The following is a 112,975-nucleotide window of genomic DNA, read 5'->3' as shown; positions in this document are numbered from 1 at the left end:
GCCGAACGTGATGATCTGACTTACCGCATTGCGGCCATATTTCTCGGCCACGTATTCGATTACGCGGTCGCGGCCGTCCATGCAGAAGTCGACGTCGAAGTCGGGCATGGAAACCCGTTCCGGGTTGAGGAATCGCTCGAACAGCAGGTCATATTCCAGCGGGTCGAGGTCGGTGATCTTCTGTACATAGGCCACCAACGAACCGGCACCCGACCCCCGGCCGGGCCCAACGGGTACGCCATTGCTTTTGGCCCACTGGATAAAGTCCATCACAATCAGGAAGTAACCGGGAAACCCCATCTGGATGATGATATCCAGCTCGAAATTCAACCGATCCACGTAGACCTGGCGCTTGGCCTCGTAGTCCTCGGTGGTGTCCTTGGGCAGCAGAACGCTCAACCGCTCTTCCAGACCGTCGAACGAGACTTTGCGGAAATATTCGTCGATGGTCATGCCATCGGGAATCGGGAAGTTGGGCAAAAAGTGCTTGCCCAGCTTCACTTCGATATTGCAGCGCTTGGCGATCTCCACCGAGTTTTCCAGCGCTTCCGGCAGGTCGCTGAACAGCTCGGCCATCTCGTCGGCGCTTTTGAGGTATTGCTCCTCGCTGTAGTTCTTCGAGCGACGCGGGTCATCCAGGGCCCGGCCTTCACCGATGCACACGCGGGTTTCGTGGGCCTCGAAATCTTCCTTCTTGATAAAGCGCACATCGTTGGTCGCCACCAACGGCGCGCCCAGCTTGTCGGCCAGGGCGACGGCGGCGTGCAGATGCTCTTCGTCGTTGGGGCGGTTGGTGCGTTGCACTTCCAGGTAGAAACGGTCGGGGAAGACCTGCATCCACTCGCGGGCCAGTACTTCGGCTTCCTGGGGGTTGCCGCCGAGCAGCGCGAGACCGATCTCACCCTCTTTGGCGGCCGACAGCATGATCAGGCCTTCACTGGCCTCGGCGACCCATTCGCGCTCGATGATGATCGAGCCATTGCGCTGGCCGTCGATGAAACCGCGGGAAATCAGTTCAGTGAGGTTGCGATAACCGACGCCGTTCATCGCCAGCAGGCTGATGCGGCTCAGGGCGTTGTCCGGATCTTTGTTGGACAACCACAGGTCGGCACCACAGATCGGCTTGATGCCGGCGCCCATGGCATTTTTGTAGAACTTGACCAGGGAACACATGTTGTTCTGATCGGTCACCGCCACCGCTGGCATGTTCATGCCCACCAGGGTTTTGACCAGCGGTTTGATCCGTACCAGGCCGTCGACCAGGGAGTATTCAGTGTGCAGGCGCAGGTGAACGAATGAAGCCGGCATAGTGATCTCTTATACGTGGAAACAACAAGGCCCGGATTGTACCGGGCCTTGGCAAAAACATCAGCCTCGCGACTACACCTCTGCGAGACGCTCCCGTGCCTCGTAAGCCAGGCGCACCGGGGCGAACGAGCGACGATGGATCGGCGTTGGACCCAGGCGGGCCAAGGCTTCCAGATGAACGGGCGTCGGGTAGCCTTTGTGACCACCGATGCCGTAGCCGGGGTAGGTCAATTCGAAAGCAGCCATTTCACGGTCACGGCTGACCTTGGCCAGGATCGACGCTGCGGCAATCGCAGGCACTTTGCTATCCCCCTTGACCACGGCTTCAGAGGGCATCGCCAGTTTGGGGCAGCGGTTGCCGTCGATCATCGCCATTTTTGGCGTGATGTGCAGGCCTTCGACCGCGCGCTGCATGGCGAGCATGGTGGCGTGGAGAATGTTCAGCTCGTCGATTTCCTCGACTTCGGCACGGGCAATGTGCCAACTCAAGGCTTTTTCACAGATCTCGTCGAAGAGCTTTTCGCGGCGGGCTTCGGTGAGTTTTTTCGAGTCGTTGAGACCGAGGATCGGACGGCTCGGATCAAGGATCACCGCCGCCGTGACTACCGCGCCGCACAGCGGGCCGCGACCGACTTCGTCGACACCGGCCACCAGTTCGTGGGCTTCGGCAACCAGGCTGAAGTCCAGGCCCATTTGCGTGGTCATAGGGTTTCCTGTTTTTTACCGATCAAGGTCAGCACGGCGTCCGCCGCCTGGTTGGACGCATCACGGCGCAGGGTGCGGTGAATCTCGTCAAAACCGCGGGTCTGCTCTTCGCCGCCATCGATCAAGGGGAGTACGGTTTGCGCCAGGGCTTCGGGCGTTGCGTCATCCTGCAACAACTCCGGCACCAACAGGCGTTGAGCCAGCAGGTTCGGCAAGGAGATGTAGGGGCTCTTGACCATGCGCTTGAGAATCCAGAACGTCAGCGGCGCCAAGCGATAGGCCACGACCATTGGGCGCTTGTACAGCAGCGCTTCCAGGGTCGCGGTGCCCGAGGCGATCAGTACCGCATCACAGGCCGCCAGGGCCAGGTGCGATTGGCCGTCGAGCAGGGTCAGCGGCAGGTTGCGCCCTTCAAGCAAGGTTTCGATCTGGGCCCGTCGTTGCGGGCTGGCGCACGGCAGCACGAAGCGTAGGCCTGGCTTCAAGGCCAGCAGGCGTTCGGCCGCATCAAAAAACAATGCCCCCAGGCGCCCGACTTCGCCGCCACGGCTGCCCGGCATCAGCGCGACCAACGGCCCGTCAGCCAAACCCAGTTCGGCACGGGCTGCTGCGCGGTCGGCGTGCAGCGGAATGGTGTCGGCCAGGGTATGCCCGACAAACCGCACCGGCACGCCCTTCTCCTCGTAGAAACGGGCCTCGAATGGCAGGAGGGTCAGCATCAGGTCGCAGCCTTCACGGATCTTCAACACGCGCTTCTGCCGCCACGCCCACACGGACGGGCTGACGTAGTGCACCGTCTTGATCCCGGCCTGACGCAACTTGAGTTCGATGTTGAGGGTGAAGTCCGGCGCATCGATTCCGATAAAGACGTCGGGTTGTTCTTCGATGAGGGCCTGAATCAGCAGTTTGCGCCGAGCCAAAAGCTCACGCAGACGCCCCAGCACTTCCACCAACCCCATGACCGACAAGCGCTCCATGGGGAAATAGGAAGTGAGACCTTCGGCCTGCATCAGCGGACCACCCACACCGATAAACTCAACCGCAGGATGCTGGGCCTTGAGGGCTCGCATCAGGCCTGCGCCCAAGATGTCGCCGGAAGCTTCTCCGGCCACCAACGCAATACGCAGATTGGCCATGATCAGCGGGTGATGCCGCGGGTCGACGCCTGGATCGAGTCACGGAATACCGCGACTTCCGGGAACAACGCTGACGGCTCGGCCAGTTCGGTCAAGGCTTGGTCAACGGTGAGCCCCTGGCGGTAGACCACCTTGTAGGCGCGACGCAGGGCGTGGATCGCCTCTTCGCTGAAACCACGACGGCGCATGCCCTCGAAGTTCATGCTGCGGGCTTCGGCCGGGTTGCCGAACACGGTGACGAACGCCGGAACGTCCTTGCCGATGGCGGTCCCCATGCCGGAAAAGCTGTGGGCGCCGATATGGCAATACTGATGCACCAGAGTGAAACCGGACAGGATCGCCCAATCATCAACGTGCACGTGGCCTGCCAACGCGGTGTTGTTGACCAGGATGCAGTGGTTGCCGATCACGCTGTCATGGCCGATATGGGCATAGGCCATGATCAGGTTGTGATCACCCAGCGTGGTCTCGGCACGATCCTGAACGGTGCCACGGTGAATGGTCACACCTTCACGAATGATGTTGTGGTCACCGATTACCAGGCGCGTTTCTTCACCCTTGTACTTCATGTCCGGGGTGTCTTCGCCTACCGAGGAAAACTGGTAGATGCGATTGTGTTTGCCAATGCGGGTCGGTCCCTTGAGGATCACGTGCGGCCCGATGACAGTCCCCTCGCCGATTTCAACACCTGCGCCGATGATCGACCAAGGGCCGATCTCAACGTCGGCGGCCAGAACGGCCGACGGATCGATGATTGCGCGAGGGTCAATCAAACTCATAGTTTGCGTTCCGCGCAGATGATCTCGGCGGAGCACACCGGCTTGCCATCTACCGACGCCTGGCATTCAAACTTCCAGATCTGGCGCTTGCAGCTGATGAACTTGGCTTCCAGGATCAACTGGTCACCCGGAGTGACCGGATTGCGGAAACGCAATTTGTCGGAACCGACAAAATAGTAAAGCGTGCCGTCGGCAGGCTTGAGGTCGAGCATTTTGAAACCAAGGATACCGGCAGCCTGGGCCATCGCTTCAATGATCAATACGCCCGGCATGATTGGATGCGCAGGAAAGTGACCGTTGAAGAACGGTTCGTTGATGCTGACATTCTTGTAGGCACGAATGCGCTTTTCCTCAACATTGAGGTCCACTACGCGGTCCACCAGCAGGAACGGGTAACGGTGAGGCAGGTATTCGCGAATCTCGTTGATGTCCATCATTTCGGGGGGAAGCCTGTAATAAAGATTGGGGGCGGGCGGACTAAAAGCACGCCCCGCTAGCAAATCAAGGAGGCAAGTCTAGCGGCTGTGCACACTTGATATGGAAATGGTATCAGCCTTCTGATGAAACATTACCGCCAGGGGTCACGTCACCAACACGCTTTTCCAGCTGTTTGAGGCGTCGCGCCATGTCGTCCAGATGCCTCAAGCGTGCTGCACTCTTGCGCCATTCAGCTGCGGGCTGCATGGCCGTACCGGAGGAATAGGCGCCTGGCTCGGTAATCGAGTGGGTCACCATGGTCATCCCGGTAATGAAGACGTTGTCGCAAATATCGATATGGCCCACCAGCCCAACGCCACCGGCGAGCATGCAATGCTTGCCGATCTTGGTGCTGCCGGAGATGCCGACACACGCCGCCATGGCGGTGTGATCACCGATCTGCACGTTGTGGGCGATCTGGATCTGGTTGTCGAGCTTCACGCCATTGCCGATCACGGTATCGGCCAAGGCCCCGCGATCGACAGCAGTGTTCACACCGATTTCCACATCGTCGCCGATCAACACACCGCCGACCTGGGCAATCTTGTGCCAGACACCTTTGGAGTTGGCAAACCCGAAGCCTTCGCCACCGATCACGGCACCCGACTGAATGACTACACGCTCACCAATACGCACATCGTGGTACAGGGTCACGCGCGGGGCCAGCCAGCCACCGGCGCCGATTACGCAGCGCGCGCCGATAAAGCAATGGGCTCCGACCGTGACACCGGCAGCAATGCGCGCACCACTCTCGACCACCGCAAAGGCGCCAATGCTGGCCGCAGGATCAACCTGGGCATCATCCGCAATTACCGCCGACGGATGAACACCGCCCGCCGCCTTGGGTTTTGGATCGAACAGGTGCGAAGCCTTGGCGTAGGCCAGGTACGGATCAGGCACCACCAGCGCGTCCCCGGCAAACCCTTCGGCATCAGCGGCTTTGAGCAACACGGCGGCGGCTCTGCTGTCGACCAGGTATTTACGGTATTGGGGATTTGCGAGGAAGCTCAACTGAGCTGGGCCAGCCTCCTGCAAGGTGGCTAGCCCAGTGATTTCTTTCTCCGGGGAGCCGCGCAAGGCGGCTCCCAGGAACTCGGCCAACTCGCCGAGCTTGATAGTCGCGGTCATGGCTTACTTCAGCTGGTTCATGCGCTCGATCACCTGGCGGGTGATGTCGTATTGAGGCTTGACGTCGATCACGGCGCCGCGTTCGAACACCAGGTCAAAGGCACCTTTCTTGATGACTTCTTCCACGGCGCTGTCGAGTTTCGGCTTCAGCTGCTTGAGCATTTCACGGTCGGCAACGGCCTTGGCTTCGTTCAGTTCCTTGGATTGGAACTGGTAGTCACGGGCCTTTTGCTTGAATTCAAGCTCCAGACGCTCGCGCTCGCCTTGCTGCATCTTGTCGCCACCAGCCACCAGACGATCCTGGATGCCCTTGGCACTGCTTTCCAGGGTCTTGAGCTTGGTCAGTTGCGGACCGAATTTCTTCTCGGCATCCACGGCGTACTTCTTGGCCGCATCGGATTCCAGCAGAGCCATCTGATAGTTCAGGACGGCGATTTTCATTTCGGCGAAGGCCGGGGTGGTTACCAGCACGGTGGCCAGCAGAACCAATTGAGTCAACTTACGCACGATGTACTCCTACAGAATCCGTTGTCGTTATCTTGGGTCAGACGCTTAGAACGTCTGGCCGAGGGAGAATTGGAAAATCTGGGTTTCAGCGTTATCCGGTTTCTTGATCGGCATGGCCAGAGCAAAGCTCAATGGGCCAAGCGCAGTCACCCAAGTCACACCCACACCAACGGAGCTCGCCAGGTTGCTCAGGCTCACGTCGTTGCACTGGGTCTGAGATTTCACGCCGCTTGGGTTGGTGATCTGCTCACACTTGGAATCGAATACGTTACCCACGTCCCAGAATACCGAAGTACGCAACGAACGCTGGTCCTTGACGAACGGCAGCGGGAACAGAATCTCCGCACCACCCTGAATCAACACGTTACCACCGAACGGCAGAGGCTTGTTGTCGGAGTCGACCACAGTGCCCTGGTTACCGGTTACACCAACACCACGGCTCGGCGTACCACGCGGGCCCAGGGTGCTGTCTTTGAAACCACGTACGGAGTTGAAGCCACCCGCATAGTAGTTCTCGTAGAACGGCAGGCCATTGGTGGAACCATAACCGTCACCGTAGCCCAGCTCAGTGTGCAGGCGCATGGTGTAGTTGTCGCTCAACGGCTGGAACAACTGGCCGCGGTAGTCGAGTTTGAAGAACGACAGGTCGCTGCCCGGCGTGGTGGTTTCCAGGGTCAGGCTCTGGGAGTGGCCACGGGTTGCCAGTACACCTTTGTTCAGGGTCGACTCGGACCAGCCGGCAGACGCCTTGAAGTTCAGGAACTTGTCGCCTTCACGACGGGTGAAGTCGAAGATTTCGTCCACGGTGTAGACACCGGTCTTGATCTCATCCTGTTGCGCGGTCAGGCCGAAGGTCAGACGCGAGGTCTCACTGATTGGGTAACCGATGTTCACGCCAGCACCCAGGCTGTCGATCGCATAGCTTGCAACGTCAACGTCGAGGTCTTTGTAGTCGGTGGTACGGTAGAAGGCGTTGTAACCCAGGCTCACACCGTCAGCAGTCCAGTAGGGGTCGACATAACCGAAGTTATAGCGGCTCTGGTATTCGCTGCGGGTCAGGCCGATGGAGACCTTGTTACCGGTACCGAGGAAGTTGTTCTGGGTAATCGAACCACCAAGGATCAGACCGGCACTCTGTGCAAAGCCGACACTCGCGGTGATCGAACCCGAGGCTTGTTCTTCTACGGCGTAGTTCACGTCAACCTGGTCATCCACACCTGGCACGGCCGGGGTTTCGACGTTGACCTCTTTAAAGAAGCCCAGGCGCTCAAGACGGGTCTTGGACTGGTCGATCAGGTATGTCGACGCCCAGCCACCTTCCATCTGACGCATTTCACGACGCAGCACTTCGTCCGCAGACTTGGTGTTGCCACGGAAGTTGATGCGGTTCACGTAGGCACGCTTGCCCGGGTCGACGACAAAGGTGATGTCCACGGTGTGGTCATCATCATGTGGGGTCGGCACGCCGTTGACGTTGGCGAAGGTATAGCCTTCGTTGCCCAGGCGACGGGTGATCAGCTCGGAGGTCGTGGTCATCAGCTTGCGCGAGAACACCTGGTCCTTCTGCACCAGCAGCAAGGCCTTGACCTGATCTTCGGGAACTTTCAGATCACCGCTCAGCTTGACGTCACGAACCTTGTACTTCTCGCCTTCGTTGACGTTGACGGTGATGTAGACGTGTTTCTTGTCCGGGGTGATGGACACCTGGGTGGAGGCAATATCCATGTTGATATAGCCACGGTCCAGGTAGTAGGAACGCAGGCGCTCCAGGTCACCGGAGAGTTTTTCGCGGGCGTACTTGTCATCGTTCTTGAAGAAAGACAGCCAGTTGGTGGTCTTCAGTTCGAACAGGTCGATCAGGTCTTCATCGGCGAACTTGGTGTTGCCCACCACGTTGATGTGCTGAATGGCCGCCACGGTGCCTTCGTTGATGTTGACCTTGAGGCCGACACGGTTACGAGGCTGCGGGATCACTTCGGTTTCCACGGACGCGGAGTAGCGGCCCTGGGCAACGTACTGGCGTTGCAGTTCGTTACGCACACCTTCAAGGGTGGCACGCTGGAAGATCTCGCCCTCGGCCAGGCCGGATTGCTTGAGGCCTTTCATCAGGTCTTCAGTGGAGATCGCCTTGTTGCCCTCGATCTCGATACTGGCGACGGAAGGTCGCTCGACCACGGTGATAACGAGGACGTTGCCTTCGCGACCCAGTTGGATATCTTGAAAGAAGCCGGTTTTGAACAGCGCACGAGTGGATTCCACCAGGCGACGGTCATCAGCCTGTTCCCCGACGTTCAACGGCAACGCACCAAAGACGCTACCTGCGGATACCCGCTGGAGGCCGTTGACGCGAATATCGGAGATGGTGAAGGACTCGGCGTGAACTTCGGCGATCATCAATACGGTGAGAACCGCAGTTAGCAGCAGACGTTTCATGAAGTCCTTTCTTATTCCAACTGGCAATAAACAAACTGCCGCAAAATGCGGCAGATTCGCAATTCAGCGAAGCGTTACAGACGTCCCAAATCGTTGACCAAGGCTAACAACATCACCCCGACCACCAAACTGATACCGATCTGTATCCCCCAACCTTGCACCCGATCCGACAAGGGGCGACCACGCACCCACTCGACCAGATAAAACAACAGATGTCCCCCATCCAATACTGGGATGGGCAGCAAATTCAGAACCCCCAGGCTAATACTCAGATAAGCCAGGAAATTCAGGAAATCCGCGACACCCGACTGGGCAGAAGCGCCCGCCACTTTAGCAATGGTTATCGGTCCACTCAAGTTTTTTACCGAGAGCTCGCCGAACAACATTTTCTTCAGGGATTCGAGGGTCAGCACACTCATGGTCCAGGTGCGTTTCGCACCCTCGCCAATCGCCGCCACCGGCCCGTAACTGACCTCGCGCAGCATCGACGGCGGCCACTCCGGACTCTTCACCCCGGCGCCCAGATAACCCCCGGCCGCCTTGGCTTCCCCACGCACCGACAGGGTCACGGGGACATCGATTTGAGCACCCTCGCGCTCAACTTTCAGCATAATTTTGGTATCAGGGCGTACACGCACCAGGTCGACCACTTGCTGCCAATCGGCCAGCGCCTGACCATCAAGCGCCAACAAACGGTCGCCGGTTTTCAGGCCGGCCGACTGGGCCGGACCTTTCGGGTCCAGCTCGGCGAGGACCGGCGGCAGGCTCGGACGCCACGGACGAATCCCCAGGGACTTGATCGGATCAGGTTCATCCGCGCCCTGGAGCCAACGGTCCAGCTTGAGCTCACGTGGCGATTCGGCCGTGGAGTCCTGCTCACGCACCACCACATTGATGGTGCCACTCTCCCCCAGGCGACGCACCAACTGCAGGTTGACCGCGCCCCAACCCGTGGTTGGCTCGCCATCAATCGCAACAATTTCCTGGCCGCTGGTCAAGCCAGCCCTGGCCGCAATGCTGTCCGCCTCGACCGCACCGATGATCGGACGCAGTTGCTCGCTGCCCAGCATGGCCAAGACCCAGAAAAAAAACATCGCCAGCAGGAAGTTGGCGATCGGGCCGGCAGCAACGATGGCAATACGCTGACGAACGGTCTTGCGATTGAAGGATTGGTCCAACTGATCGGCCGGCACTTCGCCTTCGCGCTCATCAAGCATCTTGACGTAGCCGCCCAGCGGAATCGCCGCGATCACGAACTCGGTGCCCTGGCGATCGTGCCAGCGCAGCAACGGCATGCCGAAACCGACGGAAAAGCGCAATACCTTGACGCCGCAACGACGCGCAACCCAGAAGTGGCCGAATTCGTGGAAGGTAACCAGCACGCCCAGAGCAACCAGGGTGCCGACAATCATGTAGAGCGCACTCATCTAATTTCTCCGCATTCCAATCCAGTGCCTGAAGGCTCAAACGCGCCCGCAGACTAACGCGCGTTGCGGTTCAACCATTGCTCGGCCAGGGTCCGCGCCTTTGCATCAGCCTCGAACACTGCCGCCAAATCATTTACAGCGACCACAGGCTCAAGACCCAGTACGTCCTCGATGATACTCGCGATCTGCGGAAAGCGGATGCGCCCATCAAGAAACGCCGCCACAGCCACTTCATTCGCCGCATTGAGCATCGCCGGCGCGCTGTTACCCGCCTCGGCCGCTTGCCGCGCCAGGCGCAGGCAAGGGAAACGCTGCTCGTCCGGTGCTTCGAAGTCCAGGCGGGCAATGGCAAACAGGTCCAACGGCGCCACGCCGGAATCGATCCGCTCAGGCCAGGCCAGGGCGTTGGCGATCGGCGTGCGCATATCGGGGTTACCCAGCTGCGCCAATACCGAACCGTCCACATAATCGACCAGGGAATGAATCACACTTTGTGGGTGAATCACCACCTCGACCTGATCAGGCCTGGCATCGAACAACCAGCACGCCTCGATCAACTCAAGGCCCTTGTTCATCATGCTCGCCGAGTCAACGGAGATCTTGCGCCCCATCGACCAGTTCGGATGGGCACACGCCTGGTCAGGCGAAACGTGCTCCAACTCGGCCAGCGGAGTCTGTCGGAACGGGCCACCGGACGCAGTCAGCAGAATCCGGCGCACACCGACCTGGCTCAAGCCACGGGCAAAATCACCCGGCATGCACTGGAAGATTGCATTGTGCTCGCTGTCGAGCGGCAGCAACACAGCACCGCTCTTGCGCACCGCCTGCATAAAGAGTGTGCCGGACATCACCAGCGCCTCTTTATTGGCCAACAAGATCTTCTTGCCGGCGTCGACAGCCGCCAAGGTTGGGCGCAGGCCCGCGGCCCCCACGATGGCAGCCACAACGGTGTCTACCTCGACATCCGCCGAGACCTGGCACAGCCCTTCCTCTCCGACCAACACCTCGGTCGCCAGGCCCGCGGCCCGCAGATCATCCTGCAAGCCTCGCGCGGCGACGGCCTCAGGCACCACGGCATAGCGAGGCGCATGGCGCACACACAGGGCCAGCAGTTCTGCCAAACGCGAGAAGCCGGTCAGGGCAAACACCTGGTAACGATCAGGATGACGAGCGATCACATCCAGGGTGCTCAGCCCGACCGAGCCGGTGGCGCCCAGCACGGTCACCTGTTGCAGGCGGCTCACGAAGCGATCATCCACAACAGCACAGCAAAGATCGGAATGGCGGCGGTCAGGCTGTCAATACGATCCAGCACACCGCCGTGACCCGGCAGCAGGTTGCTGCTGTCCTTGATCCCGGCCTGACGCTTGAACATGCTTTCGGTGAGATCACCCACCACCGAGATAAAGACGACGATGGCCGTACCCAGCAGGCCCAGGAAAATCTCCTGCACCGACCAGTCACGCACGAGGCCGACTACCAGCGTGATGACCAGCGTCAATGCCAGGCCACCATACACGCCCTCCCAGCTTTTGCCGGGACTGACCGCTGGCGCCAGCTTGCGCTTGCCTAAGGCCCGACCGGAGAAGTAGGCACCAATATCGGCGCCCCACACCAATACCATTACCGCCAGAATCAGCCAGTTACCAATGGGATAACGCTTGATCTCTACCAACCCCTGCCAGGCCGGCAGCAGGATCAGCAAACCGATCACCAGCTTGCAGGCAACGCTGGACCACTGGCTGCTGGTACGCGGATAGGTCAGCACCAGGAACGTCGCCAGTGCCCACCACAACACCGCCGCCCCCAGCACCCAGGGTGCGATGTCCGGCAGGATGTACATCAGGAACAGCAGCAGCGCCACGACAGCGGCGTACACCACGCGCGGCAGTTGAGCATTGAAACCCGCCAGGCGCGCCCATTCCCAGGCTCCCAGGGTCACGACCAGGCCGATAAACAGCGCAAAGCCGGAACCGTCGAGCAGGAAAAACCCACACAAGGCAATCGGCAGCAGGATCAGTGCTGTGATGATTCGTTGTTTAAGCATTTAAACCCGGGCTCCAGCTTCGATCTGCTCGCTCGTTTTACCAAAGCGACGCTGACGGGAAGCGAAATCGGCCAGCGCATTGCGCATGGCATCGTGTTTGAAGTCCGGCCAGAACAGGTCGGAGAAGTACAGCTCGGTGTAGGCCAATTGCCACAGAAGGAAATTGCTGATGCGGTGCTCGCCACCGGTACGGATGCACAAGTCCGGCAACGGCAGGTCGCCGGTCACCAGGCAGGTTTGCAACAGCTCGGGCGTGATGTCGTCCGGGCGCAGGTGACCGGCCTGTACTTCACGGGCCAAGCGTTGCGCGGCCTGGGCGATGTCCCACTGGCCGCCGTAATTGGCAGCGATCTGCAGCACAAACCGGCCAGAGCCGGCAGTAATGGCTTCAGCCTCGCGCATGGCCGCCTGCAACTCCGGATGGAACCGTGAGCGGTCACCAATGATTCGCAGGCTGATGTTGTTGTCGTTGAGGCGCTTGGCTTCGCGACGCAGGGCCTTGAAGAACAGGTCCATCAGGGCACTGACTTCATCGGCCGGGCGCTGCCAGTTTTCACTGGAGAAGGCAAAGAGGGTCAATACCTCGACCTTGGCCTCGGCACACACCTCAATCACAGCCCGCACCGCATCGACACCCGCTTTATGCCCGGCAACACCCGGCATAAAGCGTTTTTTCGCCCAGCGATTATTCCCATCCATGATGATCGCGACGTGACGCGGCACCACAGAAGGTACAGTCTGCTTGGTCTTTTCCATGAAGGCGTCCTGACCCCTTATACGGCCATCAGGTCCTTTTCTTTTTCTTCCGTGGCCTTGGTGATCTGGGCCTCGGCATCTTTGGTCAGCTTGTCGATGTCAGCGACGGCACGACGCTCTTCGTCTTCGCTGATTTCCTTGTCCTTGACCAGCTTCTTCAGCTCACCCAGGGCATCGCGACGGATGTTACGCACCGCTACACGTGCATCTTCAGCGGCGCTGCGAGCCTGCTTGGTGAAGCCCTTACGGGTTTCTTCAGTCAGGGCCGGCATGGAGATCAACAGCAACTCGCCCAGGTTGGTCGGGTTGAGGTTCAGGCCGGCGCTCTGGATGGCCTTGTCGACAGCACCCAGCATGTTGCGCTCAAACGCTACGACCTGCAGGGTGCGCGAGTCTTTAACGGTAATGTTGGCGACGCTGCTGATCGGTGTATCGGAACCGTAGTAAGGCACCATCACGCTACCCAGGATGCTCGGGTGCGCCTTGCCGGTGCGAATCTGGCCGAATGCGTGGCTCAGGGATTCCAGGGATTTTTGCATACGCGCCTGGGCGTCTTTCTTGATTTCGTTGATCATTGTTGGCCTTCCTCGATCAGAGTCCCTTCAGCGCCGCCGTGTACGATATTCAGCAGGGCGCCGGGCTTGTTCATGTTAAATACGCGCAGCGGCATCTTGTGGTCGCGGCACAGGCAAATAGCCGTCAGGTCCATCACACCCAGCTTGCGATCCAGCACTTCATCGTAGGTCAGATGATCGAACTTCTCGGCATGCGGGTCTTTGAATGGATCTGCAGTGTATACGCCATCGACCTTGGTCGCCTTCAGCACGACGTCGGCGTCGATTTCGATCGCGCGCAGGCACGCAGCCGAATCGGTGGTGAAGAACGGGTTACCCGTGCCGGCGGCAAAGATCACCACTTCCTTGGAGTTCAGGTGGCGCATGGCTTTGCGGCGATCATAGTGATCAGTCACGCCAACCATGGAAATAGCCGACATCACGATAGCCGAGATATTGGCACGCTCAAGGGCGTCGCGCATGGCCAGGGCGTTCATCACAGTAGCCAGCATGCCCATGTGGTCGCCAGTGACCCGATCCATACCCGCCGCACTCAGTGCCGCGCCGCGGAACAGGTTACCGCCACCAATCACCAGGCCGACCTGCACACCGATGCCAACCAATTGGCCGACTTCCAGCGCCATGCGGTCGAGCACCTTGGGATCGATCCCGAACTCTTCCGAGCCCATCAGGGCCTCGCCGCTGAGCTTGAGTAGAATGCGTTTATAGCGAGCCTGATAACCACTGCCCTGCTGAGCCATTGCGAATCTCTCCTGCGGCGTATTTTAAAAATTCTTGGCGAGCCGTTTACGGCTTGCGTTCACTCTAGCTGGACGCTCTCACAGCGCCATCGGAACACGGCTTTGTAAGCCAGTTCCGAAGGGAATCCAAATAAAATTGGCCTTCCCATTTGAAAAGAGGCTGCGCGCGTGAGCGGGCAGCCTCTTTCGGGCGACAGTTGAAAACTGTCTTATTGCTTGGCGGCAGCCAGCTGGGCAGCAACTTCTTCAGCGAAGTTGTCGACCGGCTTCTCGATGCCTTCGCCTACTTTGAAGTAAGTGAAGGAAACGATTTCTGCACCGGCTTTCTTGGCCAGTTCGCCAACCTTGATTTCAGGGTTCTTGACGAACGCCTGCTCAACCAGGCTTGCTTCGGCCAGGAACTTGCTGATACGGCCTTTGACCATGTTCTCAACAATGTTTTCTGGCTTGCCTTTGATTTTTTCTTCGTTCAGCTGCAGGAACACAGCTTTTTCACGCTCGATCGCTTCGGCAGAAACTTCCGAAGGCAGCAGGAACTCAGGGTTGCTGGCTGCTACGTGCATGGCGATGTCTTTGGCCAGCTCGACGTTGCCGCCTTTCAGGACAACTGCAACACCGATCTTGTTGCCGTGCAGGTAACCACCAACAACATCACCTTCAACGCGAACCAGGCGACGGATGTTGACGTTTTCGCCAACCTTGCCGACCAGTACCAGGCGAGCAGCTTCTTGAGCTTCGATCAGAGGCTCAACGGTAGTCAGCTTGTCAGCGAATGCTTTTTCAACGCTGGCAGCAACGAATGCCTTGAAGTCATCTTGCAGAGCCAGGAAGTCGGTCTGCGAGTTCACTTCCAGCAGAACGGCGGATTTGCCGTCTTCTTTCAGAGCGATCGCGCCTTCAGCAGCTACGTTGCCTGCTTTCTTGGCAGCCTTGATGGCGCCGGAAGCACGCATGTCATCAATGGCTTTTTCGATGTCGCCGTCAGCCTTTTCCAGGGCTTTCTTGCAATCCATCATGCCTTCGCCGGTACGCTCACGCAGTTCTTTAACCAACGCTGCAGTAATTGCTGCCATTTTCAAATTCCTCTTGGATAGGTTTTCAACCATTCCACCCGATCGAACGGGGGATCAATTCTTCCCGAACCACCTTTGTAGGCCGCTGCACGTTACAGATGATGTAGCTGCGCTGCCGACAAATGGTTTTCGAGGTGGCAAAAAGGGGGCCAAGCCCCCTTTTTGCTTACTGAGTCAACGCCAGGGCGTCAATTACTCAGCTGCGGCTACCGGAGCTTCTTCAACGAACTGCTCGGTACCACCAGCAACGTGGTTGCGACCACGGATTACAGCGTCAGCCATCGAACCCATGTACAGCTGGATAGCGCGGATTGCGTCATCGTTGCCTGGGATGATGTAGTCAACGCCTTCCGGGCTGCTGTTGGTATCGACTACGCCGATAACAGGGATGCCCAGCTTGTTGGCTTCGGTGATCGCGATGCGCTCGTGATCAACGTCGATAACGAACAGTGCGTCAGGCAGACCGCCCATGTCCTTGATACCACCCAGGGAACGATCGAGCTTTTCCAGGTCACGGGAGCGCATCAGCGCTTCTTTCTTGGTCAGCTTGGCGAAAGTACCGTCTTCGGCTTGCACTTCAAGGTCACGCAGACGCTTGATGGAAGCACGGATGGTTTTGAAGTTGGTCAGCATGCCGCCCAACCAGCGGTGATCGACGTACGGCGAACCGCAACGTGCTGCTTCTTCAGCAACGATCTTGCCAGCGGAACGCTTGGTGCCGACGAACAGAATCTTGTTTTTGCCCTGGGCCAGACGCTCTACGAAAGTCAGAGCTTCGTTGAACATTGGCAGGGTTTTTTCAAGGTTGATGATGTGGATCTTGTTACGTGCGCCGAAAATGTATTTACCCATTTTCGGGTTCCAGTAACGGGTCTGGTGACCGAAGTGCACACCGGCCTTCAGCATATCGCGCATGTTGACTTGGGACATGATAGTTCCTTAATAAGTCGGGTTTGGCCTCCACGTATCCCAATGACCAACCAGCGGCATCAAGGCCTCCGGCACCCAGGTCATCGTGTCGACACGTGTGTGGATTTAAGCTTTGCGGGGTATCCCCGGAAAGCGGCGCATTTTATACCACAGCATCGACGAAAACGAAACCCGCAATCACATTTGCCGCCCAGCGCATTTACCCAAGCCCTTGAATAGAGCCAACATCACCCTACCTTATAGAGAGAAGCGATCATCAGGGGCTCATGATTTGACGCCAGCGTCTGTTAGAATCGCGTTTTTTGGGGCTTGTGCGAATTCTGTAACCTTTTGTCGCACGCCCGTGAACCGTATTGATTTCAGCGCGTCGCGCTAGAGAGAGCCTGTATGACCGTTAGTTTGAAAACCGCCGAAGACATTGCTGGCATGCGCATCGCCGGCAAACTGGCTGCCGACGTGCTGGAAATGATTGCAGAACACGTCAAGCCCGGCGTCACCACCGAAACCCTGAACCAGATCTGCCACGACTATATAGTCAACGTGCAGGGCGCCATCCCCGCGCCACTGAACTACAAGGGTTTCCCCAAGTCGATCTGCACCTCGGTCAACCACGTGGTCTGCCACGGGATTCCGGGCGACAAACCGTTGAAGGACGGCGACACCCTGAACATCGACGTCACCGTGATCAAGGACCGCTACTTCGGCGACACCAGCCGCATGTTCCACGTCGGCACCGTGCCGGTCTGGGCCGAGCGCCTGTCCCAGGTCACCCAGGAATGCATGTACAAGGCCATCGAAATCGTCAAGCCAGGCTGCCGCCTGGGCGACATCGGTGAAGTGATCCAGAAGCACGCGGAAAAGAACGGCTTCTCGGTGGTCCGCGAATTCTGCGGCCACGGTATCGGCACTGTGTTCCACGAAGAACCGCAGATCCTGCACTACGGCCGCGCCGGCACCGGCATGGAACTGAAGGCCGGCATGACCTTCACCATCGAGCCGATGATCAACCAGGGCAAGGCCGACACCAAGGTACTGGGCGACGGCTGGACCGCCATTACCAAGGACCGCAAGCTCTCGGCCCAGTGGGAACACACCCTGCTGGTCACGGAAACCGGCTACGAGATCTTCACCCTGCGCGCCGACGACACGATCCCACGCGTTTCGGCTGCCGTTTAGGTATAAGCAGGGTTGCTCAGGTTTTCCCACAGCGTGTTGTGACTGACTGAATAGATAGAAAGGAAAGCCGATCGATGCCCCAGGTGGATCCCGAACTCTTCGACCGTGGCCAGTTCCAGGCCGAACTGGCCCTGAAGGCAAGCCCCATTGCCGCCTTCAAGAAGGCGATCCGCCAGGCCCGCGAGGTGCTCGATGAGCGCTTTCGCAACGGTCGCGATATTCGCCGGCTGATCGAAGATCGCGCCTGGTTCGTCGACAACATCCTGCAAAAGGCCTGGGAGCAGTTCAACTGGAGCGAAGACGCCGACATCGCCCTGGTGGCCGTCGGCGGCTATGGTCGTGGGGAGCTGCACCCCTACTCCGACATCGACCTGCTGATCCTGCTGGACAGCGCCGACCATGAGATCTTTCGCGATTCCATCGAGCGCTTTCTGACGCTGCTGTGGGACATCGGCCTGGAAGTCGGCCAGAGCGTGCGCTCCGTCGACGAATGCGCCGAAGAGGCCCGCGCCGACCTCACCGTCATCACCAACCTGATGGAAAGCCGCACCATCGCCGGCCCCGAGCGCTTGCGCCAACGCATGCTCGAAGTCACCAGCACGGCGCACATGTGGCCGAGCAAGGATTTTTTCCTCGCCAAGCGCGCCGAACAAAAAGCCCGCCACCACAAGTACAACGACACCGAATACAACCTGGAACCCAACGTCAAAGGCTCGCCCGGCGGGCTGCGGGACATCCAGACGATTCTGTGGGTAGCCCGTCGCCAGTACGGCACCCTGAACCTGCGCGCCCTGGCTGGCGAAGGCTTCCTGGTAGAGAGCGAAAACGCCCTGCTGGCCTCGTCCCAGGAATTCCTGTGGAAAGTGCGCTACGCCCTGCACATGCTCGCCGGGCGCTCCGAAGACCGCCTGTTGTTCGACCATCAACGCTCCATCGCCACCCTGCTGGGCTTTGAGGGCGAGGACGCGAAGACCAGCATCGAAAGCTTCATGCAGCAGTACTACCGGGTAGTCATGAGCATTGCCCAGCTCAGCGACCTGATCATCCAGCACTTCGAAGAGGTGATCCTGGCTCCCGAGGACGAAGCGCCGCCGCAGCCGATCAATGCGCGCTTTCAGCTGCACGATGGCTATATCGAGGCCCGCAACGACAACGTGTTCCGGCGCACGCCGTTCGCCATGCTGGAAATCTTCGTGCTGATGGCCCAACAGCCGGAAATCAAAGGCGTGCGCGCCGACACCATCCGCCTGCTGCGGGAGAACCGTCACCTGATCGACGACGAGTTCCGCAACGACATCCGCAACACCAGCCTGTTTATCGAGCTGTTCAAGTGCAAGATCGGCATCCACCGCAACCTGCGCCGGATGAACCGTTACGGCATCCTCGGGCGCTACCTGCCGGAGTTCGGTTTTATCGTCGGGCAGATGCAGCACGACCTGTTCCACATCTACACCGTGGACGCCCACACCCTGAACCTGATCAAGCACCTGCGTAAGTTGCAGTACACCCAGGTATCAGAGAAATTCCCGTTGGCCAGTAAGCTGATGGCCAAGCTGCCCAAGCCCGAACTGATCTACCTGGCCGGCCTGTACCATGACATCGGCAAAGGTCGGCATGGCGATCACTCGGAAGTCGGCGCCGTCGACGCCGAGGCGTTCTGCCAGCGCCACCAGTTGCCGCTGTGGGACAGCCGCCTGATCGTCTGGCTGGTGCAAAACCACCTGGTGATGTCGACCACCGCCCAGCGCAAGGACTTGTCCGACCCGCAGGTGATCCACGATTTCGCTGGCATCGTCGGCGATGAAACCCGCCTCGACTACCTGTACGTGCTGACCGTCTCCGACATCAACGCCACCAACCCGACCCTGTGGAACTCCTGGCGCGCCAGCCTGTTGCGCCAGCTCTACACCGAGACCAAGCGTGCCTTGCGCCGCGGTCTGGAAAACCCGGTCGACCGCGAAGAACAGATCCGCCGCACCCAAAGCGCGGCGCTGGACATCCTGGTACGTGGCGGCAATGACCCGGACGACGTCGAGCAACTGTGGTCGCAACTGGGCGACGATTACTTCCTGCGCCACACCGCCGGCGACGTGGCCTGGCACAGTGACGCGATCCTGCAGCAGCCGGCCGATGGCGGCCCGCTGGTGTTGATCAAGGAAACCACCCAACGCGAATTCGAAGGCGGTACGCAGATCTTCATCTACGCGCCGGACCAGCACGACTTCTTTGCCGTGACCGTGGCGGCCATGGACCAGCTCAACCTGAACATCCATGACGCGCGAGTGATCACCTCCAGCAGCCAGTTCACCCTCGACACCTACATCGTGCTCGACACCGAAGGCGAGTCCATCGGCGACAACCCGGCACGGGTGAAAAAAATCCGCGAAGGCCTGACCGAGGCCCTGCGCAACCCGGACGACTACCCGACCATCATCCAGCGCCGGGTGCCGCGCCAGCTCAAACACTTTGCGTTTGCGCCCCAGGTGACCATTTCCAACGACGCCCAGCGCCCGGTCACGGTGCTGGAACTCAGCGCGCCGGACCGTCCAGGCCTGCTGGCACGCATCGGCGGGATATTCCTGGAGTTCGACCTGTCGCTGCAGAACGCCAAGATTGCGACCCTTGGTGAGCGCGTGGAAGACGTGTTCTTCATCACCGACGCCGACAACCAGCCGCTGTCCGACCCTGAGCTGTGCCTGCGCTTGCAGGAAGCCATCGTCCAGCAACTGAGCGTGCCCCAGGAGCCCGGCGTCGAACTGACGCGCCTGACCATTTGAATTGTTAACTTTGTGAACACGATCCCTGTGGGAGCTGGCTTGCCTGCGATGCGGGCGCCGCGGTGCAACAGATGACTGGCGGCGATGCGATCGCAGGCAAGCCAGCTCCCACAGGTTCGGTGCTCACCGTGATAGAGGCTTACATGAACAACGCCCTGAACCAGTTGCAACCCTACCCGTTCGAGAAACTGCGCGCCCTGCTCGGCAGCGTCACGCCGAACCCGGACAAGCGCCCGATTGCGCTGTCCATCGGCGAACCCAAGCACAAGTCCCCGCAATTCGTGGCCAAGGCCCTGGCCGACAACCTCGATCAGATGGCCGTCTACCCAACCACCCTGGGCATCCCGGCCCTGCGCGAGGCCATCGGCGCCTGGTGCGAACGCCGCTTCGACGTGCCCAAGGGCTGGCTCGACCCGGCACGCAATATCCTGCCGGTCAACGGCACCCGTGAAGCGCTGTTCGCCTTCACCCAGACCGTGGTCAACCGTGGCGACGACGCGCTGGTGGTCAGCCCGAACCCGTTCTACCAGATCTACGAAGGCGCTGCGTTCCTGGCCGGGGCCAAGCCGCATTACCTGCCATGCCTGGATGCCAACGGCTTCAACCCGGACTTCGACGCCGTGACCCCGGACATCTGGAAACGCTGCCAGATCCTGTTCCTGTGCTCCCCCGGCAACCCGACCGGTGCGCTGATCCCGGTCGACACACTGAAGAAGCTCATCGCCCTGGCCGACGAATACGACTTCGTGATCGCCGCCGACGAGTGCTACAGCGAGCTGTACTTCGACGAACAGACCCCGCCGCCGGGCCTGTTGAGCGCCTGCGTCGAACTGGGCCGCCAGGACTTCAAGCGCTGCGTGGTATTCCACAGCCTGTCCAAGCGCTCCAACCTGCCCGGCCTGCGCTCCGGCTTCGTGGCCGGCGACGCCGACATCCTCAAGGCCTTCCTCCTGTACCGCACCTACCACGGCTGCGCGATGCCGGTGCAAACCCAGTTGGCCAGCATTGCCGCCTGGCAGGACGAAGCCCACGTACAGGCCAACCGTGACCTGTACCGCGAGAAGTTCGACGCCGTGCTGGCCATCCTCAAGCCAGTGCTGGACGTGCAAAGCCCGGACGGTGGTTTCTACCTGTGGCCGAATGTGAAGGGCGATGATGCGGCGTTCTGCCGTGACCTGTTCGTGCAAGAGCACGTGACCGTGGTGCCGGGCTCATACCTGTCGCGGGAAGTGGACGGTTTCAACCCAGGCGCCGGGCGTGTGCGCCTGGCGCTGGTTGCGCCGTTGGCCGAGTGTGTGGAAGCGGCGGAGCGGATTCGCGGGTTTATTCAAGGTCGTCAGTAATGAAACACGCCCGCACTGCGCAATGCAGTGCGGGTATAGATACATTTCCTACTGCGCAAAATTCATTCAGCCACAACCTCGCCTGAACTTTTCCTTCAATTACCGCCATGACAGGGTTCCGAATCCAAAAACCGATAGCGCCGCACTGGCGCCCTATTTCAACGCCCCCAGATTCGCCTCACTCATATCCAACTCCGCCAACACCTCCCTCAACACGTCATCGCCAATCTGGTGATGACGGCTCAAGCTGTACAACTCCAAGCGCTGCGCACGCAGGGCCTTGAGGCGCAATTTGCGCTCCAGCAGGTCCATTTGCTGCGCCAGCGCCTGGGCTTCGGCCGAATCGTTGAACACGTCCAACTGGTGGCGATACTCCGACATCAGGCGTGCCTTCAACTCAGCAGCAAGCGCGGCCTGGGCGGCGTCCTGATTGTCGCTTTCCACAGGCTCTTCGGCTTCCAAGGCATGGATCGCGGCCACGGCGGTTTTCTTCCAGGCCTCGCGAACCTCGTTGTGGCGCTTTTCATCGGGGCTCTTTTCGATGCCGCGCAACAACAGCGGCAAGGCGATGCAGGCGGCGACCAGCGACAGCAGGATCACGCCAGCGGCGATAAAGATCAGCAAGTCGCGTTCAGGGAAGGCCTGGCCAGGCGCCAGCAGCAACGGCACCGACATCACACCCGCCAGGGTCACCGCCCCCCGCACACCGCCGACCGTCAGAAGCCAGCATGAGCGCGCGGTCGGCACCAGGGTCAGCTCACTTTTCCCACGCAGCCTGCGCAACAAACCCGACAGCCGCCAGATGCTCTGCACCCAGATAAATCGCAGCACCAGCAACACCAGGAAGATCGCGATCACGTCCAGGCAGCGATACAACAACGTCGGCCACAGCGTCGGCTCATGACTGACCACCGCCTTGATGATGTCCGGCAGTTGCAAGCCCAGCAGCAGGAAGATCAAGCCGTTGAAAGCAAACTCCAACAGCGACCAGACGCTGCGATTGAGCAAGCGCGTACTGGTCTGGCGCGGCAACAGGTCGAGCCAGCTTTGCATCATGCCCGCTGCCACCGCCGAGAGAATCCCCGATGCACCCAAACGCTCAGCCAGCACATACGCGGCGAAGGGCAGCAGCAGCATGAACACCACGTGAGTCGCCGGGTCGTCCCAACCCCGCGCGATCATCCACGCACGCAAGCGACCGACCAGCCAGCTCAACGCCACGCCAACGGCCAAGCCGCCGGCGGCCACCAACACAAACGTGAGGCCGGCATCCGCCAGGGAAAACACTCCGGTCAACGCCGCAGCCAGGGCGAACTTGAACGTCACCAGGCCCGAAGCATCATTCATCAAGGCCTCACCCTGAAGCATATGCATCAACGGCGTGGGCAAACGATTCTGGGAAATGGCCGACACTGCCACGGCATCCGTCGGCGACAGCACTGCCGCCAGGGCGAAGGCCACAGGCAGTGGGATCGTAGGCAAAAGCCAATGAATGAAGTAACCGGCACCGACCACGGTAAACAGCACCAGCCCCACCGCCAACGTCAGGATCGGCCCGCGCAGCCGCCACAACTCACGCTTGGGCATGCGCCAGCCATCGGAAAACAACAGCGGCGGCAGGAACAGAAACAGGAACAACTCCGGGTCAAGCGCCACATGCAACCCCAGCGTCGGCCAGGCCAGCAAGGCGCCTGCGCCGATCTGCACCAAGGGCAACGGCAAAGGAATGACACGCCCGACCAGACGCGAAACGCTGACCAGCATCAGCATGATTAGAACGGTATAGGCGGTTTGCATAACGCGGGGTTCCCGGACAATCGACTTGCTATGAAACACATAAGGCAATGCCGCGCCCTTGAAGTGCCATATTAGCCAGCTATGTTACCTGCCTCGGCTGCCGCCCGGCATTTGCACATAAGTCGCACGCTGGCATGACGAGCGGCACCACAGGCCGCCGGTCGTGGCATAATCCGTGATCTTGCGTTTTCATTGGTCCAAAGGGGGGCAATTCCTTGACCGTTTCAAGCAAAACCTTGCACCTTTTCGGCATCAAAGCCTGCGACACCATGAAAAAGGCGCGCACCTGGCTCGATGAGCATGGGGTGAGCTACGAGTTCCACGACTACAAAACGGCCGGTATCGACCGTGAACACTTGACCCAATGGTGCAATGAGCACGGTTGGCAGGTGGTTTTGAACCGTGCGGGCACCACCTTTCGCAAACTCGAAGACGAACGCAAAGCCGATCTCGATCAGTCGAAAGCCATTGAATTGATGCTCGCACAACCCTCGATGATCAAGCGCCCGGTGCTCGATCTCGGTGACAGAACCCTGATTGGCTTCAAGCCAGATAGCTATTCGGCGGCCCTCAAGTAGGCCAGCCCTTTCCATTTTTGTAGAGGTAACAGCATGTCCAATTCCCTGTTCAGCCTGGGCTTCGGCGTCGGCACTCAGAACCGCCAAGGTGCTTGGCTGGAAGTGTTTTACGCACAACCGCTGCTCAACCCGTCGGCAGAGATCGTCGCCGCCATCGCGCCGATCCTCGGCTACACCGAAGGCAACCAGGCGATCACCTTCACCATCAGCCAGGCGCTGCAACTGGCCGATGCACTCAAGAACGTCGACGCCACCCAGGCTGCACTGCTCAATCGCCTGGCTGAAAGCCACACCCCGCTGGTCGCCACCCTGCTGGCTGAAGATGCCGCGCTGACCTCCACGCCTGAGGCCTACCTCAAGCTGCACCTGCTGTCCCATCGCCTGGTCAAGCCCCACGGCCTGAGCCTGGCCGGTGTGTTCCCGCAGCTGCCGAACGTGGCGTGGACCAGCCAGGGCGCGATCGATCTCGGCGAACTGCCAGAGCGCCAGCTGGAAGCCCGCCTGCGTGGCGAGCTGCTGGAAGTGTTCTCGGTGGACAAGTTCCCGAAAATGACCGACTACGTGGTCCCGACCGGCGTGCGTATCGCTGACGCCGCGCGGATCCGCCTCGGCGCCTACGTGGGCGAAGGCACCACCGTGATGCACGAAGGCTTCGTCAACTTCAACGCCGGCACCGAAGGCCCGGGCATGATCGAAGGCCGTGTGTCGGCTGGCGTGTTTGTCGGCAAGGGTTCCGACCTGGGCGGCGGTTGCTCCACCATGGGTACCCTGTCGGGCGGCGGCAACATCGTGATCAAGGTGGGCGAAGGCTGCCTGATCGGCGCGAACGCCGGTATCGGTATCCCGTTGGGCGACCGCAACACCGTGGAATCGGGCCTGTACGTCACCGCCGGGACCAAGGTCGCGCTGCTGGACGAGCAGAACCAACTGGTCAAGGTGGTCAAGGCGCGTGATCTGGCCGGCCAGCCGGACCTGCTGTTCCGCCGCAACTCCGAGACCGGTGCCGTGGAGTGCAAAACCCACAAATCGGCCATCGAACTGAACGAAGCGCTGCACGCTCACAACTAAGCAGCCACTCGATGCCACTAGCGGGCCCCGACCCTGGGGCTCGCTTATACGAGTCTTGAACACCATGCTAGTGCCCTCTCCCTGGCGCGCCGATTTCCCGGCCATCGCCACCCTGCAACGGCAAGACCAGACCTACCTGGACAACGCCGCAACCACGCAAAAACCCCAGGCCTTGCTGGACGCCATCAGCCATTACTACGCCAATGGCGCAGCCAATGTGCACCGTGCCCAGCACCTGCCGGGGGCCCATGCGACCCAGGCATTCGAAGACAGCCGCAGCAAGGTCGCGCAGTGGCTGAACGCAGGCGACAGCGGGCAGATCGTCTTCACCCACGGCGCAACCTCTGCGCTGAACCTCTTGGCCTATGGCTTGGAGCATCTATTCAATGCGGGCGATGAGATTGTCATCAGCGCCCTGGAACACCACGCCAACCTGTTGCCCTGGCAGCAACTGGCCAAACGCCGCGCGCTGACGCTGGTGGTATTGCCACTGGGCGATGACGGCGTGATCGACCTCGCCGCCGCCGCCGAATTGATCGGCCCGCGCACGCGCCTGCTGGCGTTGAGCCAGTTGTCCAACGTGCTCGGCGCCTGGCAGCCGCTGCAGGCCTTGTTGGCACTGGCACAGCCACACGGCGCGTTGACCGTCGTCGACGGCGCCCAAGGTATCGTCCATGGCCGTCATGACGTACAGGCCCTGGGCTGCGACTTCTATGTCTTTTCCAGCCACAAGCTCTACGGCCCGGACGGCGTCGGCGTGTTGTTTGGCCGCAATGAAGCGCTGCATCACTTGCGCCACTGGCAGTTTGGCGGCGAGATGGTGCAACAGGCCGACTATCACAGCGCGAGCTTCCGCCCGGCGCCACTGGGTTTTGAAGCCGGTACACCGCCGATCGCCGGCGTGATCGGCCTGGGCGCCAGCCTGGATTACCTGAGTTCGCTGGATCAACCGGCGGTGGTCGCCCATGAAGCGGCGTTGCACGAGTATCTGCTGCGCGGTTTGAAAGCGCGCAATGGCGTGCGCGTGCTGGGCTCGCCGCAAGTGGCGTTGGTCAGCTTTGTGGTCGAAGGCGTGCATAACGCCGACCTCGCGCATCTGTTGACCGAACAAGGCATCGCTGTGCGCGCCGGGCACCATTGCGCCATGCCGTTGCTCAAGGCAATGCACTTGTCGGGGGCGATCCGTGTATCGCTGGCGCTGTATAACGATTCCGACGATCTGGAGCGCTTTTTTGAAGCACTGGATCAGGCGCTGGATATGCTGCGATGAGCCTGCCGGTGGAGGCAGTCGCTGCACTGGAGGCCTTCCAGGCGGTAGGCAGCTGGGAACAGCGCGCACGCATGCTGATGCAATGGGGCGAGCGTTTGCCCGCCCTGCCTGCCGAAGATAAAGTCGACGCCAACCTGGTGCAGGGCTGCGAAAGCCTGGTGTGGCTGGTGGGGCGCTTGCAAGACGGGCATTGGCAGTTTGCTGCCGCCAGTGATGCACGGATGATTCGGGGACTGGTGGCGTTGCTGCTGGCGCGGGTGAATGGGTTGTCGGCCGTTGAACTGCACGCCGTCGATCTGCACGACTGGTTCAATCAATTAGGACTTTCCCGCCAATTATCATCGTCGCGCAGCAATGGCTTGAATGCAGTGCTGCAGCGCATGCGAGAACTAAGCCGTACACAAGGCTAACTGTGGGAGCGGGCTTGCTCGCGAATGCGCTGGTTCAGGCAATGATGTATTGACTGACACACTGCTTTCGCGAGCAAGCCCGCTCCCACATTTTGAATTGTGCAAGGTTCTGGAACCTAGGCGGGTTTAACACGCTCGGAAGGCCTACGCACCCCGGCCACGATCTTGTCCACTGCCTTGGTCGCGGCCACCATGCCGAAGGTCGCGGTCACCATCATCACCGCACCAAACCCACCGGCACAGTCCAGCTTCACCCCATCGCCGACAAAACTCTTCTGCAAACAGATGCTGCCATCCGGCTTGGGATAGCGCAGTTGCTCGGTAGAAAACACACACGGCACGCTGTAGTGGCGGGTCACGGTGCGCGAGAAACCGTAGTCCCGACGCAAGGTCGAGCGCACTTTCGACGCCAGCGGGTCGTTGAACGTGCGGTTCAGGTCACACACCTGGATCAGCGTCGGGTCGATCTGCCCGCCGGCGCCGCCAGTGGTGATGATCTGGATCTTGCGGCGCTTGCACCAGGCGATCAGCGCCGCCTTGGCATTCACGGCATCGATGCAGTCGATCACGCAGTCGATGTTCGGCGTGATGTATTCGGCCATGGTGTCGCGGGTGACGAAGTCCGCCACCGCATGCACCACGCAATCCGGATTGATGCCGCGCAAGCGATCGGCCATCACCTCGACTTTGGGTTTGCCTACGGTGCTGTCCAGCGCATGCAACTGGCGGTTGCTGTTGCTGACGCACACGTCATCCAGGTCAAACAGCGAAATTTCGCCCACACCGCAACGGGCCATGGCTTCCGCCGCCCAGGAGCCCACGCCGCCGACGCCGACGATCGCCACATGGGCCGCTTTCAAGCGTTCCAGGCCTTCAATGCCATACAAGCGGGCGACGCCTGCAAACCGTGGATCTTCTGTACTCATGACCATTACCCCAAAAACCGGCGCGCATTATGGGCTACAGAGCGGCAAGTTTTAAGCTACAAGTTACAAGTTAAGAACTTAGATGGCCTTTCGCTGACTAACGTCCGGCTTTTCTCTGTCTGCTATACGCTCAGGGAAAGGCCGGTGTAGGATGCGCGCCGTTCGGCGCAGGCCGATACCTCTTTTCGTTCCACACCTTTTGGAACCCGACATAACCATGGCATCGCGTAAATTTGGACTCAATCTGGTGATCGTGCTGGCAATTGCCGCGCTGTTCACCGGCTTCTGGGCGCTGATCAACCGCCCGGTCACCGCTCCCAACTGGCCTGAACAGATCTCCGGTTTTTCCTACTCGCCGTTCCAGCAAGGCCAGTACCCACAGAAAAACCAGTTCCCAAGCGACGACGAGATGCGTCGTGACCTTGAGATCATGAGCAAGCTGACGGACAACATCCGTACCTACTCGGTGGACGGCACCCTGGGTGACATCCCCAAACTGGCCGAAGAGTTCGGCCTGCGGGTGACCCTGGGGATCTGGATCAGCCCCGACCTTGAACGCAACGAACGGGAAATCCAGCGCGCCATCGAAATCGCCAACAGCTCGCGCAGCGTGGTGCGGGTCGTGGTGGGTAACGAAGCCGTGTTCCGCAAGGACATCACTCCAGAAGCGCTGATCGTGCTGCTGGATCGGGTGCGCGCCGCCGTCAAAGTGCCGGTCACCACATCCGAGCAATGGGACATCTGGGAAAAGAACCCGCAACTGGCCAAGCACGTCGACCTGATCGCCGCGCACATCCTGCCATTCTGGGAATACATTCCGATGGACAAGGCCGGCCAGTACGTACTCGATCGTGCCAAGGATCTGAAGAAGCTGTTCCCGAAAAAGCCGCTGCTGCTGTCGGAAGTTGGCTGGCCGAGTAACGGGCGCATGCGCGGTGGCAACGAAACGTCGCCGGCCGACCAGGCGATTTACCTGCGTACGCTGGTGAATAAGCTGAACCGCCAGGGCTACAACTACTTCGTGATCGAGGCCTTCGATCAGCCGTGGAAAGTCAGCGACGAAGGCTCGGCCGGTGCTTACTGGGGCGTATTCAACGGCGCGCGCCAGCAGAAATTCAACTTTGAAGGCCCGGTCGTCGCGATCCCGCAGTGGCGCGTACTCGCCATCGGTTCGGTGGTGCTCGCGCTGCTGTCCCTGACCCTGCTGATGATCGACGGCTCGGCGCTGCGCCAGCGGGGTCGGACCTTCCTGACCTTTATCGCGTTCCTGTGCGGTTCGGTGCTGGTGTGGATCGGTTACGACTACAGCCAGCAATACAGCACCTGGTTCAGTGTCACCGTTGGCATTCTCCTGGCCCTTGGCGCGCTGGGCGTGTTTATCGTGTTGCTGACCGAGGCCCACGAACTGGCGGAAGCGGTGTGGACCCACAAGCGCCGGCGTGAATTCCTGCCGGTTGAAGGGGATTCGGACTACCGCCCGAAAGTGTCGATCCACGTGCCCTGCTACAACGAGCCGCCGGAGATGGTCAAACAGACCCTCGACGCCCTGGCCGCCCTCGATTACCCGGACTACGAAGTCCTGATCATCGACAACAACACCAAGGACCCGGCCGTCTGGGAGCCGGTGCGCGACTACTGCGAAACCCTCGGCCCGCGCTTCAAGTTCTTCCACGTCGCGCCCCTGGCCGGTTTCAAGGGTGGCGCGTTGAACTACTTGATCCCGCACACCGCCAAGGATGCCGAAGTGATCGCGGTGATCGACTCCGATTACTGCGTATCGCCGAACTGGCTCAAGCACATGGTGCCGCACTTCGCCGACCCGAAAATCGCGGTGGTGCAGTCGCCGCAGGATTACCGCGACCAGAACGAAAGCACCTTCAAGAAGCTCTGCTACGCGGAATACAAGGGCTTCTTCCATATCGGCATGGTCACCCGCAACGACCGTGACGCGATCATCCAGCACGGCACCATGACCATGACCCGTCGCTCGGTGCTCGAAGAACTCGGCTGGGCCGACTGGTGCATTTGTGAAGATGCCGAACTCGGCCTACGGGTGTTCGAGAAAGGCCTGTCGGCAGCGTATTACCACGACAGCTACGGCAAGGGCTTGATGCCGGATACCTTTATCGACTTCAAGAAACAGCGTTTCCGCTGGGCCTACGGTGCAATCCAGATCATCAAGCGCCACACCGCAAGCCTCTTGCGTGGCAAGGGCACCGAGCTGACCCGTGGCCAGCGTTACCACTTCCTCGCGGGCTGGTTGCCGTGGGTGGCGGACGGCATGAACATCTTCTTCACCGTCGGCGCGCTGTTGTGGTCGGCGGCGATGATCATCGTGCCGACGCGGGTCGACCCGCCGCTGCTGATTTTCGCGATTCCGCCGTTGGCGCTGTTCGTGTTCAAGGTGGGCAAGATCATCTTCCTGTACCGCCGTGCCGTAGGCGTGAACCTCAAGGACGCGTTCTGCGCAGCATTGGCCGGCCTGGCGTTGTCCCACACCATCGCCAAGGCGGTGCTGTATGGCTTCTTCACCAGCAGTATTCCGTTCTTTCGTACACCGAAAAACGCGGATAACCACGGCTTCTGGGTAGCGATTTCCGAAGCCCGCGAAGAAATGTTCATCATGCTGCTGTTGTGGGGTGCCGCACTGGGGATCTATCTGGTGCAAGGCCTGCCGAGCAATGACATGCGCTTCTGGGTGGTGATGCTGCTGGTACAGTCGCTGCCGTACGTGGCGGCGCTGATCATGGCGTTCCTGTCGTCGTTGCCGAAACCTTCGGCAGCCGTGGAGCCCGCGCCAGCTGCGTAAAAACTTGCGCAATGCACTAAACGGCGGCCTCTGGCCGCCGTTTTGCTATAAGATAACGGCCATTTTATGAGTCTTGGCCCTGCCTTTGCTCTGTGTGGGAGCTGGCTTGCCTGCGATGCAGACGCCGCGGTCTGGCTGGCACACCTCGGCGATACTATCGCAGGCAAGCCAGCTCCCACATTGGCTCTGCGTCGCCCCGAGCTCTGTATTCCACATTCGTCCTGCGCCCACAACACGCTTCCCGGAGTTTTCCCATGACGGCCCATGCCGACCTTTCGCCGACCCTTCAACTTGCCATCGACCTGATCCGTCGCCCCTCTGTGACGCCGATCGACGCCGATTGCCAGAAGCTGATGATGCAGCGCCTGGGCGACGCCGGTTTTGCGCTTGAGCCGATGCGTATTGAAGACGTGGACAACTTCTGGGCCACCCATGGCAAGCACGATGGCCCGGTGCTGTGCTTTGCCGGTCACACCGACGTGGTGCCGACCGGCCCGGTGCAGGCCTGGCAGAACGACCCGTTCGACGCGCTGATCGATGACAACGGCATGCTCTGCGGCCGTGGCGCGGCGGACATGAAAGGCAGCCTGGCCGCGATGCTCGTCGCGTCCGAGCGTTTTGTCGCCGACTACCCGGACCACAAGGGCTCGGTCGCCTTCCTGATCACCAGCGATGAAGAAGGCCCGGCGCACCACGGCACCAAGGCCGTGATCGAACGCCTGGCCGCACGCAAGGAACGCCTGGACTGGTGCATCGTCGGCGAACCGTCGAGCACCACGCTGGTGGGTGACGTGGTCAAGAACGGCCGTCGCGGCTCCCTCGGCGCCACCCTGACCGTGCGCGGCGTACAAGGCCACGTGGCCTACCCGCACCTGGCGAAGAACCCGATCCACCTGGCCGCTCCGGCCCTGGCTGAACTGGCCGCCGAGCATTGGGACGACGGCAACACCTTCTTCCCGCCGACCAGCTTCCAGATTTCCAACCTGAATTCCGGCACCGGCGCGACCAACGTGATCCCGGGCGACCTGACGGCGGTGTTCAACTTCCGCTTCTCCACCGAATCCACCGTCGAAGGTCTGCAGCAGCGTGTCGCGCAGATTCTCGACAAGCATGGCCTGGACTGGCACGTGGAGTGGGCGCTGTCGGGCCTGCCGTTCCTCACCGAGCCGGGCGCGCTGCTGGATGCGGTATCCGCGAGCATCAAGGCGATCACCGGGCGTGAGACCCAGGCGTCCACCAGCGGTGGCACCTCCGATGGGCGTTTCATCGCCACCCTCGGTACCCAGGTGGTCGAACTGGGCCCGGTCAACGCGACGATCCACCAGGTCAACGAGCGCATTCTGGCCAGCGACCTCGACGTGCTGACCGAAATCTACTACCAGACCCTGATCAAGTTGCTCGCCTGATGCTGGCCTGCCCCATTTGCAGTGCGCCGCTCAACGCGGTCGACAATGGCGTCGCATGCCCCGCCGGGCACCGTTTCGACCGCGCACGCCAGGGTTACCTGAACCTGTTGCCGGTGCAGCACAAAAACAGCCGCGACCCGGGCGATAACCTCGCCATGGTCGAGGCGCGCCGCGACTTCCTCAACGCCGGCCATTACGCGCCGGTCGCCAGGCGCCTGGCCGAACTGGCCGCTGAGCTCGCCCCGGCGCGCTGGGTGGACATCGGCTGCGGCGAGGGTTACTACACCGCGCAAATCGCCGACGCCCTGCCCCGCGCCGACGGCTATGCGCTGGACATCTCCAAGGAAGCGGTCAAGCGTGCGTGCAAACGCAACCCGGCGCTGACCTGGTTGATCGCCAGCATGGCCCGCGTGCCCTTGGCGTCAGGCAGTTGCCAATTCCTCGCCAGCGTATTCAGCCCGCTGGACTGGGAAGAGGCCAAGCGCCTGCTGAGCCCCGGCGGCGGCTTGATGAAAGTCGGCCCGACCAGCGGTCACCTGATGGAACTGCGCGAGCGTCTTTACGACGAAGTGCGTGAGTACACCGACGACAAACACCTGGCCCTGGTGCCGGAAGGCATGAGCCTGGCGCACAGCGAAATCCTCGAGTTCACGCTGAGCCTGGCGCAACCCCAGGACCGCGCCAACCTGCTGGCCATGACACCCCATGGCTGGCGCGCCAGTGCCGAACGCCGCAGCGACGTGATCGAGGCCGCCGAGCCGCTGATCGTCACCGTGTCGATGCGCTACGACTATTTCGTGCTTCAATAACCGACTTTTCCGCGAATGGATTTTTTAAATCCCGCAACGAGGAACATCCATGCGCCAACCCGATATCGAGATTTACCTGAAGGACGCCGACGTCGACTACAAGGCTATCGCCGCCTGGCTGGGCGCCGCCCTGGGCCCGTGCACCGAGTGGGTCCAGAAAGGCCAGACCTACAAGTGCAAGGCCGGTAACGTGCCTGTCACCTGGCTGCCGAAGGCTGTAGGCAAATGGAACAGCCTGTACCTGGAAAGCGACCAGACCCCGTGGGACGACGACATCGCCTGCGCCCGCGCTGCATTTGCTGCGCTGAACGTCGAAGTGCGTTGCGCACCGGGTACGTGGGTTGAGGAAGAAGGCGAAGAAAGCGCCGACACCTGGATTCGTATCAGCGCGGACGGTGAAGAACAGATCACCTGGAAAACTGCATAGAAAGCCGAATTGTGAACCCAATCAAATGTGGGAGCGGGCTTGCTCGCGAAAGCGGTGGATCAGTCAACATCTCTTGTGACTGACACACCGCTTTCGCGAGCAAGCCCGCTCCCACATGGGTTCAGCGGTGTAACAAAAATCAGGTTACAGGCCCACCACATCCTCCGCCTGCAAGCCCTTCTCGCCGGTCACTACGGCGTATTCCACCTGCTGGCCCTCGGCCAACGATCGATGACCTTCACCGCGAATGGCGCGGTAGTGCACAAACACATCCTTGCCATCATCCCGCTGAATAAACCCGTAACCCTTTGCATCGTTGAACCACTTCACATTGCCGGTTTCGCGCGTTGCCATCTGTCTTCCTCCCATATGTTTTTTATTGTTGAGTCGGTCGCATTGAACTGCCGAGTATAAGACAGGTTCAAAAACCATCAACTCAAGTTTACTTCGCGGCTTTTTTGCCGATTTTCGGCGAATACGGCACACTACCCGCCCGAGCACCTGCTCGGTTTTTCCCACTTGAAGCAGCACGCCTATGACCCGCTCCCCGTTCCGCCGTCTGGTGTTTGGCACCTTGCGCCGACTGTTGTACCTCTGGGTTCGCTCGGAGACGATCAACCAGTCGTCCCTTACCCTTAACCTCGACCGCAGTCGGCCGGTGTTCTACGTCCTGCAATCGCCCTCCCTCACTGAATTGGCCGTGGTCGATGCCGAGTGCACCAAGGCCGGCCTGCCGCGCCCGGTGCTGCCGGTATCGGTCGGCCCGTTGATGGAGCCGGCGGCGTTCTTTTACCTCACGCCCGAGCCGGACTGGCTCGGCCGCCAGGACAAGCGCGGCGCGCCGCCGACCCTGACCCGACTGGTCAACACCCTCAGCGAGCACGCCGAAGAGAATGCACAAATCATTCCGGTCAGCGTGTTCTGGGGCCAGTCGCCGGAAAGCGAGTCCAGCCCGTGGAAACTGCTGTTCGCCGACAGCTGGGCGGTCACCGGCCGCCTGCGCCGGTTGCTGAGCATCCTGATCCTCGGTCGCAAGACCCGTGTGCAATTCTCCGCGCCTATCAACCTGCGTGAGTTGATCGAGCACAATAAAGGCCACGAACGCACCGTCCGCATGGCCCAACGGATCCTGCGGGTGCACTTTCGCAACCTGAAGACCGCCGTGATCGGCCCCGACCTGTCCCACCGACGCAACCTGGTCAAAGGCCTGGTCAACATGCCGCTGGTGCGCCAAGCCATTGCGGACGAGGCCGAACGCGAAAAAATCGCCCCGGAAAAAGCCAAGGCCCTGGCCCTACGCTACGGCAACGAGATCGCGTCGGACTACACCTACACCGCGATCCGCTTCCTCGAAGTGGTGCTGAGCTGGTTCTGGAACAAGATCTACGACGGCATCAAGGTCAACAACATCGAGGGCGTGCAAAAGGTTGCCCAGGGCTACGAGGTGATCTACGTACCGTGCCACCGCAGCCATATCGACTACCTGCTGCTCTCCTACCTGCTGTTCAAGAATGGCCTGACCCCGCCGCACATCGCCGCCGGGATCAACCTGAACATGCCGGTGATCGGCAGCCTGCTGCGCCGTGGCGGTGCGTTTTTCATGCGCCGCACCTTCAAGGGCAACCCGCTGTACACCTCGGTGTTCAACGAATACCTGCATACCCTGTTCACCAAAGGCTTCCCGGTGGAGTACTTCGTCGAAGGCGGCCGCTCGCGTACCGGGCGCATGCTGCAGCCAAAGACCGGCATGCTGGCAATCACCCTGCGCAGTTTCCTGCGCTCTTCGCGCATGCCCATCGTCTTCGTGCCGGTGTACATCGGCTATGAGCGCGTGCTCGAAGGCCGGACCTATCTCGGTGAGTTGCGCGGCGCGAGCAAGAAGAAAGAGTCGATCTTCGATATTTTCAAAGTGGTCGGCGCGCTCAAGCAGCGCTTTGGCCAAGTCGCGGTCAACTTCGGCGAGCCGATCAAACTGGCGGAGTTCCTCGACGCCGAGCAACCGGACTGGCGCGCCCAGGAGCTGGGCCCGAACTACAAACCGGCATGGCTCAACGAAACCACCAACCGCCTCGGCGAGCGGGTGGCCCGCCACCTCAACGAAGCCGCTGCGGTCAACCCGGTCAACCTGGTGGCCCTGGCGTTGCTCTCAACCACACGCCTGGCCCTGGATGAACAAGCCATGGCACGCCAGTTGGACCTGTACCTGGCGCTGCTGCGCCGCGTGCCCTACTCGCCCCACACCACGTTGCCCGAAGGCGATGGCCTGGCGCTGATCAAGCACGTCAAGGACATGGATCTGCTGTCGGAACAGAGCGACGCCCTCGGTAAGATTGTGTACCTGGGCGAGCAGAACGCTGTCCTGATGACCTACTACCGCAACAACGTGCTGCACATCTTTGCCCTCCCGGCATTGCTCGCCAGTTTTTTCCAGAGCAGCTCGCGGATGAGCCGCGAACAGATCCTGCGCTACACCCACGCGCTGTACCCGTACCTGCAATCGGAGCTGTTTATCCGCTGGTCGCTGGATGAGCTGGACAGCGTGGTCGACCAGTGGCTGGAAGCCTTTGTCGAACAAGGCCTGCTGCGCTTCGAGAACAACGTGTACCTGCGCCCGGCCCCGAGTTCAACGCACTTCGTGCTGCTGACGCTATTGTCCAAGAGCATCGCCCAGACCCTGCAACGCTTCTACATGGCGATCTCGCTGCTGCTCAACAGCGGCCAGAACAGCATCAGCGCCGAGGAGTTGGAGGACCTGTGCACGGTGATGGCCCAGCGCCTGTCGATCCTGCATGGCCTCAACGCACCGGAGTTCTTCGACAAGAGCCTTTTCCGACATTTTATTCAGACGTTGCTGGAGCAAGATGTGCTGCGCCGCGATGAAGCCGGCAAGCTGAGCTACCACGACCTGCTCGGCGAACTGGCCGAAGGCGCGGCCAAGCGCGTGTTGCCGGCGGAAATTCGCCTGTCGATACGCCAGGTCGCACTGCATCGCGTCGATGGCGCGGCGCAAACGCCGCTCGAACCTGACGCCCCCACGCCTGAAGAAAGCCGCTAGATTGAATAAGGCGCCGGGCGGTTTCCGGCGCCGTTGACAAGGAGCAACACCATGAAAAAGATCATCCTCCTCGGCCTCACCGCCCTGCTCGGAGCCTGCCAATCCATGACGCCCGCCCCCAAGGCCAGCCTCGATGGCGAAGTGTTCTACCTGCAACGCATCGCCCTGCCGCCCACCGCCATCTTGAGTGTCAGCCTGCAAGACGTGTCCCTGGCCGACGCGCCAGCCGTGACGCTGGCGGAGCAGAAAGGCCCGGTCAAAGGCCAGGTGCCCCTGGCGTTTCACCTGAGCTACGACCCTGCACAGGTCAAGCCTGGCCACAGTTATTCGGTCAGCGCTCGCATCGAAGTGGATGGCAAGCTAATGTTTATCACCACCGAACGGCACTCTGTGCAACTCAACGGCCAGGACCCGCAACCCCTGCGCTTGCGCGTTGACGCCGCGGCCCACTGATAGCCTCCAGAACACACGCCCCATCAAAAGGAAGCGCCCATGCTCCGCAACTCCCTTCGCTTTACTGCCCTGTGTGCCGGCCTGCTGCTCGGCGCCAACGCCATGGCCCTGGACCTCAGCAGCCTGTCCCAGGGCGACGCCAGCGGCGGCCTCAAGGACGCCCTGACCCAAGGCGCACAGATCGCCGTGAAACAATTGGGTGTACCGGGAGGTTTCAGCAACAATCCGCAAGTGAAGATCGGTTTGCCGGGCAAGTTGGGCAAAGTGGCCGACAAGCTGAAGATGTTTGGCATGGGTGACCAGGTCACGCAGTTGGAAGCCAGTATGAACAAAGCTGCGGAGTCCGCCGTGACCCAGGCCCAGCCGATCCTGGTAAATGCCGTGAAAAACATGAGCGTGACCGACGCCAAGGGCATCCTCAGCGGCGGCCAGGACTCGGCCACCCAATACCTGAACAAAAGCAGCCGCGAGCAGATCCGCGCCAAGTTCCTGCCCATCGTGAAAGCGGCGACCGACAAGGTCGGCGTGGCCCAGCAGTACAACGCCCTGGCCGGCAAGGCTGCGGCGTTTGGCGCAGTGGACGCCAAAAGCGCCAACGTCGAAAACTACGTGACCGAGCAGGCGCTGGATGGCTTGTTCAAGATGATCGCGCAACAGGAAGAAACCATTCGCAAGAACCCGGCGGCCGCGGCCACCAGCCTGGCGAAGAAGGTGTTCGGCGCGCTGTAAACGTTGGAAGGATCGCTCCCTGCAACGGGGAGCGATCTAATGCAGGACCGATTCCGCCAACCGCCCCACCATCAACGTGGCAAAGCAGCCAATCGCGATCGAGGTGGCGCGGTTGATCTTCAACGGCGTCAGCCAGGCCTTTTGAATCCCTTCGAAGCGACTGCCCAGCACAATCCACGCCGACCCTACCGGGATCACCACCAACACCAGGGTGAGCATGAACCCGGCATAGCCTGGCAACGTGGCAAAGGCGCCGACCGGCGCGATGAACGACACGATCAACAGGCCTTTGGGATTCATCACCGTCAGCCAGAAGAAATACAGCCCGGAGAAACGGTCGCGGCTCGGGTCGGCCGCGCTGTTCTTGCGTTGCCAGAGTTTGTACGAGACATACAGCAGGTAACACGCCGCCGCCAGTTGCGTGGCCTTCAACGCCCATGGCGAATACGCCGCCAGATACAGCAAGGCCACACCCCACAGCGAAACCTGCAGCAGGTAGGCCAGGCACTCGACAAATGCCAGTTGCCACGAGGCCCGCCAGCCGAACAACAGCCCTGCGCGAAACAGCAGGGTGTTGGTCGGGCCAGGGGCAAGCAATAACAACATCAGGGCTGAAACAGTGGCCAACATGATTACGCGACGTCCTTCCTCACTCGGAACCACGCAGCATACAGGGCCGGCAGGAACAATAGGGTCAACGCCGTCGCCACAATCAACCCACCCATGATCGCCACTGCCATCGGCCCGAAGAACACGCTGCGCGACAGCGGGATCATCGCCAGCACCGCCGCGAGGGCGGTGAGAACAATCGGACGGAAGCGTCGGACGGTAGCTTCGATAATGGCCTGCCATGGCGCCAACCCGGCCTTGATGTCCTGCTCGATCTGGTCCACCAGGATCACCGAGTTGCGCATGATCATGCCCGACAGCGCGATGGTGCCAAGCATGGCCACAAAGCCGAAGGGCTGGCGGAACACCAACAGGAACAGTGTCACGCCGATCAGGCCCAGCGGCGCCGTCAGAAACACCATCGCCGTACGTGAGAAGCTGCGCAGTTGCAGCATCAGCAAGGTCAGCACCACCACGATAAACAGCGGTACGCCGGCTTTGACCGAGTTTTGCCCACGGGCAGAATCCTCGACGGTACCGCCGACTTCCAGCAAGTAGCCATCCGGTAGTTCGGCGCGCACGCCTTCAAGGGTCGGCTGAATCTGCTGGACCAGGGTCGCCGGTTGCTCCTTGCCATAGATGTCGGCGCGGATCGTCACCGTCGGCAGACGATTGCGGTGCCAGATGATGCCCTCTTCGAAGCCGTATTCGAGGGTGGCGATTTGCGACAGCGCCACACTTTTACCGTTGTCGGTCGGCACGGCGAGGCTTGGCAGCAGCGACAACTCGGTGCGCTCGTGGACGGTGCCGCGCAGGAGGATTTCGATCAACTCGTTGTCCTCCCGGTATTGGCTGACGCTGGAACCTGTCAGCGAACTCTGTAGGAATTTCGACAGATTTGCGGTGCTCACACCGAGGGCGCGGGCGCGATCCTGGTCGATATTGAGGTAGACGATCTTGCTCGGCTCTTCCCAATCCAGGTGCACGTTGGCCACGTGGGTATTTTCACGAACCTTGGCCGCCACTTTCCGCGCCAGGGCGCGGACTTCTTCGATGTGTTCGCCGGTCACGCGGAACTGCACCGGGTAGCCTACAGGCGGGCCGTTTTCCAGGCGCGTGACCCGCGAGCGCAGCTCGGGGAATTGTTCGTTGAGGGTTTCGATCAGCCAGGTGCGCAGGCTTTCACGTTCCTCGATGGTTTTGGCCAACACCACAAACTGGGCGAAGCTGGCGGCTGGCAACTGCTGGTCCAGGGGCAGGTAGAAACGCGGCGAACCGGTGCCTATGTAAGCTACGTAGTTGTCGATACCGGCGTGATCCTTGAGCAGCGCTTCCAGACGTTTGACCTGCTCGGCGGTGTTGCTCAGGGAGGTGCCTTCGGCCAGCTTCAGGTCGACCATCAGTTCCAGGCGGCCGGAGGCCGGGAAGAACTGTTGCGGCACAAAACGGAACAGCGCCACCGAGCCGATAAACAGCACCAGGGTCAGTACGATCACGGTTTTACGCCGACGCACGCACCACTCCACCAAACGTCTTACACGCTGGTAGAAGGGGGTTCCGTAGGGATCAGGACCGTCGGCGCCATGTTTGGCCGCGTGAATCTTCGCCAGGTCCGGCAGGAGTTTTTCCCCCAGGTACGGCACAAACACCACGGCCGCGACCCAAGAGGCCAGCAAGGCGATGGTCACCACCTGGAAAATCGAGCGGGTGTATTCACCAGTGCTCGACTGCGCCGTGGCAATCGGCAGAAAACCCGCGGCGGTGATCAAGGTACCGGTGAGCATCGGGAACGCAGTGCTGGTCCAGGCGAAACTCGCGGCCTTGAGCCGGTCATAGCCCTGCTCCATTTTGATCGCCATCATTTCCACGGCAATGATCGCATCATCCACCAGCAGGCCCAGGGCCAACACCAATGCGCCGAGGGAGATCTTGTGCAGGCCGATCCCGAGGTAATACATGCTGGCAAAGGTCATCGCCAGCACCAGCGGAATTGCCAGGGCGACCACCATGCCGGTGCGTACACCGAGGGAGAAGAAGCTGACCAGCAACACGATGGCCAGTGCCTCGGCCAGGACCTGAACGAATTCGCCGACACTGGTTTTCACCGCAGCCGGTTGATCCGATACCTTGCGCAGCTCCATGCCTGCCGGAAGGTTCTTCTGCAGGCGTGCGAATTCGCCTTCAAGCGCCTTGCCCAGCACCAGGATGTCGCCGCCGTCGCGCATGGCTACGGCCAGGCCGATGGCGTCCGCGCCCATATAGCGCATGCGCGGCGCCGGAGGATCGTTGAAGCCACGGTGGATGTCGGCGACATCGCCGATACGGAAGGTGCGGTCACCCACACGAATCGGGAAGTTGCGGATCTCTTCCACCGTCTTGAAATTACCCGACACCCGCAGTTGCACGCGTTCGGTCGGGGTTTCGAAGAAGCCGGCGGTAGAGACCGCGTTCTGTTCTTGCAACGCCTGCTGTACCGCCGCCAACGGCAGGCCGAGGGTCGCCAGCTTGAGGTTGGACAACTCGATCCAGATCTTCTCGTCCTGGAGGCCAAGCAACTCGACCTTGCCCACATCCGGCACGCGCTGCAGCTGAATCTGGATACGGTCGGCGTAGTCCTTGAGCACGGCGTAGTCAAAACCATCGCCGGTCAGGGCGTAGATGTTGCCGAAGGTGGTGCCGAACTCATCGTTGAAAAACGGCCCCTGGATGTCCGGCGGCAAGGTCTGGCGGATGTCGCTGATCTTTTTGCGCACCTGATACCACAGCTCGGGGATCTGCGCCGAGTGCATGGAGTCGCGGGCCATAAAGGTGACTTGGGATTCGCCGGGACGCGAGAAGGAGACAATGCGCTCGTAGTCGCCGGTCTCCATCAGTTTTTTCTCGATGCGCTCGGTGACCTGGCGCGAAACTTCCTGAGCCGTAGCGCCGGGCCAGTTGGTCTTGATCACCATGGCCTTGAAGGTGAACGGCGGGTCTTCGCTTTGCCCCAGCTTGGTGTAGGACAAGGTGCCGACCACTGCCAGCAGGATCATCAGGAACAGTACGATCTGGCGATTACGCAACGCCCATTCGGAAAGATTGAAACCCATCGGGGACTACTCCTTGGCCGCCAGATTCACTATCCGGTTGGAGCGATCCACCGGGCGCACTTGCTGGCCCTCATGGAGCACATGCACGCCGGCGGCGATCACCCAATCAGTGGGACTCAAGCCTTCCAGCACCGGCACGGATTTTTCGCCGAACGCACCGATGCGCACCGGGGTGCGTTTAAGCGTGTTGTCTGCCTGTACACGCCACACGTAGGACGCACCGTTCTCCGCACTGAGGGCAGACAACGGCACCGACAGCGGAATCACACCGTCAGCCTGTATGAAAACCCGCGCACTCTGGCCCAGTTCGGCAGGGACCTTGCCGCCGGTAAATGCCACACGCGCGGCAAAGGTGCGCGATTTCGGGTCGGCTGCTGGCGACAGTTCACGGATACGCCCGGCGAAACGCTGATCCGGCTGGCTCCACAATTCGACGGACACCGGCTGGCCGATCTTGAACCGGGCGAAGCCTTGCTCGGGCAGGCTGATCAACACCTCACGCTCGCCATCGGTGGCCAGGGTGAATACGGTCTGGCCGGCGGATACCACCTGGCCCACTTCCACTGCGCGCTTGGCGACCACGCCGTCCTGGGGCGCGCGCAACGTGGCGTAACCGGCCTGGTTGCTCGACACGTCGAACTCGGCCTTGATCTGTTTGAGACGTGCTTCGCCGGATCGGTAGAGGTTTTCAGAATTGTCGTACTGGGAACGGCTGACCATCTGACGGTCCATCAGGGTCTTGTAGCGATCACGCTCGGCGCGCACCAGGCTCAGGTTGGCCTCGGCGGCGGCGACCTGGGCGCGGGTGGCTTCCAGTTGCAGGCGCACATCCTGAGGGTCCAGCTCGGCCAGCGGCTGATTGGCCTTGACCCGCTCGCCCTCCTCGACCAGGCGCTTGCTGACTTTGCCGCCGATGCGAAAGGCCAGGTCCGGCTCATAGCGCGCACGGACTTCACCGGGGTAGCTGTCACTCGCCTGCGCCGAAGGCTGCGGCTGCACCACCATGGCCGGGCGGATAACGGTCTGGGCCGCTTCTTCATGGCCGCAAGCGGCCAAGAGGAACGCCAAGCTGGCAGGCAACGCAAGGGGCAGGAAAGTGCTGCGCATGCTGAAGGACCTTTCGCAAATGGAGCTAGGAATAATTATACTGGCCAGTATGTTATTAATACCAAACTCACCAGTCCAGTATTAAAGGTGAAAATGTCCGACAATCCTGCCAACACCAATAGCCCCGGGCGTCCCAAGGACATGGCAAAACGCCAGGCTATCCTCGAAGCAGCGAAAATCCTGTTTTTGAGCAATGGTTACGCCAGTACCAGCATGGATGCTGTCGCCCTTGAGGCCGGCGTGTCGAAACTGACCGTCTACAGCCACTTCACCGACAAAGAGACCTTATTCACCGCCGCCGTGGTCGCCAAGTGCGAGGAACAATTGCCGGTGATGTACTTCGAGTTGCCCGCCGACATGCCTGTGGAAACGGTGCTGTTGAACATTGCGCGGGGCTTCCATCGGCTGATCAACAGCAAGGAATCGGTGAACCTGCATCGCCTGATGATGACCACGGGCAACCAGGACGTGAAACTCTCACAGATCTTCTTCGAGGCGGGGCCAATGCGCATGCTGCAAGGCATGGAGCGCTTGTTGGGCAAGATCGACCAAAGTGGCGCGCTGAGCATCGACAAACCGTTTACGGCGGCCGAGCACTTCTTCTGCCTGCTCAAGGGCACGGCGAATTTTTGCTTGTTGTATGGCTGTGGCGGGCCGTTGAGTGAGGAGGCGGCCGAGGAACACGTGCGCGAGGTGGTGGGGTTGTTTATGCGCGCTTATCGGGCCTGAAGTCTTGTGGTGGCTGGGCGGTCGCTTTCGCGAGCAAGCCCGCTTCCACATTTGGCCGCATTCCAAAGTTGGAACTCGGTCAAATGTGGGAGCGGGTTTGCTCGCGAAGAGGCCCTCAAGACCACTGAAAATTCAGCCCTTGAGCGCCTTCTTCGGGTAGATGTCATACCGGCTGGACTTGCCATCCAACGCATGGCTCGGCTTGGGCCCCTCGATACACGGTGCCTTGCGCGGCCGTTTCACCACCACCCTGTGGCTGGCCAACGCCAGTGCCGCTGCGAGCAATGCCGGGGCATCCGGATCATCCCCCACCAACGGCCGGAACAGGCGCATTTCCTTCTTCACCAGGGCAGTTTTCTCACGATGCGGGAACATCGGGTCGAGATAGATCACCTGGGGCGGCTCGCCCTCCCAATTACGCATCACCTCGATGGAGTTGCCCTTGAGCAGCTGCATGCGCGCCACAATCGGTGCCACCTCAAAATCATCCGCGCCGCGCGCCAGGCCGTCTTCAAGCAAGGCGCCGATCAACGGCTGGCGCTCGATCAGGCTCATTTCGCAGCCCAGGCTCGCGAGTACGAACGCGTCCTTGCCCAGGCCTGCGGTAGCGTCCAGCACCCGTGGGCGCACGCCTTGGGCGATGCCCACCGCTTTGGCGATCATCTGCCCGCTGCCACCGCCATACAAACGCCGGTGCGCCGCGCCACCTTCGACAAAATCCACGCGCACCGGCCCCGGTGCATCCGGCCCAAGCTGTTGCAGCTGTAGGCCCTGTTCACCGACTTGCAGGGAAAAATCCGCATCCGCCTGCTGCAAAGGCAGGCCAAGCCGCGTCGCCCATTGCTCGGCAAGGGCCTGGAAACCTTCGGCCAAGGCCTCGACCCTGATGCGGCTGGCCGCTGGTTGTTCGCTCATCAATCGCTACGCTCAAAAATATTAAGGATCGGCAAATACCGGCCGATAAAAACAACAGTCAGGTATTTTGCCAGAGCTGAGCGTCGACCGAGAAAAATGTCAGACATTCTTCCCCTAACCATCGGTGTACTGCCGACCCACAACCACTACGGCCTGCGCAATACCCAAGCGCTGGCCGGGGTGAGTCATGTGTGGCAGGACTTCTTTGCCCGGGCGTTGGCCGAGCAGCTCGGCGATGCGCCGGGCGCGCTCGCCGCCCAGGCGCCTGCACCGCTGGACCCGGAAGTTGAACCCAGTGCCGGCGCCGACCTGCTGTCGCAGATCCTCACCCAGCGTGAATGCGACGTGAAAGACACCGAAATCGCCCCGCCTGAGCCGTTGTTCCTGCCGATTGCCGAGTTCGAGACCGAACTGCTGCCACCGGCTGCGACACCATTGCCCGAAGAAGAAATCGTCGCCCAACAGCGCCAGCAAAACTTCGAAAGCGGCTGGGTTCGCCCAATCGTGCTGAGCGCCGGCCAACCGCTGCCGGAACCCGGCCCGGCGCCCGAGCCCCGCCCGCTGCACCTGCCGATTGCCGAGTTCGAACTGGACCTGCTGCCACCGGCCGCCACGCCGTACCCGACCGAAGAACTGCTGGCGCAACAAAAGGCCCTGGACTTCGATTACCACTGGGCTCGCCCGCTGATCACTCAGAACCTGCGACTGGCCGCCTGATTCAGCGCTTGAAAAACTCGTTGGCCTGGTTGAACGGCATCTTGCGTTCAGTGAAGGTAAACGTCCCCAACTCATACACTTCCTGCGCTGCGCGATAGAACTCGCCATAGGCTGCCAACGCCATGGCCGAGCCGACGCTGATCCGTCGCACGCCCATCGCACTCAACTGCGCCACGCTGAGGTTCAAGCCGCCGGACATCAACACGTTGACCGGCTTGGGCGCCACCGCCTTGACCACCGCCAATACTTCCTCGGCACTGCGCAGGGCCGGCGCGTAGAGCACGTCGGCACCGGCTTCGGCGTAGGCTTGCAGCCGGCGGATGGTGTCAGGCAAATCCAGACGACCATGCAGGAGGTTTTCCGCACGGGCGGTCAGGGTGAAGGCGAATGGCAGGCTGCGCGCGGCGGCAACGGCGGCTTCCACACGCGCCACAGACAGGTCAAAGGCATAGATCGGCTCAGCGGCGATGCCGGTGGCGTCTTCGATGGAGCCGCCGACAATGCCCGTGGCCGCCGCACGCAGGATGGTCTGGGCGCAGCCTTCAGGGGTGTCGCTGAAGCCGTTTTCGAGGTCGGCGGCCACTGGCAATGGGGTGGCTTGGGCAATCAGCGTGGCATTGACCAATGTGTCGTCCAGGGACAACGCCCCTTCCGCATCCGGCCGTCCGAGGCTGAACGCATAGCCTGCGCTGGTGGTGGCCAGGGCTTCAAAGCCCAGGCTGGCGAGCATCACGGCGGAGCCCGCATCCCATGGGTTGGGCATCACGAAGGCACGATCACGCGCGTGCAAGGCCTTGAAGGTTTCGGCGCGAAGGGCTTGGGCATCCATGTCTGGCTCCTGGCGAAAAAAGGTGCCCTAGAGTAACCCCAGTTGCTCCACTTCAGGCGCTCGATTCAGGGTCGGCAGGGGTGGCAGGCCGGGCAGGCGCGCCATCAATTGCTCGTGAAAACGCAGGGCCAGTTGTGCGGCCAGGCGGTTGTCCGAGGTGTGCAGGAAGATGTACGGCGTGCGGCCCTCTTCGATCCAGAAGGCGATTTTTTCCACCCACGGGACCAGGAACGGGTCGTTGGCTTGCAGTTCGGGATGACCGATGAAACGCACTTGGGGAAACCGGGTCAACGCCGCCGGACGTGGCGGCACCTTGGGTTTCTTCGACTGGGCATGCAACACCGCCGCCGAGGTCGACGTGCAACTGAACAGCGCACGCGGGTCCAGGCAGATGCGCTCCACGCCTCGATCGCGCAACAAACGGTTGAGCGCGCGCTCGGCGTCGCCCTTGGCGAAGAACTCCGGGTGGCGCACTTCAACGGCCATCGGGCGTTCAAGGCCGTCGATAAACCCGACCAATTCGGCAAGGCGCTGCGGCGCAAAGCCTGCCGACAACTGCAGCCACAGCGGCGAAACACGCTCCCCCAGCGGGCTCATCAGGCCGACAAAACTTTCCGCCGCCGGCAGTTGCTCACGCAAGTCGCCAGCATGGCTGATGTCACCGGGGAACTTCGCCGTGAAGCGAAAATCGGCAGGCATGATCTCGGCCCAGCGCTGCACCGTGGCGGCCGAGGGGCGGGCATAAAACGTGGTGTTGCCTTCAACGGCGTTGAAGACGTGGGAATACAGCGCGAGGTAATCGTTGGAACGTGCGTCGGCCGGGTACAGGTATTCGCGCCAGGCGTTTTCACTCCAGGACGGGCAACCGATGAAGTAAGGCAGGCGCATCAGATGTGGATGTCGAGGCCCAGCACTTCCATATCCCATTCGACAAAACCGGCGGTGGTCAGGTAGCTGGCCAGGGCGGTCGCGACGCTTTTGCTCATGGAGCGCGGGAAGACCATGTCTTGCTGACGGGCGGGAAGGCCGCTGATACGGGCTTGGGAGCTGGCTTGCGCATCGGATTGGACTTCGATGAAGTCCGGCGAATCCTCGACGGAGTCGTCCACCCTAGCGTTTGCCTTGCGCGGCTTGCGCTTGATTGGATAGGACGGTGAGGAAAAGCCATCAATACGCATAGGCGCGAACTCGCTATCAGTAATGGCATTTTAGTGGCGCAATCCGTAGCGCGCAAATGCTCTGGTGATAACTAGAACACATAATTTGAAAAAGGTTTAAAACCTCGGGCAAATTCTGACGATTGGCGTTTTTTGTCAGAAAATACCCGCACTTTTGGCGTCAAATAATCCCGCGAGGCCCACACCATCACTGTGGCAAGGGAGCTTGCTCCCGCTGGACTGCGCAGCAGACCCTGCTCCCTCGCCACAATTACTACAGGCCGCGTTCAGCCTTGGTCTGCGCAACCTTATCGCGCAGGTACACCGGCGCCGCCTGGTCGGCGGGAATCGCCTCGCCCCGCTCAAAAACAAAGCGCGCCAAGGTCAGCAGGTCTTCGGCGTGGGGCAACATGGCGGCGTCCTGCCCCACCAGCGTGACCCCAATGCGCTCGCCATAACCCCAACCGGTGCCAGCACCGAACCAGTCACCGCTGGCATCTGGTGGCAATACCGAGGATTCCGGCGGCTGCACGGCTTCCACGCCGACCAGGCGCATTTCGCCAGCGGTCTCGCGATAGCAACCCCAATAGACCTCATCCATGCGCGCGTCGATCGCCGCAGCCACCTGATACGCGCCGTGTTCGCGCAACGCGCGCTGGGCCAGCACGGCCAGGTTGGACACCGGCAACACCGGCCGCTCCAGGGCAAACGCCAAGCCCTGCACCACGCCGATGGCGATCCGCACGCCGGTAAACGCACCTGGCCCGCGGCCAAATGCGATGGCATCGACCGCCGCCAGGGTGGTGCCGGCGTCTTCGAGCAGTTGCTTGATCATCGGCAACAGCTTCTGCGCATGCAGGCGGGGGATCACCTCGTAGTGGCTTGTTACCTTGCCATCGTGCAGCAGGGCAACGGAGCAAGCTTCAGTCGCGGTGTCCAGGGCCAGCAGGGTGCTCATCGGTGTGGGTGTCCAAGTCGAAAAAAAGTGCGCCAGTATAAACAACAACGGCCCGCAAGCGGGCCGTTGTACACAAAGCTGAACGAAGGATCAGCTCAGTGCTTGCAACACCTTGGCGGTGATGGCTTCAACCGAGCCAACGCCAGGGATGTGGCTGTACTTGGGCTTGCCTTGGGCAGCCGACAGCTTCTGGTAGAAATCCACCAAAGGCTTGGTCTGGGAGTGGTAGACCGACAGGCGATGACGCACGGTTTCTTCGGTGTCGTCCTTACGCTGTACCAGCTCTTCGCCGGTCACATCGTCCTTGCCTTCGACTTTTGGCGGGTTGTACAGGGTGTGGTACACGCGGCCCGAGGCTTCGTGAACGCGACGACCGGCAATACGCTGCACGATCTCTTCATCTTCAACCGCGATTTCAACCACGGCATCCAGCTCAACGCCAGCCTTCACCAGGGCTTCAGCCTGGGGAATGGTGCGTGGGAAGCCGTCGAACAGGAAACCGTTCTTGCAGTCTTCCTGGCTGATGCGTTCCTTGACCAGGTTGATGATCAAGTCATCGGAGACCAGGCCACCGCTGTCCATCACGCTCTTGGCGATCAGACCCAGCTCGGTGCCGGCCTTGACCGCTGCACGCAGCATGTCGCCGGTGGAGATTTGTGGAATGCCGAATTTTTCAGTGATGAACTTTGCCTGAGTACCTTTACCGGCCCCGGGAGCTCCCAGCAGAATGACGCGCATTGATGTGCTCCTCAATTTTTTATAGAGATGTCGCTCGGATTCGCCGCGTGGGGCCAATCGCGTAAAAATAGGATTCGGGCCGCCCAAACGGCCAAAGGCTGATCAAGATACACAGCGGGCGGTCACCATACAAGCCGCCAAAAGTCGCAGGAACCCGCGCAGGGCATGCGTCATAGGTAGGGTGTGCCTGAGTGCAACCCGCCCGCATAAACGCTGACCGCCCGTTTCCGGGCGGCCGTCGTGGTTTATCTGCAAGCCGTTGAGAACGCTTGGAAAACCTCAGCCGGTGTTGCGCAAACCGGCGGCAATACCGGCCACGGACACCAGCAGCGCCTGTTCCAGAGGGCTGTCCTGCGCCGCCTCTTGTTGACGCGAGCGCGCCAGCAACTCGGCCTGCAACAGGTGCAGGGGGTCGAGGTAGGTGTTGCGCAGACGGATGAACTCCAGGGTGTCCGGGCTATGGGCCAGCAGTTGCGACTGGCCAGTCAGGCCGAGCACCACACTGCATGCCTGCGACAATAGGTCGCGTAAGTGCGCCCCCAATGGCAGCAGGTCAGGCTGCACCAGACGCTCATCGTACAGTCGCGCAATGTCGGCATCGGCCTTGGCCAGCACCATTTCCAGCATATCGATGCGGGTGCGGAAGAATGGCCACTGCTCACGCATCTGCCCCAGCAGCTCGCCCTCACCGCGCTCCAGCGCCTTGCTCAGCGCCGCTTCCCAGCCAAGCCAGGCCGGCAGCATCAGGCGGGTCTGGGTCCAGCCGAAGATCCACGGAATCGCGCGCAGGCTTTCGATACCGCCCGCCCGGCGCTTGGCCGGACGGCTGCCCAAGGGCAAACGCCCCAACTCCTGCTCCGGGGTGGACTGGCGGAAGTACTCGACAAATTGCGGATTTTCCCGCACCACGGCGCGGTATGCGCTGACACCGTCTGCCGCCAATTCGTCCATCAAATGGCGCCACGCCGGTTCCGGCGGTGGTGGCGGCAACAGCGTGGCTTCCAACACGGCGGCGAGGTAGAGGTTGAGGTTTTGCTCGGCGATGTCTGGCAGGCCGAACTTGAAGCGGATCATCTCGCCTTGCTCGGTAGTACGGAAGCGCCCCGCCACCGACCCCGGCGGCTGCGACAGGATCGCCGCATGCGCCGGGCCACCACCCCGTCCAACGGTGCCACCGCGACCGTGGAACAACAGCAATTCCACCTGCTGCTCGCGGCAGATGTCGACCAGGCGTTCCTGGGCACGGTACTGCGCCCAGGCGGCGGCGGTGGTGCCGGCATCCTTGGCCGAGTCCGAGTAGCCGATCATCACTTCCTGCGGGCCTTGCAACCGCGCACGATAGCCGGGCAGCAGCAACAGCCGCTCGATCACCGGGCCGGCGTTGTCCAGGTCAGCCAGGGTTTCGAACAGAGGCACCACACGCATCGGCCGCTGCACGCCCGATTCTTTGAGCAACAGTTGCACGGCGAGCACGTCCGACGCAGCTCCGGCCATGGAGATGACATACGAGCCCAACGAAGCAGCAGGCGCGGCGGCAATTTCCTTACAGGTATTCAAGACCTCAGCGGTGTCCGCCGATGGCTTGAAATAGCCCGGCAACAGTGGCCGACGGTTGCTCAGTTCCTTGCTCAGGAAGTTGATGCGCGCGTCTTCATCCCACTCTTCATAGCGGCCCAAGCCAAGGTAGTCGGTGATTTCGGTCAAGGCTGACGAATGCCGACTGGAATCCTGGCGCACATCCAGACGCACCAGGAACAAACCGAAGGTCACCGCACGGCGCAGGCAATCGAGCAGCGGCCCATCGGCGATCACGCCCATGCCGCATTCGTGCAGCGACTGATAGCACAGTTCCAGCGGGTCGAGCAGGTCGCGGTTGTATTGCAGTACCTCGACCGGGGCCGGGGCGGCGGCGGTCAATGATGCGTGGGCCCATTGCCGGGTCGCGCGCAGACGTTCGCGCAGTTGTTTAAGCAGCGCACGATAGGGCTCGACACTGTCACCCACCTTGGTCTGCAACGCCGGGCTGGCTTGTTGCATCGACAGCTCCGAGGCCAGATGGTCGATATCGCGCAAGTACAAATCCGCCGCCATCCAGCGTGCCAGCAGCAACACTTCGCGGGTCACCGGCGCGGTGACGTTCGGGTTGCCGTCACGGTCGCCGCCCATCCACGAAGCAAAGCGGATTGGCGCAGCTTCCAGCGGCAAACGCAGGCCAGTGGCGGCGTGCAGGGCCTGGTCGGCCTTGCGCAAATAATTGGGGATGGCGTGCCACAGCGAATGCTCGATCACCGCAAAGCCCCATTTGGCTTCGTCGACCGGGGTTGGCCGGACACGGCGGATCTCTTCGGTGTGCCAGGCCTCGGCGATCAACCGTTGCAGGCGCTCGCGGATCTGCGTGCGCTCGGCGGTGGTGAGATCACGGTGATCCTGCAGCGCCAGTTGCGCGGCAATCGCATCGTATTTCTGGATCAGGGTGCGGCGCGCCACTTCGGTGGGGTGGGCGGTGAGGACCAACTCGATCTCCAACCGCGCCAGCTGGCGGGCCAGGGATTCATTGCTGTGGCCTTCGCTTTGCAGGCGCGCAAGCAGTTCAGGCAACACGCGGGATTCGAACGGCGCCGGCTGCGACTCATCGCGCCGATGAATCAGTTGGTATTGCTCGGCGATGTTGGCGAGGTTGAGGAACTGGTTGAAGGCACGGGCCACCGGCAACAGTTCGTCTTCCTGCAACTGGTTGAGGCTGCTGCTCAACTCATCGCCAGCGCCACGTCGATCGGCCTTGGCGCCTTTGCGGATCTGCTCGATCTTGTCGAGAAAAGCATCGCCGTACTGCTCTCGAATGGTGTTGCCCAACAGTTCACCGAGCAGGTGAACATCCTCACGCAAGCGTGCATCGATATCACTCATCAGCCAATCTCCAGCCAGAAATCCGGGACGCGCAGGTCTTGCAGAGTGCCGCCAGCATTCATTTATGACAAGACTTTAAACCTTGCGCGATGCAGCTAGTCTGAAGACTAAGGCGCCTGTGTTTACCCACGCGGGCGCCTGGTCACTCATCACCGCCCGCCATCCCGGGCTTTATTGAGGTTGCCATGAAAATTCGAGAATTGGCCCAGCATTGGGAAGAGAACGCCAAGGGTCGCTTGACCAAGAACGCGTACGCCGTCCATTTGGATCTGGAAGCCGCCGCCCGGCTGGCGGCCATTGCCGAGATGTACCCCAAGCGCCAGCCTGAAGAACTGCTCGCCGAGTTGATCGGCGCCGCCCTGGAAGAGCTGGAAGCCAGCTTCCCCTACATCAAGGGCCAGCAGGTGATTGCCACCGATGAAGAGGGCGACCCGCTGTATGAAGATGTCGGCCCCACCCCGCGTTTCCTGACCTTGTCGCGACGCTATCTGCATGACTTGTCGGCCGCCGCCGACGAACCGACACACTGATACATCCCTTCAAACCCCTTGTATTCCGGGCCTTGAACAGGCCCGGCGTACCACTGCGCAACGCAGAAGTTCCAATTTTTTGTGCTGACCGATCAGTCAGATATTTTTTTAGGCAAATCGCCATCTTCTCTGAACTATTCAAAAAAGCCTTCGGTCACACCCAGTAAGCCATCATTTGGAACGGTCGTTTCAACAGGCGTCATGTGCCTTATCCGCCGGGCCCGCAATCGACCTTACAAGATGGATTTTAAGTTTTTCAGGAGTTATCCAATGGAGTTGAAGACGATGAAGACCAGCACTGCCAAATCCTCGTTTAACCACCTGCGCGGGCTCAAATTGGCCGCGCTGGCAATCGGCACCAGCTTCGTCCTGGCGGGCTGCGCCGGCAACCCGCCAACCGAGCAATACGCGGTGACCCAGTCTGCGGTGAACAGTGCAGTCAGCGCTGGCGGCACCGAGTATGCGGCCGTGGAAATGAAGTCGGCCCAGGACAAGCTCAAGCAAGCCGAAATCGCCATGCACGACAAGAACTACGAAGAGGCCCGTCGCCTGGCCGAACAAGCTGAATGGGACGCTCGCGTGGCTGAGCGCAAATCCCAGGCGGCCAAGGCTGAACAGGCTGTGAAGGATTCCCAGAAAGCTGTTCAGGAGCTGCGTCAGGAAGGCATGCGCCCGGCTGTGATCAAACAGCAATAAGCCGCCGCCCCCGATTGCACTGCACCCGATATCGAATTGAAAGGACGACACGACTATGCGTAAACAATTGATGATCCCTGCCCTGCTGGCGATGAGCGTTGCCCTGGCGGCCTGCTCCACCCCGCCGAACGCGAACCTGGAAAACGCACGGACCAACTTCTCGGCCCTGCAAACCAACCCGCAAGCCACCAAGCTGGCGGCACTGGAAACCAAGGACGCCAGCGAATGGCTGGACAAGGCTGACAAAGCCTACCGTGACAAGGAAGACCAGAAGAAAGTCGACCAACTGGCCTACCTGACCAACCAACGTGTTGAAGTGGCCAAGGACACCATCGTGCTGCGCGAGTCCGAAGCCAAGCTGAAAAACGCCGGTGACGAACGTGCCCGCGCCCTGCTTGAGGCCCGCGACGCGCAGATCAAGCAACTGCAAGACAGCCTGAACGCCAAGCAGACCGAGCGCGGTACGCTGGTGACCTTTGGTGACGTGCTGTTCGCCACCAACAAGTCCGACCTCAAATCCAGCGGCCTGGTCAACATCACCAAGCTGGCGCAGTTCCTGCGCGACAACCCGGACCGTAAAGTGATCGTCGAAGGCTATACCGATAGCACCGGGTCCGATTCGTACAACCAGAGCCTGTCCGAGCGCCGTGCGGCTTCGGTACAGCGCGCGCTGGCACAGCAAGGCGTGGATATTTCGCGCATCGTGACCCAGGGTTACGGCAAGGAATACCCGGTAGCCGATAACGGCAGCGTGTCGGGCCGTGCCATGAACCGTCGCGTTGAAGTGACTATTTCCAACGACAACCAGCCGGTCAAGCCACGGTCTTCCGTCGCTAACTGATCGACGGTCATAAAAAACCCCGCCTGTTCGTGCGGGGTTTTTTATGACCTACTTAATAGTTGATCATGCCGCCTTCACTTAATGGCACATAGCCACCAATGGCTTTCCGAGATTCTGGGTCAACCCTAGCAAGGTCCTTCTGATAGTCTCCGTTACCGTTACCGAACAGTTCTCTACTCATCCTATCCTCAGCCGACGACATCCTCTTCCTAATGTCGGCGTCCGATGGCGGCTGCGCCCTCCCTGCGTTAGGTGCCAGCTGGGACCAGTCCGACGGGCTGGCGAAACCGCCATAAATACCTGAAACCATCTTCTCACTCCATACATTCACAATGGGTTAGATTGTGCCTAAATTTGACGGCACCCCCATCTGTGGCGCTGTAAGAAATATGGTTCCACGCAAGTGGGTTATTGCTGCAACTGCGGCGTTTCCTGCCCCATGCAGCGCACTGCCTGTTTCTTGTTGTTCACCAACACACCGCTGAGACCTTTCTGTTCGGTATCAAACATCACCAGCACGCCATCGACGCACTGCGCCACTTGTGCCGCCGGGGTCAGTGATATCTTGTAATCCTCGCCAGGCACGGTCTTGAGCATGGTGAAGTCGCTGAGCAGCAGTGCATCTTCCGGCTTGGCGAAATGCAGATAACCGTAGAACCACAGGCAGCCAACGGTGCCGATAATGGTGCCGATGCCGGTGAGGATCAGCGGGATCATGTTGCGTTCTTCGCTCATTGCGGGCTCTCTGATGAATCAACTTTGGGAGTCGGATAGTTCGGAATTTCGCCAAGGCGGCGTAGGCCGTTGAAGTGCTGCGGGTCATCCAGATAACGCAGCATCACGGTCTGCCAGGTCTTGTCGGCAAAAGTCTGCACATGACCGCCACGGGTCAACTGCAGCACTCTCGGTGGCGGCGCCGCCTGATACAGGCGGATGCCATTGGCCAGGGGCACGATCGGGTCGTCCAGGCTGTGGAACAGCAGCTTCGGCACGCCCGTCAGTTTCGGCATGACATATATTGCGCTGTCGGTGTCCGGCACCAGCCAAGACAGGGGCACTTGGAACGGCCATGTTAACCAGGAGGTGCTCAAGGCGAATTGCCCTACGTCACGATAACTGGCGGGCACTCCGTCCAGCACCAGCGCCTTGAGCTGCGCCTGACGCTGCGGATGGCCCGCCAGGTAATGCACCGCCAGCGCACCGCCGAGACTCTGACCGAGGACGATCAACGGTTGGTGCTGGGTTTCGGCGGCGGTGTCGATCCAGCTGAACGCCGCGTCGAGGTCCTGGTAGACCGCCGGCAGCGATGGTTTGCCTTCGGACAGGCCATAACCGCGATAGTCCAGGAGCAGCACCTGGTAGCCCTGTTCCGGCAACCACCAACTGCCACCGAGGTGCCAGGCCAGGTTGCCGCCGTTGCCGTGCAAGTGCAGCACCGTGCCCTTGAGCGGCACGCCGGCCTTGGCCGGCAACCACCAGGCGTGCAGCCTTACACCGTCGGCGGTGGTGAGGGTGACGTCACGGTATTGCAGGTGCGCTTTTGGCGGCACTGGAAACCAAGGACGCCAGCGAATGGCTGGACAAGGCTGACAAAGCCTACCGTGACAAGGAAGACCAGAAGAAAGTCGACCAACTGGCCTACCTGACCAACCAGCGTGTTGAAGTGGCCAAGGACACCATCGTGCTGCGCGAGTCCGAAGCCAAGCTGAAAAACGCCGGTGACGAACGTGCCCGCGCCCTGCTTGAGGCCCGCGACGCGCAGATCAAGCAACTGCAAGACAGCCTGAACGCCAAGCAGACCGAGCGCGGTACGCTGGTGACCTTTGGTGACGTGCTGTTCGCCACCAACAAGTCCGACCTCAAATCCAGCGGCCTGGTCAACATCACCAAGCTGGCGCAGTTCCTGCGCGACAACCCGGACCGTAAAGTGATCGTCGAAGGCTATACCGATAGCACCGGGTCCGATTCGTACAACCAGAGCCTGTCCGAGCGCCGTGCGGCTTCGGTACAGCGCGCGCTGGCACAGCAAGGCGTGGATATTTCGCGCATCGTGACCCAGGGTTACGGCAAGGAATACCCGGTAGCCGATAACGGCAGCGTGTCGGGCCGTGCCATGAACCGTCGCGTTGAAGTGACTATTTCCAACGACAACCAGCCGGTCAAGCCACGGTCTTCCGTCGCTAACTGATCGACGGTCGAAAAAAACCCCGCCTGTTCGTGCGGGGTTTTTTATGACCTACTTAATAGTTGATCATGAAGCCTTCACCGAATGGCTTATATTTCCGATAGTCTCCGTTACCGAACAGTTCTTTACTCATCCTATCCTCAGCCGACGACATCCTCTTCTTAATGTCGGCGTCCGATGGCGGCTGCGCACTCCCTGCGTTAGGTGCCAGCTGGGACCAGTCCAACGGATTAACGAAACCGCCATAAAAACCTGAAACCATCTTCTCACTCCATACATTCACAATGGGTTAGATTGTGCCTAAATTTGACGGCACCCCCATCTGTGGCGCTGTAAGAAATAGGGTTCCACGCAAGTGGGTTATTGCTGCAACTGCGGCGTTTCCTGCCCCATGCAACGCACTGCCTGCTTCTTGTTGTTCACCAACACACCGCTGAGACCTTTCTGTTCGGTATCAAACATCACCAACACGCCATCGACGCACTGCGCCACTTGTGCCGCCGGGGTCAGTGATATCTTGTAATCCTCGCCAGGCACGGTCTTGAGCATGGTGAAGTCGCTGAGCAGCAGTGCATCTTCCGGCTTGGCGAAATGCAGATAACCGTAGAACCACAGGCAGCCAACGGTGCCGATAATGGTGCCGATGCCGGTGAGGATCAGCGGGATCATGTTGCGTTCTTCGCTCATTGCGGGCTCTCTGATGAATCAACTTTGGGAGTCGGATAGTTCGGAATTTCGCCAAGGCGGCGTAGGCCGTTGAAGTGCTGCGGGTCATCCAGATAACGCAGCATCACGGTCTGCCAGGTCTTGTCGGCAAAAGTCTGCACATGGCCGCCACGGGTCAACTGCAGCACTCTCGGTGGCGGCGCCGCCTGATACAGGCGGATGCCATTGGCCAGGGGCACGATCGGGTCGTCCAGGCTGTGGAACAGCAGCTTCGGCACGCCGGTCAGCCTGGGCATGTCATGGATGGCACTGTCGCGGTCCGGCACCAGCCAGGACAAGGGCACTTGCAACGGCCATGTTAACCAGGAGGTGCTCAGCGCGAATTGTCCTACATCACGATAACTGGCGGGCACTCCGTCCAGCACCAGCGCCTTGAGCTGCGCCTGACGCTGCGGATGGCCCGCCAGGTAATGCACCGCCAGCGCACCGCCGAGACTCTGACCGAGGACGATCAACGGTTGGTGCTGGGTTTCGGCGGCGGTGTCGATCCAGCTGAACGCCGCGTCGAGGTCCTGGTAGACCGCCGGCAGCGATGGTTTGCCTTCGGACAGGCCATAACCGCGATAGTCCAGGAGCAGTACCTGATAGCCCTGTTCCGGCAACCACCAACTGCCACCGAGGTGCCAGGCCAGGTTGCCGCCGTTGCCGTGCAGGTGCAGTACGGTGCCCTTGAGCGGCACACCAGGCTTGGCCGGCAGCCACCAGGCGTGGAGTTTCACCCCATCGGCGGTGGTGAGGGTCACGTCACGGTAGGCCAGGTGGGCTTTTTCCGGGGTGAACGGCAGGCCGGGCTCGGGGTAGAACAGCAGGGAGCTGCAACCGTTCAAGGTCAGTAGCAGGCATAGAATGCCGAGGATTCTCATCCGTTGAAGCCTCGCTATTATTCGATTTTCAGACTCACAGTGACTCAACAGTGGGAGCGGGGTTCTGTGGGAGCAGGCTTGCTCGCGAAGACGGATTGTCAGCCAACTCATTCGTATCTGACACACCGCCTTCGCGAGCAAGCCCGCTCCCACACAAGCTCTCTACCACATTGAGATCCGGTTTCGTCAGAGGATGTTGGAGTAATCCGCCTCGATCCGATCCAGGCTCAGGTGATTGAGGAAGTTGGAGAAGCACATCCATGCCGCCAGCGCATTCATGTCGCGAAACTGCTCGGGCAGGTATTTGGGCGGCACCACCAGGCCTTCATCCACCAGTTGGCGCAAGGTGCGCATGTCTTCCAGGGTGGTCTTGCCGCAGAACAACAGCGGCACTTGCTCCAGCTTGCCTTTACGCACAGCCAGCTGGATGTAGTTGTAGACCATGATAAAGCCCTTGAGGTAGGACAAATCCTTGGTAAACGGCAGCCCCGTCGGCACCGAGCCACGGAAGACGCGACTGGCGTTGCCGTAGCTTTCGGCCATTTCAAAGCCCTGCTCACGGAAGAACTCGAATACCTGCAAGAAGTCGGCGCCCTCCTCCACCATGTGGATGGCGCGGGTGCGGTTGGTCAGTTTGCGCAGGCGGCTTGGGTAGGAGGCAAAGGTGATGATCTCCATCAGGATTGCCAGGCCTTCCTGGGTCACGGTGGAGGACGGCGGGCCCTTGGACAGGAAGGTGCAGATCGGCTGGTTCTGGCCGTTGAGGGTGGTGCCCACGTGCACCAGGCCTTCATGCACCTCCAGGGCACGCACGTCGCGGTCGTTGAACATAGCGTCGGCGCGGATCTTGATGTAGTCGGCGCCGGCGGCGGCATCGGCGACGATGCCGTCGGACTCGAACACGCGGATGGTTTCTTCGGCCTCGCCAAACACCTTGTTCAGGCGGGTTTGCAGCAGGGCCACGGCGTCCTTGGCGGTGAGGGTCTTGGCCTCATCCTTCAAGTCGCCACGGCCGTCGATATTGTTCAGGTAATCGGAAAGCATCAGGCCCAGGTCCGCCAGGGTCGGGTCGCCGGCGTGGAAGGCATCGGAAGCGGCGCCGTAGAGCTCCTGGGAAATCAGGCCGAAATCCTCGGTGCCACGCGCTTCGAGCATGCGCACCACCATGCGGTATTCCTTGCACATGCGGCGCATGATCTGCCCCACCGGGCTGAACTGGCCGAGGCGACGGGTGATGTCGCGCTCGATGTTCTGGAATTCCAGCTTGACCGCACTGGAGTCGAACGACAACGGTCGGTTCTGGTAATAGTCGCGGCTCACGGCAGGCATTTCCTTGCCCTTGGCCTTGAGGAATCCCTGGCGAATGTTGTCGTCCCACTTCACAGCGTCGAGGACGCGAATCGGTGTTTGTGCCAGCACAATGCGATCAGACAAGGTGCGTATCGTCTGCTGGTAATCGTCCACCTGATGCTTCCTCTTTAAACGTTATGTGCCCGCGCGCGGCCCCGCGTGTCAGCAGCCTACGTCAGACCGAAGCCAACACCAAATGCATGTAGCGCTTGAGGATCTCAAGCATCTCCTCAGCGGTCAGCGGTTCGGGGCTGCCCAGCAGGCCCTGATACTCCATCCGACCGATTATAGCCGTCAACACCTTGGCATCCTGTTGTGGCTCGCGCGAACCCAGTACCCGGAAAAACTGCTCGGTGCCCTGCAACAGGATCTGCTGGTGGGAACGCACCAGTTCGGCCAGGCGCGGGTTCAACAGCGCCTCCTGGCGAAAGGCCTGCTCGGCCATCAGGTGTTCGCGCCGGTTGGTCAGCTGACGCATCACGTAATCGGCGGTCAGCCGCGCAATGTCGTCGGCCAGCTGCGAACGCGACTGCGGGCTGCCATCGCCATAAGCGACCATTTCCCGCAGCAGGCCCTCGTTGCGCACCCACAGCTTGCCCATGAACTCGGCGCTGCGTTCGACGTACTGAGCAAAGGTATCGGTGAGCAGATCATCGATGTCCTTGAAGTAATAGGTGGTGGCCGACAATGGCACCCCCGCCTCCGCCGCCACTGCCCGATGGCGAACGGCGCGAACGCCATCACGCACGACGATGCGCATGGCCGCATCGAGAATATCTTGCCGGCGCTGCTCACTGCCCCGGCGGCTGGCCTTGCGGCCCTGATACTGGACGCTTTCCACCACAGCGGCAGCAATGCCGGCGGCGCTTTCTTGAGCGGTTACGCGGTTCACCCAAACACATCCTTGAATAGATCAAAACCTGGCGCTGTTTGCTTGACGCTTAAATACGCCGCATAAAAAAGCCGCCTTATAAAAGGCGGCTTCGGATTTCACTACGCTTACGCTTGTGGCCGCATGTGCGGGAACAAGATCACATCACGGATCGACGGTGAGTTGGTCAACAGCATCACCAGGCGGTCGATACCGATACCTTCACCTGCGGTCGGCGGCATGCCGTATTCCAGGGCGCGGACGAAGTCGGCGTCGTAGTGCATGGCTTCGTCGTCACCGGCGTCCTTGTCGGCCACCTGGGCCATGAAACGCTCGGCCTGGTCTTCCGCGTCGTTCAACTCGGAGTAGGCGTTGGCGATTTCGCGGCCACCGATGAACAGTTCGAAACGGTCGGTGACGTTCGGGTTGTCATCGTTGCGACGGGCCAGCGGCGACACTTCGAACGGGTACTGGGTAATGAAGTGCGGCTGTTCCAGCTTGTGCTCCACCAGTTCTTCGAAAATCATCACCTGCAGTTTGCCCAGGCCTTCGAAGCCCAGCACCTTGGCGCCGGCTTTCTTGGCGATGGCGCGGGCCTTGTCGATGTCGTTCAGGTCGTCAGCGGTCAACTCAGGGTTGTACTTGAGGATCGAATCGAACACCGACAGACGCACGAACGGCTCGCCGAAGTGGAACACCTTGTCGCCGTACGGCACGTCGGTGCTGCCCAGGACCAGCTGTGCCAGCTCGCGGAACAGCTCTTCGGTCAGGTCCATGTTGTCTTCGTAGTCGGCGTAGGCCTGGTAGAACTCCAACATGGTGAATTCTGGGTTGTGACGGGTCGAAACGCCTTCGTTACGGAAGTTGCGGTTGATCTCGAACACCTTTTCAAACCCGCCAACCACCAGGCGCTTGAGGTACAGCTCGGGGGCGATACGCAGGAACATTTCCATGTCCAGCGCGTTGTGGTGGGTCTCGAACGGCTTGGCTGCGGCACCACCGGGGATGGTTTGCAGCATCGGGGTTTCAACTTCGAGGAAGTCACGCTGCATCAGGAAGCTGCGGATGTGCGCGATGACTTGCGAACGTACGCGGAAAGTGTGGCGCACGTCTTCGTTGACGATCAGGTCAACGTAGCGCTGACGGTAGCGCTGCTCGGTGTCGGTCAGGCCGTGGTGCTTGTCCGGCAGCGGGCGCAGGGACTTGGTCAGCAGGCGTACTTCGGTCATTTCGACGTACAGGTCGCCCTTGCCGGAGCGGGCCAGGGTGCCGACGGCGGCAATGATGTCGCCCATGTCCCAGGTTTTCACCGCGGCCAGGGTTTCTTCCGACAGGGTCTTGCGGTTGACGTAGACCTGGATGCGACCGGTCATGTCCTGGATCACCATGAACGAGCCACGGTTGAGCATGATGCGACCGGCAACCTTGACCGGGATTGCAGCTTCTGCCAGTTCTTCCTTGGTCATGTCCGCGTATTTCTTCTGCAGTTCTTCGCAGTAGTGTTCGCGACGGAAGTCGTTCGGGAAGGCATTGCCCTTGGCGCGCTCGGCAGCAAGCTTTTCCTTGCGCAGGGCGATCAGGGAGTTTTCTTCCTGTTGCAGGGCTTGCGGGTCGAGTTGTTGGTCGCTCATGTCTTTAAATATTCCATCAGGTTCGTTGCCCCAGCCTGCGGCTGGGGATCGCGGGCAAGCCCGCTCCCACAGGGATCGAGGGGTGTCAGGCAATCCCGCATTGCATGTGTTACAGGCCTGATTTCAGGCTGGCTTCCAGGTATTCGTCGATGTCGCCGTCGAGCACCTTGTCGCAGTCACTGCGTTCGATGTTAGTGCGCAAATCCTTGATCCGCGATGCATCAAGCACATAGGAGCGGATCTGGTGACCCCAGCCGATGTCCGACTTGGTGTCTTCCAGCGCTTGCGAGGCGGCATTGCGCTTCTGCATTTCCTGCTCGTACAACTTGGCCCGCAGCATTTTCATGGCGGTGTCTTTGTTGGCGTGCTGGGAACGTTCGTTCTGGCAGCTGACCACGGTGTTGGTCGGTACGTGGGTGATACGTACGGCCGAGTCGGTGGTGTTTACGTGCTGGCCACCGGCACCGGAGGAACGGTAGGTGTCGATGCGCAAGTCGGCCGGGTTGATCTCGATTTCGACCTTGTCGTCGATCTCTGGCGAGACGAACACCGCGCAGAACGAGGTGTGGCGACGGTTGCCGGAGTCGAACGGGCTCTTGCGTACCAGGCGGTGCACGCCGATCTCGGTGCGCAACCAGCCAAAGGCGTATTCACCCTTGATATGCACGGTCGCGCCCTTGATACCGGCGACTTCACCGGCGGACAGTTCCATGATGGTCGCGTCGAAACCGCGCTTGTCGGCCCAGCGCAGGTACATGCGCAGCAGGATATTGGCCCAGTCCTGGGCCTCGGTACCACCGGAGCCGGCCTGGATGTCCAGGTAGGCGTTGTTGGGGTCCATTTCATGGCTGAACATGCGGCGGAATTCGAGTTTGGCGAGGTTTTCCTCGAGACGGGCCAGCTCGGCGATGACATCGCCCACTGCGCCTTCGTCGTTTTCCTCGACGGCCATGTCCAGCAGGTCACGGCAATCGGCCAGACCGGTGTTCAGTTCGTCGAGGGTGTCGACGATCTGCGCCAGCGCAGCGCGCTCGCGGCCCAGTTCCTGGGCGTATTCAGGTTTGTTCCAGACAGCAGGATCTTCAAGCTCGCGATTGACTTCGGTCAGACGCTCATGCTTTTGATCGTAGTCAAAGATACCCCCGAATAGTTTCGGAGCGCTCGGACAGGTCCTTGATGGTGTTAAGGATCGGGTTGATTTCCATGGCGGGCAGCACTCGTTGGCGAACTTTTGAAAGCCGGCGAGTATAACGGGAAATGGGGGGCAGCGGCAGCCCGCTTGGCGAAAAGGCTCGGGGTTGGTGGGCATATCCGTTGCTGCGGTAACGGCCACTTAGGGTTTCGCTCTTACAGCGACTCACTTTTGGAAAGAGCCCAAAAGTAAGCAAAAGGCTCTTGCCCCAACACTCGGCACCTCGCTTGGGCTCGGTGTGCCCGTAATCCGCCATGGATTTGGGGGGCCGCCCAAGATCAAAAGCCAGAGCCAGAGCCAGAGCAAACTACAGTTCCATCTGAATACATGGAGATCCAAATGTGGGAGCGGGCTTGCTCGCGAATGCGGTGTGTCAGTCAACTCATTCATTGACTGATCCACCGCATTCGCGAGCAAGCCCGCTCCCACAGTTTTGACCCCGTTCAACCCGCCCATGCCGGTCGGCTCCAAGGCCGCCGCGCTCTGACTTTTGATCTTGGGTCGCCCCGTCAAACACGCTGGCCGTTTGGTTACTTTTGGGTCCCTCCAAAAGTGACCCGCTGTAAGAGCGGAACCATAAGCAGCCGTTACCGAAGAAACGGATATGTACCCAGCGAACCCCAGCCCTACTCGATCCCCACCTGATTGCGCCCATTATGCTTGGCCGTATACAACCCCTTGTCCGCCGCCAATATCAACTGCCGGCAATCACCGCCCTGCTGCGGCGTAACGGTGGACAGGCCAATACTGACGGTCAGGCTCGCACCTTCCGTCGGCGCAATGTGCGGGATCTTCAGCGCCGCAACCGCCATGCGCAGCTTCTCGGCCACCAGGCGTGCGCCACCCGGCGAGGTGTTCGGCAGCACCAGCGCGAACTCTTCGCCGCCATAACGCGCCGGCAGGTCCGAAGGACGACTGCTGGCATCGCGGATGGTCGCGGCGACTTTGCGCAGGGCTTCATCGCCTTCGACGTGGCCAAAGCTGTCGTTGTAGGTCTTGAAGAAGTCCACATCGATCATCAGCAACGACAACTGGGTCTGGTCACGCATGGCGCGGCGCCATTCCAGCTCCAGGTATTCGTCGAAGTGGCGACGGTTGGACAGCCCGGTGAGGCCATCGGAGTTCATCAACCGTTGCAGCACCAGGTTGGTGTCGAGCAACTGCTGCTGGCTGACCCGCAGTGCGCGATACGCCGCATCACGCTGCAGCAGGGTCATGTAGGAGCGCGAGTGATAGCGGATACGCGCCACCAGCTCGATGTTGTCCGGCAACTTGACCAGATAGTCGTTGGCCCCGGCCGAGAACGCCGCGCTCTTGATCAGCGGGTCTTCCTTGGTCGAAAGCACGATGATCGGGATGTTCGCCGTGGCCGGGTGGTTGCGGTAGTCGCGCACCAACGTCAGCCCGTCGAGACCGGGCATGACCAGGTCTTGCAGGATCACCGTCGGCTTGATGCGGATCGCCTGGGCGATGGCCTGGTGCGGGTCGGCGCAAAAATGGAAGTCGATGTTTTCTTCGTGGGCCAGCCCACGCCGTACGGCTTCGCCGATCATGGCCTGGTCGTCGACCAGCAACACCATGGCGGCGTTTTCGTCGGTCTTGATGTCGTCGATCTGTAAATCATTCATGTGCAATCACCTGAATTACGGCCTGCAAGCCAGCACCGCGAGAGGTCATGTTCACTTTGCAAAGACCTCCAGCAGTCGGGGCGCAATTCTATCCAGTGGGCGAATTTCAACAGCAGCATCAATCGCCGCCGCCGCTTTGGGCATGCCATACACCGCACAGCTCTGCTGATCCTGGGCGATGGTCAAATATCCTTGTTCACGCATGAGTTTGAGACCCTGGGCACCGTCGCGGCCCATGCCGGTCAGCAATACACCGACCGCGTCGCCGTTCCAGTGGCTGGCAACGCTCTCGAAGAACACATCGATGGAAGGCCGGTAAATCTCGTTCACCGGCTCGGCGGTGTAGGCCAGGGTGCCGTTTTTCAACAGGCGGATATGGTGGTTGGTGCCGGCCAGCAACACCACGCCACTTTGTGGCGGCTCGCCTTCGCGGGCCAGGCGCACCGGCAGGCCCGAGGCGCTGCTCAACCATTCGGCCATGCCGGCGGCGAACACCTGGTCCACATGCTGCACCAGTACGATGGCCGCGGAAAAGTCCCGGGGCAAGCCCTTGAGCAGGATTTCCAGGGCAGCCGGCCCACCCGCTGACGAACCAATCGCCACCAGGCTCTCGCGTTTGCCGGGGCTGCGCGGGGCTGCGGTCTCGGCGCGCACGCGGCTGCCGCGCTGGCCGATCAGCCAGCCGATATTGAGGATCTTGCGCAGCAACGGCGCCGCCGCGTCCTTGGGATTGCCCACGCCGAGCGCCGGCGTATCGACCACATCCAGGGCGCCATGGCCCATGGCTTCGAACACGCGGCTGACGTTGGCCTGGCGGTCCACGGTGACGATCACGATGGCGCATGGGGTCTCGGCCATGATCTGGCGCGTCGCCTCCACGCCGTCCATCACCGGCATGATCAGGTCCATCAGGATCAGGTCCGGGGTCACTTCAGCGCAGCGCTGCACCGCTTCCAGGCCATTGCTGGCCACCCACACCACCTGATGCGCAGGCTCGAAACTCAGGGCACGGCGCAAGGCCTCCACGGCCAGGGGCATGTCATTGACGATCCCAATCCTCATGCCCGCGCCCCTCCAATCAGCTCGACTACGGCGTCGAGCAGGGCGTCGTCATGGAAACTGGCCTTGGCCAAATAATAGTCGGCGCCGGCATCGAGGCCACGCCGTCGGTCTTCCTCGCGATCCTTGTACGACACCACCATCACCGGCAGCGATTGCAGGCGACTATCACGACGCAACAATGTGACCAATTCAATACCGTCCATGCGAGGCATATCAATATCAGTGATCAACAGGTCGAAATCTTCCGAACGCAGGGCATTCCAACCATCCATGCCATCCACCGCCACGGCGACTTCATACCCACGGTTCAACAGCAATTTGCGTTGCAGCTCACGCACGGTGAGCGAGTCGTCCACCACCAGTACACGCTTGCGCGGCGCTTCGGTGGCCTGCTGGCTGCGCCGGGCGATACGCTCCAGGCGGCCGGTATTGAGCAACTTGTCCACCGAGCGCAGCATGTCTTCGACATCGACGATCAGCACCACCGAGCCATCATCGAGCAAGGCGCCGGCGGAAATATCCTGGACCTTGCCCAGGCGATCATCCAGCGGCAACACCACCAGGGTGCGTTCGCCGATAAAGCGCTCCACGGCAATCCCGTACACCGCATCGCGCTCGCGGATCACCACGACCTTCAACGTATCCGCCGGATTCTGCCCCGCAGGGCGTTGCAACAGCTGGCTGGCGGCGACCAGGCCGACATGGCGGCCCTCGTGCCAGAAGTGCTGGCGGCCTTCCAGTTGCACGATGTCCTCGGGCGCCAGGTCGCACATGCGTTCGATATGCGCCAGCGGGAATGCATAGGCTTCTTCGCCGACTTCCACCACCAGGCTGCGCACCACCGACAGGGTCAGCGGTACCTCAAGATGGAAACGACTGCCCTGCCCCGCCGTTTGCTCCAGCTCCACCGCACCGCGCAGTTGGCGCACCATGTGCTGCACCGCATCGAGGCCGACGCCACGCCCGGACACTTCGGTGACCTTGTCGCGCAGGCTGAACCCCGGCAGGAACAGGAACGTCAGCAATTCCTCTTCGCTCAGGCGCAGGGCGGTTTCCAGCGGCGACAAATGCCGATCGACGATGGTGCCGCGCAAACGCTCCAGGTCGACACCGGCACCGTCGTCGCTCAGTTCAAGCACCAGCAACCCGGCCTGGTGCGAGGCGCGCAGGCGGATCAAGCCTTCCGCCGGCTTGCCCGCCAGCAGGCGTTGCTCGGGCATTTCGATGCCGTGGTCGACGGCGTTGCGCAATAAATGGGTCAGCGGCGCTTCGAGCTTTTCCAGTACGTCGCGGTCGACCTGGGTCTTTTCACCCTCGATCTCCAGGCGCACTTGCTTGCCCAGGCTGCGGCCGAGGTCGCGGACCATACGCACCTGGCCCGCCAGCACGTCGGCAAACGGGCGCATGCGACAGGCCAGTGCAGTGTCGTAGAGCACCTGGGCGCGCTGCCCGGCCTGCCAGCCGAACTCATCCAGCTCGGCGGTTTTTTCCGCCAGCAGGGCCTGGGCTTCGCTCAGCAGGCGGCGAGTGTCGGCCAGGGCTTCCTGGGCTTCGGGGTTCAGGTCCAGGGTCTTGAGCTGGCCATCCAGGGTGTCCAGGGCGCGCACGCTCTGGCTTTGGATACGCTTGAGACGCTGCATGCTGGACAGATAAGGCTTGAGCCGCTGGGTTTCCACCAGGGATTTACTCGACAGGTCGAGCAGGCTGTTCAAGCGTTCGGCGGTCACGCGCAATACACGCTCGCCACCTTCGGTCATGCGTCGATTGTGGCGCGGCAGCTCAGCGCTCATGGGCGGCGCGGGCTCGGGCTCGACGGGCAGCTCTTCGACAACCGCAGCCGCCAAGGGCTCCGGCGCAGGCGCAGGCGGTGCTGGCGGCGGCGAGGCCTTGACGGGCGCCTGGGACGGATCGAGCAAGCGCTCCATCAATGTCACATACGCTTCAATGTCCGCCGGGCCCACGGTGTTGCCCGGCGTGGCGATGCGCATCAGCAGGTCGGTGCCTTGCAGCAAGGCGTCGATGTGTTCGGGTTGCAGGTACAGGCGGCTTTCCTGGGCGCTGACCAGGCAGTCTTCCATCACGTGGGACACGCTGACCCCGGCGTCCACCCCGACGATCCGCGCCGCGCCCTTGAGCGAATGGGCGGCGCGCATGCAGGCTTCGAGCTGGTCGGCCTGGGTCGGGTTGCGTTCCAGGGCCAGCAGGCCCGCGCTCAATACCTGGGCCTGGGCATCGGCTTCCAGGCTGAACAGTTCCAGCAGCGACGCGTCGCGCATCTGGTCGGGGGTCATGTGAGGCTCCGGGTCACGGCAGACAACAATTGCGCCTCGTCCAGCCACCGCAGGCTACGGCCTTTCCACTGCAACACACCCTGGGTGTAACGCGCGCTGGCCTGGGTGCCGGAGGCCGACGCCGCCTTCAAAGTGCGCTCATCGATGGCATGAATGCCATCGACTTCATCCACCGGCACCACCACCGGGCCGTCCTGCGCGGCGATGATCAACATGCGCGGCATGATCCGCCCGCCGCTCGCGCCATTGCCGGTGGCATCCAGGCCGAGCAGTTCCACCAGTGACAGGCACGCCACCAGCGCACCGCGCACATTCGCCACGCCGAGCAGCGCACGCGAGCGTTGGTGCGGCAGGGAGTGGATCGGTTGCAACGGGGCGACTTCCACCAGGCAGCGGGTGGCGATGCCCAGCCATTCCTCGCCGAGGCGGAACATCAGCAACGAGCGGGTGACCACCTCTTCGCCGACTTCGACGTCGGCCCGTGGGCGATGGTCGTCCTGCTGCAACGCGTAACGGTCGAGCAAGCGCGTGGCCGCCGCGGAATACACCGCGCAGTTGCGGCAATGGATATGGTCCACCAGCAGCGGGCAGGATTTGTCGCCATGGATACCGATACGGTTCCAGCAATCGTCGATGGCTTGGGTGTCGGCCAGGGTCAGATCCAGGCCGGCGGTATCGAGCGCTTCGGTGTTACTCATCGTTTGGACTCACTGTCAGCTCGCTCGCTACGCGCGGCACGCGCCTGCAAACGGCGCGCCCCCGCACTGTCGCCCTGGGATTCAAGCAACGCGGCCAGGTGCATCAGGGCCTGCGGGTGCTGCGGTTCCAGGTACAAGGCCTTGCGGTAAAACCCCTGGGCTTGCAGGGCACTGCCGGCCACATCGCTGAGCAGGCCCAGCCAGTAGAACACCTGGGCAGCCGGCGGGTGATTGCTCAAATAGCGCTCGCACGCGGCGCGGGCCTCGGCGCTTTTGCCTTCGTTGGCCAGGGTGGCGATCTGGCTGAGCAAATCGTCCGCATCGGACGGCGACGCCTTGATCGGCACCACCTGGGCACTGACCGTGCTGAACGGGCGCGGCTTGACCGGCTGCGAAGCTGCCGTGCGCAGCGGTGGCGGCGCTGGAATCGGCGCGAACACCGGTTCGGGCTTGAGCGGTTCGGCATGTCGACTGAACGCAAAGGACTGCGGCACACCAATCGACTTCATGCCGTGACGCCCCAGCAGGCTACCTTCGGCGGGGCCGATGAACAGCACCCCGTCGACGTGGGTCAGCTCCTTGAGCACATCGAAGACTTGCTTCTGGGTCGGCTGGTCGAAGTAGATCAGCAGGTTGCGGCAGAACACAAAATCGTAGCTCGCCTCATTCGCCAGCAGCGTCGGGTCGAGCAGGTTGCCGACTTGCAGGCGCACCTGCTCACGCACGCGCTCGCGGATATGAAAGCCGTCGGCGGACTCGTTGAAGTGCCGGTCACGAAAGCCTATATCGGCCCCCCGAAACGAATTCTTGCCATACACCCCGCGTCGCGCGCGCTCCACCGACAGCGGGCTGACGTCCAGGCCAAGCACCTTGAACTGGTGCGGTGCAAGGCCGGCATCAAGCAAGGCCATGGCAATCGAATAGGGTTCTTCGCCGGTGGAACACGGCAGGCTGAGGATACGCAAGGCGCGCATCTGCTTGATCTCGGCCAGGCGCGCCTTGGCCAGGCGGGCCAGGGTGGCAAAGGATTCGGGGTAACGGAAAAACCAGGTTTCGGGGACGATCACCGCTTCGATCAGCGCCTGCTGCTCATCATGGGAGCGTTGCAGGTGCTGCCAGTAATCATCCGCCGTCTGCGCCTGCACAGCCTGGCTGCGTTGGCGCACGGCGCGCTCGATGATCGCTTCGCCGACGGACGCGACGTCCAGGCCGATACGTTCCTTGAGGAAGTTGAACACCCTTTGGTCGCTGCTCATAGGCTCGACTCGGCAGAGAACAGCAAGGCGCGCACGTCGTCGGTCAGCAGATCGTCGACGCCAATCCACTGCATCAGGCCCTGGGGATCTTCCCGCACCGGCCCGAGGTATGGCGCCTGGTGATTGTCCAGGCCATAGGGCTGGAACTCAGCGGGATCGCAGCGCAAGGTGCCGGTGGCTTGCTCCAGGATCAACCCCAGCCAGCGCGGCGCAACCTCGGGCCCGGGCTGGTAATTGACCAACACCAGCCGCGTGCTGGTACGGACCTGGGCCGCGCAGCCAAAAGTCAACGCACTCAGGTCGATCACCGGCACCAACGCCCCACGATGGGCAAAGATCCCGGCGACCCACGCCGGCGCATGGGCGATGGGTTTGAGCGGCAGGCGCGGCAGCACCTCGGCCACTTCCGTGGCCTTGAGGGCGTAGCGTTCGCTGCCGATGTGGAACACCAGGAACAACGCCTTTTTCGCTGCCGGGACGGCGCCGCGTTTAGCCGCGAGGTCGCTCATCAGACTTTGAAACGCGACACGCCGCTGCGCAGACCCACCGCAACCTGGCTCAGTTCATCAATGGCAAAGCTGGCCTGACGCAGGGACTCGACGGTCTGGCTGCTGGCATCTCCCAACTGCACCAGCGCGTGGTTGATCTGCTCGGCGCCGGTGGCCTGGGCCTGCATGCCTTCGTTGACCATCAACACCCGCGGCGCCAAGGCCTGTACCTGGTGGATGATCTGCGACAGCTGCTCGCCGACTTGCTGCACTTCAAACATGCCGCGACGCACTTCTTCGGAGAATTTGTCCATGCCCATCACCCCGGCGGACACCGCCGACTGGATCTCGCGCACCATCTGCTCGATGTCGTAGGTGGCCACGGCGGTCTGGTCGGCCAGGCGCCGCACTTCGGTGGCGACCACGGCAAACCCGCGCCCGTATTCACCGGCCTTCTCGGCCTCGATGGCAGCGTTGAGGGACAGCAGGTTGGTCTGGTCGGCGACCTTGACGATGGTCACCACCACTTGGTTGATGTTGCCGGCCTTCTCATTGAGGATCGCCAGCTTGGCGTTGACCAGATCGGCAGCGCCCATGACCGAGTGCATGGTTTCTTCCATGCGCGCCAGGCCTTGCTGGCCGGAACCGGCGGCCACCGAAGCCTGGTCGGCGGCGGTGGAAACTTCGGTCATGGTGCGGACCAGGTCCTTGGAAGTGGCCGCGATCTCACGGGAAGTGGCGCCGATCTCGGTGGTGGTCGCCGCGGTCTCAGTGGCGGTGGCCTGTTGCTGCTTGGACGTAGCGGCAATCTCGGTGACCGAGGTCGTGACCTGTACCGACGAGCGTTGGGCCTGGGAAACCAGGGCCGTGAGTTCGGTCATCATGTCGTTGAAGCCGGTTTCGACGGCGTTGAATTCGTCCTTGCGCTCCAGGTTCAGGCGCTTGCTCAGGTCGCCGTCGCGCATGGTGCCGAGGATTTCGACGATGCGCTGCATCGGCGCCATGATCGCGCGCATCAGCAACAGACCGCACAGGCCGGCGGCCAGGATGGCCACGACGAGGGACAGGAACATGCTGATTTTCGCCGCCGAGACCGCGTCATCGATGGCATTGGTCGCATGGTCGGCGACGTCTTTGTTTTGGGTGATGATGTCGTTGAGCTTCATGCGGCCTGCGGTCCAGGTCGGCGTGAGCTGGGCATCGAACTCTTTGCGCGCTCCCACCTGGTCACCGCGCTGCAGGCTGTCGAGCACTGTGGCCAGGCTCTTGTTATAGGCCTGGTGCAGGGCTTCGAATCTGTCGAACTCGACCCGGTCTTCTGTGGTGGCGATGGTTTTTTCGTAATTGCGCAGTTCCTGCAAGACGCGCCCTTCATAGGACTTGAACTCGGCCCGGTCGGCGTCGCTCAGCTGCTTGTCGGCGCGCAGGCCAAGCAATTCCAGGGTTTGCAGGTAACTGTCGACCCAGGCGCTGCGGATCATCGAACTGAGATAGACCCCCGGCACCGCGTCGTCACGCACCGCGACTTCGCTGGTTTCGATCTTGAGCAACCGTGAATAAGAGACCACAACCATTAACAGCATGATGGCGATAATGACCGCAAAACTTGCCAAGATCCGTTGGCGCAGGGTCCAGTTCTTCACAGTAATTCCTCGAAGGGCCATTCAAATGGAGGGGAGTATAGCTGAGCAGAAGCCCTCATTAATCAACGGGTTTTGCTGGAATGCTCACATAATCCAAAAACTACCCGGGCAATCAATAACGGCGGGGGCCGCCCTCCCTCGGAACAAAGCCTGACGCGGAAAAAAATGTGGGAGCGGGCTTGCTCGCGAAGGCGATGGATCAGTCAGCACATTCAGTGACTGAAACAGCGCATTCGCGAGCAAGCCCGCTCCCACCGTTTAATCGGCGTATTGCTGAGGGTTATTGGCTCAGGCGCACCTGTTTTTCCAGCTCGGCCTTCAAGCCGGGCTCTAGCTTGAGCTGACGGGCCAATTCATCCAGATAGGCCTTTTCCATAAAGTTTTCCTCGTCCACCAACATCACGCTGGCGATATACATCTCGGCGGCCATCTCAGAGGTGCCTGCGGCACGGGCCACGTCGGCCGGGTCCAGGGGTTTGTTGAGCTCGGCGTGCAGCCAGCCCTGTAGCTCGCGGTCGTTGTCCAGCTTGGTGAACTCGCCTTCGATCAGCGCGCGCTCGCGCTCATCGACGTGGCCATCGGCCTTGGCCGCCGCCACCAGTGCCTTGAGGATGGCCTGGCTGTGCTGCTCGATCTGGGCCGGGGGCAGGCGGTCGACGGTCTGTGGCTCGCCCTTTGGCGCATTGGCCTGTTGCGCCTGCCAGTTGCCATAGGCTTTGTAGGCAATCACACCCAATGCAGCCAGGCCGCCGTAGGTCAGGGCCTTGCCGCCGAACTTGCGCGCCTTTTTATTGCCCAGCAACAGGCCCATGGCGCCCGCCGCCAGGGCGCCGCCGCCCGCACCGCCCAACAGGCTGCCCAGTCCTGCGCCGCCGAGCAGGCCGCCCAATGCGCCCTTTTCGTCTGATTTACGCTGCCCACCGGCCTTGTTTTGCAGCATGTCCTGGCCAGACTTGAGCAGTTGATCGAGCAATCCACGGGTATTCATTCGTAGCCTCCAGACACTGGGTTCGTAGGACCAATAGGCCACCAGCGTAAAACTAAGTGCCAAAAACCCCCGATCTAGAGTGCTTCCAGATGTAACGCGGCTACCCTTCGCTAAAACCGATATACACTCGGGTAAATCTATAAAAACACCCCACTGGTAATTCCAGCATGATGACCTTGCGTCAAATCCGGCACTTTATCGCCGTGGCCGAGACCGGCTCGATCTCGGCCGCCGCACAGACCGCGTTTATTTCCCAATCGACCCTGACCCTCGCTATCCAGCAACTGGAGCAGGAAATCGGCGTCAACCTGTTCAATCGCCACGCCAAGGGCATGACCCTGACTCACCAGGGCCATCAATTCCTGCGCCAGGCCCACCTGATCCTCGCAACCGTCGATAACGCCAAGCGCAGCCTGCAACAGAGTACCGACCAGGTGGCCGGGCAGTTGATCATCGGCGTGACCAGCCTGGTGGCCGGCTATTACCTGGCGGACCTGCTCACACGTTTCCAGCGCGCCTACCCCAACGTGGAAATCCGCGTGATGGAGGACGAGCGCCCATATATCGAACATTTGCTGGTCAGCGGTGAAATCGACGTGGGCGTGCTGATCCTCTCCAACCTCGAAGACCGCCACGCCCTGCAGACCGAAGTGCTGACCCACTCGCCGCACCGCCTATGGCTGCCGGCGCAGCACCCCCTGCTGGAACACGACAGCATCAACCTCGCCGACGTAGCGCGCGAACCGCTGATCCAACTGAACGTCGACGAAATGGGCCACAACGCCCAGCGCCTGTGGACCAGCGCCGGCCTGCAACCCCGGGTAACCCTGCGCACGGCCTCCACCGAAGCCGTGCGCAGCCTGGTGGCCGCGGGCCTGGGCGTGTCGATCCAGCCGGACATGACCTACCGCCCCTGGTCACTGGAGGGCGACATCATCGAAGCACGGCCGATTGCCGACCTCAGCCAGACCCTCGACGTGGGCCTGGCCTGGCGCCGTGGCACCGCACGCCCGGCGCTGGTGGACCCGTTCCTGACGGTCGCCCGCGAACAGCCGCACCCACGCAAGCCATCTATTTAATCGAATGCTGCATTCAGTATTTAGTATTTGTTGACCTCGTGCCTGACCTCTAGTCTCTGTACATCCATAAGAGAAAGGTCAGGCCCTCGTGAGAGAACGCCCATGGCCACACAAGAAAAGAGATCGCGAAAAATGTCCGGCGCACCCACCCCGCTGCTCACTGCGTTGCTGATCGACGGCGAACTGGTCCAGGGCCAGGGCTTTGTCGAACCGATCCTCAACCCGGCCACCGGCGAAGTGCTCACCCAGATCGCCGAGGCCAGCACCGAGCAGGTCGAAAGCGCGATCCTCGCGGCCCACCGCGCCTTTGCCGGTTGGTCGCGCACCACGCCGCAACAACGTTCGAACATTTTGCTCGGCATTGCCAATGCCATCGAGAAACAAGCCGACTACCTGGCCCGCCTGGAATCCCTGAACTGCGGCAAGCCCTTGCACCTGGCGCGCCAGGATGACTTGAGCGCCACCGTCGACGTGTTCCGTTTCTTTGCCGGTGCCGTGCGTTGCCAGACCGGCCAGCTCAGCGGCGAGTACCTGCCGGGCTACACCAGCATGGTGCGCCGCGACCCGATCGGCGTTGTCGCGTCGATTGCACCGTGGAACTACCCGCTGATGATGGCCGCGTGGAAAATCGCCCCGGCCCTGGCCGCCGGCAATACCCTGGTGTTCAAGCCGTCGGAACACACGCCGCTGTCGATCCTGGCCCTGGCCCCAGCCCTCGGCCAATGGCTGCCACGCGGGGTGATCAACATTGTGTGTGGCGGTGGTGAAGGCGTCGGCAGCCATTTGGTCAGCCACACCAAAGTCCGCATGGTCTCGCTGACCGGCGACATCGTCACCGGGCAGAAAATCCTGCAAGCCGCGTCAAAAACCCTGAAACGCACGCACCTGGAATTGGGCGGCAAGGCCCCGGTGATCGTATGCAACGACGCCGACCTGCAAGCCGTGGTCGAGGGCGTACGCGCCTATGGTTACTACAACGCCGGCCAGGACTGCACCGCCGCCTGCCGCATCTACGCCCAGGCCGGGATCCACGACAAACTGGTCGCCGAACTGGGCGCCGCGGTCAGCAGCCTGCGCTTCGCCGGCAAACGCGACGCCGACAACGAACTCGGCCCGCTGATCAGCACACGCCAGCGCGATCGCGTGGCCAGTTTTGTCGAGCGCGCCCTGGGTCAACCGCATATCGAGCGTGTAACCGGCGCCGCCGTGCATTCCGGCGCGGGTTTCTATTACCAGCCGACCTTGCTTGCCGGCTGTAAACAAAGTGATGAAATCGTGCAGCGTGAAGTGTTCGGCCCGGTGGTCACCGTGACCCGCTTCGAAGAACTGGAACAGGCGGTGGACTGGGCCAACGACTCCGAATACGGCCTGGCCTCCTCGGTCTGGACCCAGAACCTGGACAAGGCCATGCAGGTGGCGGCGCGCCTGCAATACGGCTGCACCTGGATCAACAGCCATTTCATGCTGGTCAGCGAAATGCCCCACGGCGGCTTGAAGCGTTCGGGGTATGGAAAGGATCTTTCGAGTGATTCACTGCAGGACTATAGCGTTGTCAGGCACATCATGGCCCGGCATGGGAATGAGCTTTAGCTGCAAGATTTAAGCTGCAAGCTGCAAGTAAACGCAGATGCGCTTTGTCTTGCAGCTTGCGGCTTGAAGCCAGGAGCTACGCTAAAACAACAAACAACACATACCGCTGCTTTCACTGCCCCGACCATAATTAAAGAAGAGGGAACCCCCATGTCCGCGCACAAGACCGCACTGCTCAGTGCCCTGGCCACCGCGCTGCTGGCCAGCGCCAGCCTGCAGGCCGCCGAACCGCTCAAGGCCGTAGGCGCTGGTGAAGGCCAGCTGGATATAGTCGCCTGGCCCGGCTATATCGAGCGTGGCGAAAGCGACAAGGCCTACGACTGGGTCACTGGTTTCGAGAAGGAAACCGGCTGCAAGGTCAACGTGAAAACCGCTGCCACTTCTGACGAAATGGTCAGCCTGATGGCCAAGGGCGGCTACGACCTGGTCACCGCCTCGGGCGATGCGTCGCTGCGTCTGATCGTTGGCAAGCGCGTTCAGCCGATCAACACCGCGTTGATTCCCAATTGGAAGAACATCGACCCGCGCCTCAAGGATGCGCCGTGGTATGTGGTCGGCCAGCAAACCTTTGGCACCCCGTACCAATGGGGCCCGAACGTGCTGATGTACAACACAGACGTGTTCAAGACCGCGCCCACCAGTTGGAACGTGTTGTTCGACGCGCAGAACCTGCCGGACGGTAAGCCGAACAAGGGGCGCGTGCAGGCCTATGACGGCCCGATCTACATCGCCGACGCGGCGCTGTACCTCAAGTCGACCAAGCCCGAACTGGGCATCCAGAACCCCTACGAGCTGACCGAAACCCAGTACAAGGCCGTGCTCGACCTGTTGCGCGCCCAGCAACCGTTGATCCACCGCTACTGGCACGACACCACCGTGCAAATGAGTGACTTCAAGAACGAAGGCGTGGTGGCCTCCAGCGCCTGGCCGTACCAGGTCAACGGCCTGCAAAACGAGAAACAGCCGATTGCCTCGACCATCCCCAAGGAAGGCGCCACCGGCTGGGCCGACACCACCATGTTGCACAGCGAGGCCAAGCACCCGAACTGCGCCTACAAGTGGATGGATTGGTCGTTGCAACCGAAGGTGCAGGGTGATGTGGCGGCCTGGTTCGGCTCGCTGCCGGCTGTGCCTGCGGCGTGTAAGGAAAGTGAACTGCTCGGCGCCGAAGGCTGCAAGACCAATGGCTTCGATCAGTTCGACAAGATCGCCTTCTGGAAAACTCCGCAGGCTGAAGGCGGCAAGTTCGTGCCGTATAGCCGCTGGACCCAGGACTACATCGCGATCATGGGCGGCCGCTAAGCCCTCCAGATAACACGGGACCCATGTGGAACGGGCTTGTGTGGGAGCGGGCTTGCTCGCGAATGCGGTGTGTCAGCCAACACATCCATAACTGACCCACCGCATTCGCGAGCAAGCCCGCTCCCACATTTGGGCCGAGCCAGATTCAGTACCGCATTGATATTTCAGAAGTCCAGGCCGGGCCGCTGCGACGACCCATGCCTTTTTGGAGCACCGCACCATGACGCTTGCAGTCCAATTCACCCACGTTTCCCGTCAGTTCGGCGAAGTGAAGGCCGTTGACCGGGTTTCCATCGACATCCAGGACGGCGAGTTCTTTTCCATGCTCGGCCCTTCCGGCTCGGGCAAGACCACCTGCCTGCGCCTGATCGCCGGGTTCGAGCAACCGAGCGCCGGCTCGATCCGCATCCATGGCGAAGAAGCCGCCGGCTTGCCGCCGTATCAGCGCGACGTGAACACCGTGTTCCAGGATTACGCGCTGTTCCCCCATATGAATGTGCGCGACAACGTGGCCTATGGTCTCAAGGTCAAGGGCGTGGGCAAGACCGAGCGCCTGAACCGTGCCGAGCAAGCCTTGGGCATGGTCGCCCTCGGCGGTTATGGCGAGCGCAAGCCGGTGCAACTGTCCGGCGGCCAGCGCCAACGCGTGGCCCTGGCCCGTGCACTGGTCAATCGCCCACGGGTATTGCTGCTCGATGAACCACTGGGCGCCCTCGACCTCAAGCTGCGCGAGCAGATGCAAAGCGAGCTGAAGAAACTGCAACGCCAGCTCGGCATCACCTTTATCTTCGTGACCCACGACCAGACCGAAGCGCTGTCGATGTCCGACCGCGTGGCGGTGTTCAACAAAGGCCGCATCGAACAGATCGACACCCCACGCAACCTCTACATGAAGCCGGCCACGGCGTTTGTCGCCGAGTTCGTCGGCACCTCCAACGTGATTCGCGGCGAACTGGCCCAACGCATCAGCGGCAACGCCCAGCCCTTTTCGATCCGCCCGGAACACGTGCGTTTTGCCGAAGGCCCGCTGGGTGCCGGTGAGGTGGAGATCAGCGGTTTGCTGCATGACATCCAGTATCAGGGCAGCGCCACCCGCTACGAGCTGAAACTCGAAAACGGCCAAGCCTTGAACATCAGCCAGGCCAACAACCAGTGGCTGGACATCAGCAGCGGCCATCAGGTCGGCCAGTCGATCACCGCGCGCTGGGCCCGTGAAGCCATGACGCCGCTGACCGAAACCGCAGGCGAGGTGTGAGATGAACCTGGCCCTGTCCCAACCGCCGATGCGCAGGTTTTCCAACCTGCTGTACCACAAGCCCAATTTGTACCTGGCGATGCTGCTGATACCGCCGCTGATCTGGTTCGGCGCGATCTACCTCGGCTCGCTGCTAACCCTGCTCTGGCAAGGTTTCTACACCTTCGACGACTTCACCATGGCGGTCACGCCCGACCTGACCCTGGCCAACTTCGCCGCACTGTTCCAGCCATCGAACTTCGACATCATCCTGCGCACCTTGAGCATGGCGATCGTGGTGTCGATCGCCAGTGCCATCGTCGCCTTCCCGATTGCCTACTACATGGCGCGCTACACCACCGGCAAGACCAAGGCGTTTTTCTACATCGCGGTGATGATGCCGATGTGGGCCAGCTACATCGTCAAGGCGTATGCCTGGACCTTGCTGCTGGCCAAGGGCGGCGTGGCGCAGTGGTTCGTGCAGCACCTGGGGCTGGAGCCGCTGTTGCAGTTCGTGCTGGGCATTCCCGGCGTGGGTGGCAGCACTTTGAGCACCTCGCACCTGGGGCGCTTCATGGTGTTTGTCTACATCTGGCTGCCGTTCATGATCCTGCCGATCCAGGCCTCGCTGGAGCGCCTGCCGCCATCATTGCTGCAAGCCTCCGCCGACCTGGGCGCCAAGCCGCGCCAGACCTTTATGCAGGTGATTCTGCCGCTGTCGGTACCGGGGATTGCCGCCGGTTCGATCTTCACGTTCTCGCTGACCCTCGGCGACTTCATCGTGCCGCAACTGGTGGGCCCGCCGGGCTACTTCGTCGGCGGCATGGTCTACGCCCAGCAAGGTGCCATTGGCAACATGCCCATGGCCGCGGCGTTCACCCTGGTGCCGATCGTGTTGATTGCGGTGTACCTGTCCATCGTCAAACGCCTGGGGGCCTTCGATGCACTCTGAAAAATCTTCCATTGGTCTGAAGATCGCCGCTTGGGGTGGCCTGGTGTTTCTCCATTTCCCGATCCTGATCATCTTCCTCTACGCCTTCAACACCGAAGAAGCGGCGTTCAGCTTTCCGCCCCAGGGTTTCACCCTGAAGTGGTTCAGCGTGGCCTTTGCGCGGCCGGACGTGCTGGAGGCGATCAAGCTGTCGCTGCAGATTGCCGCCATCGCCACCCTGATCGCCATGGTGCTCGGCACGCTGGCGTCGGCGGCGTTGTATCGCCGGGAGTTCTTCGGCAAGCAAGGCGTGTCGCTGATGCTGATCCTGCCGATTGCGCTGCCGGGGATCATCACCGGTATCGCTCTGCTGGCGACGTTCAAGACCCTGGGCATCGAGCCTGGGATGTTCACCATCATTGTCGGCCACGCGACCTTCTGCGTGGTGATCGTCTACAACAACGTCATCGCCCGCTTGCGCCGCACTTCCCACAGCCTGATCGAAGCGTCGATGGACCTCGGCGCCGACGGCTGGCAGACCTTCCGCTACATCATCATGCCCAACCTCGGCTCGGCGCTGCTGGCCGGCGGCATGCTCGCGTTTGCGCTGTCGTTTGACGAAATCATCGTCACCACCTTCACCGCCGGCCACGAACGCACCTTGCCGTTGTGGTTGCTCAACCAGTTGAGCCGGCCACGGGATGTGCCGGTGACCAACGTGGTCGCGATGCTGGTGATGCTGGTGACGATGTTCCCGATTCTGGGTGCCTATTACCTGACGCGCGGCGGTGAAAGCGTGGCGGGGAGTGGCGGTAAATAAATGGCCACTGTTGAAACACGATCAATGTGGGAGCTGGCTTGCCTGCGATAGCGGTATCGACTGCACTACCGCTATCGCAGGCAAGCCAGCTCCCACCTTTGAATCGGGTTTCTTCAGGGAGATAACAATAGTTTTGTGGAGAACTGAACCATGCAAACCAAACTCTTGATCAACGGCCAACTGGTCGCAGGCGAAGGCCCGACCCAGGCCATCTTCAACCCGGCACTCGGCCGTGTGCTGGTGGAAATCAACGAAGCCAGTGAAGCCCAGGTCGACGCCGCCGTGCGCGCCGCCGATGCGGCTTTCGAAAGTTGGTCGCAAACTGCACCGAAGGATCGCTCGCTGCTGCTGCTGAAACTGGCGGACGCCATCGAAGCCCATGGCGAAGAACTGGCCAAGCTGGAATCGGACAACTGCGGCAAACCCTACAGCGCCGCGCTGAACGATGAGATCCCGGCGATTGCCGACGTGTTCCGCTTCTTTGCCGGCGCCAGCCGTTGCATGAGCGGTTCGGCCGGTGGTGAATACCTGCCCGGCCACACCTCGATGATCCGCCGCGACCCGGTGGGCGTGATCGCCTCCATCGCACCGTGGAACTACCCGTTGATGATGGTCGCCTGGAAAATCGCCCCGGCCCTCGCCGCGGGTAATACCGTGGTGCTCAAGCCATCGGAACAAACCCCGCTGACCGCGTTGCGCATGGTCGAACTGGCCGCTGAAATTTTCCCTGCGGGCGTACTCAACCTGGTGTTTGGTCGTGGGCCAACGGTGGGAAGCCCGCTGGTGAGCCACCCGAAAGTACGCATGGTGTCACTGACCGGCTCCATCGCCACCGGCGCAAATATCATCGCCAGCACCGCCGACAGCGTGAAGCGCATGCACATGGAACTGGGCGGCAAGGCGCCGGTGATCATCTTCAACGATGCGGACATCGACGCCGCCGTGGAAGGTATTCGCACCTTCGGTTTCTATAACGCCGGACAGGATTGCACCGCCGCCTGCCGGATCTATGCGCAAGCGGACATCTACGACGCGTTTGTCGAGAAACTCGGCGCGGCGGTCGCCAGCATCAAGTACGGCTTGCAGGATGATCCGGCCACCGAACTGGGCCCGCTGATCACCGCGCAACATCGTGACCGCGTGGCCGGGTTTGTCGAGCGCGCGGTGGCGCAGCCGCATATCCGCCTGGTCACGGGCGGTAAAGCCGTGGAAGGCAACGGCTACTTCTTCGAACCGACCGTCTTGGCCGATGCCCAGCAAGATGACGAGATCGTGCGCCGCGAGGTGTTCGGGCCGGTGGTCTCGGTGACCAAATTCACCGACGAAGCCCAGGTGCTGGGCTGGGCCAACGATTCGGACTACGGCTTGGCCTCGTCCGTATGGACCGCCGATGTAGGACGCGCCCACCGTTTGGCCGCACGTTTGCAGTACGGCTGCACCTGGGTGAATACCCACTTTATGCTGGTCAGCGAAATGCCCCATGGCGGTCAGAAACTGTCGGGCTATGGCAAGGACATGTCCATGTACGGGCTAGAGGACTACACCACTGTGCGGCATGTGATGTTCAAGCACTGACGCTTTTTCTCCTGTGGACGCCGGCTAGTGTGGGAGCGGGCTTACTCGCGAAGGCGGTGTGTCAGCCAATATATGCCTAGCTGACCCACCGCTTTCGCGAGCAAGCCCGCTCCCACAAAAAGCCGAGCTCACCCAAGATCCCTCTCATAACAATAAAAACTCAGGTTATCCCCATGGACATCACCCGCCGCGACTTCCTCAACGGCGTCGCCATCACCCTTGCCGCCGGCATGACCCCGCTGCAAATCCTGCAAGCCGCGCCCGATGGCCGCTACTACCCACCCGCCCTCACCGGCCTGCGTGGTAGCCATGTCGGCTCGTTCGAAGTGGCGCACCAGATGGGCTGGGAAAAGAAGGCTTTCGACACCGACAAGCTGCCGATCACCGAGCGCTATGACCTGGTGGTGGTCGGCGGCGGCTTGAGCGGTTTGGCGGCGGCGTGGTTCTACCGCGAGAAGCACCCCAAGGCGAAGATCCTGATCCTGGAAAACCACGACGACTTCGGCGGCCATGCCAAGCGCAATGAGTTCCAGGCAGGCGGCCGCATGATCATCGGTTACGGCGGCAGCGAGGCGTTCCAGTCGCCCAACCACCTGTACAGCAAAGAAGTGAACGGGCTGTTGAAAAAGCTCGGGGTAAATATCAAGCGCTTCGAAACGGCGTTTGACCGTCAGTTCTACCCCGGCCTGGGCCTGTCGCGCGGGGTGTTTTTCGACAAGGAAAACTTCGGCGAAGACAAACTGGTGACCGGCGACCCAACGCCGATGGTGGCCGACGATATTGCGCCGGACCGCTTGAATGCACGCTCCATCGGCGACTTCATCAACGACTTCCCCCTGCCCCAGGCAGATCGCCAGGCGCTGATCGAATTACACACCGCCCCCAAGGATTACCTGCCAGGCAAGAGTGCCAAAGAAAAGGCCGACTACCTGGCCGCCACCAGTTACCGCGATTTCCTGCTCAAGAACGTGGGTTTGTCGCAAGCGGCAGTGAAATATTTCCAGAGCCGCACCAATGACTTCATGGCCCTGAGCATTGATGCCGTGGCGGCTGCTGACGCCTACAACGTGGGTTTCCCGGGTTTTGCCGGGATGAACCTGGCGCCGATTAGCGAAGAAGCGGCGGCAGAAATGGAAGAGCCCTACATCTACCACTTCCCCGATGGCAACGCGTCGGTGGCGCGCCTGCTGGTGCGCAGCCTGATCCCCGGCGTGGCGCCAGGGCACACCATGGACGATATCGTGCTGGCACCGTTTGACTACGCCAGGCTCGACCAGCCGACATCCGCCGTGCGGCTGCGCCTGAACAGCACGGCCGTCAGCGTGCGCAACGTCGGTGATGGCGTGCATATCGGCTACAGCCGTGGCGGACAACTCGCACAGGTGCGTGGCAAGCGCTGCATCCTGGCCTGCTACAACATGATGATTCCGTACCTGCTCAAAGACCTGCCGGCCGCACAAGCCCATGCCCTGAGCCAGAACGTGAAATACCCGCTGGTGTACACCAAGGTGGTGATCCGCAACTGGCAGTCGTTCCAGAAGCTGGGGGTGCACGAGATTTACGCGGCGACCCAGCCTTACAGCCGGATCAAGCTGGACTACCCGGTGAGCATGGGCGGCTACGACCACCCGCGCGACCCGACGCAGCCGATCGGCCTGCACATGGTCTACGTACCCACCAGCCCCAACAGCGGCATGAACGCCCGCGACCAGGCCCGCGCCGGTCGCGGCCGGTTGTACGGGCAGACGTTCGAACAGCTGGAGGCGCAGTTGCGTGACCAGTTGCAACGCATGCTCGGCCCCGGTGGGTTCAACCACGAGACCGACATTCTGGCGATCACTGTCAATCGTTGGTCACATGGTTATGCGAGCTTCTCCAACAGCTTGTTCGATGACGCCGATGAGAGCGAAGCGTGGATGAAGCTGGCACGCAAGCCGGTGGGGCATGTGAGCATCGCCAACTCGGATGCGGCGTGGAGTGCGTATGCCCATGCGGCGATTGATGAGGCTTACAGAGCGGTGGGTGAAGTGAGCTGAAATGTGACCTAACGGCCAACGCAGAACCCAATGTGGGAGCGGGCTTGCTCGCGAAAGCGGTGTGTCAGTCAACACACGTGTGTCTGATGTACCGTCTTCGCGAGCAAGCCCGCTCCCACATTGGATCTTCATCATTCTTGAGTTGAGTGATCATCCAAGCCCCCGGAAATGTCTTGTCGCACTTGCAATGCCATCACCCCGCTATCAATCAATTTTCCTACACCTGCGAACCGCTTAAGCTATCCGGCGTCTGTTTATTGTCCGTTGCGTTTGGCCGAAGGCATGTCCGAACCGTAATTTCTGATCCGCTACGTGCCAGGAACGGCGCGGGATTTGCTCACGACAGGTTGTCTCTATGCACCGCAGGAATTTGCTCAAAGCGTCCATGGCCATTGCGGCTTACACCGGTTTGTCGGCCAGCGGCCTGCTGGCCGCCCAGGCCTGGGCCGGGAACCGTGCCGCCGATGGCAAGGCCGTGGCGTTCGATTTCGATACGCTCAAGACCCAGGCCAAGCAGCTCGCCGGAACCGCCTATAAAGACACCAAGCAGGTGCTGCCGCCGACCCTGGCGAGCATGACCCCGCAGAATTTCAACGCCATCGGCTACGACGGCAAGCATTCGCTGTGGAAGGAATTGAACGGCCAGTTGGACGTGCAGTTCTTCCACGTCGGCATGGGTTTCAAGACGCCGGTGCGCATGCACAGCGTCGACCCCAAGACCCGTGAGGCGCGCGAGGTGCATTTCCGCCCTTCGCTGTTCAACTACGAAAAAACCACGGTCGACACCAAGCAATTGACCGGCGACCTGGGTTTCTCAGGCTTCAAGCTGTTCAAGGCCCCGGAGCTGGATCGCCATGACGTGCTGTCCTTCCTCGGCGCCAGCTACTTCCGCGCGGTGGATTCCACCGGCCAGTACGGCCTTTCCGCACGCGGCCTGGCGATCGATACCTACGCGAAAAAGCGCGAAGAGTTCCCCGACTTCACCCAGTTCTGGTTCGAAACCCCGGACAAGGACGCCACCCGCTTCGTGGTCTACGCCCTGCTCGACTCACCAAGCGCCACCGGCGCCTACCGCTTCGACATCGACTGCCAGGCCAACCAGGTGGTGATGGCCATCGATGCCCACATCAATGCACGTACCACCATCGAACAACTGGGCATCGCACCGATGACCAGCATGTTCAGCTGTGGCACCCATGAGCGCCGCATGTGCGACACCATCCACCCGCAGATCCACGATTCGGATCGCCTGGCGATGTGGCGCGGCAATGGCGAGTGGATCTGCCGCCCGCTGAACAACCCGGCCAAACTGCAATTCAACGCGTTCGCCGACAAAGACCCGAAAGGCTTCGGCCTGGTGCAGACCGACCATGAGTTCGCCAGCTACCAGGACACCGTGGACTGGTACAGCAAGCGGCCGAGCCTGTGGGTCGAACCGACCACCGCGTGGGGCGAAGGCTCTATCGACCTGTTGGAAATTCCTACCACCGGCGAAACCCTGGATAACATCGTGGCCTTCTGGACCCCGAAAAAACCCGTGGCCGCCGGCGACTCCCTCAACTACGGCTACAAGCTGTACTGGAGCGCCCTGCCCCCGGTGAGTACGCCGTTGGCCCAGGTCGACGCGACCCGTTCCGGCATGGGTGGCTTCACCGAGGGCTGGGCACCGGGCGAGCATTACCCGCCGGTGTGGGCGCGCCGTTTTGCCGTGGACTTCAAGGGCGGCGGCCTCGATCGCCTGCCACCGGGCACCGGGATCGAGCCGGTGGTGACCTGCTCCCATGGTGAGGTGAAGGATTTCAGCGTACTGGTGCTGGATAACATCAAGGGCTACCGCATCCTGTTCGACTGGTACCCGACCAGCGACAGTGTGGACCCGGTGGAACTGCGCCTGTTCATCCGCACACAGGACCGCACCCTGAGTGAAACCTGGCTGTACCAGTACTTCCCACCGGCGCCGGAGCAGCGCAAGTACACCTGATCAACTGAGCTGTGGCGAGGGAGCCTGCTCCCTCGCCACACGTCGGCTCTAAAAGCGCGACACACTTTTCATTGCCCCAATCAGATACCGCATCGCCACTTGATCGTTCTCGGTCAGGGCGCGGTACTGCGCCAGCAATTCGGCCTCATCCGAGCTCAACCTTCGACCCCGCAACGACACTCTGCGGGTCAGAAAAAACGCCACCGCACCCGCAACCCCATAGGACTTGGCCATGGACTACTACTCCTGATTTCAATCAACTGTTCCTGATGCCCATCACCTGCCTCCCGTGAAGCGCAATGCCTCAGTGAGCGAACCGACTGACTCCCTGGGCCAGAAATCAGACGTACCCTAAGCGTAGAAACGATCTCGCCAAGCGTGCGACTTTTTTAGAGTAATCACTTAAATAATTGGTTTTGAGCAAAAAGCTTGCAGATTTTTCCTACCCGCCATTTAATTGAGCGATCACTCAATTAATGAATGAGGCGAGCATGCGTACCGTCGATCCGCAACAACGTGAAAACAAACGCATGGCCCTGCTCGATGCCGCTTCGCGCTGTTTTGCCGAAGCCGGCTTTGTCGCCACGCGCACGGCCGACATCTGCACCGCCGCCGGGATGAGCGCCGGCAACCTGTTCCACTATTTCGCGAGTAAACACGAGCTGCTGTTGGCACTGGTGGCCCGCGAAGGCGAGCAGATCAAGCAAGGCATGGCGCCCTTGGCTGCCGCCGCAGATCCGATGGCCGCACTGCTGGCGTTTGTGGACTACACCTGTGATTTGGCCTGCGACCGCCATTACGCGGGCCTGGCCTTGGAAATCTCGGCATTGGGCCACCGTGATGAAGCCGTCGCACACTTGATGAAGGCCAACGACCGCTACCTGCGCGAAGGCTTGGAGGCGCTGATCAAGGCCGCCGAGAACGCCGGGCAACTGCACACCTCGTTGACCGCCCCGCAGGCGGCCAGTTGGGTGGCGACCCTGATCGATGGCATGTTTGCCCGGGTGGCGGCCGACGCGGACTTCCACCCAGACCAACAGACTGACGTGCTGCGCGGCTTGGTGGTGCACCTGCTGCAAGGCCGTTGAACATGACGCCAACACGCCTGATACACGTCGACGCGTTGCGCGGTTTTGCGCTGCTGGGCATCCTGGTGGTGAACATTTGTGCCTTTGCCGACCCTTACTACGCCTCGCCCCTCAGCAATCCCGACTACGCGAGTACGGCCGATCACTGGGTGCGCCTGGGGATTTCACTGCTGTTCGAAACCAAGTTCTACCTGCTGTTTTCCTTTCTGTTCGGCTACAGCTTTACCTTGCAGATGGCCGCCGCCGAGCGCGCCGAGGCGGCGTTTGTACCGCGCATGGTGCGCCGGCAACTGGCGTTGCTGGCCCTGGGGGTCGCCCACGGCGCCTTGCTCTACTATGGCGAAATTCTGTCCACCTACGCATTGCTTGGCCTGGTGCTGCTGGCGGCGCGCAATCTGTCGTCGGCCACGGCATGTCGCTGGGGCGTCGGCCTGGTAACGGTTGCCTGTTCGGCATGGATGGCGCTCGGCGTGCTGCAAGCGCTGGCCGGCGACTTCAGCGCGACCTCAAGCAGCGAAGCCTCGATCAAACTCGCGGCATTCAGCGGCAGCGCCCTGGAAACCTTGCGCTTTCACAGTACTCACCTGTGGCAGACCGTGCAGGCGTTATGGCTGCTGCAAGGGCCGAGCGCCCTGGCAATGTTCTTCTTCGGTTATGCCGCCGGGCGCAACCAGTTACTGGTCACACCTTATCGCTGGGAACCGCACCTGCGGCGCCTGCTGCTCATCACGCTTGCCGTGGGCCTGCCGGGTGCGCTGATCTATGCCGTGAGCGCCACCTATGCACCCGGCGGCGGCCTCGAAACCTTCGCCTTTGGCCTCGGCCAACTCACCGCACCGCTGTTGAGCGCGGCCTACGCGATGTCGATGCTGGCACTGTTCAGCACTGCCGCCGGCGCCCGCTTATGCCAGTGGTTGGCGCCCATGGGCAAGATGGCCCTGAGTAACTACCTGCTGCAATCGGCGCTGTTGGGGGTGCTGTTCAGCGGCTATGGCGCAGGCTTGATCAACCGGCTCGAACCGCTGCTGATGCTGCCCGTGGTGCTGGGGATCTTTGCCTTGCAACGGTGGTGCAGCGCACGCTGGCTGCGCAGTCATCCCTACGGGCCGTTGGAATGGTTGCTGCGGGCGGCCACCTTGTGGGCGTGGCCAATCTGGCGGCGCAGCCTGTAAAAAACCCACCTGTTGCGGTGGGTTTCGACTCGACACAAGGGGTCAGTCGCGCAGGTCCGACTCATGGATCGGCTGGTCCCGATGCGTCGCCCGTTGGTACTGCGCCGGCCAGATCGCCTTGCGCCCACCCAGGTCATCGTCGGCATGCAGCGGCCAGTACGGGTCGCGCAGCAACTCACGGGCGAGGAAGATGATGTCGGCCTGACAGGTGCGCAGGATGTGCTCGGCCTGGGCCGGTTCGGTGATCATGCCAACGGTGCCGGTGGCGATCCCCGATTCCTTGCGCACCCGCTCGGCGAAGCGCGTCTGGTAGCCGGGGCCGGTAGGAATCTCGGCATTGGCGGCGGTACCACCGGACGAGACGTCGATCAAATCCACGCCGAGGTCCTTGAGGCGGCGCGCCAATTCCACGGTTTCGTCAGGGTTCCAGCCGTCTTCGACCCAGTCGGTGGCCGATACTCGCACAAACAGCGGCAGTTCTTGCGGCCAGACGTCGCGCACCGCTTGGGTTACCTGCAAGACCAGGCGGATGCGGTTTTCAAACGATCCGCCGTACAGATCCTGGCGCTGATTGCTGATCGGCGAGAGAAATTGATGCAGCAGGTAACCATGGGCGGCATGGATTTCCACCACTTCAAAACCTGCGGTCAAGGCACGCTTGGCGGCGGCGACAAAGTCGGCGATCACCTGCTGGATCTGCCCTTCATCGAGTTGCCTGGGTTGGGTGTGCTGAGGGTCGAAGGCAATCGGCGATGGCCCCACCGGCACCCAGCCGCCGTCCTCCGGCTTGACGCTGCCATGCTTGCCGATCCACGGCCGATGGGTGCTGGCCTTGCGCCCGGCGTGAGCCAGTTGAATCCCGGCCACCGCGCCCTGGGCCGCGATAAAACGGGTGATGCGTTGCAATGGTTCGATCTGTGCGTCATTCCACAGGCCCAGGTCCTGGGCGGTGATACGGCCGTCGGCGGTCACGGCGGTGGCTTCGGTGAAGATCAGGCCGGCGCCACCCACGGCACGACTGCCGAGGTGCACCAGGTGCCAGTCATTGGCCAAGCCGTCATCGGACGAATACTGGCACATCGGCGACACCGCGATGCGGTTGAGCAGGGTCAATTGGCGCAGGGTATAGGGTTCGAGCAGCTGACTCATGGCGCACCTCTTCTGGGTTCTATGGGCACTGTTCAACAGTGTTTAGAGCCTAGTCGACAACGGTGGTTTGCACAGGGTTCAGAACATCAAGCGGGGGCCGATTGCCGGCCCCCGTGCTGCAAAAACCTACATTTCGACCTGGGTGCCCAGCTCGATCACGCGGTTTACCGGGAGTTTGAAGAAGCGCAGGTTGCCGTTGGCATTCTTCAACATGAAGGCGAACAGACTTTCGCGCCAGCGCGCCATGCCTTCGATCTTCGACGCGATCACGGTCTCGCGGCTGAGGAAGTAGGTGGTGCGCATCGGGCTGAAATCCAGGTTATCCAGGTGGCACAGTTTCAGCGCCTCAGGCACATCCGGCTCATCAGTAAAACCGAAATGCAGGATCACGCGGAAGAAGCCGTCGCCAAACGAATCCACCTCGAAGCGCCGCTCCACCGGCACCCGGGGAATATCTTCATACACCACTGTCAGCAGCACCACTTGCTCATGCAGCACCTGGTTATGCAGCAGGTTGTGCAACAGCGCGTGGGGCACGGCGTCCGGGCGGGCGGTGAGGAACACCGCGGTGCCCTGCACGCGATGGGGCGGCTGCACGCGGATGCTGCTGATAAAGATCGGCAACGGCAGGCCGCCTTCGTCGAGACGGTCCACCAGCAATTGCTTGCCGCGCTTCCAGGTGGTCATCAGGATGAACAGCACGATCCCCGCCAGCACCGGGAAGGCGCCGCCCTGGATGATCTTCGGTACGTTGGCAGCAAAGTACAGGCCGTCGACCAACAGGCAGCAGACCAATACCGGCACCGCCAGGATCGGCGGCCATTTCCACAGCAGCAGCATCACCGCCGATACCAAGATGGTGGTCATCAACATGGTGCCGGTCACCGCCACGCCGTAGGCCGAAGCCAGTGCGTTGGAGGACTCGAAGCCCAGCACCAGCAAAATCACGCCGACCATCAGCGACCAGTTCACCGCACCGATGTAGATCTGGCCCTGCTCGGCACTGGAGGTGTGCTGGATATGCATGCGCGGGATGTAGCCTAACTGGATCGCTTGGCGCGTCAGCGAGAACGCACCGGAGATGACCGCCTGGGACGCAATCACCGTGGCCAGGGTGGACAGCACCACCAGCGGGATCAACGCCCAGCTCGGCGCCAGCAGATAGAACGGGTTGCGCGCGGCTTCCGGGTCGCCCAGCAGCATCGCACCCTGGCCGAAATAGTTGAGCACCAGCGCCGGCAGCACCAGCATGAACCAGGCACGGGCGATGGGTTTACGGCCAAAGTGGCCCATGTCGGCATACAGCGCTTCGGCGCCGGTCAGTGCCAGCACCACCGCGCCGAGGATCGCCACGCCAATGCCGGGATGGGCCTGGAAGAAGCGCACGGCCCAGATCGGGTTCATGGCATTGAGCACCTCCGGGTGCAAGGTGATGCCATACACACCGAGACCGCCCAGCACCACGAACCAGGTCACCATCACCGGCCCGAACAGCTTGCCGATGTGGTCGGTGCCGTGTTTCTGGATCAGGAACAGCGCCACCAGCACGACCAGGGCGATGGGCACGACCCATTTCTCCAGGCCGTCGAATGCCAGTTCCAGGCCTTCCACCGCCGACAACACGGAAATCGCCGGGGTGATCATGCTGTCGCCGTAGAACAACGCCGCCCCGCAGAGGCCGCACACCACCAGGAAGCTGCGCAGCTTCTTGCGCTCCCCCGCCGCCCGACGCGCCAAGGCAGTCAGCGCCATGATGCCGCCCTCGCCTTGGTTGTCGGCGCGCAGCACGAACAGCATGTACTTGATCGATACCACCCAGATCAGCGACCAGAAGATCAGCGCCAGAATACCCAGCACACCGTCATGGTTGACCTGAACCCCATAACCACCGTTGAACACCTCTTTAAGGGTGTAGAGCGGGCTGGTCCCGATATCGCCATAAACCACCCCGACCGCTGCCACCAGCATGCCAATCGGCTTTGCAGTGGAATGCGCGGCGCCTGCCGCCGGACTACTTGCCTGACCCATCAACCACTCCTGCCCTTTGACCTGAGGTCTCTTATAAACAACGCTTCTAAGCTGACCCTAGCATGCGCTGTTTTACTTCTCGTAACAGACGTTTTATTGACCTTGGTGTTTTACCTGTGGGCAACGGCGCGAAGCATAGCGCAGCACTCGTCGCATTTCCCTGCATAAAGCTGGTCAAGTGCGCTGCCCGTCGCTAGAATTGCGCACTTTTTGATCAGAGGCGCACCAAGCGCCCGTCTACCGCCTTGTCGTGCCCGACTGGCGGCGTCATTCAATACCGAGGTTAGACATGTCCACCACCATCGCAAAAGCCAACCCCAAGGTTGGCTTTGTTTCCCTGGGGTGCCCGAAGGCACTCGTCGACTCCGAGCGCATCCTCACGCAACTGCGTATGGAAGGCTATGACGTCGTGTCCACTTACCAGGACGCCGATGTGGTGGTGGTCAACACCTGCGGTTTCATCGATTCGGCCAAGGCTGAGTCCCTGGAAGTGATCGGCGAAGCCATCAAGGAAAACGGCAAGGTCATCGTGACCGGCTGCATGGGCGTGGAAGAAGGCAATATCCGCAACGTGCACCCGAGCGTGCTGGCCGTGACCGGTCCGCAGCAGTATGAGCAGGTGGTCAACGCCGTGCACGAGGTGGTGCCGCCGCGCCAGGATCACAACCCGTTGATCGACCTGGTACCGCCACAGGGCATCAAGCTGACCCCGCGTCACTATGCGTACCTGAAGATTTCCGAAGGCTGCAACCACAGCTGCAGCTTCTGCATCATCCCGTCGATGCGCGGCAAGTTGGTCAGCCGTCCGGTCGGTGACGTGCTGGACGAGGCCCAGCGCCTGGTCAAATCTGGCGTGAAAGAGCTGTTGGTGATCTCCCAGGACACCAGCGCCTACGGCGTCGACGTGAAGTACCGCACCGGCTTCTGGAACGGCGCGCCGGTGAAAACCCGCATGACCGAACTGTGCGAAGCCTTGAGCAGCCTGGGTGTGTGGGTGCGCCTGCACTACGTTTACCCGTACCCGCACGTGGACGAGCTGATCCCGCTGATGGCCGCCGGCAAGATCCTGCCGTACCTGGACATCCCGTTCCAGCACGCCAGCCCGAAAGTCCTGAAAGCCATGAAACGCCCGGCCTTCGAAGACAAGACCCTGGCGCGTATCAAGAACTGGCGCGAGATCTGCCCGGAGCTGATCATCCGTTCCACCTTCATCGTCGGCTTCCCTGGCGAAACCGAAGAAGACTTCCAGTACCTGCTGGACTGGCTGACCGAAGCGCAACTGGACCGCGTAGGCTGCTTCCAGTACTCGCCGGTGGAAGGCGCCCCGGCCAACCTGCTGGACCTGGCCGTGGTGCCGGACGACGTCAAGCAAGATCGTTGGGAGCGCTTCATGGCGCACCAGCAGGCGATCAGCTCGGCGCGCCTGCAACTGCGCATCGGCAAGGAAATCGAAGTGTTGATCGACGAAGTCGACGAGCAAGGCGCCGTTGGCCGTTGCTTCTTCGATGCGCCGGAGATCGACGGTAACGTGTTTATCGACGATGCCAGCGGTTTGAAGCCGGGCGACAAGGTCTGGTGCACCGTGACCGACGCCGACGAATACGACCTGTGGGCTGAAAAGCGCGACTGATGCGGTAAAGATTTGAAAAAGCCCTGCTTCTGGACAAGATGCAGGGCTTTTTTACGTCTATCGTTTTGCCCATCGGCATCAATCATCGGCAAGGGGCAGCGGGCATGCGTCAGCATTCGGTTATCCACACACCTAACGTCAGCGACTACCCGCAGTTGGCGCAGATCTGGGAGACCTCGGTGCGGGCGACCCATGATTTCCTGCCGGACAGTTACATCGTGTTGCTAAAAGACTTGGTGCTGACGCGCTATCTGGACACCGTCATGCTGATCTGCACCAAAGACCCGCGCCAACGCATCACCGGGTTTGCCGGAGTGGCGGCGGGCAAGGTGGAGATGTTGTTTATCGACCCGCAGTACCGGGGCCAGGGCCTTGGTCGGCAACTTCTGCGCTATGCCATCGAACACATGAATGCCGATGAACTGGACGTGAATGAGCAGAACCCGCAGGCCCTGGGCTTCTACTTCAAGCAGGGCTTCGAGGTGATCGGACGCACAGAGCATGATGGTCTGGGGCAACCGTACCCTTTGCTGCACATGCGTTTGCGCTCTTCTGTGGGAACTGGCTTGTCGGACCCCACAAAAAACCACAGCACCGAAATGGGGCCGGGATTAACCGGCCCCACACAGGTACAATAGCCGCCCCCTTTTGTTACGGCCCTTGTCATGACTGACCCCATACGCCTCTCCAAACGCCTTATCGAACTGGTCGGTTGCTCCCGTCGGGAGGCTGAGCTGTTCATCGAAGGCGGCTGGGTCTCGGTGGACGGTGAAGTGATCGACGAGCCGCAGTTCAAGGTCACCACCCAGAAGGTCGAACTCGACCCCGAGGCCAAGGCCACCGCGCCGGAGCCTGTGACCATCCTGCTGCACGCCCCGGCCGGCGTGGACGCCGAGACCGCACTGGCCTCGATCAGCGCCGAAACCCTGTCCGAAGAACACCGCTTCGGCAAACGCCCGCTAAAAGGCCACTTCCTGCGCCTGACCGCCAGCGCCGACCTGCAAGCCAAGGCCAGTGGTCTGCTGGTGTTTACCCAGGACTGGAAGATTCTGCGCAAGTTGACCGCCGATGCCGCCAAGATCGAGCAGGAATACGTGGTGGAGGTCGAAGGCGACATGGTTGCCCACGGCCTCAACCGCCTGAACCACGGCCTGACGTACAAAGGCAAGGAACTGCCGGCGGTCAAAGCCAGCTGGCAGAACGAAAACCGCCTGCGCTTCGCGATGAAGAACCCGCAACCGGGCGTGATCGCACTGTTCTGCGAAGCGGTTGGCCTGAAGGTCATCGCCATTCGTCGTATCCGCATCGGTGGCGTGTCCATCGGCAAAGTGCCGGTCGGCCAGTGGCGTTACCTGTCCACCAAAGAAAAGTTCTAAACCGCCGCCCTTTTCTCGACACCGCCTGTTTTCGGCGGTGTCCCCAGTTGAATACCAGGATTACCCACCATGATTCACAACGACGTACTGCGTAGCGTGCGCTACATGCTCGACATCAGCGACAACAAGATGGTCGAGATCATCAAGCTCGGCGGCATGGACGTGACCAAGGACGACCTGCTGACCTACCTCAAGAAGGACGAGGAAGAAGGCTTCGTGTTCTGCCCGGATGAAGTCATGGCGCACTTCCTCGATGGCCTGGTGATTTTCAAGCGTGGCAAGGACGAAGGCCGTCCGCCGCAGCCGATCGAGACTCCGGTGACCAACAACATCATCCTCAAGAAACTGCGCGTGGCCTTCGAACTGAAAGAAGACGACATGCACGCCATCCTCAAGGCCGCCGAGTTCCCGGTGTCCAAGCCTGAGCTGAGCGCGTTGTTCCGCAAGTTCGGCCACACCAACTACCGCACCTGCGGCGACCAGTTGCTGCGTAACTTCCTCAAGGGGCTGACGCTGCGCGTCAGAGCTTAAGAACAGCGACGAGCCTCAAGCTGCAAGTGAAAAGCTTGTGGCTTGGAGCTTGTAACTTGAGGCTTCAGAAATGACCTACAACGTCTCGCCCGTCGGCTTTGTGCGCTCCTGCTTCAAGGAGAAGTTCGCCATCCCGCGCCAACCGCAACTGGCGCCGGCCGCTCGGGGCGTGCTGGAACTGGTGGCGCCGTTCGACGGCGGCGAGGCGGTACAGGGCCTGGAGCAGGTCAGCCATGTGTGGCTGCTGTTCCTGTTCCACCAGGCCCTGGAAGACAAACCGCGCCTGAAAGTGCGCCCGCCGCGCTTGGGTGGCAACACCTCCATGGGCGTGTTTGCCACCCGCGCGACCCACCGGCCCAATGGTATTGGCCAGTCGGTGGTAAAGCTGGACAAGGTCGAGCCGGGGCGGTTGTGGATTTCCGGGATTGATCTGCTCGATGGCACGCCGGTGCTGGACATCAAGCCGTATGTGCCCTATGCCGACATTATCGACACCGCCACCAACAGCATGGCCAGCGGCGCGCCGGCACTGATTCCCGTGCAGTGGCTGAAGACCGCCTTGCACCAGGCACAGGGCCACGCCCAGCGGCTGGATGAGCCGTTGGTGGCGTTGATTGAGCAGTGTCTGGCGCAGGACCCGCGGCCGGCATATCAGACGCCAGGGCCGGAGCGTGAGTACGGTGTGCAGTTCTGGGATGTGGATGTGCGCTGGCACTATCCTGAAGCTGGAACGATATGCGTGCTCGAAGTGCTTGCAGCTGAATAAAGCGCAAACCAAATGTGGGAGCGGGCTTGCTCGCGAATGCGGTGGTTCAGTCAATACAGCTGTGACTGACACACCGAATTCGCGAGCAAGCCCGCTCCCACATTTTTGGATCCGCGTTGTTACTGACCCAGTGTTACTTCTCGACGAATGCACGCTCGATCAAGTAGTCACCCGGCTCACGCATCCGCGGCGAAACCTTCAGGCCGAAGCTGTTCAGCACTTCGCTGGTCTCGTCCAACATGCTTGGGCTGCCGCACAGCATGGCGCGGTCGTCCTCGGGGTTGATCGGCGGCAGGCCGATGTCGCGGAACAGCTTGCCGCTGCGCATCAGGTCGGTCAGGCGGCCTTCGTTTTCGAACGGCTCGCGGGTCACGGTTGGGTAGTAGATCAACTTCTCACGCAGGGCCTCGCCGAAGAACTCGTTCTGCGGCAGGTGCTCGGTGATGAATTCGCGGTAGGCGACTTCGTTGACGTAACGCACGCCGTGGCACAGGATCACTTTTTCGAAACGCTCGTAGGTTTCCGGGTCCTGGATCACGCTCATAAACGGCGCGAGGCCAGTACCGGTGCTGAGCAGGTACAGGTGCTTGCCCGGCTTCAAATCGTCAAGCACCAGGGTGCCTGTCGGTTTTTTGCTGATGATGATCTCGTCGCCTTCCTTCAAGTGTTGCAATTGGGAAGTCAGCGGGCCATCCGGCACCTTGATGCTGAAGAACTCCAGATGCTCTTCCCAGTTCGGGCTGGCGATGGAGTAAGCGCGCATGAGCGGGCGGCCGTTGGGCTGTTGCAGGCCGATCATCACGAACTGACCGTTCTCGAAGCGCAGGCCCGGATCGCGGGTGCACTTGAAGCTGAACAGAGTGTCGTTCCAGTGATGAACACTGAGGACACGCTCGTGGTTCATGTTGCTCATGTACGGGGGACTCCTGGAAATGGGTCTGCGCAGTATTGAGGCGCGCAATTGCACCGCATTCTAATCGCGGCGACAATATCTGTTAACTGGATTATTAAGATAAGGGTTATCGGTTATATCGATATGCGATTTACTCTCCGTCAACTGCAAGTCTTCGTCGCCGTCGCCCAGCAGGAAAGCGTGTCACGCGCTGCTGGCCTTCTGGCCTTATCTCAATCCGCCGCCAGCACCTCGATCACCGAGCTGGAGCGCCAATCCAGCTGCCAATTGTTCGACCGCGCAGGCAAACGCCTGAGCCTCAACGCCCTCGGCCATCAGCTGTTACCCCAGGCGGTGGCGCTGCTGGACCAGGCCAAGGAGATCGAGGACCTGCTCAACGGCAAGTCCGGCTTCGGTTCCCTGGCGGTCGGTGCCACGCTGACCATCGGCAATTACCTGGCGACCCTGCTGATCGGCAGCTTCATGCAGCAGCATCCCGAGAGCCAGGTGAAGCTGCATGTGCAGAACACTGCGCATATCGTGCACCAGGTAGCGCATTACGAAATTGATCTGGGTCTAATCGAAGGCGACTGTAGCCACCCGGATATCGAGGTGCAGACCTGGGTCGAGGACGAACTGGTGGTGTTCTGCGCCCCGCAGCATCACCTGGCCAAGCGTGGCGTGGCGTCCATGGACGAGCTGACCCATGAAGCGTGGATCCTGCGCGAACAGGGTTCGGGCACGCGCCTGACGTTTGACCAAGCCATGCGCCATCACCGCAGCGCACTGAATATCCGCCTGGAGTTGGAGCACACCGAGGCGATCAAACGCGCGGTAGAGTCAGGCCTGGGGATCGGCTGCATTTCCCGGCTGGCACTGCGCGATGCGTTCCGCCGCGGCAGCCTGGTACCCGTGGAAACCCCGGACCTGGACCTGGCCCGGCAGTTCTATTTCATCTGGCATAAACAGAAATACCAGACCTCAGCCATGCGCGAGTTTCTGGAACTGTGCCGCGCCTTTACCGCAGGGGTTCAGCGCAGCGACGAGATCGTGTTGCCGAGCATTGCCTGATCGTTAGATCAGGATCACGGCCCACACCAGGGTGATCATGGTCAGCGCAACGAATTGCGCAGCGCTGCCCATATCCTTGGCGTTTTTCGACAAAGGGTGACGGTCCAGGGAAATCCGGTCGATGGCCGCTTCCACCGCGGAGTTGAGCAACTCGACAATCAAGGCCAGCAGGCATACCGCGATCAACAAGGCGCGTTCCACCCGGCTGACGTGCAGGAAGAAGCTCAATGGGATCAGGATCACGTTGAGCAACACCAACTGGCGGAAGGCCGCCTCGCCGGTGAAGGCCGCACGCAGGCCGTCCAGGGAATAGCCCCCTGCATTGAAGATACGTTTGATACCGGTTTGACCCTTGAAAGGCGACATAGACGTAGGCAACTGAACCAAAGAAGTGGGGAAACTAGATCACGCCAAGTCAAAAAAGCGTGAAGCGGCTACAACTTAATGCTGTGAAATTGACTCAAGTTGTTGCAAGAGCAGCGCCGCCTGCGTCCGGGTACGCACCCCCAGCTTACGGAAGATCGCGGTAACGTGGGCCTTGATGGTCGCTTCCGACACGCTCAGCTCGTAGGCAATCTGTTTGTTCAACAAGCCTTCGCACACCATCGTCAGCACGCGGAACTGCTGGGGCGTCAGACTGGCCAGGCCATCGCGGGCGGCCTTGGCTTCGTCGGACACATTGATTTCTTCAAACGCCTGCGGCGGCCAGGACACGTCGCCGTCCAGCACCCTGCGCACGGCCTTCTGAATATCTTCCATGGCGCTGGATTTTGGAATGAAACCGCTGGCGCCAAATTCCTTGGAACGCACCACCACGTCGGCTTCTTCCTGGGCCGAGACCATCACCACCGGAATCTGCGGGTATTGCCCACGCAACAGCACCAGCCCCGAAAAACCGTAGGCACCCGGCATGTTCAGGTCGAGCAGCACAAGGTCCCAATCGGATTTTTCGGTGAGACGGGCTTCCAGCTCGGCAATGCTGGCCACTTCGACCAGGCGCACATCCGGGCCAAGGCCCAGGGTCACTGCCTGGTGCAGGGCGCTGCGAAACAGCGGATGGTCATCGGCTATCAGGATTTCGTATGTGGCCATTGATTAAATGATCCTGTTTTTTATGGGAGCCCTGATGGGTTCAGGGTTCACCAGTACACAAGATGACAGCCAGGCAGCCATCACCAGAGGGCACGTTCAGCGTCGAAAACACCTTGAACGACGTTGAAAAATTCACGCTTACGCCCAATCGGCGCCCAGCATGCCCAGCGTAGCCTGGGGGGTCAAGTACTACGCCCGTGGGCATTTTAGCGGGTTGCGGGCTTAAGGTGCCATCATGCAAACGTCGTCTGGCTATACCGCTGGAATATAGGGTGCAAGACGAGTATGGACGATGTCTGCCGGGTCCAGCGGCAGTTGGAACTTGGCCGCCAGGTAGTGGGTGCTGAACACATCAAGGTAAGCGTCCAGCACCTCGCTGGCGACGCCGTCGTCGGCCAGCTCAAGACATAGCGCCGCCACTTCAGCGGTGCAGAAATGATCATCACGCTTGGAGCGCCGCAGCTTGTAGCGTGACAGTTGCTCGGGCGCCAGGCTCAGTACCGGCAAATGCTCCAGGTACGGGCTTTTGCGGAACATCTTGCGCGCCTCACTCCAGGTGCCATCGAGCAGAATGAACAGCGGGCGCTTGCCCTCCTCCACCCGCACCTCGCTGACGACACGCTCAGGCGCGACGAATTCGCCGGGGAACACGATATACGGCTGCCACTGCGGATCGGCCAGCAAGGTCAGCAAATCGGGGTCGACTTCGGTGCGCGACCAGGCGAACGCGGTGGTGTCGTCAATCACATCGGCGATCAGCCAACCGGTGTTGCTGGGTTTCATCGGCTCGACGTCATGCATCAACAGGCACATGGCGGAACGGGCCTCGACCTTGGGGCGCCAGGCGCACAGACAGTACTCGGGGATGACCCGGCAGCCGCTGCAGCGTTCGGCACGGGAGCCACGGTTGAGGAACGGCCTGACGGCACGTGCCAGGCGCTGTGTACGCAGGCGGGAGACGGCGTGACTCATAGGGTGCGCCGTTGGGACAGGTAAATCGACACTGTGAAAACTCGTGGAGGGCTTCAAGTGGCGGCAGTCTACCAGCGATACGCCTGGCTGTAGTGGCAAGGGCTCACCTATAATTGCGCGCCACTGAACGCACAGCGCAGTGGTTGGTCTATGCACCAGTACCCGAATCAGGAGATTTTCATGTTGCGTTCCATGCTGCGCCTTGCCGCCCCGTCCATCGCCCTTGCGCTGGTATTGCCCGTGGGCGCCCAGGCGGCCTCGCTGCTGGAGGCCCAAATGAACCGCAAGCTGCAAAGCGTCGCGGCGGAGAGCAACAAAGACCTGCCCCGGGAAATCGACGAAAAAACCCTCGAGGTCGCCTACACCGTCGAAGGCATGCAACTGATCGATCACCTCAGCGTACTGCCCGACCGTGCTGAGCAGATGCGTGCCAACCCCAAGGCGGTGTACTTCCAACTGGGCCAAGCCGTGTGCCTGAACAAGGGTTACCGCGAGCTGATGGCCAAGGGTGCGGTGATGCGCTATGAAATCACCGAGAACAAGACCAACCGTCCGGTGGCGTCGGTGAAATTCGTCGAAGCGGATTGCCCTGCACCGGCTGCCGCGAAGAAGAAAAAGTAAGCCTGGCGTAACCCTCGCGCGCTGCTGCCCAGCGGCGCGCACTCCCCCGTTTCAATTCTCCTGCACCGGCTAGACTGCGTGGTGAGCGACCAATAAGCGGTTGCCAGCCAAGGGTTTTTCGGCTCATGATCGAGCCATCCCTCCCGTCCATTCCCAGCGTTTCTCTTAGCTGTTTTGTCACATTTTCAGGGCAAAAGAGGGTTGCCCACCTGCGGTATGCAGCGACACATGCAGTGTCGTGGCCTTCGACGAACCTCTCGTCGAGCACCCGGGCCCTGTGTAGAAGGAGAAGTTGAATGCCTTACGAATCGAATGAGCAACTGCTCCGTCATTTTGAACAACACGGAGCCGACCTTGCGCAGCAAGTCGACGCTCAACTCCAGCTGATTGCTCCGAACAGCCCGAATATCCCCCTTTATCGCGACATGATGCTCACCGTTCTGCGCATGGCTCAGGACGACCGCGACCGTTGGAACGCGAAGATCACCTTGCAGGCCATCCGCGAACTGGATAACGCCTTTCGCGTGCTGGAACAGTTCAAGGGACGGCGCAAAGTCACGGTGTTTGGTTCGGCACGTACCCCGGCCGAAAGCCCCCTGTATGCCTTGGCCCGCGAAGTAGGCACGTTGCTCGCCCAATCGGAGCTGATGGTGATCACTGGCGGCGGCGGTGGCATCATGGCCGCCGCCCACGAAGGCGCGGGCCTGGAACATAGCCTCGGTTTCAACATCAACCTCCCCTTCGAGCAGCATGCCAACCCGACCATTGATGGCACCGACAACCTGCTGTCTTTTCACTTTTTCTTTACGCGCAAGCTGTTCTTCGTCAAGGAGGCCGATGCGCTGGTGTTGTGCCCGGGCGGGTTCGGCACGCTGGATGAAGCGTTGGAAGTGCTGACACTGATCCAGACCGGCAAAAGCCCATTGGTGCCCGTTGTGTTGCTGGACGCACCAGGTGGCAGCTTCTGGCAAGGCGCCCTGGACTTTATCCGCAGCCAGCTGGAAGCCAATCGCTATATCCTGCCTACCGACCTCAAGCTGGTACGCCTGGTTTACAGCGCGGAAGAAGCGGTGGCCGAGATCAATCAGTTTTACGCCAACTTCCACTCAACACGTTGGTTGAAGCACGAGTTTGTGATGCGCATGAACCACCCACTCAGTGACCGTGCCCTGGCCCATTTGCAGAGTGAGTTTGCCAGCCTGCGATTGAGCGGGGAGTTCCAGCAACTCGCCTACACCGCTGAAGAGCATGATGAGCCAAGGTTCAGCCATCTGACGCGTTTGGTGTTTAACTTCAATGGCCGCGATCAGGGCCGTTTGCGAGAGTTGGTGGATTACATCAACTTGCCGGAAAACTGGGCACAGGCTCAGGGGAAGACGCAGCAGCGGGTAGCGCCGGAGCCGGCTTGAGTTTTTGAGTGCAAAAAAAAGGCCCACTATTTTCATAGTGGGCCTTTTTTGTGGCGCTGGCATGAGACATTCGGGGCCGCTACGCAGCCCAGCGGGAGCAAGCGCCCTCGCCATGACAAGCCCTTGCAAAATACCAACTCAGTCGTCCATGTCCCGGCCACTCAACAGGCGGCTGATCATCTCCATCGAAAACCCGCGATAGCTCAGGAAACGCCCCTGTTTCGCACGCTCCTTGGCATCGATCGGCAGATGACCAGAGAACTTGCGACGCCAGGTATCTTCAAGCTGCGCCTGCCAACTGATACCGCATTCACGCAGGGCAAGGTCGATGTCGGCACGTTGCAGGCCGCGCTGGCTGAGTTCTTCACGAATCCGCGCCGGACCGTAGCCAGAGCGCGCTCGGTAGGAAACAAAACTTTCAAGGTAACGGGATTCCGACAACAGCCCCTCTTCCGTTAATCGGTCGAGGGCCGTGTCGATCATCTCGGGCTCCGCACCGCGCTGACGCAGCTTACGCGTCAGCTCGACTCGACCATGCTCGCGGCGAGCGAGCAGGTCCATTGCAGTGCGCCGAACGGCGACGAGTGTATCCAGTACAACTGTCATCGTTTGCTTCAGATATCAGTGTCGGCTTCTTCCACTTCTTCAACCGGCTCGCGGTTGGCAGCAGCCTTCACGTCTGGCGCTGCGGTCAGCAGCTTGTCGCGGATCTGCTTCTCGAGCGTGGCCGCGATGTCCGGGTTGTCCGCCAGGTACTTGGCCGAGTTGGCCTTGCCCTGACCGATCTTGCTGCCGTTATAGGCATACCAGGCACCGGATTTCTCGACGAAGCCGTGCAGCACGCCCAGGTCGATCATCTCGCCGTTCAGGTAGATACCCTTGCCGTAGAGAATCTGGAACTCGGCCTGACGGAAAGGCGGCGCTACTTTGTTCTTCACGACCTTGACGCGGGTTTCGCTACCGACAACCTCGTCACCTTCCTTCACCGCGCCAGTACGGCGGATGTCCAGACGGACCGAAGCGTAGAACTTCAACGCGTTACCACCAGTGGTGGTTTCCGGGCTGCCGAACATCACGCCGATCTTCATACGGATCTGGTTGATGAAGATCACCAGGCAGTTCGCGTTCTTGATGTTACCGGTGATTTTACGCAGCGCCTGGGACATCAGGCGGGCTTGCAGGCCCACGTGCATGTCGCCCATTTCGCCTTCGATTTCAGCCTTTGGCACCAGTGCAGCCACGGAGTCGACCACGATCACGTCGATGGCGTTGGAGCGCACCAGCATGTCGGTGATTTCCAGGGCTTGCTCACCGGTATCCGGCTGGGACACCAGCAGGTCGTCAACGTTGACGCCCAGCTTGCCGGCGTATTCAGGGTCCAGGGCGTGCTCGGCATCGACGAACGCGCAGGTGGCGCCCATTTTTTGCGCCTGGGCAATCACCGACAGGGTCAGGGTGGTTTTACCGGAAGATTCAGGACCGTAGATTTCAACGATACGGCCTTTTGGCAGGCCGCCAATGCCGAGCGCGATGTCCAGACCCAGAGAGCCCGTGGAAATAGCCGGGATCGCCTGACGGTCATGATCGCCCATACGCATTACGGCACCCTTGCCGAATTGACGTTCGATCTGACCCAGGGCCGCAGCCAAGGCTTTCTTCTTGTTGTCGTCCATTAAAGTCCTCACGTAATCAATAAGGCCTGACGGCCAACACCTGTATAAGTAGACAGTATTGTTCCACAAAGATCGGGGATCGCCTACCCCTGATTTTCTATTTCTGCTGCAGCTCGTCGCAACAAGCCCTCTAGCGCGGCCTTTACCGTTTGTCGGCGGACCTCGTCGCGGTTGCCGCTGAAGTGCGCAAGTTCCGCCGTGACCTCGTCGCCAACGCCAAAAGCCAGCCACACGGTGCCCACCGGTTTGTCCGGCGAACCGCCGTCCGGCCCGGCTACACCGCTGACCGCCACGGCAAATCGCGCCAGGCTTTTTTCCTGGGCGCCACGGACCATCGCTTCCACCACTTCCTGGCTGACGGCGCCCACTTTGGGAAACAACGTCTCCGGCACATTCAACTGCCGGGTCTTCTGACGATTGGAATAGGTGACATAACCCGCCTCGAACCAGGACGAACTCCCCGGAATCCGCGTGATCGCTTCGGCAATACCGCCGCCGGTGCAGGACTCGGCAGTGGTGACATGAGCATTGAGCACCTGTAAACGGCGTCCCAGTTCAGCGGCCAGTTGAGTGATTTCCTTCACGGTCGTCTCCGGAGGTAGGCAGGGGATTCGTCTACCCTACAGCAGCCCATCGGCCATGCAAGTTACAGATTGCATCAGGAGACTAAAGCGCGGGTGAAACGCCTAACACCGCCCGCGCCCGCGCCCACAACCGCAAGCGGTCCTCCAAGCCATTGAGCCCACCGTTGATCCGTCGCGTAATGGTGTTGAACTGGTCCTTGTCGGCCAGTTCATTCAACCCATTGCTCTGCCAGAACCACGCAGCGGATTCGCATGCCCATTGCGCCTGCTCCAACAAGTGCGGGTGCAGCAACAACCGCTCATCGCCGAACACTGCGCGGCTGCACGCCAGGTAATTGCGTCGGCCCGTCACCTGAATCAACCCCCTCCCCCGGTACTTCTGGCCATCGCCGTCCGCCTCGGGGCTATTGCCCAGGCGGACCGCCAAAATGCCGGTGTCGTATTGACTCAAATATTGATCACTGCCGAGTTCACGCACGTAACGCAACTCGCCAGACTCATGGGCGATTTGTGCGAGAAAGGCCGCGATGCGCCGAGGACTGTTGATCTCGTATCGCGCACAAGCGGCATTTAGCGCGGGCAAAAAAATGCCCGCTTTCAGGCGGGCTCCAGGCATGATTTGAATCAATTCCTGCAGTGTCATTAACATCAGCGCCCTCCCGAAAACACGCTATATCGACAATCCACCCGCCGTGATCGCACTGCGGTAGCCCGTTGCCGGGTCCCCCTCGTTCACCACCTTGGTGATCGACCATAGCCCCTGCATATACAAAGGCCAGGTTTCATCCAGCCGCAACAGACCTTCGGCGGCCAATAACGGGTTGCCAGGGCAATCGACCTGCAACTCCAACCCTTCACGGCCGACGCGGCGCAACTCAGCTTCGGCCACGGCGCGGGCCTCGGCTTCGTTCTGGCAACGCTGGCGCAAGGTCTTGAACGGTGCAATACCGATCTGGACCACCTGCTGCTTGCCGCCGCCGCTGTCCCACCACATCACGCGACAGCCCTGGTAGCTAGAGCGGGTATTCTCGTTCAGTACGGCAGTGATGAAGGCCTGGTCACCGGGACGGTTATCCTGAGTCACGGACAACTTCACCTCGGGCAATTGTTGCAGGGAAATCGACTTGACCTGCCCGGCTTCGGCCAACACATACAACTCGTTGAACGGCTTGGTGACCGCGCAGTAGCGCCTGGCAAGGCGGGTGATGAACGCCATGTCACTTTCATTGGACTGGTCGACATGGGCAATCGCAATCCCCTCCAGTGACGCGGCTACGCGCGGTGAAAAACCGTGCCGGCTGACCAGTTGCCGAAACAGTGCGCCCAAGGTCGTCGGACCATGACTGGCGGAACGGCGCTGGCGGTACTCACTCGGGTCCACGCTGCTGAAAGGTGCTGCCGTGGCAACGATCATCAAGCGCATGGGAAACAGCACGGGGGTTCGCTGGGTAATCAGGAACTGCCCTTTCTCCACCAACCCTGACTCTTTATAACCAACGCGCAATCCGATCTTGCCGCTCATGCTCGGCAGGCCTTCGAGCCCCTCGATATTCAGCGTCAGCTCCAGCCGATCCGACTCGATGCCCGCGGCGTCTGTGTGCTTCCAGCGCAGGATGCGTTGATTGAGCAGTGCCGCGTTGGCACCGTAAAACTCCACGATTGGCGTAAATCCCTGTGCCATGCAGCCTCCTTAATCCCACGCCAGAACGGGGCGTACCGCGACCGGCCGCGCTTGCATTTCCGGCACGATCACCCAGACTCCCGCCGGCAGCGCCGGGCCATACTCGGCAAGCGTGGGGTTCAGGCGCCACAGGGTTTCTTCAGCCGCATCATCGCAACGCCCCAGCTCGCGGTAGAGCAGCAGGTTGACCGAGTCACCGGCGATACTTCGTACTCTACGCATTGACAAATTCCTCCAGTTCAAGCGTCCAGGCCATCACCATCGCAGTGCCGTCATCGATCACGTTGCTCTGGTTTTCCACCACCGAATTGATCCGCCACAGGCCCCAGTTACGGCCGATCCCATCGACCAGCGGCAACGGCGCCCGCAGACCTTGCAGGGCACGCAATTGATCCAGGCGTTGCATACCGATGCCGTACATGGCCGTACCACTGAACGTGAGTTTTTCCAGCCTCTGGCCGCTCTGTCGCGACTGCGGCTTGCTGGCGATAATCGCGAGGTCGCTCCAGCCGCCGTCGCTGTTTCGGACCAGCGAGGAATAGGCAAACCCTCGGGACAAACCAAAGATGAAATCACCCAACACCATCTGTTGTCGCATCAGTCACCTCCTGGGTCGGCGAGTGCCGCGTTGCGTCGAATGCCCAGCGAGTCCGTGAGCATCGGCACGCATTGCAATTGCAGGGCCTGGATAACCTGGCTGACAACCTGTCGGGCATCGGCAGGGTTCACACCAGTGATCTGGATACTGGGCGCGATGGAAACCTGAACGTTATCCGCGCGGGCACTGTTGAGTGCCTTGCTCACGCCACTCGGCGCCGGCAGGCGATCGCTGGGCCCGAACACCTTGTCACCCAGCCAGGCGCCAGCCTCACTGCCCAACAAGCCACCGATGGCACCACCGAGCACAGTGCCGGCACCGGGGAAAATCATCGTACCGATGGCCGCACCGGCGGATGCGCCGGCCCAGGCGCCACCGGCAGTACCCAGGCCGGTGGCGATGGCGTTGGCGTCACCGTTGCGTACACCCTGGACCACGTCGAGAGTGGCTGCGGCCGTCCTCAATGGACCCAGCCGCCGGATGCCGACGGATTGAAATGTGGCGAGAGCATCGGCCAAGGCACCTGCGGGTACGTTTGCCAGGTTGGACGTGGGCACTGCAACGCTAGCCCTGGCATAGGGTTGGGGGCTTTGCGAGGTCACTCCCACATGAAAGCCGTTTGACGAGCCACCCAAGGCCTGGCGACTTTGCTCGTACAGATTGCGCCCCCCTGTGCTGCGCCCTCCGATTTTTTTGCGACCTTTGTATTGCTTGGCTGCCGAGTCGATGACCCGATCAATGGCTTTTTCTACGACCTTATTTTTCAGCGTATCCCACAACTGCGCGCCAGCCGCCTTGAGCGTGCCCACCACCTCACCATCCGCGGGCTCCTTGGGCTGATCCTTGCCCGAACTCGCGGCGACATCCGCGGCCTTGGGCATCAACGTATCGCTGTTGATGAACAGCGTACTGTTGAGCGTCTCCAACGTCTCGCGCAGCCGCACTTGTTCCTGGGTCAACGCGTTGATGTCCACACTCAATGTGAGCAACGCAGAGCGCAGCTCCAACGGCGGCTGCGGGCCAGCGTCCAGGCTCAGGGGCGGCGCAGCGCTTGTGGAAAACGGTGCCAGCACGTTGCCAAGGTCCGCGTCGCCGACCATCCAGCGCAAGTCCTCCTGGGCGAGCCTTGTCCCATATTTTGTTTCTTGCATCCCGCTCTACTCCTGTTTAACGCCAAGGCGAGTGATCGCGATGTCGTAGCGGCGCATGGCTTTGACGGCATCCCATTCCAGGATCTCCGCTTCATTGACCGAGTAAACCAGCGGCACCACATCGAGGATTACGTCGATGTCGCGTTGCGAAAGAAGGCCGCCGGTTGATTTAAAAAATCGTCGATGCGCTCCTGCAATTCGGTCCAGTCGGGCACACTCAGGCCGGCGAGGTCGGGGATCATCAGCCCGGTGCAATGGGCGGTAATGAATTCGGCTCGCTCTTTGGCAGTGGCGAGTTTTTTCATCACTTTGGTCGCGCGCAAGGCGGGCATTTCCAGTTCGAGTGCGGTATGGGTGCGGCCGGCGGCATCGACCGGCAGCAACAGTTGCACGGGATGTCCGTGGCTCGATTGCGCCTGCTCGTCGAGGAAGAACGACGCAGGACGTGTCGACATTTCATGCACGTATTGGGCGATGGTCACGTAGTCCGGGCGCTTGAGTTGGTCGAGCTCTTTTTCCGACAGGCCGGTGGCGAGTTTCGCCAGTTCAAAGAACTGGTCGTCCTCGTCCTCACCGGCCCGGGCCAGCGCGTCTTTTTGCGCGGCGTAGTACAACGGCTTGAGTTGAACCTGTTCAATCGCCGCGCCAGTGTCGGCAGTGATCGGCGAGAGCAGGCGGTGTAACGGTGGCATCCAGGCCATAGGGCAATTCCTTGGTTAACACGTTGTAGAAAAGGGCAAGCGCAGCCCCCTGAGGGAGCCGGGCTTGCCCGCGATGCAGACGACTCGGTACCTCAGGCTGACCGAGGTGTCGCTATCGCAGGCAAGCCAGTTCCCACACTGACCGCGCCCACTTCAAGCCATGATCGTTATCAAGGCATCAGCACAGCGCGGCGCGCATCGCCAAGGATGTCGACGCCATTGAGCACGAACTTCTGGGTACGTACGTCGATGTCGATCACCGGAATGCCGTTTTCCAGGCGGTTATAGGTGCGGCAGGACAGGTCCAGGGTGGTGACGGCCTTTTCACCCATTTTCAGCTTGCCCTCCTCCAGGGATTTGAGCTTGCCGCCGACCGTGTGGTAGGTGAAATAGGTCTTGCCGTCCTGGTCCTGACCGGCTTCACGCACGTTCAACAGGATGTCATCGCCCAGGCGCACACCCAGGGCCAGCATGATTTCCGGGCCGGCGCCTTGCAGGATCAACTTGGCGTTGAGCACCTTGCCGCTCTTGGCCATTTCCTCGGCGATAAAACGCCCGCCGGACATGGGCTCCATTTCGAACTCGATCTTCGGCGGGTTGAACTCTTCCACCGTCGCGGACAACGGCAGGCCTTGAAGGGTGGCCGCAATGGCCTGTCTGACTCGGTTGGTAAACATTAGAGAACGTCCTCCAGGAACTGCTCGATGATTTCATCGCGAGCGTTGAGTTGATAAACCATGTGTTCGTTCGGCGCGTAGCGGCCGTAGTCGATGACGATGAACCACGTGCCGTTCTTGTACTTCTCGACACTGTTCAGTTCCGGGTGCAGGTACACGCTGCCGCCGGGGATGGTTTCGTCGGCAACCAGGGTTTGCAGCCAGTCGTTGATGCGCTTGACCTCCTGGTCCATGAACGACTTGGTGAGGTTCTTGGCCATGGCTTTCTGGCCGGCCTTGACCAGCTTGCGGCTGATGGCGTCTTCCAGGCCGACATAGCTGATGAACTTGCCGGTAATGGAGCGGTTGCCCAGCAGCGAGAAGCCGCCAAGGATGGTGCGGGCGTAGTAGCTCACGCCGTAGCGGTTGAGCAGGTCGCCTTCGGTGGAGGTGTCGAGGATGTTGTACTCGACGACGCGGGAAACATCCTCGGCGAACGTCACCTGATTGCCTGGGCTTTCCCACTGTTTGACCTTGGCCAATGCGGCGATGGCCAGGGACGACGGCGCGAGGAACACGTTCTTCTTCGCGGCCTTGGAGTACACCGACGGCATGTTGTGCACCAGCAGGCAACGGTCGAAACCGAGATCGGCGCCACCCAGCTCACCGCTGTAGGTCACTTGGTCGGCGACCGCCACGTCCTTGCCATCCAGCACCACGCGGGCCTTGATGCGCTTGCCGAAAGCCGCGAACTCACCAGCCACCGCCTTGACGCCGGTGAAACCCGGGGCGCCGATGATGGTCAGGTCTTCCGGCACGCTGGCCAATGCAGCGAGGCCCAGCTTGCGGCCGGTGACCGGCTCGTCGCCGCCAATCACGTTGTTCTGCGTATCGGCCGCAGTTGCGCCCTCCTCCACGATCACCACGTAGACCGGCACGTTCACCACTTTGAGGATCTGGTACACCGCATGAAACAAAGTGCCCGACTCGGCGCCAGTAGGATCCAGCAACGCCTGGGTGGTGAAACTGTTGATACGGAACGGCGAATTTTTCGGGATCGACGCGTGAGCCTTCGGCGCGGTGCCGACCAGGCCGATGACGTTATCGCCCAGGCCGCCCATGGCCTCGGGGGATTCGCTCGCGTTGACGGTGATGCCGTTGTGCTCGAAGTTCAAAACCTCAGCCATGATTAGTCAGCCTTCTGGGTAGCGGCCTTTTGGGCCGGGGTGGCGTTGAGGACGCTGGTCAGTTCCAGGCGTCCGGCGGTGCGCAGGGCGGTTGCTTCGACGTCCAGCAGGTCCAGTTCCTCGCCAACGACAGACCAATGGCCGGCGTGGGTGGGGAAAGGGACTAGGACGGTGTAGGTTTGGCGGGTAGGCATTGGGGAAAATCTCCAGGCGAAAAAAAAACCGCGAAAGCGGTTTGAGGGGACGTTAAACAGGGTATTTATTCGGTTTGAGCAGCGATCCACGAAGGCGCAACAGGCCGATGTTCGCTGTTCGGAAAGTCGGGCGACTGAGGCCAATCGCGCAACGCCTGCATATAAACCAGCAGTTCCTTGAACTGCTCCTCGGAGAGCGTTGGATCAACTTCGATTTCAAGCTGATCACGATGACGCTCACGCAGCCATTTCACTGACGACAACTCGTAGCCACGCCAGGCTCGTTCCCGAGCGCCAACGTCTTCAACGGTTGGAGAAGCGCCTTGATCCGGAATGGCAAATCCCCGCGCGCTGAGATCTGCATAGTCTTTTTCCGACATTTCAATCACATCGGGCGGCATGTTCTTGCCATGTAGCGACAACGAGTAAAGCCCGTGGGTGGACGGTGAATAAAACATGAAACCTCCTCAATATCCGATTGCGATCACCAGCGGAAAGTTAAGCCCTTGATTCCCAGTACCGAACCACTGAGGAAAGAGTTTGATGGTCTCTTTGCTCCAGCTACTCACCTGGTAGACCTGATCGGAAACGACCGTGTCATTGCCCATGGTCGATACAGAAGGAATCAAACACGCATTGGGAAACGCGAGCGGAAAACTAACCGCCGGATAAGCCACTGATTCGAGACCGCTGACGGGCCCTTTGAACCACTGGATAATCAACCCGCCCAACCAAGTGGGAAACGCGATATACCCCGGCATCCCAAGCGAAATGGAAAACCCCGCGCGCAGTTTTTTCGGTGTCGCAACAGCCGCATCATCCACCCCGGCATTCAGTTGTGCCTGAGTTGCGACCTTGACAGTGCCTTGATTGGTTTCCGTGGCCTGGGCCGCCAAAGGCACCAGGGCCGCAACATCAATGCTTCCCTGGTTAACCGGCGCATTCCAGGCCTTGATGCACCACATCACCGCCAGGTTACGCGGACGGGTTTCACTGCCACCGGTGAACCCCACGTCTTTGAGGACATCAAACGTGGTACCGCCGAGAGCTTTAGCCCCACCGGGGGTGATCTCAGAATTGATACCGGTTTGATTGAGCGGTGTATGGGTGTGGCTCTTGAACGCATCCGCCTGGAAACTGGGAATCGCGCGCCCCGCATCCACTCCCCGCCCATGATCCCAGCCCCGGAAAAACTCCCCTCGCGACTCCGGCAACCGGGTGAACCCGACCGCATCGCCCGCGACATTGAATTTCTTCGCCAGATACCCCGCCAGGTCTGGATAAACAGAATCCTTGAACAGGCTGTTATCCACCTCCAGATACCCCGATGGAACGATGCCCAGTGGAAACGGCACCATCGCCCCAACGGGCAACGCCGATGCCTTGGCGATCAACGCCTCAATCTCAAGCTTGGTGTACGTCCCCTTCGCCAACTGCTGCGCCAGATAATCCACCACCCACGCCCGAGTGGCCTTCACCACCGTGTCATCAATCAACAACGTCACATTGGCGGCATTGGTCGTCTCGAAAATCGAGCGAATGTAAAACTCTTTGCCCGCCCCCGACGTCGTCAACACCGGCTTGTATGACTCCGGGTATTTCACGATGGCGTACAAGATCCCGCTATCCGTCCACAACCCGGCTTCCCGCACATACCAGCCGCCGACATTCGACGGAATGGTGACCTCAGCCAACAGCCAGTTGGCATTTTTTTCATCTTGGAACAGCGCGCTCAACGGCCCACGCCAGACCTCGCGTTTCAGCGCTTTTGCGCTGGCATCGGGGTTGTAGACCGCGCCGTTGCCGTCGCCAACAGAGATTTGCGCAAGTTTGATCGCGACGCCGGCAGCCTTGCAGGCGGTTTCGTAGGCGATCCCCGCGTTAGTGAGCAGCGTGTAATAGTCAGCCATTTAGTGCTCCTGTGGATAAAGGGTAGTGGTTTCGACGGTGTAGAGCCCGGCCGCCAAACAGGTGCGGCCGGTGGCCTCAACGCCGGCCAGCAAGTTCGGGTAGATCGTGGTGAGTTCGCCGCACAGCGTGGCGCCGCCGATGCTGTGGCGGCCCGACGCGCTCAGGCCGACAGAAACCGCGAAGATGTCGCGCTCACTTTTGGCATCGGCCAGGCGTCGATCAAGTCGGAGGTCGGTGGCTTCGCTGTAGGGCAAATCGGTCCAGATCCGGACGGCAAAGCTGTAGGGCACACCTCGCGGCGCCTGTTCGTACCAGGCACGTACTTCGGGGCGTAGTTGCAGGCCTTTGACGGCATTTTCCAGGGCTTGGCGAGTGCCAGCCTGGCGGGCGGTGGGCCAGGCGAGTTTGACGGTCAGGCGTTTCTCGGCGTCGGGGGCGGTGGTGCTCCATTCGTTCACCGCGCGGTCCGCTGCCAAGTAGGGCAAAAACGCCGCCGGTGTACGATCCGGGTCCATCAGTTGGGGAAACGGCGGGGCTACCCGCTCCAGCAGGTGACCAAAACCGAGGTCCAGAGCCTTTTCCAGCGGGGAACTGTTGGCGGGCAACAGGCTCGTCTTGGGTTCACTCATAGCGTGCGCACCTCCACCTCGACACCCGTGCAGTACGGGGCCTGGAATGCCGAACTGATGATCGGCGCCAGCGGTTCGAGGATCTGCAGTTGCGCGGCGCCGGCACTGTGGATGGCGTAGTCGATCCAGCTCGGGTCGACCCGACCTTCCAGGCGATGGCAGGAGTCGGCGTAGGTTTGCAGCAGCTGTTGCGCGGCAACCTGGGTCAACCCCGAATCGGGGCCCGCGTTGATTTTGGCGATCACGCGGATCTTGTAACGTTGAATCTGCGCACCTTGAACAGTGACCAGATCGGCCTCCGGCCGCACATCAGGCCTTGCGAAATGTCTGCGCACGCCGTCAAGCAAGTCGGCAGACGCACTGCCATCGCCGTCCCTGGAGAGCACCGTAACCATCACCTCGCCAGGTGCGGTGCGGCGACCGTTGCCATCCTTGACTCGCGCCGCATAACCGTCCGGATCGAAGGTGTAGCTGACCGTCACCACGCCCGGCGTGGCGCTTTGCACTTTGACCACCGGCCGCTCGCCAAGGGTGAACACTTCGCGACGATATTGCATACGCGAACCCGCCGCCGGGGCGTGGGGTGCCAGGTAATAGCGCAGGCGCGCGTCGTCATCGCTTTCCAGAGTCGGCGGCACAGGCGGGAAAGCGGCTGTGTCGCCGGGGTCGAGCACCTGGCGCTCCAGGCCCATATCCGCCAGGCGCGCATCCAGATTGCTGCCGGTGGCCCACCACGCCAGCATCTGCTTGATACGCGCGTTGTACTTGCGCTCGTGGGTTTGCAGGCGCACGCAAAACGCTTCCAGGGCCAAGGTCAACAGCTCGCTTTCATTGTCGAGGCTGACTTTGAGCTTGGCCGCACTTTGCGGCGCGCGGGCGGCCACGTAATCAACAACGAACGCCTTGAATTGCGCCAGCAAAGGCTCGAAGGCGTCGACCGCGATAATCGCCGGTTCCGCCAGTTGGTTCTGGCCAGGGATCAGCATGCTCATGTGACGACCTCGAAAGATTGTTGACGGTTTTTCCAGGTGCCGGCAAAACGCAGCAACAAACCCGCTCCCTGACGGGTGGCGACGATGACCTGGGGTTGAAAGTCGGCGATGCCGTTCTGGGCGTTGTAGAACGCGTCGGCGGCGTGACTCTGGGCGAGGATCAACAGGTCATCGCCCAGGTTCTGGCCGAGCAGTTGCGGGATCTTCGAGCCGTACAGCGGGCGCTTCTGACGAGTGCCCACGGGGGTGGTCAGCGCTCGGGTGGCACGCTGTACGAATTGCAGCCAGTCATCGACCGCTGCCCCGGTGTTCCTATCGATTCCGATCATGGCAAGTCCTTATGCGCTGCTGATCACGCGGCCTTGGTGATCCACCAACGGGCCGCTCAAGTGCACGCCGGCGGCATCCAGCAACAAGCCGGTGGCGCCGAGTTGCAGGGTGATGCTGTCCTTTGTCAGCGCCAGCATGGCGGCGCCGAGGGTGACGTTCAGCTGTTCGCGGGAACCGCTGACGCTGGTCGGCCCGTTGCTCCAGGTGAACGTGTGGCTGGCATCGTCATAGTCACTTTGAGTGCCATCCTGATAACGACGCCGGGTCAGCGAGGCCACGCTGGAGACTGGCGGAAACAGACTACTGTTGAGTCCGAACAAGGCCACAGACTGCGCCCCTCCTTCCCCACCGCCGTAGTTAAGCAACAGGCATTGCTCACCGACCGAGGGAATGCGGGTCTCGCTCTGTGTACCGGCGCTGGGGTTGAAAAAGCGGATGGCCGGGCTGAGCAGGTCCCCATGACTGACCTTGCAGGTGTTGCTCGCCGCGTCGACCTCCTGGCACACGCCAATCCGGCAGTAACTTTCCGCACGCCGATACAGGTCTTCGAGCTGGGCTTCCATTTCCACCAGGCGCTCGACAATCGGCCCGAGTT

At 61.0% G+C, this 112,975-nt stretch carries 108 protein-coding genes and 1 pseudogene (2 of these 109 running past the window's edge); 39 read left to right on the top strand and 70 right to left on the bottom strand.

Annotated elements, in window-relative coordinates; all coding sequences use genetic code 11:
- From dnaE to rpsB, 16 genes are all read right to left on the bottom strand, one after another.
- Positions 1-1,308, bottom strand: the 5' portion of a protein-coding gene (dnaE, locus tag AC3ISR_RS06910) for a DNA polymerase III subunit alpha (RefSeq protein WP_463984545.1). 2,214 nt of this gene lie to the left of the window's left edge; 1,308 of the gene's 3,522 nt are visible here — the first part of the coding sequence; its start codon is at positions 1,306-1,308; its stop codon lies off the left edge, out of view.
- Positions 1,309-1,380: 72 nt separating this feature from the next.
- Positions 1,381-2,013, bottom strand: a complete 633-nt coding sequence (gene rnhB, locus AC3ISR_RS06905) for a ribonuclease HII (protein ID WP_192299344.1) — start codon at positions 2,011-2,013, stop codon at positions 1,381-1,383.
- A complete protein-coding gene (gene lpxB / locus AC3ISR_RS06900) occupies positions 2,010-3,149 on the bottom strand; it encodes a lipid-A-disaccharide synthase (protein ID WP_463984544.1) in 1,140 nt (379 codons plus the stop codon). Before lpxB ends, rnhB begins: the two co-directional genes overlap by 4 nt.
- Positions 3,150-3,151: 2 nt before the next feature.
- On the bottom strand, positions 3,152-3,928 hold the full coding sequence (gene lpxA / locus AC3ISR_RS06895) for an acyl-ACP--UDP-N-acetylglucosamine O-acyltransferase (protein ID WP_463984543.1): 777 nt from the start codon (positions 3,926-3,928) through the stop codon (positions 3,152-3,154).
- A complete protein-coding gene (fabZ, locus tag AC3ISR_RS06890; RefSeq protein WP_003172281.1) occupies positions 3,925-4,365 on the bottom strand; it encodes a 3-hydroxyacyl-ACP dehydratase FabZ in 441 nt (146 codons plus the stop codon). Before fabZ ends, lpxA begins: the two co-directional genes overlap by 4 nt.
- A 112-nt stretch (positions 4,366-4,477) precedes the next feature.
- Entirely contained in the window at positions 4,478-5,533 is a 1,056-nt protein-coding gene (gene lpxD / locus AC3ISR_RS06885; RefSeq protein WP_463984542.1) for a UDP-3-O-(3-hydroxymyristoyl)glucosamine N-acyltransferase, read from the bottom strand.
- Positions 5,534-5,536: 3 nt separating this feature from the next.
- Positions 5,537-6,040: an OmpH/Skp family outer membrane protein gene (locus AC3ISR_RS06880; RefSeq protein ID WP_003172279.1), complete on the bottom strand. Its 504-nt coding sequence runs from the start codon at positions 6,038-6,040 to the stop codon at positions 5,537-5,539.
- 45 nt (positions 6,041-6,085) lie between these two features.
- Positions 6,086-8,473 (bottom strand): outer membrane protein assembly factor BamA, encoded by a 2,388-nt coding sequence (bamA, locus tag AC3ISR_RS06875; protein ID WP_226455871.1) that lies wholly within the window; start codon positions 8,471-8,473, stop codon positions 6,086-6,088.
- A gap of 74 nt (positions 8,474-8,547) precedes the next feature.
- Positions 8,548-9,900 (bottom strand): sigma E protease regulator RseP, encoded by a 1,353-nt coding sequence (rseP, locus tag AC3ISR_RS06870; RefSeq protein WP_489324669.1) that lies wholly within the window; start codon positions 9,898-9,900, stop codon positions 8,548-8,550.
- A 53-nt stretch (positions 9,901-9,953) separates the two neighbouring features.
- On the bottom strand, positions 9,954-11,144 hold the full coding sequence (gene ispC / locus AC3ISR_RS06865) for a 1-deoxy-D-xylulose-5-phosphate reductoisomerase (protein ID WP_489324668.1): 1,191 nt from the start codon (positions 11,142-11,144) through the stop codon (positions 9,954-9,956).
- Positions 11,141-11,947: a phosphatidate cytidylyltransferase gene (locus tag AC3ISR_RS06860; protein ID WP_489324667.1), complete on the bottom strand. Its 807-nt coding sequence runs from the start codon at positions 11,945-11,947 to the stop codon at positions 11,141-11,143. Before AC3ISR_RS06860 ends, ispC begins: the two co-directional genes overlap by 4 nt.
- On the bottom strand, positions 11,948-12,703 hold the full coding sequence (gene uppS / locus AC3ISR_RS06855) for a polyprenyl diphosphate synthase (RefSeq protein ID WP_192299352.1): 756 nt from the start codon (positions 12,701-12,703) through the stop codon (positions 11,948-11,950).
- A gap of 17 nt (positions 12,704-12,720) precedes the next feature.
- The gene (gene frr / locus AC3ISR_RS06850; protein ID WP_192299353.1) at positions 12,721-13,278 is read right to left on the bottom strand and encodes a ribosome recycling factor; all 558 of its coding nucleotides are present in this window, start codon (positions 13,276-13,278) and stop codon (positions 12,721-12,723) included.
- Positions 13,275-14,018, bottom strand: a complete 744-nt coding sequence (pyrH, locus tag AC3ISR_RS06845; protein ID WP_003189161.1) for a UMP kinase — start codon at positions 14,016-14,018, stop codon at positions 13,275-13,277. Before pyrH ends, frr begins: the two co-directional genes overlap by 4 nt.
- A 209-nt stretch (positions 14,019-14,227) precedes the next feature.
- The gene (gene tsf / locus AC3ISR_RS06840; protein WP_017739118.1) at positions 14,228-15,091 is read right to left on the bottom strand and encodes a translation elongation factor Ts; all 864 of its coding nucleotides are present in this window, start codon (positions 15,089-15,091) and stop codon (positions 14,228-14,230) included.
- A 192-nt stretch (positions 15,092-15,283) separates the two neighbouring features.
- Entirely contained in the window at positions 15,284-16,021 is a 738-nt protein-coding gene (gene rpsB, locus AC3ISR_RS06835) for a 30S ribosomal protein S2 (RefSeq protein WP_003189158.1), read from the bottom strand.
- A gap of 387 nt (positions 16,022-16,408) precedes the next feature.
- On the opposite strand from rpsB, the gene map reads away from it, so the two are divergent.
- From map to dapC, 3 genes are all read left to right on the top strand, one after another.
- Positions 16,409-17,197, top strand: coding sequence for a type I methionyl aminopeptidase (gene map, locus AC3ISR_RS06830; RefSeq protein ID WP_135287993.1), 789 nt, complete (start codon positions 16,409-16,411; stop codon positions 17,195-17,197).
- A 74-nt stretch (positions 17,198-17,271) separates the two neighbouring features.
- Positions 17,272-19,974, top strand: coding sequence for a [protein-PII] uridylyltransferase (locus tag AC3ISR_RS06825; RefSeq protein WP_192299354.1), 2,703 nt, complete (start codon positions 17,272-17,274; stop codon positions 19,972-19,974).
- A 143-nt stretch (positions 19,975-20,117) separates the two neighbouring features.
- Positions 20,118-21,317, top strand: coding sequence for a succinyldiaminopimelate transaminase (gene dapC, locus AC3ISR_RS06820; RefSeq protein ID WP_489324666.1), 1,200 nt, complete (start codon positions 20,118-20,120; stop codon positions 21,315-21,317).
- 153 nt (positions 21,318-21,470) lie between these two features.
- Here the strand turns inward: dapC and AC3ISR_RS06815 are convergent, their stop codons facing one another.
- Positions 21,471-23,114, bottom strand: a complete 1,644-nt coding sequence (locus AC3ISR_RS06815) for a Na+/H+ antiporter (RefSeq protein ID WP_192299356.1) — start codon at positions 23,112-23,114, stop codon at positions 21,471-21,473.
- A 269-nt stretch (positions 23,115-23,383) separates the two neighbouring features.
- Here AC3ISR_RS06815 and AC3ISR_RS06810 point away from each other — a divergent pair, with 269 nt between their 5' ends.
- The 4 genes from AC3ISR_RS06810 to AC3ISR_RS06795 all read left to right on the top strand — a co-directional run bounded on the left by AC3ISR_RS06810 (position 23,384) and on the right by AC3ISR_RS06795 (position 26,440).
- Positions 23,384-23,692: an arsenate reductase gene (locus AC3ISR_RS06810; RefSeq protein ID WP_229999207.1), complete on the top strand. Its 309-nt coding sequence runs from the start codon at positions 23,384-23,386 to the stop codon at positions 23,690-23,692.
- A gap of 33 nt (positions 23,693-23,725) precedes the next feature.
- The gene (dapD, locus tag AC3ISR_RS06805) at positions 23,726-24,760 is read left to right on the top strand and encodes a 2,3,4,5-tetrahydropyridine-2,6-dicarboxylate N-succinyltransferase (RefSeq protein WP_192299357.1); all 1,035 of its coding nucleotides are present in this window, start codon (positions 23,726-23,728) and stop codon (positions 24,758-24,760) included.
- A gap of 64 nt (positions 24,761-24,824) precedes the next feature.
- Positions 24,825-26,030 (top strand): aminotransferase class V-fold PLP-dependent enzyme, encoded by a 1,206-nt coding sequence (locus AC3ISR_RS06800; RefSeq protein ID WP_192299358.1) that lies wholly within the window; start codon positions 24,825-24,827, stop codon positions 26,028-26,030.
- The gene (locus AC3ISR_RS06795) at positions 26,027-26,440 is read left to right on the top strand and encodes a SufE family protein (protein WP_192299359.1); all 414 of its coding nucleotides are present in this window, start codon (positions 26,027-26,029) and stop codon (positions 26,438-26,440) included. Before AC3ISR_RS06800 ends, AC3ISR_RS06795 begins: the two co-directional genes overlap by 4 nt.
- A 116-nt stretch (positions 26,441-26,556) precedes the next feature.
- Here AC3ISR_RS06795 and tcdA read toward each other — a convergent pair whose 3' ends face one another.
- A complete protein-coding gene (gene tcdA / locus AC3ISR_RS06790) occupies positions 26,557-27,366 on the bottom strand; it encodes a tRNA cyclic N6-threonylcarbamoyladenosine(37) synthase TcdA (RefSeq protein ID WP_370694889.1) in 810 nt (269 codons plus the stop codon).
- Positions 27,367-27,583: 217 nt separating this feature from the next.
- On the opposite strand from tcdA, the gene AC3ISR_RS06785 reads away from it, so the two are divergent.
- From AC3ISR_RS06785 to AC3ISR_RS06770, 4 genes are all read left to right on the top strand, one after another.
- Positions 27,584-30,175, top strand: a complete 2,592-nt coding sequence (locus AC3ISR_RS06785; protein ID WP_192299361.1) for a glycosyltransferase — start codon at positions 27,584-27,586, stop codon at positions 30,173-30,175.
- A gap of 254 nt (positions 30,176-30,429) precedes the next feature.
- Positions 30,430-31,581, top strand: coding sequence for a succinyl-diaminopimelate desuccinylase (dapE, locus tag AC3ISR_RS06780; protein WP_058425298.1), 1,152 nt, complete (start codon positions 30,430-30,432; stop codon positions 31,579-31,581).
- Positions 31,581-32,390, top strand: a complete 810-nt coding sequence (locus AC3ISR_RS06775; protein ID WP_192299362.1) for a putative RNA methyltransferase — start codon at positions 31,581-31,583, stop codon at positions 32,388-32,390. Before dapE ends, AC3ISR_RS06775 begins: the two co-directional genes overlap by 1 nt.
- A gap of 49 nt (positions 32,391-32,439) precedes the next feature.
- A complete protein-coding gene (locus tag AC3ISR_RS06770; RefSeq protein ID WP_192299363.1) occupies positions 32,440-32,817 on the top strand; it encodes a hypothetical protein in 378 nt (125 codons plus the stop codon).
- Between the two features lie 144 nt (positions 32,818-32,961).
- On the opposite strand, the gene AC3ISR_RS06765 is transcribed toward AC3ISR_RS06770, so the two are convergent.
- Positions 32,962-33,171 carry a cold-shock protein gene (locus AC3ISR_RS06765; RefSeq protein ID WP_016974389.1) on the bottom strand — a complete coding sequence of 70 codons (210 nt, stop codon included), beginning with the start codon at positions 33,169-33,171 and terminating at the stop codon, positions 32,962-32,964.
- Between the two features lie 181 nt (positions 33,172-33,352).
- Between AC3ISR_RS06765 and plsB the strand changes: the two genes are divergently transcribed.
- Genes plsB through AC3ISR_RS06750 form a run of 3 tightly spaced genes read left to right on the top strand, consistent with a single transcriptional unit; the run spans position 33,353 to position 37,054 of the window.
- Positions 33,353-35,872, top strand: coding sequence for a glycerol-3-phosphate 1-O-acyltransferase PlsB (plsB, locus tag AC3ISR_RS06760; protein ID WP_192299364.1), 2,520 nt, complete (start codon positions 33,353-33,355; stop codon positions 35,870-35,872).
- 51 nt (positions 35,873-35,923) lie between these two features.
- Positions 35,924-36,325, top strand: coding sequence for a YbaY family lipoprotein (locus AC3ISR_RS06755; protein WP_192299365.1), 402 nt, complete (start codon positions 35,924-35,926; stop codon positions 36,323-36,325).
- 39 nt (positions 36,326-36,364) lie between these two features.
- Positions 36,365-37,054: a DUF4197 domain-containing protein gene (locus AC3ISR_RS06750; protein WP_192299366.1), complete on the top strand. Its 690-nt coding sequence runs from the start codon at positions 36,365-36,367 to the stop codon at positions 37,052-37,054.
- Positions 37,055-37,090: 36 nt separating this feature from the next.
- Here the strand turns inward: AC3ISR_RS06750 and AC3ISR_RS06745 are convergent, their stop codons facing one another.
- From AC3ISR_RS06745 to AC3ISR_RS06735, 3 genes are read right to left on the bottom strand one after another with little or no spacing between them, the layout of a single operon-like run.
- On the bottom strand, positions 37,091-37,684 hold the full coding sequence (locus AC3ISR_RS06745; protein ID WP_192299367.1) for a LysE family translocator: 594 nt from the start codon (positions 37,682-37,684) through the stop codon (positions 37,091-37,093).
- A 2-nt stretch (positions 37,685-37,686) separates the two neighbouring features.
- Positions 37,687-40,752, bottom strand: coding sequence for an efflux RND transporter permease subunit (locus AC3ISR_RS06740; protein ID WP_192299368.1), 3,066 nt, complete (start codon positions 40,750-40,752; stop codon positions 37,687-37,689).
- 6 nt (positions 40,753-40,758) lie between these two features.
- Positions 40,759-41,859, bottom strand: a complete 1,101-nt coding sequence (locus AC3ISR_RS06735; protein WP_192299369.1) for an efflux RND transporter periplasmic adaptor subunit — start codon at positions 41,857-41,859, stop codon at positions 40,759-40,761.
- Positions 41,860-41,952: 93 nt separating this feature from the next.
- Between AC3ISR_RS06735 and AC3ISR_RS06730 the strand changes: the two genes are divergently transcribed.
- Complete coding sequence (locus tag AC3ISR_RS06730) at positions 41,953-42,588, top strand: TetR/AcrR family transcriptional regulator (RefSeq protein ID WP_192299370.1); 636 nt, start codon at positions 41,953-41,955, stop codon at positions 42,586-42,588.
- Positions 42,589-42,720: 132 nt separating this feature from the next.
- Here AC3ISR_RS06730 and AC3ISR_RS06725 read toward each other — a convergent pair whose 3' ends face one another.
- A complete protein-coding gene (locus tag AC3ISR_RS06725) occupies positions 42,721-43,503 on the bottom strand; it encodes a class I SAM-dependent methyltransferase (RefSeq protein ID WP_192299371.1) in 783 nt (260 codons plus the stop codon).
- A 96-nt stretch (positions 43,504-43,599) separates the two neighbouring features.
- Here AC3ISR_RS06725 and AC3ISR_RS06720 point away from each other — a divergent pair, with 96 nt between their 5' ends.
- Positions 43,600-44,220, top strand: coding sequence for an energy transducer TonB (locus tag AC3ISR_RS06720; protein ID WP_192299372.1), 621 nt, complete (start codon positions 43,600-43,602; stop codon positions 44,218-44,220).
- A gap of 1 nt (position 44,221) precedes the next feature.
- Here the strand turns inward: AC3ISR_RS06720 and AC3ISR_RS06715 are convergent, their stop codons facing one another.
- The 6 genes from AC3ISR_RS06715 to ppc form a co-directional block, all read right to left on the bottom strand.
- On the bottom strand, positions 44,222-45,049 hold the full coding sequence (locus AC3ISR_RS06715) for an isocitrate lyase/PEP mutase family protein (RefSeq protein ID WP_192299373.1): 828 nt from the start codon (positions 45,047-45,049) through the stop codon (positions 44,222-44,224).
- 27 nt (positions 45,050-45,076) lie between these two features.
- Complete coding sequence (locus AC3ISR_RS06710) at positions 45,077-45,937, bottom strand: DUF72 domain-containing protein (protein ID WP_463984538.1); 861 nt, start codon at positions 45,935-45,937, stop codon at positions 45,077-45,079.
- On the bottom strand, positions 45,937-46,227 hold the full coding sequence (locus tag AC3ISR_RS06705) for a hypothetical protein (RefSeq protein WP_489324665.1): 291 nt from the start codon (positions 46,225-46,227) through the stop codon (positions 45,937-45,939). Before AC3ISR_RS06705 ends, AC3ISR_RS06710 begins: the two co-directional genes overlap by 1 nt.
- 253 nt (positions 46,228-46,480) lie before the next feature.
- The gene (gene tsaB, locus AC3ISR_RS06700) at positions 46,481-47,164 is read right to left on the bottom strand and encodes a tRNA (adenosine(37)-N6)-threonylcarbamoyltransferase complex dimerization subunit type 1 TsaB (protein ID WP_489324664.1); all 684 of its coding nucleotides are present in this window, start codon (positions 47,162-47,164) and stop codon (positions 46,481-46,483) included.
- A 90-nt stretch (positions 47,165-47,254) separates the two neighbouring features.
- On the bottom strand, positions 47,255-47,902 hold the full coding sequence (gene adk, locus AC3ISR_RS06695; RefSeq protein WP_192299377.1) for an adenylate kinase: 648 nt from the start codon (positions 47,900-47,902) through the stop codon (positions 47,255-47,257).
- Positions 47,903-48,181: 279 nt separating this feature from the next.
- Entirely contained in the window at positions 48,182-50,809 is a 2,628-nt protein-coding gene (gene ppc / locus AC3ISR_RS06690) for a phosphoenolpyruvate carboxylase (protein ID WP_489324663.1), read from the bottom strand.
- Between the two features lie 185 nt (positions 50,810-50,994).
- On the opposite strand from ppc, the gene AC3ISR_RS06685 reads away from it, so the two are divergent.
- The 3 genes from AC3ISR_RS06685 (at position 50,995) to lptF (ending at position 52,876) form a co-directional block, all read left to right on the top strand.
- Positions 50,995-51,339, top strand: coding sequence for a pilin assembly protein (locus tag AC3ISR_RS06685; protein ID WP_192299379.1), 345 nt, complete (start codon positions 50,995-50,997; stop codon positions 51,337-51,339).
- Between the two features lie 270 nt (positions 51,340-51,609).
- Entirely contained in the window at positions 51,610-52,035 is a 426-nt protein-coding gene (locus tag AC3ISR_RS06680) for a DUF4398 domain-containing protein (RefSeq protein ID WP_192299380.1), read from the top strand.
- Positions 52,036-52,090: 55 nt separating this feature from the next.
- Entirely contained in the window at positions 52,091-52,876 is a 786-nt protein-coding gene (gene lptF, locus AC3ISR_RS06675; protein ID WP_226455892.1) for a lipotoxin F family OmpA-related lipoprotein LptF, read from the top strand.
- Positions 52,877-53,284: 408 nt separating this feature from the next.
- Here lptF and AC3ISR_RS06670 read toward each other — a convergent pair whose 3' ends face one another.
- Both AC3ISR_RS06670 and AC3ISR_RS06665 read right to left on the bottom strand, forming a co-directional pair.
- Complete coding sequence (locus AC3ISR_RS06670; protein ID WP_017738324.1) at positions 53,285-53,611, bottom strand: PA3694 family proteiin; 327 nt, start codon at positions 53,609-53,611, stop codon at positions 53,285-53,287.
- On the bottom strand, positions 53,608-54,426 hold the full coding sequence (locus AC3ISR_RS06665; protein WP_489324662.1) for an alpha/beta hydrolase: 819 nt from the start codon (positions 54,424-54,426) through the stop codon (positions 53,608-53,610). Before AC3ISR_RS06665 ends, AC3ISR_RS06670 begins: the two co-directional genes overlap by 4 nt.
- Between AC3ISR_RS06665 and AC3ISR_RS06660 the strand changes: the two are divergent.
- Positions 54,417-55,064: pseudogene (locus AC3ISR_RS06660) on the top strand (OmpA family protein); the annotation flags it as partial. The gene AC3ISR_RS06665 and the pseudogene AC3ISR_RS06660 sit on opposite strands and share 10 nt — an antisense overlap.
- Before the next feature lie 357 nt (positions 55,065-55,421).
- Here the strand turns inward: AC3ISR_RS06660 and AC3ISR_RS06655 are convergent.
- From AC3ISR_RS06655 to AC3ISR_RS06590, 14 genes are all read right to left on the bottom strand, one after another.
- Positions 55,422-55,748 (bottom strand): PA3694 family proteiin, encoded by a 327-nt coding sequence (locus tag AC3ISR_RS06655; protein ID WP_017738324.1) that lies wholly within the window; start codon positions 55,746-55,748, stop codon positions 55,422-55,424.
- Entirely contained in the window at positions 55,745-56,650 is a 906-nt protein-coding gene (locus AC3ISR_RS06650; protein ID WP_463983374.1) for an alpha/beta hydrolase, read from the bottom strand. The genes AC3ISR_RS06655 and AC3ISR_RS06650 overlap by 4 nt, the downstream gene beginning before the upstream one ends.
- Before the next feature lie 186 nt (positions 56,651-56,836).
- On the bottom strand, positions 56,837-58,114 hold the full coding sequence (locus AC3ISR_RS06645) for a flavohemoglobin expression-modulating QEGLA motif protein (protein WP_192297249.1): 1,278 nt from the start codon (positions 58,112-58,114) through the stop codon (positions 56,837-56,839).
- 61 nt (positions 58,115-58,175) lie between these two features.
- Positions 58,176-58,892, bottom strand: coding sequence for a TetR/AcrR family transcriptional regulator (locus AC3ISR_RS06640; RefSeq protein ID WP_192297250.1), 717 nt, complete (start codon positions 58,890-58,892; stop codon positions 58,176-58,178).
- A 107-nt stretch (positions 58,893-58,999) separates the two neighbouring features.
- Positions 59,000-60,502, bottom strand: coding sequence for a lysine--tRNA ligase (gene lysS, locus AC3ISR_RS06635; protein ID WP_192297251.1), 1,503 nt, complete (start codon positions 60,500-60,502; stop codon positions 59,000-59,002).
- Between the two features lie 109 nt (positions 60,503-60,611).
- Positions 60,612-61,707 (bottom strand): peptide chain release factor 2 gene (gene prfB, locus AC3ISR_RS06630; RefSeq protein WP_192297252.1). Its coding sequence is split into 2 segments (ribosomal slippage): positions 60,612-61,634 and positions 61,636-61,707, totalling 1,095 coding nucleotides; the frame shifts between segments, so codons are not numbered across the junction.
- Between the two features lie 613 nt (positions 61,708-62,320).
- Positions 62,321-63,322 carry a diguanylate cyclase gene (locus AC3ISR_RS06625; RefSeq protein ID WP_192297253.1) on the bottom strand — a complete coding sequence of 334 codons (1,002 nt, stop codon included), beginning with the start codon at positions 63,320-63,322 and terminating at the stop codon, positions 62,321-62,323.
- Positions 63,323-63,373: 51 nt separating this feature from the next.
- Positions 63,374-64,384, bottom strand: a complete 1,011-nt coding sequence (locus AC3ISR_RS06620) for a chemotaxis response regulator protein-glutamate methylesterase (protein ID WP_192297254.1) — start codon at positions 64,382-64,384, stop codon at positions 63,374-63,376.
- On the bottom strand, positions 64,381-66,675 hold the full coding sequence (locus tag AC3ISR_RS06615) for a hybrid sensor histidine kinase/response regulator (protein ID WP_489324661.1): 2,295 nt from the start codon (positions 66,673-66,675) through the stop codon (positions 64,381-64,383). Before AC3ISR_RS06615 ends, AC3ISR_RS06620 begins: the two co-directional genes overlap by 4 nt.
- Positions 66,672-67,373, bottom strand: a complete 702-nt coding sequence (locus AC3ISR_RS06610) for a chemotaxis protein CheW (RefSeq protein WP_192297256.1) — start codon at positions 67,371-67,373, stop codon at positions 66,672-66,674. The genes AC3ISR_RS06615 and AC3ISR_RS06610 overlap by 4 nt, the downstream gene beginning before the upstream one ends.
- A complete protein-coding gene (locus AC3ISR_RS06605; RefSeq protein WP_463983372.1) occupies positions 67,370-68,629 on the bottom strand; it encodes a CheR family methyltransferase in 1,260 nt (419 codons plus the stop codon). The genes AC3ISR_RS06610 and AC3ISR_RS06605 overlap by 4 nt, the downstream gene beginning before the upstream one ends.
- Positions 68,626-69,138: a chemotaxis protein CheW gene (locus tag AC3ISR_RS06600; protein WP_463983371.1), complete on the bottom strand. Its 513-nt coding sequence runs from the start codon at positions 69,136-69,138 to the stop codon at positions 68,626-68,628. The genes AC3ISR_RS06605 and AC3ISR_RS06600 overlap by 4 nt, the downstream gene beginning before the upstream one ends.
- On the bottom strand, positions 69,138-70,760 hold the full coding sequence (locus tag AC3ISR_RS06595; RefSeq protein ID WP_192297259.1) for a methyl-accepting chemotaxis protein: 1,623 nt from the start codon (positions 70,758-70,760) through the stop codon (positions 69,138-69,140). Before AC3ISR_RS06595 ends, AC3ISR_RS06600 begins: the two co-directional genes overlap by 1 nt.
- 280 nt (positions 70,761-71,040) lie before the next feature.
- A complete protein-coding gene (locus tag AC3ISR_RS06590; RefSeq protein WP_463983370.1) occupies positions 71,041-71,748 on the bottom strand; it encodes a tellurite resistance TerB family protein in 708 nt (235 codons plus the stop codon).
- Positions 71,749-71,915: 167 nt separating this feature from the next.
- Here AC3ISR_RS06590 and AC3ISR_RS06585 point away from each other — a divergent pair, with 167 nt between their 5' ends.
- The 9 genes from AC3ISR_RS06585 to AC3ISR_RS06545 all read left to right on the top strand — a co-directional run bounded on the left by AC3ISR_RS06585 (position 71,916) and on the right by AC3ISR_RS06545 (position 84,296).
- The gene (locus AC3ISR_RS06585) at positions 71,916-72,827 is read left to right on the top strand and encodes a LysR family transcriptional regulator (protein ID WP_071488759.1); all 912 of its coding nucleotides are present in this window, start codon (positions 71,916-71,918) and stop codon (positions 72,825-72,827) included.
- A 132-nt stretch (positions 72,828-72,959) separates the two neighbouring features.
- Positions 72,960-74,417, top strand: a complete 1,458-nt coding sequence (locus AC3ISR_RS06580; RefSeq protein WP_192297261.1) for a gamma-aminobutyraldehyde dehydrogenase — start codon at positions 72,960-72,962, stop codon at positions 74,415-74,417.
- Between the two features lie 150 nt (positions 74,418-74,567).
- Positions 74,568-75,719 (top strand): putative ABC transporter substrate-binding protein YdcS, encoded by a 1,152-nt coding sequence (gene ydcS / locus AC3ISR_RS06575; RefSeq protein ID WP_192297262.1) that lies wholly within the window; start codon positions 74,568-74,570, stop codon positions 75,717-75,719.
- 220 nt (positions 75,720-75,939) lie between these two features.
- On the top strand, positions 75,940-76,974 hold the full coding sequence (locus tag AC3ISR_RS06570; RefSeq protein ID WP_489324660.1) for an ABC transporter ATP-binding protein: 1,035 nt from the start codon (positions 75,940-75,942) through the stop codon (positions 76,972-76,974).
- A 1-nt stretch (position 76,975) separates the two neighbouring features.
- Positions 76,976-77,905 (top strand): ABC transporter permease, encoded by a 930-nt coding sequence (locus tag AC3ISR_RS06565; RefSeq protein WP_463983369.1) that lies wholly within the window; start codon positions 76,976-76,978, stop codon positions 77,903-77,905.
- Positions 77,895-78,704, top strand: a complete 810-nt coding sequence (locus AC3ISR_RS06560; RefSeq protein WP_016977919.1) for an ABC transporter permease — start codon at positions 77,895-77,897, stop codon at positions 78,702-78,704. Before AC3ISR_RS06565 ends, AC3ISR_RS06560 begins: the two co-directional genes overlap by 11 nt.
- Positions 78,705-78,854: 150 nt before the next feature.
- Positions 78,855-80,279 (top strand): gamma-aminobutyraldehyde dehydrogenase, encoded by a 1,425-nt coding sequence (locus AC3ISR_RS06555; protein WP_305392171.1) that lies wholly within the window; start codon positions 78,855-78,857, stop codon positions 80,277-80,279.
- A gap of 173 nt (positions 80,280-80,452) precedes the next feature.
- Positions 80,453-82,315: an NAD(P)-binding protein gene (locus tag AC3ISR_RS06550; RefSeq protein ID WP_192297266.1), complete on the top strand. Its 1,863-nt coding sequence runs from the start codon at positions 80,453-80,455 to the stop codon at positions 82,313-82,315.
- A gap of 355 nt (positions 82,316-82,670) precedes the next feature.
- Positions 82,671-84,296: a glucan biosynthesis protein D gene (locus AC3ISR_RS06545; RefSeq protein ID WP_192297267.1), complete on the top strand. Its 1,626-nt coding sequence runs from the start codon at positions 82,671-82,673 to the stop codon at positions 84,294-84,296.
- 48 nt (positions 84,297-84,344) lie between these two features.
- Here the strand turns inward: AC3ISR_RS06545 and AC3ISR_RS06540 are convergent, their stop codons facing one another.
- Positions 84,345-84,530, bottom strand: a complete 186-nt coding sequence (locus tag AC3ISR_RS06540) for a hypothetical protein (protein WP_105520645.1) — start codon at positions 84,528-84,530, stop codon at positions 84,345-84,347.
- A gap of 257 nt (positions 84,531-84,787) precedes the next feature.
- Here AC3ISR_RS06540 and AC3ISR_RS06535 point away from each other — a divergent pair, with 257 nt between their 5' ends.
- Together AC3ISR_RS06535 and AC3ISR_RS06530 are read left to right on the top strand one after the other, a co-directional pair.
- The gene (locus AC3ISR_RS06535) at positions 84,788-85,384 is read left to right on the top strand and encodes a TetR/AcrR family transcriptional regulator (protein ID WP_463983368.1); all 597 of its coding nucleotides are present in this window, start codon (positions 84,788-84,790) and stop codon (positions 85,382-85,384) included.
- Positions 85,385-85,386: 2 nt separating this feature from the next.
- Entirely contained in the window at positions 85,387-86,556 is a 1,170-nt protein-coding gene (locus tag AC3ISR_RS06530; protein ID WP_463983367.1) for a DUF418 domain-containing protein, read from the top strand.
- 42 nt (positions 86,557-86,598) lie between these two features.
- On the opposite strand, the gene AC3ISR_RS06525 is transcribed toward AC3ISR_RS06530, so the two are convergent.
- Entirely contained in the window at positions 86,599-87,705 is a 1,107-nt protein-coding gene (locus AC3ISR_RS06525; RefSeq protein ID WP_192297270.1) for an NADH:flavin oxidoreductase/NADH oxidase, read from the bottom strand.
- Positions 87,706-87,831: 126 nt separating this feature from the next.
- A complete protein-coding gene (locus AC3ISR_RS06520; RefSeq protein WP_463983366.1) occupies positions 87,832-89,733 on the bottom strand; it encodes a potassium transporter Kup in 1,902 nt (633 codons plus the stop codon).
- A gap of 289 nt (positions 89,734-90,022) precedes the next feature.
- Between AC3ISR_RS06520 and rimO the strand changes: the two genes are divergently transcribed.
- The 5 genes from rimO (at position 90,023) to tsaA (ending at position 94,036) form a co-directional block, all read left to right on the top strand.
- Complete coding sequence (gene rimO, locus AC3ISR_RS06515; RefSeq protein WP_003231334.1) at positions 90,023-91,363, top strand: 30S ribosomal protein S12 methylthiotransferase RimO; 1,341 nt, start codon at positions 90,023-90,025, stop codon at positions 91,361-91,363.
- Positions 91,364-91,467: 104 nt separating this feature from the next.
- Positions 91,468-92,001 carry a GNAT family N-acetyltransferase gene (locus AC3ISR_RS06510; RefSeq protein WP_225595285.1) on the top strand — a complete coding sequence of 178 codons (534 nt, stop codon included), beginning with the start codon at positions 91,468-91,470 and terminating at the stop codon, positions 91,999-92,001.
- A gap of 27 nt (positions 92,002-92,028) precedes the next feature.
- Complete coding sequence (locus AC3ISR_RS06505) at positions 92,029-92,739, top strand: rRNA pseudouridine synthase (RefSeq protein WP_192297272.1); 711 nt, start codon at positions 92,029-92,031, stop codon at positions 92,737-92,739.
- Between the two features lie 69 nt (positions 92,740-92,808).
- A complete protein-coding gene (locus AC3ISR_RS06500; RefSeq protein WP_192297273.1) occupies positions 92,809-93,270 on the top strand; it encodes a YehS family protein in 462 nt (153 codons plus the stop codon).
- 70 nt (positions 93,271-93,340) lie between these two features.
- Positions 93,341-94,036: a tRNA (N6-threonylcarbamoyladenosine(37)-N6)-methyltransferase TrmO gene (tsaA, locus tag AC3ISR_RS06495; RefSeq protein WP_192297274.1), complete on the top strand. Its 696-nt coding sequence runs from the start codon at positions 93,341-93,343 to the stop codon at positions 94,034-94,036.
- 133 nt (positions 94,037-94,169) lie between these two features.
- Here the strand turns inward: tsaA and fpr are convergent, their stop codons facing one another.
- On the bottom strand, positions 94,170-94,949 hold the full coding sequence (gene fpr, locus AC3ISR_RS06490) for a ferredoxin-NADP reductase (protein ID WP_024073760.1): 780 nt from the start codon (positions 94,947-94,949) through the stop codon (positions 94,170-94,172).
- Positions 94,950-95,072: 123 nt separating this feature from the next.
- Here fpr and AC3ISR_RS06485 point away from each other — a divergent pair, with 123 nt between their 5' ends.
- Positions 95,073-95,999: a LysR family transcriptional regulator gene (locus tag AC3ISR_RS06485; RefSeq protein ID WP_010212678.1), complete on the top strand. Its 927-nt coding sequence runs from the start codon at positions 95,073-95,075 to the stop codon at positions 95,997-95,999.
- A 3-nt stretch (positions 96,000-96,002) separates the two neighbouring features.
- Here the strand turns inward: AC3ISR_RS06485 and AC3ISR_RS06480 are convergent, their stop codons facing one another.
- The 3 genes from AC3ISR_RS06480 to AC3ISR_RS06470 form a co-directional block, all read right to left on the bottom strand.
- Positions 96,003-96,365: a diacylglycerol kinase gene (locus tag AC3ISR_RS06480; protein ID WP_017137081.1), complete on the bottom strand. Its 363-nt coding sequence runs from the start codon at positions 96,363-96,365 to the stop codon at positions 96,003-96,005.
- Between the two features lie 75 nt (positions 96,366-96,440).
- Positions 96,441-97,091, bottom strand: a complete 651-nt coding sequence (erdR, locus tag AC3ISR_RS06475) for a response regulator transcription factor ErdR (RefSeq protein WP_057723263.1) — start codon at positions 97,089-97,091, stop codon at positions 96,441-96,443.
- A 252-nt stretch (positions 97,092-97,343) separates the two neighbouring features.
- Positions 97,344-98,063, bottom strand: a complete 720-nt coding sequence (locus tag AC3ISR_RS06470; RefSeq protein WP_192297275.1) for a tRNA-uridine aminocarboxypropyltransferase — start codon at positions 98,061-98,063, stop codon at positions 97,344-97,346.
- A 180-nt stretch (positions 98,064-98,243) separates the two neighbouring features.
- Between AC3ISR_RS06470 and AC3ISR_RS06465 the strand changes: the two genes are divergently transcribed.
- Both AC3ISR_RS06465 and AC3ISR_RS06460 read left to right on the top strand, forming a co-directional pair.
- Positions 98,244-98,684 carry a PA3611 family quorum-sensing-regulated virulence factor gene (locus AC3ISR_RS06465; protein ID WP_192297276.1) on the top strand — a complete coding sequence of 147 codons (441 nt, stop codon included), beginning with the start codon at positions 98,244-98,246 and terminating at the stop codon, positions 98,682-98,684.
- 296 nt (positions 98,685-98,980) lie between these two features.
- Positions 98,981-100,093 carry an LOG family protein gene (locus AC3ISR_RS06460; RefSeq protein WP_463983364.1) on the top strand — a complete coding sequence of 371 codons (1,113 nt, stop codon included), beginning with the start codon at positions 98,981-98,983 and terminating at the stop codon, positions 100,091-100,093.
- A gap of 138 nt (positions 100,094-100,231) precedes the next feature.
- Here the strand turns inward: AC3ISR_RS06460 and recX are convergent, their stop codons facing one another.
- The 18 genes from recX to AC3ISR_RS06370 form a co-directional block, all read right to left on the bottom strand.
- Positions 100,232-100,699: a recombination regulator RecX gene (gene recX, locus AC3ISR_RS06455; protein WP_078731805.1), complete on the bottom strand. Its 468-nt coding sequence runs from the start codon at positions 100,697-100,699 to the stop codon at positions 100,232-100,234.
- Between the two features lie 8 nt (positions 100,700-100,707).
- A complete protein-coding gene (gene recA, locus AC3ISR_RS06450) occupies positions 100,708-101,766 on the bottom strand; it encodes a recombinase RecA (RefSeq protein ID WP_192297278.1) in 1,059 nt (352 codons plus the stop codon).
- An 83-nt stretch (positions 101,767-101,849) separates the two neighbouring features.
- Positions 101,850-102,350 carry a CinA family protein gene (locus AC3ISR_RS06445; protein WP_192297279.1) on the bottom strand — a complete coding sequence of 167 codons (501 nt, stop codon included), beginning with the start codon at positions 102,348-102,350 and terminating at the stop codon, positions 101,850-101,852.
- 82 nt (positions 102,351-102,432) lie between these two features.
- Entirely contained in the window at positions 102,433-102,999 is a 567-nt protein-coding gene (locus tag AC3ISR_RS06440; RefSeq protein WP_192297280.1) for a glycoside hydrolase family 19 protein, read from the bottom strand.
- A 21-nt stretch (positions 103,000-103,020) separates the two neighbouring features.
- Positions 103,021-104,031, bottom strand: coding sequence for a phage late control D family protein (locus AC3ISR_RS06435; protein ID WP_463983363.1), 1,011 nt, complete (start codon positions 104,029-104,031; stop codon positions 103,021-103,023).
- A 9-nt stretch (positions 104,032-104,040) separates the two neighbouring features.
- A complete protein-coding gene (locus tag AC3ISR_RS06430; RefSeq protein ID WP_192297282.1) occupies positions 104,041-104,253 on the bottom strand; it encodes a tail protein X in 213 nt (70 codons plus the stop codon).
- A complete protein-coding gene (locus tag AC3ISR_RS06425) occupies positions 104,246-104,629 on the bottom strand; it encodes a phage tail protein (RefSeq protein ID WP_192297283.1) in 384 nt (127 codons plus the stop codon). The genes AC3ISR_RS06430 and AC3ISR_RS06425 overlap by 8 nt, the downstream gene beginning before the upstream one ends.
- Positions 104,629-105,780, bottom strand: coding sequence for a hypothetical protein (locus AC3ISR_RS06420; protein ID WP_463983362.1), 1,152 nt, complete (start codon positions 105,778-105,780; stop codon positions 104,629-104,631). The genes AC3ISR_RS06425 and AC3ISR_RS06420 overlap by 1 nt, the downstream gene beginning before the upstream one ends.
- Before the next feature lie 128 nt (positions 105,781-105,908).
- Entirely contained in the window at positions 105,909-106,481 is a 573-nt protein-coding gene (locus AC3ISR_RS06415) for a phage tail assembly protein (protein WP_192297285.1), read from the bottom strand.
- Positions 106,482-106,651: 170 nt separating this feature from the next.
- Entirely contained in the window at positions 106,652-107,158 is a 507-nt protein-coding gene (locus tag AC3ISR_RS06410) for a phage major tail tube protein (protein ID WP_192297286.1), read from the bottom strand.
- A complete protein-coding gene (locus AC3ISR_RS06405) occupies positions 107,158-108,324 on the bottom strand; it encodes a phage tail sheath protein (protein WP_463983361.1) in 1,167 nt (388 codons plus the stop codon). Before AC3ISR_RS06405 ends, AC3ISR_RS06410 begins: the two co-directional genes overlap by 1 nt.
- Before the next feature lie 2 nt (positions 108,325-108,326).
- Positions 108,327-108,518 carry a hypothetical protein gene (locus AC3ISR_RS06400; RefSeq protein WP_192297288.1) on the bottom strand — a complete coding sequence of 64 codons (192 nt, stop codon included), beginning with the start codon at positions 108,516-108,518 and terminating at the stop codon, positions 108,327-108,329.
- A gap of 65 nt (positions 108,519-108,583) precedes the next feature.
- On the bottom strand, positions 108,584-108,976 hold the full coding sequence (locus tag AC3ISR_RS06395) for a phage tail assembly chaperone (protein WP_226455919.1): 393 nt from the start codon (positions 108,974-108,976) through the stop codon (positions 108,584-108,586).
- A 9-nt stretch (positions 108,977-108,985) separates the two neighbouring features.
- The gene (locus AC3ISR_RS06390; protein WP_463983360.1) at positions 108,986-110,428 is read right to left on the bottom strand and encodes a phage tail-collar fiber domain-containing protein; all 1,443 of its coding nucleotides are present in this window, start codon (positions 110,426-110,428) and stop codon (positions 108,986-108,988) included.
- Positions 110,429-111,058 (bottom strand): phage tail protein I, encoded by a 630-nt coding sequence (locus tag AC3ISR_RS06385; protein WP_463983359.1) that lies wholly within the window; start codon positions 111,056-111,058, stop codon positions 110,429-110,431.
- Positions 111,055-112,050, bottom strand: coding sequence for a baseplate J/gp47 family protein (locus AC3ISR_RS06380; protein WP_463983358.1), 996 nt, complete (start codon positions 112,048-112,050; stop codon positions 111,055-111,057). Before AC3ISR_RS06380 ends, AC3ISR_RS06385 begins: the two co-directional genes overlap by 4 nt.
- The gene (locus AC3ISR_RS06375; protein ID WP_192297293.1) at positions 112,047-112,379 is read right to left on the bottom strand and encodes a phage baseplate protein; all 333 of its coding nucleotides are present in this window, start codon (positions 112,377-112,379) and stop codon (positions 112,047-112,049) included. Before AC3ISR_RS06375 ends, AC3ISR_RS06380 begins: the two co-directional genes overlap by 4 nt.
- A 9-nt stretch (positions 112,380-112,388) precedes the next feature.
- On the bottom strand, positions 112,389-112,975 hold the 3' portion of the coding sequence (locus tag AC3ISR_RS06370; protein ID WP_192297294.1) for a phage baseplate assembly protein V. Its footprint extends 25 nt past the window's final position; 587 of the gene's 612 nt are visible here — the last part of the coding sequence; its start codon lies beyond the right edge, outside the window — the gene reads right to left on this strand; its stop codon occupies positions 112,389-112,391.

The sequence above is a fragment of the Pseudomonas sp. GL_117 genome, from assembly GCF_057835125.1.
Note: the sequence above shows the minus strand (reverse complement) of the source record. Positions and strands in the feature narration are given on the sequence as shown.

What these genes read in the sequence shown, in the direction of transcription:
- rnhB (WP_192299344.1), bottom strand. Translation starts at nt 2,013, where the DNA reads ATGACCACGCAAATGGGCCTGGACTTCAGCCTGGTTGCCGAAGCCCAC.
- lpxB (WP_463984544.1), bottom strand. Translation starts at nt 3,149, where the DNA reads ATGGCCAATCTGCGTATTGCGTTGGTGGCCGGAGAAGCTTCCGGCGAC.
- lpxA (WP_463984543.1), bottom strand. Translation starts at nt 3,928, where the DNA reads ATGAGTTTGATTGACCCTCGCGCAATCATCGATCCGTCGGCCGTTCTG.
- fabZ (WP_003172281.1), bottom strand. Translation starts at nt 4,365, where the DNA reads ATGATGGACATCAACGAGATTCGCGAATACCTGCCTCACCGTTACCCG.
- lpxD (WP_463984542.1), bottom strand. Translation starts at nt 5,533, where the DNA reads ATGACCGCGACTATCAAGCTCGGCGAGTTGGCCGAGTTCCTGGGAGCC.
- bamA (WP_226455871.1), bottom strand. Translation starts at nt 8,473, where the DNA reads ATGAAACGTCTGCTGCTAACTGCGGTTCTCACCGTATTGATGATCGCC.
- rseP (WP_489324669.1), bottom strand. Translation starts at nt 9,900, where the DNA reads ATGAGTGCGCTCTACATGATTGTCGGCACCCTGGTTGCTCTGGGCGTG.
- AC3ISR_RS06860 (WP_489324667.1), bottom strand. Translation starts at nt 11,947, where the DNA reads ATGCTTAAACAACGAATCATCACAGCACTGATCCTGCTGCCGATTGCC.
- uppS (WP_192299352.1), bottom strand. Translation starts at nt 12,703, where the DNA reads ATGGAAAAGACCAAGCAGACTGTACCTTCTGTGGTGCCGCGTCACGTC.
- frr (WP_192299353.1), bottom strand. Translation starts at nt 13,278, where the DNA reads ATGATCAACGAAATCAAGAAAGACGCCCAGGCGCGTATGCAAAAATCC.
- pyrH (WP_003189161.1), bottom strand. Translation starts at nt 14,018, where the DNA reads ATGGCTCAGCAGGGCAGTGGTTATCAGGCTCGCTATAAACGCATTCTA.
- tsf (WP_017739118.1), bottom strand. Translation starts at nt 15,091, where the DNA reads ATGGCAGCAATTACTGCAGCGTTGGTTAAAGAACTGCGTGAGCGTACC.
- rpsB (WP_003189158.1), bottom strand. Translation starts at nt 16,021, where the DNA reads ATGTCCCAAGTCAACATGCGCGATATGCTGAAGGCCGGTGTGCACTTC.
- map (WP_135287993.1), top strand. Translation starts at nt 16,409, where the DNA reads ATGACCGTTAGTTTGAAAACCGCCGAAGACATTGCTGGCATGCGCATC.
- AC3ISR_RS06825 (WP_192299354.1), top strand. Translation starts at nt 17,272, where the DNA reads ATGCCCCAGGTGGATCCCGAACTCTTCGACCGTGGCCAGTTCCAGGCC.
- dapC (WP_489324666.1), top strand. Translation starts at nt 20,118, where the DNA reads ATGAACAACGCCCTGAACCAGTTGCAACCCTACCCGTTCGAGAAACTG.
- AC3ISR_RS06815 (WP_192299356.1), bottom strand. Translation starts at nt 23,114, where the DNA reads ATGCAAACCGCCTATACCGTTCTAATCATGCTGATGCTGGTCAGCGTT.
- AC3ISR_RS06810 (WP_229999207.1), top strand. Translation starts at nt 23,384, where the DNA reads ATGAAAAAGGCGCGCACCTGGCTCGATGAGCATGGGGTGAGCTACGAG.
- dapD (WP_192299357.1), top strand. Translation starts at nt 23,726, where the DNA reads ATGTCCAATTCCCTGTTCAGCCTGGGCTTCGGCGTCGGCACTCAGAAC.
- AC3ISR_RS06800 (WP_192299358.1), top strand. Translation starts at nt 24,825, where the DNA reads ATGCTAGTGCCCTCTCCCTGGCGCGCCGATTTCCCGGCCATCGCCACC.
- AC3ISR_RS06795 (WP_192299359.1), top strand. Translation starts at nt 26,027, where the DNA reads ATGAGCCTGCCGGTGGAGGCAGTCGCTGCACTGGAGGCCTTCCAGGCG.
- tcdA (WP_370694889.1), bottom strand. Translation starts at nt 27,366, where the DNA reads ATGAGTACAGAAGATCCACGGTTTGCAGGCGTCGCCCGCTTGTATGGC.
- AC3ISR_RS06785 (WP_192299361.1), top strand. Translation starts at nt 27,584, where the DNA reads ATGGCATCGCGTAAATTTGGACTCAATCTGGTGATCGTGCTGGCAATT.
- dapE (WP_058425298.1), top strand. Translation starts at nt 30,430, where the DNA reads ATGACGGCCCATGCCGACCTTTCGCCGACCCTTCAACTTGCCATCGAC.
- AC3ISR_RS06775 (WP_192299362.1), top strand. Translation starts at nt 31,581, where the DNA reads ATGCTGGCCTGCCCCATTTGCAGTGCGCCGCTCAACGCGGTCGACAAT.
- AC3ISR_RS06770 (WP_192299363.1), top strand. Translation starts at nt 32,440, where the DNA reads ATGCGCCAACCCGATATCGAGATTTACCTGAAGGACGCCGACGTCGAC.
- AC3ISR_RS06765 (WP_016974389.1), bottom strand. Translation starts at nt 33,171, where the DNA reads ATGGCAACGCGCGAAACCGGCAATGTGAAGTGGTTCAACGATGCAAAG.
- plsB (WP_192299364.1), top strand. Translation starts at nt 33,353, where the DNA reads ATGACCCGCTCCCCGTTCCGCCGTCTGGTGTTTGGCACCTTGCGCCGA.
- AC3ISR_RS06755 (WP_192299365.1), top strand. Translation starts at nt 35,924, where the DNA reads ATGAAAAAGATCATCCTCCTCGGCCTCACCGCCCTGCTCGGAGCCTGC.
- AC3ISR_RS06750 (WP_192299366.1), top strand. Translation starts at nt 36,365, where the DNA reads ATGCTCCGCAACTCCCTTCGCTTTACTGCCCTGTGTGCCGGCCTGCTG.
- AC3ISR_RS06745 (WP_192299367.1), bottom strand. Translation starts at nt 37,684, where the DNA reads ATGTTGGCCACTGTTTCAGCCCTGATGTTGTTATTGCTTGCCCCTGGC.
- AC3ISR_RS06740 (WP_192299368.1), bottom strand. Translation starts at nt 40,752, where the DNA reads ATGGGTTTCAATCTTTCCGAATGGGCGTTGCGTAATCGCCAGATCGTA.
- AC3ISR_RS06735 (WP_192299369.1), bottom strand. Translation starts at nt 41,859, where the DNA reads ATGCGCAGCACTTTCCTGCCCCTTGCGTTGCCTGCCAGCTTGGCGTTC.
- AC3ISR_RS06730 (WP_192299370.1), top strand. Translation starts at nt 41,953, where the DNA reads ATGTCCGACAATCCTGCCAACACCAATAGCCCCGGGCGTCCCAAGGAC.
- AC3ISR_RS06725 (WP_192299371.1), bottom strand. Translation starts at nt 43,503, where the DNA reads ATGAGCGAACAACCAGCGGCCAGCCGCATCAGGGTCGAGGCCTTGGCC.
- AC3ISR_RS06720 (WP_192299372.1), top strand. Translation starts at nt 43,600, where the DNA reads ATGTCAGACATTCTTCCCCTAACCATCGGTGTACTGCCGACCCACAAC.
- AC3ISR_RS06715 (WP_192299373.1), bottom strand. Translation starts at nt 45,049, where the DNA reads ATGGATGCCCAAGCCCTTCGCGCCGAAACCTTCAAGGCCTTGCACGCG.
- AC3ISR_RS06710 (WP_463984538.1), bottom strand. Translation starts at nt 45,937, where the DNA reads ATGCGCCTGCCTTACTTCATCGGTTGCCCGTCCTGGAGTGAAAACGCC.
- AC3ISR_RS06705 (WP_489324665.1), bottom strand. Translation starts at nt 46,227, where the DNA reads ATGCGTATTGATGGCTTTTCCTCACCGTCCTATCCAATCAAGCGCAAG.
- tsaB (WP_489324664.1), bottom strand. Translation starts at nt 47,164, where the DNA reads ATGAGCACCCTGCTGGCCCTGGACACCGCGACTGAAGCTTGCTCCGTT.
- adk (WP_192299377.1), bottom strand. Translation starts at nt 47,902, where the DNA reads ATGCGCGTCATTCTGCTGGGAGCTCCCGGGGCCGGTAAAGGTACTCAG.
- ppc (WP_489324663.1), bottom strand. Translation starts at nt 50,809, where the DNA reads ATGAGTGATATCGATGCACGCTTGCGTGAGGATGTTCACCTGCTCGGT.
- AC3ISR_RS06685 (WP_192299379.1), top strand. Translation starts at nt 50,995, where the DNA reads ATGAAAATTCGAGAATTGGCCCAGCATTGGGAAGAGAACGCCAAGGGT.
- AC3ISR_RS06680 (WP_192299380.1), top strand. Translation starts at nt 51,610, where the DNA reads ATGGAGTTGAAGACGATGAAGACCAGCACTGCCAAATCCTCGTTTAAC.
- lptF (WP_226455892.1), top strand. Translation starts at nt 52,091, where the DNA reads ATGCGTAAACAATTGATGATCCCTGCCCTGCTGGCGATGAGCGTTGCC.
- AC3ISR_RS06670 (WP_017738324.1), bottom strand. Translation starts at nt 53,611, where the DNA reads ATGAGCGAAGAACGCAACATGATCCCGCTGATCCTCACCGGCATCGGC.
- AC3ISR_RS06655 (WP_017738324.1), bottom strand. Translation starts at nt 55,748, where the DNA reads ATGAGCGAAGAACGCAACATGATCCCGCTGATCCTCACCGGCATCGGC.
- AC3ISR_RS06650 (WP_463983374.1), bottom strand. Translation starts at nt 56,650, where the DNA reads ATGAGAATCCTCGGCATTCTATGCCTGCTACTGACCTTGAACGGTTGC.
- lysS (WP_192297251.1), bottom strand. Translation starts at nt 60,502, where the DNA reads ATGAGCGACCAACAACTCGACCCGCAAGCCCTGCAACAGGAAGAAAAC.
- AC3ISR_RS06625 (WP_192297253.1), bottom strand. Translation starts at nt 63,322, where the DNA reads ATGAATGATTTACAGATCGACGACATCAAGACCGACGAAAACGCCGCC.
- AC3ISR_RS06620 (WP_192297254.1), bottom strand. Translation starts at nt 64,384, where the DNA reads ATGAGGATTGGGATCGTCAATGACATGCCCCTGGCCGTGGAGGCCTTG.
- AC3ISR_RS06615 (WP_489324661.1), bottom strand. Translation starts at nt 66,675, where the DNA reads ATGACCCCCGACCAGATGCGCGACGCGTCGCTGCTGGAACTGTTCAGC.
- AC3ISR_RS06610 (WP_192297256.1), bottom strand. Translation starts at nt 67,373, where the DNA reads ATGAGTAACACCGAAGCGCTCGATACCGCCGGCCTGGATCTGACCCTG.
- AC3ISR_RS06605 (WP_463983372.1), bottom strand. Translation starts at nt 68,629, where the DNA reads ATGAGCAGCGACCAAAGGGTGTTCAACTTCCTCAAGGAACGTATCGGC.
- AC3ISR_RS06600 (WP_463983371.1), bottom strand. Translation starts at nt 69,138, where the DNA reads ATGAGCGACCTCGCGGCTAAACGCGGCGCCGTCCCGGCAGCGAAAAAG.
- AC3ISR_RS06590 (WP_463983370.1), bottom strand. Translation starts at nt 71,748, where the DNA reads ATGAATACCCGTGGATTGCTCGATCAACTGCTCAAGTCTGGCCAGGAC.
- AC3ISR_RS06585 (WP_071488759.1), top strand. Translation starts at nt 71,916, where the DNA reads ATGATGACCTTGCGTCAAATCCGGCACTTTATCGCCGTGGCCGAGACC.
- AC3ISR_RS06580 (WP_192297261.1), top strand. Translation starts at nt 72,960, where the DNA reads ATGTCCGGCGCACCCACCCCGCTGCTCACTGCGTTGCTGATCGACGGC.
- ydcS (WP_192297262.1), top strand. Translation starts at nt 74,568, where the DNA reads ATGTCCGCGCACAAGACCGCACTGCTCAGTGCCCTGGCCACCGCGCTG.
- AC3ISR_RS06570 (WP_489324660.1), top strand. Translation starts at nt 75,940, where the DNA reads ATGACGCTTGCAGTCCAATTCACCCACGTTTCCCGTCAGTTCGGCGAA.
- AC3ISR_RS06565 (WP_463983369.1), top strand. Translation starts at nt 76,976, where the DNA reads ATGAACCTGGCCCTGTCCCAACCGCCGATGCGCAGGTTTTCCAACCTG.
- AC3ISR_RS06560 (WP_016977919.1), top strand. Translation starts at nt 77,895, where the DNA reads ATGCACTCTGAAAAATCTTCCATTGGTCTGAAGATCGCCGCTTGGGGT.
- AC3ISR_RS06555 (WP_305392171.1), top strand. Translation starts at nt 78,855, where the DNA reads ATGCAAACCAAACTCTTGATCAACGGCCAACTGGTCGCAGGCGAAGGC.
- AC3ISR_RS06550 (WP_192297266.1), top strand. Translation starts at nt 80,453, where the DNA reads ATGGACATCACCCGCCGCGACTTCCTCAACGGCGTCGCCATCACCCTT.
- AC3ISR_RS06545 (WP_192297267.1), top strand. Translation starts at nt 82,671, where the DNA reads ATGCACCGCAGGAATTTGCTCAAAGCGTCCATGGCCATTGCGGCTTAC.
- AC3ISR_RS06540 (WP_105520645.1), bottom strand. Translation starts at nt 84,530, where the DNA reads ATGGCCAAGTCCTATGGGGTTGCGGGTGCGGTGGCGTTTTTTCTGACC.
- AC3ISR_RS06535 (WP_463983368.1), top strand. Translation starts at nt 84,788, where the DNA reads ATGCGTACCGTCGATCCGCAACAACGTGAAAACAAACGCATGGCCCTG.
- AC3ISR_RS06530 (WP_463983367.1), top strand. Translation starts at nt 85,387, where the DNA reads ATGACGCCAACACGCCTGATACACGTCGACGCGTTGCGCGGTTTTGCG.
- AC3ISR_RS06525 (WP_192297270.1), bottom strand. Translation starts at nt 87,705, where the DNA reads ATGAGTCAGCTGCTCGAACCCTATACCCTGCGCCAATTGACCCTGCTC.
- AC3ISR_RS06520 (WP_463983366.1), bottom strand. Translation starts at nt 89,733, where the DNA reads ATGGGTCAGGCAAGTAGTCCGGCGGCAGGCGCCGCGCATTCCACTGCA.
- rimO (WP_003231334.1), top strand. Translation starts at nt 90,023, where the DNA reads ATGTCCACCACCATCGCAAAAGCCAACCCCAAGGTTGGCTTTGTTTCC.
- AC3ISR_RS06510 (WP_225595285.1), top strand. Translation starts at nt 91,468, where the DNA reads ATGCGTCAGCATTCGGTTATCCACACACCTAACGTCAGCGACTACCCG.
- AC3ISR_RS06505 (WP_192297272.1), top strand. Translation starts at nt 92,029, where the DNA reads ATGACTGACCCCATACGCCTCTCCAAACGCCTTATCGAACTGGTCGGT.
- AC3ISR_RS06500 (WP_192297273.1), top strand. Translation starts at nt 92,809, where the DNA reads ATGATTCACAACGACGTACTGCGTAGCGTGCGCTACATGCTCGACATC.
- tsaA (WP_192297274.1), top strand. Translation starts at nt 93,341, where the DNA reads ATGACCTACAACGTCTCGCCCGTCGGCTTTGTGCGCTCCTGCTTCAAG.
- fpr (WP_024073760.1), bottom strand. Translation starts at nt 94,949, where the DNA reads ATGAGCAACATGAACCACGAGCGTGTCCTCAGTGTTCATCACTGGAAC.
- AC3ISR_RS06485 (WP_010212678.1), top strand. Translation starts at nt 95,073, where the DNA reads ATGCGATTTACTCTCCGTCAACTGCAAGTCTTCGTCGCCGTCGCCCAG.
- AC3ISR_RS06480 (WP_017137081.1), bottom strand. Translation starts at nt 96,365, where the DNA reads ATGTCGCCTTTCAAGGGTCAAACCGGTATCAAACGTATCTTCAATGCA.
- erdR (WP_057723263.1), bottom strand. Translation starts at nt 97,091, where the DNA reads ATGGCCACATACGAAATCCTGATAGCCGATGACCATCCGCTGTTTCGC.
- AC3ISR_RS06470 (WP_192297275.1), bottom strand. Translation starts at nt 98,063, where the DNA reads ATGAGTCACGCCGTCTCCCGCCTGCGTACACAGCGCCTGGCACGTGCC.
- AC3ISR_RS06465 (WP_192297276.1), top strand. Translation starts at nt 98,244, where the DNA reads ATGTTGCGTTCCATGCTGCGCCTTGCCGCCCCGTCCATCGCCCTTGCG.
- AC3ISR_RS06460 (WP_463983364.1), top strand. Translation starts at nt 98,981, where the DNA reads ATGCCTTACGAATCGAATGAGCAACTGCTCCGTCATTTTGAACAACAC.
- recX (WP_078731805.1), bottom strand. Translation starts at nt 100,699, where the DNA reads ATGACAGTTGTACTGGATACACTCGTCGCCGTTCGGCGCACTGCAATG.
- recA (WP_192297278.1), bottom strand. Translation starts at nt 101,766, where the DNA reads ATGGACGACAACAAGAAGAAAGCCTTGGCTGCGGCCCTGGGTCAGATC.
- AC3ISR_RS06440 (WP_192297280.1), bottom strand. Translation starts at nt 102,999, where the DNA reads ATGTTAATGACACTGCAGGAATTGATTCAAATCATGCCTGGAGCCCGC.
- AC3ISR_RS06435 (WP_463983363.1), bottom strand. Translation starts at nt 104,031, where the DNA reads ATGGCACAGGGATTTACGCCAATCGTGGAGTTTTACGGTGCCAACGCG.
- AC3ISR_RS06430 (WP_192297282.1), bottom strand. Translation starts at nt 104,253, where the DNA reads ATGCGTAGAGTACGAAGTATCGCCGGTGACTCGGTCAACCTGCTGCTC.
- AC3ISR_RS06425 (WP_192297283.1), bottom strand. Translation starts at nt 104,629, where the DNA reads ATGCGACAACAGATGGTGTTGGGTGATTTCATCTTTGGTTTGTCCCGA.
- AC3ISR_RS06420 (WP_463983362.1), bottom strand. Translation starts at nt 105,780, where the DNA reads ATGCAAGAAACAAAATATGGGACAAGGCTCGCCCAGGAGGACTTGCGC.
- AC3ISR_RS06415 (WP_192297285.1), bottom strand. Translation starts at nt 106,481, where the DNA reads ATGGCCTGGATGCCACCGTTACACCGCCTGCTCTCGCCGATCACTGCC.
- AC3ISR_RS06410 (WP_192297286.1), bottom strand. Translation starts at nt 107,158, where the DNA reads ATGTTTACCAACCGAGTCAGACAGGCCATTGCGGCCACCCTTCAAGGC.
- AC3ISR_RS06405 (WP_463983361.1), bottom strand. Translation starts at nt 108,324, where the DNA reads ATGGCTGAGGTTTTGAACTTCGAGCACAACGGCATCACCGTCAACGCG.
- AC3ISR_RS06400 (WP_192297288.1), bottom strand. Translation starts at nt 108,518, where the DNA reads ATGCCTACCCGCCAAACCTACACCGTCCTAGTCCCTTTCCCCACCCAC.
- AC3ISR_RS06395 (WP_226455919.1), bottom strand. Translation starts at nt 108,976, where the DNA reads ATGTTTTATTCACCGTCCACCCACGGGCTTTACTCGTTGTCGCTACAT.
- AC3ISR_RS06390 (WP_463983360.1), bottom strand. Translation starts at nt 110,428, where the DNA reads ATGGCTGACTATTACACGCTGCTCACTAACGCGGGGATCGCCTACGAA.
- AC3ISR_RS06385 (WP_463983359.1), bottom strand. Translation starts at nt 111,058, where the DNA reads ATGAGTGAACCCAAGACGAGCCTGTTGCCCGCCAACAGTTCCCCGCTG.
- AC3ISR_RS06380 (WP_463983358.1), bottom strand. Translation starts at nt 112,050, where the DNA reads ATGAGCATGCTGATCCCTGGCCAGAACCAACTGGCGGAACCGGCGATT.
- AC3ISR_RS06375 (WP_192297293.1), bottom strand. Translation starts at nt 112,379, where the DNA reads ATGATCGGAATCGATAGGAACACCGGGGCAGCGGTCGATGACTGGCTG.